This window comes from Thalassotalea agariperforans, assembly GCF_053470345.1.
Genome location: NZ_JBQMWH010000007.1, coordinates 57,672 through 173,014 on the forward strand (window position 1 = coordinate 57,672; position 115,343 = coordinate 173,014).

General features: G+C 37.5%; 81 protein-coding genes and 2 pseudogenes (1 of these 83 only partly in view). 28 read left to right on the plus strand and 55 right to left on the minus strand.

What is annotated here, in order from left to right:
* Positions 1–556: 556 nt before the first annotated feature.
* Positions 557–2,215: a hypothetical protein gene (locus tag ACSLUO_RS10900; RefSeq protein WP_448248560.1), complete on the minus strand. Its 1,659-nt coding sequence runs from the start codon at positions 2,213–2,215 to the stop codon at positions 557–559.
* Positions 2,216–2,438: 223 nt separating this feature from the next.
* On the minus strand, positions 2,439–2,579 hold the full coding sequence (locus ACSLUO_RS10905; protein ID WP_448248561.1) for a hypothetical protein: 141 nt from the start codon (positions 2,577–2,579) through the stop codon (positions 2,439–2,441).
* Between the two features lie 361 nt (positions 2,580–2,940).
* Here ACSLUO_RS10905 and ACSLUO_RS10910 point away from each other — a divergent pair, with 361 nt between their 5' ends.
* The 3 genes and pseudogenes from ACSLUO_RS10910 to ACSLUO_RS10920 all read left to right on the plus strand — a co-directional run bounded on the left by ACSLUO_RS10910 (position 2,941) and on the right by ACSLUO_RS10920 (position 5,547).
* On the plus strand, positions 2,941–3,756 hold the full coding sequence (locus ACSLUO_RS10910; protein ID WP_448248562.1) for a polysaccharide lyase: 816 nt from the start codon (positions 2,941–2,943) through the stop codon (positions 3,754–3,756).
* A gap of 294 nt (positions 3,757–4,050) precedes the next feature.
* Positions 4,051–5,028 (plus strand): annotated as a pseudogene (locus tag ACSLUO_RS10915) (aldo/keto reductase).
* A gap of 12 nt (positions 5,029–5,040) precedes the next feature.
* Positions 5,041–5,547, plus strand: a complete 507-nt coding sequence (locus ACSLUO_RS10920; protein ID WP_448248563.1) for a YgjV family protein — start codon at positions 5,041–5,043, stop codon at positions 5,545–5,547.
* A 131-nt stretch (positions 5,548–5,678) separates the two neighbouring features.
* Here the strand turns inward: ACSLUO_RS10920 and ACSLUO_RS10925 are convergent.
* Positions 5,679–6,310 (minus strand): annotated as a pseudogene (locus ACSLUO_RS10925) (NERD domain-containing protein); the annotation flags it as partial.
* 185 nt (positions 6,311–6,495) lie between these two features.
* On the opposite strand from ACSLUO_RS10925, the gene ACSLUO_RS10930 reads away from it, so the two are divergent.
* Positions 6,496–9,696 (plus strand): DUF3427 domain-containing protein, encoded by a 3,201-nt coding sequence (locus tag ACSLUO_RS10930; protein ID WP_448248564.1) that lies wholly within the window; start codon positions 6,496–6,498, stop codon positions 9,694–9,696.
* Between the two features lie 144 nt (positions 9,697–9,840).
* On the opposite strand, the gene ACSLUO_RS10935 is transcribed toward ACSLUO_RS10930, so the two are convergent.
* The gene (locus tag ACSLUO_RS10935) at positions 9,841–11,742 is read right to left on the minus strand and encodes a class I SAM-dependent methyltransferase (RefSeq protein WP_448248654.1); all 1,902 of its coding nucleotides are present in this window, start codon (positions 11,740–11,742) and stop codon (positions 9,841–9,843) included.
* 202 nt (positions 11,743–11,944) lie between these two features.
* Positions 11,945–12,256 (minus strand): Arm DNA-binding domain-containing protein, encoded by a 312-nt coding sequence (locus ACSLUO_RS10940; protein ID WP_448248565.1) that lies wholly within the window; start codon positions 12,254–12,256, stop codon positions 11,945–11,947.
* 152 nt (positions 12,257–12,408) lie between these two features.
* Here ACSLUO_RS10940 and sbcB point away from each other — a divergent pair, with 152 nt between their 5' ends.
* Together sbcB and ACSLUO_RS10950 are read left to right on the plus strand one after the other, a co-directional pair.
* Positions 12,409–13,890, plus strand: coding sequence for an exodeoxyribonuclease I (gene sbcB, locus ACSLUO_RS10945; RefSeq protein ID WP_448248566.1), 1,482 nt, complete (start codon positions 12,409–12,411; stop codon positions 13,888–13,890).
* 220 nt (positions 13,891–14,110) lie between these two features.
* On the plus strand, positions 14,111–15,643 hold the full coding sequence (locus tag ACSLUO_RS10950; RefSeq protein WP_448248567.1) for a M14 family zinc carboxypeptidase: 1,533 nt from the start codon (positions 14,111–14,113) through the stop codon (positions 15,641–15,643).
* Between the two features lie 98 nt (positions 15,644–15,741).
* Here ACSLUO_RS10950 and ACSLUO_RS10955 read toward each other — a convergent pair whose 3' ends face one another.
* Positions 15,742–16,602 carry an NAD(P)-dependent oxidoreductase gene (locus ACSLUO_RS10955; RefSeq protein ID WP_448248568.1) on the minus strand — a complete coding sequence of 287 codons (861 nt, stop codon included), beginning with the start codon at positions 16,600–16,602 and terminating at the stop codon, positions 15,742–15,744.
* Between the two features lie 91 nt (positions 16,603–16,693).
* On the opposite strand from ACSLUO_RS10955, the gene ACSLUO_RS10960 reads away from it, so the two are divergent.
* A complete protein-coding gene (locus ACSLUO_RS10960; RefSeq protein ID WP_448248655.1) occupies positions 16,694–17,185 on the plus strand; it encodes a glutathione peroxidase in 492 nt (163 codons plus the stop codon).
* A 138-nt stretch (positions 17,186–17,323) separates the two neighbouring features.
* Here ACSLUO_RS10960 and topA read toward each other — a convergent pair whose 3' ends face one another.
* From topA to fabB, 13 genes are all read right to left on the minus strand, one after another.
* The gene (topA, locus tag ACSLUO_RS10965; protein WP_448248569.1) at positions 17,324–20,014 is read right to left on the minus strand and encodes a type I DNA topoisomerase; all 2,691 of its coding nucleotides are present in this window, start codon (positions 20,012–20,014) and stop codon (positions 17,324–17,326) included.
* 385 nt (positions 20,015–20,399) lie between these two features.
* The gene (gene purF, locus ACSLUO_RS10970) at positions 20,400–21,911 is read right to left on the minus strand and encodes an amidophosphoribosyltransferase (protein ID WP_448248570.1); all 1,512 of its coding nucleotides are present in this window, start codon (positions 21,909–21,911) and stop codon (positions 20,400–20,402) included.
* Between the two features lie 24 nt (positions 21,912–21,935).
* Positions 21,936–22,418 carry a CvpA family protein gene (locus ACSLUO_RS10975; protein ID WP_448248571.1) on the minus strand — a complete coding sequence of 161 codons (483 nt, stop codon included), beginning with the start codon at positions 22,416–22,418 and terminating at the stop codon, positions 21,936–21,938.
* Between the two features lie 95 nt (positions 22,419–22,513).
* A complete protein-coding gene (locus ACSLUO_RS10980; RefSeq protein ID WP_448248572.1) occupies positions 22,514–23,176 on the minus strand; it encodes an SPOR domain-containing protein in 663 nt (220 codons plus the stop codon).
* 3 nt (positions 23,177–23,179) lie between these two features.
* Complete coding sequence (gene folC, locus ACSLUO_RS10985; RefSeq protein ID WP_448248573.1) at positions 23,180–24,481, minus strand: bifunctional tetrahydrofolate synthase/dihydrofolate synthase; 1,302 nt, start codon at positions 24,479–24,481, stop codon at positions 23,180–23,182.
* A 2-nt stretch (positions 24,482–24,483) separates the two neighbouring features.
* Positions 24,484–25,341, minus strand: a complete 858-nt coding sequence (accD, locus tag ACSLUO_RS10990) for an acetyl-CoA carboxylase, carboxyltransferase subunit beta (RefSeq protein WP_448248574.1) — start codon at positions 25,339–25,341, stop codon at positions 24,484–24,486.
* Between the two features lie 161 nt (positions 25,342–25,502).
* Positions 25,503–26,288: a tRNA pseudouridine(38-40) synthase TruA gene (gene truA / locus ACSLUO_RS10995; RefSeq protein WP_448248575.1), complete on the minus strand. Its 786-nt coding sequence runs from the start codon at positions 26,286–26,288 to the stop codon at positions 25,503–25,505.
* Positions 26,289–26,383: 95 nt separating this feature from the next.
* Positions 26,384–30,106, minus strand: coding sequence for a FimV/HubP family polar landmark protein (locus ACSLUO_RS11000; RefSeq protein WP_448248576.1), 3,723 nt, complete (start codon positions 30,104–30,106; stop codon positions 26,384–26,386).
* 224 nt (positions 30,107–30,330) lie between these two features.
* Complete coding sequence (locus ACSLUO_RS11005) at positions 30,331–31,350, minus strand: aspartate-semialdehyde dehydrogenase (protein WP_448248577.1); 1,020 nt, start codon at positions 31,348–31,350, stop codon at positions 30,331–30,333.
* Positions 31,351–31,357: 7 nt separating this feature from the next.
* Positions 31,358–32,536 (minus strand): 4-phosphoerythronate dehydrogenase, encoded by a 1,179-nt coding sequence (locus ACSLUO_RS11010; RefSeq protein ID WP_448248578.1) that lies wholly within the window; start codon positions 32,534–32,536, stop codon positions 31,358–31,360.
* Between the two features lie 201 nt (positions 32,537–32,737).
* Positions 32,738–35,152 (minus strand): beta-galactosidase, encoded by a 2,415-nt coding sequence (locus ACSLUO_RS11015; RefSeq protein WP_448248579.1) that lies wholly within the window; start codon positions 35,150–35,152, stop codon positions 32,738–32,740.
* Between the two features lie 159 nt (positions 35,153–35,311).
* The gene (locus ACSLUO_RS11020; protein WP_448248580.1) at positions 35,312–36,907 is read right to left on the minus strand and encodes a winged helix-turn-helix domain-containing protein; all 1,596 of its coding nucleotides are present in this window, start codon (positions 36,905–36,907) and stop codon (positions 35,312–35,314) included.
* 220 nt (positions 36,908–37,127) lie between these two features.
* On the minus strand, positions 37,128–38,339 hold the full coding sequence (gene fabB / locus ACSLUO_RS11025) for a beta-ketoacyl-ACP synthase I (protein WP_448248581.1): 1,212 nt from the start codon (positions 38,337–38,339) through the stop codon (positions 37,128–37,130).
* A gap of 176 nt (positions 38,340–38,515) precedes the next feature.
* Here fabB and mnmC point away from each other — a divergent pair, with 176 nt between their 5' ends.
* Complete coding sequence (mnmC, locus tag ACSLUO_RS11030; RefSeq protein ID WP_448248582.1) at positions 38,516–40,522, plus strand: bifunctional tRNA (5-methylaminomethyl-2-thiouridine)(34)-methyltransferase MnmC2/FAD-dependent 5-carboxymethylaminomethyl-2-thiouridine(34) oxidoreductase MnmC1; 2,007 nt, start codon at positions 38,516–38,518, stop codon at positions 40,520–40,522.
* A 17-nt stretch (positions 40,523–40,539) separates the two neighbouring features.
* On the opposite strand, the gene ACSLUO_RS11035 is transcribed toward mnmC, so the two are convergent.
* From ACSLUO_RS11035 to nhaA, 4 genes are all read right to left on the minus strand, one after another.
* Positions 40,540–40,812 carry a YfcL family protein gene (locus ACSLUO_RS11035; protein WP_448248583.1) on the minus strand — a complete coding sequence of 91 codons (273 nt, stop codon included), beginning with the start codon at positions 40,810–40,812 and terminating at the stop codon, positions 40,540–40,542.
* A 98-nt stretch (positions 40,813–40,910) separates the two neighbouring features.
* Positions 40,911–42,086, minus strand: coding sequence for an ATP-NAD kinase family protein (locus ACSLUO_RS11040; protein ID WP_448248584.1), 1,176 nt, complete (start codon positions 42,084–42,086; stop codon positions 40,911–40,913).
* A 63-nt stretch (positions 42,087–42,149) separates the two neighbouring features.
* A complete protein-coding gene (locus ACSLUO_RS11045) occupies positions 42,150–42,779 on the minus strand; it encodes an elongation factor P hydroxylase (protein WP_448248585.1) in 630 nt (209 codons plus the stop codon).
* 127 nt (positions 42,780–42,906) lie between these two features.
* Entirely contained in the window at positions 42,907–44,082 is a 1,176-nt protein-coding gene (nhaA, locus tag ACSLUO_RS11050; protein WP_448248586.1) for a Na+/H+ antiporter NhaA, read from the minus strand.
* Between the two features lie 245 nt (positions 44,083–44,327).
* Here nhaA and ACSLUO_RS11055 point away from each other — a divergent pair, with 245 nt between their 5' ends.
* Positions 44,328–44,798, plus strand: coding sequence for an Lrp/AsnC family transcriptional regulator (locus ACSLUO_RS11055; protein ID WP_448248587.1), 471 nt, complete (start codon positions 44,328–44,330; stop codon positions 44,796–44,798).
* 211 nt (positions 44,799–45,009) lie between these two features.
* Entirely contained in the window at positions 45,010–45,891 is an 882-nt protein-coding gene (locus tag ACSLUO_RS11060; protein WP_448248588.1) for a DMT family transporter, read from the plus strand.
* Positions 45,892–46,074: 183 nt separating this feature from the next.
* Here the strand turns inward: ACSLUO_RS11060 and ACSLUO_RS11065 are convergent, their stop codons facing one another.
* Positions 46,075–47,064 (minus strand): Fic family protein, encoded by a 990-nt coding sequence (locus ACSLUO_RS11065; protein WP_448248589.1) that lies wholly within the window; start codon positions 47,062–47,064, stop codon positions 46,075–46,077.
* 550 nt (positions 47,065–47,614) lie between these two features.
* Between ACSLUO_RS11065 and ACSLUO_RS11070 the strand changes: the two genes are divergently transcribed.
* On the plus strand, positions 47,615–48,520 hold the full coding sequence (locus ACSLUO_RS11070; protein WP_448248590.1) for an AbiJ-NTD4 domain-containing protein: 906 nt from the start codon (positions 47,615–47,617) through the stop codon (positions 48,518–48,520).
* 116 nt (positions 48,521–48,636) lie between these two features.
* Here ACSLUO_RS11070 and ACSLUO_RS11075 read toward each other — a convergent pair whose 3' ends face one another.
* Together ACSLUO_RS11075 and ACSLUO_RS11080 are read right to left on the minus strand one after the other, a co-directional pair.
* Positions 48,637–50,466, minus strand: a complete 1,830-nt coding sequence (locus tag ACSLUO_RS11075; RefSeq protein ID WP_448248591.1) for an ABC transporter ATP-binding protein — start codon at positions 50,464–50,466, stop codon at positions 48,637–48,639.
* A gap of 158 nt (positions 50,467–50,624) precedes the next feature.
* The gene (locus ACSLUO_RS11080) at positions 50,625–51,716 is read right to left on the minus strand and encodes an NlpB/DapX family lipoprotein (protein WP_448248592.1); all 1,092 of its coding nucleotides are present in this window, start codon (positions 51,714–51,716) and stop codon (positions 50,625–50,627) included.
* Positions 51,717–51,976: 260 nt separating this feature from the next.
* Between ACSLUO_RS11080 and ACSLUO_RS11085 the strand changes: the two genes are divergently transcribed.
* Complete coding sequence (locus ACSLUO_RS11085; RefSeq protein ID WP_448248593.1) at positions 51,977–52,498, plus strand: glycine cleavage system transcriptional repressor; 522 nt, start codon at positions 51,977–51,979, stop codon at positions 52,496–52,498.
* Between the two features lie 9 nt (positions 52,499–52,507).
* Positions 52,508–52,978, plus strand: coding sequence for a thioredoxin-dependent thiol peroxidase (gene bcp / locus ACSLUO_RS11090; protein ID WP_448248594.1), 471 nt, complete (start codon positions 52,508–52,510; stop codon positions 52,976–52,978).
* 149 nt (positions 52,979–53,127) lie between these two features.
* Here the strand turns inward: bcp and ACSLUO_RS11095 are convergent, their stop codons facing one another.
* Both ACSLUO_RS11095 and ACSLUO_RS11100 read right to left on the minus strand, forming a co-directional pair.
* Entirely contained in the window at positions 53,128–54,204 is a 1,077-nt protein-coding gene (locus tag ACSLUO_RS11095) for an AI-2E family transporter (RefSeq protein ID WP_448248595.1), read from the minus strand.
* A 3-nt stretch (positions 54,205–54,207) separates the two neighbouring features.
* Entirely contained in the window at positions 54,208–54,495 is a 288-nt protein-coding gene (locus ACSLUO_RS11100) for a sulfurtransferase TusA family protein (protein WP_448248596.1), read from the minus strand.
* Between the two features lie 130 nt (positions 54,496–54,625).
* Between ACSLUO_RS11100 and bepA the strand changes: the two genes are divergently transcribed.
* The 3 genes from bepA to ACSLUO_RS11115 are packed head-to-tail and all read left to right on the plus strand — an operon-like array spanning position 54,626 to position 56,865.
* Positions 54,626–56,080, plus strand: a complete 1,455-nt coding sequence (gene bepA, locus ACSLUO_RS11105; protein WP_448248597.1) for a beta-barrel assembly-enhancing protease — start codon at positions 54,626–54,628, stop codon at positions 56,078–56,080.
* A gap of 26 nt (positions 56,081–56,106) precedes the next feature.
* Positions 56,107–56,448: an arsenate reductase (glutaredoxin) gene (arsC, locus tag ACSLUO_RS11110; protein WP_448248598.1), complete on the plus strand. Its 342-nt coding sequence runs from the start codon at positions 56,107–56,109 to the stop codon at positions 56,446–56,448.
* Positions 56,449–56,865: a DUF2069 domain-containing protein gene (locus ACSLUO_RS11115; protein ID WP_448248599.1), complete on the plus strand. Its 417-nt coding sequence runs from the start codon at positions 56,449–56,451 to the stop codon at positions 56,863–56,865.
* A gap of 105 nt (positions 56,866–56,970) precedes the next feature.
* On the opposite strand, the gene hda is transcribed toward ACSLUO_RS11115, so the two are convergent.
* Complete coding sequence (hda, locus tag ACSLUO_RS11120; protein ID WP_448248600.1) at positions 56,971–57,687, minus strand: DnaA regulatory inactivator Hda; 717 nt, start codon at positions 57,685–57,687, stop codon at positions 56,971–56,973.
* On the minus strand, positions 57,687–58,778 hold the full coding sequence (locus tag ACSLUO_RS11125) for a DUF2066 domain-containing protein (protein WP_448248601.1): 1,092 nt from the start codon (positions 58,776–58,778) through the stop codon (positions 57,687–57,689). Before ACSLUO_RS11125 ends, hda begins: the two co-directional genes overlap by 1 nt.
* Positions 58,779–58,937: 159 nt before the next feature.
* Between ACSLUO_RS11125 and purM the strand changes: the two genes are divergently transcribed.
* From purM to ACSLUO_RS11140, 3 genes are read left to right on the plus strand one after another with little or no spacing between them, the layout of a single operon-like run.
* Complete coding sequence (purM, locus tag ACSLUO_RS11130) at positions 58,938–59,975, plus strand: phosphoribosylformylglycinamidine cyclo-ligase (protein ID WP_448248602.1); 1,038 nt, start codon at positions 58,938–58,940, stop codon at positions 59,973–59,975.
* A gap of 8 nt (positions 59,976–59,983) precedes the next feature.
* Entirely contained in the window at positions 59,984–60,625 is a 642-nt protein-coding gene (purN, locus tag ACSLUO_RS11135) for a phosphoribosylglycinamide formyltransferase (protein WP_448248603.1), read from the plus strand.
* 20 nt (positions 60,626–60,645) lie between these two features.
* Positions 60,646–61,419, plus strand: a complete 774-nt coding sequence (locus ACSLUO_RS11140; RefSeq protein WP_448248604.1) for a DUF3108 domain-containing protein — start codon at positions 60,646–60,648, stop codon at positions 61,417–61,419.
* Between the two features lie 24 nt (positions 61,420–61,443).
* On the opposite strand, the gene ACSLUO_RS11145 is transcribed toward ACSLUO_RS11140, so the two are convergent.
* Entirely contained in the window at positions 61,444–62,286 is an 843-nt protein-coding gene (locus ACSLUO_RS11145) for a class II glutamine amidotransferase (RefSeq protein WP_448248605.1), read from the minus strand.
* 293 nt (positions 62,287–62,579) lie between these two features.
* On the opposite strand from ACSLUO_RS11145, the gene fadE reads away from it, so the two are divergent.
* The 3 genes from fadE to ACSLUO_RS11160 all read left to right on the plus strand — a co-directional run bounded on the left by fadE (position 62,580) and on the right by ACSLUO_RS11160 (position 67,747).
* Positions 62,580–65,066 (plus strand): acyl-CoA dehydrogenase FadE, encoded by a 2,487-nt coding sequence (gene fadE / locus ACSLUO_RS11150; RefSeq protein WP_448248606.1) that lies wholly within the window; start codon positions 62,580–62,582, stop codon positions 65,064–65,066.
* 477 nt (positions 65,067–65,543) lie between these two features.
* Positions 65,544–66,245 carry a TetR/AcrR family transcriptional regulator gene (locus ACSLUO_RS11155; protein WP_448248607.1) on the plus strand — a complete coding sequence of 234 codons (702 nt, stop codon included), beginning with the start codon at positions 65,544–65,546 and terminating at the stop codon, positions 66,243–66,245.
* A 134-nt stretch (positions 66,246–66,379) separates the two neighbouring features.
* Positions 66,380–67,747, plus strand: a complete 1,368-nt coding sequence (locus ACSLUO_RS11160) for an aldehyde dehydrogenase family protein (RefSeq protein ID WP_448248608.1) — start codon at positions 66,380–66,382, stop codon at positions 67,745–67,747.
* Between the two features lie 277 nt (positions 67,748–68,024).
* Here ACSLUO_RS11160 and ACSLUO_RS11165 read toward each other — a convergent pair whose 3' ends face one another.
* From ACSLUO_RS11165 to ACSLUO_RS11200, 8 genes are all read right to left on the minus strand, one after another.
* Positions 68,025–68,282, minus strand: coding sequence for a DUF2999 family protein (locus ACSLUO_RS11165; RefSeq protein WP_448248609.1), 258 nt, complete (start codon positions 68,280–68,282; stop codon positions 68,025–68,027).
* Between the two features lie 132 nt (positions 68,283–68,414).
* Positions 68,415–68,711 (minus strand): hypothetical protein, encoded by a 297-nt coding sequence (locus tag ACSLUO_RS11170; protein WP_448248610.1) that lies wholly within the window; start codon positions 68,709–68,711, stop codon positions 68,415–68,417.
* A 213-nt stretch (positions 68,712–68,924) separates the two neighbouring features.
* Entirely contained in the window at positions 68,925–69,530 is a 606-nt protein-coding gene (gene recR / locus ACSLUO_RS11175; RefSeq protein WP_448248611.1) for a recombination mediator RecR, read from the minus strand.
* Positions 69,531–69,653: 123 nt separating this feature from the next.
* On the minus strand, positions 69,654–70,619 hold the full coding sequence (locus tag ACSLUO_RS11180) for a class 1 fructose-bisphosphatase (protein WP_448248612.1): 966 nt from the start codon (positions 70,617–70,619) through the stop codon (positions 69,654–69,656).
* Between the two features lie 13 nt (positions 70,620–70,632).
* Positions 70,633–71,712 carry a class II fructose-bisphosphate aldolase gene (fbaA, locus tag ACSLUO_RS11185; RefSeq protein ID WP_448248613.1) on the minus strand — a complete coding sequence of 360 codons (1,080 nt, stop codon included), beginning with the start codon at positions 71,710–71,712 and terminating at the stop codon, positions 70,633–70,635.
* Positions 71,713–72,652: 940 nt separating this feature from the next.
* Positions 72,653–73,954 (minus strand): MFS transporter, encoded by a 1,302-nt coding sequence (locus tag ACSLUO_RS11190; protein WP_448248614.1) that lies wholly within the window; start codon positions 73,952–73,954, stop codon positions 72,653–72,655.
* Positions 73,955–74,187: 233 nt separating this feature from the next.
* Entirely contained in the window at positions 74,188–76,470 is a 2,283-nt protein-coding gene (locus ACSLUO_RS11195; protein WP_448248615.1) for a polysaccharide lyase 6 family protein, read from the minus strand.
* Positions 76,471–76,569: 99 nt separating this feature from the next.
* Positions 76,570–79,608: a TonB-dependent receptor gene (locus tag ACSLUO_RS11200; protein WP_448248616.1), complete on the minus strand. Its 3,039-nt coding sequence runs from the start codon at positions 79,606–79,608 to the stop codon at positions 76,570–76,572.
* A gap of 284 nt (positions 79,609–79,892) precedes the next feature.
* On the opposite strand from ACSLUO_RS11200, the gene ACSLUO_RS11205 reads away from it, so the two are divergent.
* The gene (locus tag ACSLUO_RS11205) at positions 79,893–80,633 is read left to right on the plus strand and encodes a FadR/GntR family transcriptional regulator (RefSeq protein WP_448248617.1); all 741 of its coding nucleotides are present in this window, start codon (positions 79,893–79,895) and stop codon (positions 80,631–80,633) included.
* Between the two features lie 236 nt (positions 80,634–80,869).
* Here the strand turns inward: ACSLUO_RS11205 and ACSLUO_RS11210 are convergent, their stop codons facing one another.
* The 11 genes from ACSLUO_RS11210 to ACSLUO_RS11260 all read right to left on the minus strand — a co-directional run bounded on the left by ACSLUO_RS11210 (position 80,870) and on the right by ACSLUO_RS11260 (position 98,808).
* Positions 80,870–81,619: an SDR family NAD(P)-dependent oxidoreductase gene (locus ACSLUO_RS11210; protein ID WP_448248618.1), complete on the minus strand. Its 750-nt coding sequence runs from the start codon at positions 81,617–81,619 to the stop codon at positions 80,870–80,872.
* 559 nt (positions 81,620–82,178) lie between these two features.
* A complete protein-coding gene (locus ACSLUO_RS11215; protein WP_448248619.1) occupies positions 82,179–84,695 on the minus strand; it encodes a hypothetical protein in 2,517 nt (838 codons plus the stop codon).
* 295 nt (positions 84,696–84,990) lie between these two features.
* Positions 84,991–85,485: a hypothetical protein gene (locus ACSLUO_RS11220; protein WP_448248620.1), complete on the minus strand. Its 495-nt coding sequence runs from the start codon at positions 85,483–85,485 to the stop codon at positions 84,991–84,993.
* A gap of 23 nt (positions 85,486–85,508) precedes the next feature.
* Entirely contained in the window at positions 85,509–86,981 is a 1,473-nt protein-coding gene (locus tag ACSLUO_RS11225; RefSeq protein WP_448248621.1) for a polysaccharide lyase family 7 protein, read from the minus strand.
* Positions 86,982–87,377: 396 nt separating this feature from the next.
* A complete protein-coding gene (gene nagP, locus ACSLUO_RS11230) occupies positions 87,378–88,673 on the minus strand; it encodes an N-acetylglucosamine MFS transporter NagP (protein ID WP_448248622.1) in 1,296 nt (431 codons plus the stop codon).
* A gap of 29 nt (positions 88,674–88,702) precedes the next feature.
* Positions 88,703–89,851 carry an N-acetylglucosamine-6-phosphate deacetylase gene (gene nagA / locus ACSLUO_RS11235; protein ID WP_448248623.1) on the minus strand — a complete coding sequence of 383 codons (1,149 nt, stop codon included), beginning with the start codon at positions 89,849–89,851 and terminating at the stop codon, positions 88,703–88,705.
* Complete coding sequence (nagB-II, locus tag ACSLUO_RS11240; RefSeq protein ID WP_448248656.1) at positions 89,852–90,850, minus strand: glucosamine-6-phosphate deaminase NagB-II; 999 nt, start codon at positions 90,848–90,850, stop codon at positions 89,852–89,854. It abuts the gene before it with no gap.
* Positions 90,851–90,862: 12 nt separating this feature from the next.
* The gene (gene nagK, locus ACSLUO_RS11245; RefSeq protein ID WP_448248624.1) at positions 90,863–91,771 is read right to left on the minus strand and encodes an N-acetylglucosamine kinase; all 909 of its coding nucleotides are present in this window, start codon (positions 91,769–91,771) and stop codon (positions 90,863–90,865) included.
* Positions 91,772–92,013: 242 nt separating this feature from the next.
* On the minus strand, positions 92,014–94,719 hold the full coding sequence (locus ACSLUO_RS11250) for a beta-N-acetylhexosaminidase (protein WP_448248657.1): 2,706 nt from the start codon (positions 94,717–94,719) through the stop codon (positions 92,014–92,016).
* A gap of 140 nt (positions 94,720–94,859) precedes the next feature.
* Positions 94,860–95,903 (minus strand): cupin-like domain-containing protein, encoded by a 1,044-nt coding sequence (locus ACSLUO_RS11255; protein ID WP_448248625.1) that lies wholly within the window; start codon positions 95,901–95,903, stop codon positions 94,860–94,862.
* 238 nt (positions 95,904–96,141) lie between these two features.
* Positions 96,142–98,808, minus strand: coding sequence for a TonB-dependent receptor (locus tag ACSLUO_RS11260; RefSeq protein ID WP_448248626.1), 2,667 nt, complete (start codon positions 98,806–98,808; stop codon positions 96,142–96,144).
* A 443-nt stretch (positions 98,809–99,251) separates the two neighbouring features.
* Between ACSLUO_RS11260 and ACSLUO_RS11265 the strand changes: the two genes are divergently transcribed.
* On the plus strand, positions 99,252–100,274 hold the full coding sequence (locus ACSLUO_RS11265) for a LacI family DNA-binding transcriptional regulator (protein ID WP_448248627.1): 1,023 nt from the start codon (positions 99,252–99,254) through the stop codon (positions 100,272–100,274).
* Between the two features lie 208 nt (positions 100,275–100,482).
* On the opposite strand, the gene ACSLUO_RS11270 is transcribed toward ACSLUO_RS11265, so the two are convergent.
* On the minus strand, positions 100,483–101,052 hold the full coding sequence (locus ACSLUO_RS11270; RefSeq protein ID WP_448248628.1) for a PhnA domain-containing protein: 570 nt from the start codon (positions 101,050–101,052) through the stop codon (positions 100,483–100,485).
* Between the two features lie 309 nt (positions 101,053–101,361).
* Between ACSLUO_RS11270 and ACSLUO_RS11275 the strand changes: the two genes are divergently transcribed.
* The 4 genes from ACSLUO_RS11275 (at position 101,362) to ACSLUO_RS11290 (ending at position 108,110) form a co-directional block, all read left to right on the plus strand.
* On the plus strand, positions 101,362–103,377 hold the full coding sequence (locus tag ACSLUO_RS11275; protein WP_448248629.1) for a patatin-like phospholipase family protein: 2,016 nt from the start codon (positions 101,362–101,364) through the stop codon (positions 103,375–103,377).
* A gap of 40 nt (positions 103,378–103,417) precedes the next feature.
* Positions 103,418–104,467, plus strand: coding sequence for an SMP-30/gluconolactonase/LRE family protein (locus ACSLUO_RS11280; protein ID WP_448248630.1), 1,050 nt, complete (start codon positions 103,418–103,420; stop codon positions 104,465–104,467).
* Between the two features lie 223 nt (positions 104,468–104,690).
* Positions 104,691–106,901, plus strand: a complete 2,211-nt coding sequence (locus ACSLUO_RS11285; RefSeq protein ID WP_448248631.1) for a di-heme-cytochrome C peroxidase — start codon at positions 104,691–104,693, stop codon at positions 106,899–106,901.
* A 39-nt stretch (positions 106,902–106,940) separates the two neighbouring features.
* The gene (locus tag ACSLUO_RS11290) at positions 106,941–108,110 is read left to right on the plus strand and encodes a catalase family protein (RefSeq protein WP_448248632.1); all 1,170 of its coding nucleotides are present in this window, start codon (positions 106,941–106,943) and stop codon (positions 108,108–108,110) included.
* 222 nt (positions 108,111–108,332) lie between these two features.
* Here ACSLUO_RS11290 and ACSLUO_RS11295 read toward each other — a convergent pair whose 3' ends face one another.
* The 4 genes from ACSLUO_RS11295 to dnaE form a co-directional block, all read right to left on the minus strand.
* Positions 108,333–109,391, minus strand: a complete 1,059-nt coding sequence (locus tag ACSLUO_RS11295; protein ID WP_448248633.1) for a GGDEF domain-containing protein — start codon at positions 109,389–109,391, stop codon at positions 108,333–108,335.
* 127 nt (positions 109,392–109,518) lie between these two features.
* A complete protein-coding gene (tilS, locus tag ACSLUO_RS11300) occupies positions 109,519–110,928 on the minus strand; it encodes a tRNA lysidine(34) synthetase TilS (protein WP_448248634.1) in 1,410 nt (469 codons plus the stop codon).
* A 304-nt stretch (positions 110,929–111,232) separates the two neighbouring features.
* On the minus strand, positions 111,233–112,189 hold the full coding sequence (gene accA / locus ACSLUO_RS11305; protein WP_448248635.1) for an acetyl-CoA carboxylase carboxyl transferase subunit alpha: 957 nt from the start codon (positions 112,187–112,189) through the stop codon (positions 111,233–111,235).
* Positions 112,190–112,257: 68 nt separating this feature from the next.
* On the minus strand, positions 112,258–115,343 hold the 3' portion of the coding sequence (gene dnaE / locus ACSLUO_RS11310) for a DNA polymerase III subunit alpha (protein ID WP_448248636.1). Its footprint extends 457 nt past the window's final position; the window shows 3,086 of its 3,543 coding nt (coding positions 458–3,543); its start codon lies beyond the right edge, outside the window; the stop codon is at positions 112,258–112,260.

A 115,343-nucleotide genomic window follows, 5' to 3' on the forward strand; every position in this document is an offset into this window, starting at 1 on the left:
CTCCCATATTCCTATCTTCTATCTTCTATCTTCTAGCTTTTGGCTTTTGGCTTTTGGGCTAAACAAATCAGCTTTAATAGTCTTTTGTTAAAGCTTTTTAAATTTTTCTAAAAAACAGGCAAAAAAAAGGCATCCATAGGATGCCTGACAAAAATAAGAGTCTATAAGTATGAAGAAATCGGGGAGATTTCGAAAACCTGGTTAGAATACTTGCTCTAGCCGCTAATCACAAACGAGTAAAATTAATCTTTGATATTAGTTTTTCTAATCCGAAAGTATTTAATAGATTTTAATGAACAACAATAAGCTTACTAAACCGATGAGATTTTATATAGGTTTGGAGTGATACCATATTAAACAGAGTATTATATTTTTTTAAGTTTATTACTTTTGCTACGGCAGTTATTTAACTTGAGCTACTAAATTTAATCACTATATTTGTTGTGACTGACTGACTAGGGTAATAAAAAAGCTCTACTAACATAGTAGAGCTTTAGATGTGCTAGCAGCTAGCTTCTAGCAAAAGTAGAAAATTAACGCCTAATAACTGCCTGCGTTATTTTTTCTTCGCTAAGGCTAGTTTACGCATATTCGCTTCTAAAAAGTAAAAATCAGCATAAACAATTGACGTATTAATTTCACTCGCATTAGGTAAGTTACCTGTTGCTTCTGCTAAGACAAAACCTAATTGATAATCTTTTGCTTTATTTTTACTGGTTAAATAATTTTCAGTTAACTCAAGCATAATTTTATCTGCTAAGGTAACTGCTTTGTCACGTAACTGGCCAGCTTCTGTAAACTCTGCTAATCGATATAAGGCTGAGGCATATAAAGCGGCTGCTGAAGTATCACGAGGAATATGAGTAGCTTTGGTTTTATATGGCGCACTACCACAAGGGAATACGTAATCACCTTGTATAAAAGGTTCATTGTAAGCAGAGGTCATTGTGGCAAGTTCCGCTAAAGTTTCTTCTGCTAAAATATCTTTTGCTATTTTAATTGGTGCATAACCAACATAAGGTAATATTTGATCTGATATTTCAATATCACATAAATCTAAAATGCGTGAATAACGTACTGTAGCTGGGTCTTGATCAGCGGCAATTTCAGCGGCATTAGGTAAAGTGGCAAAATAATCCCAATAAGGTATGACTTCTCCATCTAATAATTTAACAATCGAGTTAATTGATTTATCAATATGTTGTTCAAAATCAGGTAAACTCATGTCAGAGCTATTCAACTTAAGCGCTTCAACAACGGTTACAAAACCATATAAAGACCAACCTTGACCACGAGCCCACGCTGAAATGTTACCAACACCTTGCCAGTTACCCGGTAGTTTAGTGTCGTAATCATATAAATGATAAGCTATCGGGAATTCTTTATTAACATCATCTGCTGTATAAAAGTAATGATTTAAATACGTTTGTTTCGCATGGCTAAGTGCTATCTCATGATGAGCTGGCTTTTGACTACTTAACATATATTCTAAGTTCATCATATTGTCGACGATCACTGGAAAAGTGAACGGCTCAGCTAATGCTTTTTCTTCTCGAATAACTTTACCATTTTCTAAATAATGTACCGGTAAGCTAGGCACCCAGTCCCAAGATTCGATTAAACCGTGATCGGTTGAAAATCGCGTAGCTAAAGTATCACGGCCTGTTGCTAAAGCTTGTTGATATAAGGCTCTATCGGAAGCAGATAAACCATCATAATTTAATGCTTCACCAAATGAATCATATAAAATAAAGCCTAAATCATGCGTAGAACCTCGCAATGTTTCAGGCATTAAGGCCATTTGGTAATGTTTAGCTTTATTAAAAATTTTTTCTTGCTCGGCAGGCGTAAAACCATCAATTTGTTGATTAGCGCTCAATAATTTCCACAACAAGCCAGGATAAAAACCGTTAGTCCACTTTTTCGCTTTTTCCATGAATATTTCACCGTGCTCTTCTGCACGAGGAAAACACACCATGTCACTTTCAGTACATCCATTAGCAAAGTGCAAATGCTCATTATTGTCGACATGATCAATCATTTTTAAATATTGATCTTTAATAAATACTAAATTTTGTTTCGCTGTCGCTTCATTAAATTGAGGTATTGAATTCGATACTTTCTTCGGTGCAGCTTGCACCTCGCTTACATCATTATTTTGTTGTTCACATCCTAACAAACCGATGCAAAGCAAAAGACCAACTGCTTTTTTCATGTTAACTGCCTCTAAATTGTATTTGTAACAAGATAAATTTTGGATGCTCTTATACACCCTATTCATTAATAATTATTATATTGGTTAATTGTTATTCAACAACACCAGACAAATATATAACAATAAAATAAAGTTAAATTTAGTTAGGGTCTGTTTATCTTTGTTTAATAATTCAGCTGAGAGATAAAATCGTTTTAATCAAGGCTGAAATTATGTCGTTTAGTCATCTAAACCAATAATTTTTAACGCCGAGTAAAGCGATTTTAGCCTCAGCCCACAGGGAAATGGCTATTTTTTGCGCTAGCTGCATTAGAATTTCACTCATTTGGAATTCACGCATTTGGAATAAGCAAACAACGTTCATTCTGCTTTGCTATCACTAAAAATAGCCTATTGCTGAAAATATAAACAAAGAGCAACAGACCCTAATAGTACTTCTATTTTAAAATAAACAACTTACAGCTTAACTTGGCTATTTATTTAGAAATATTAAACTCATTTTCTATTCGAAGAATCATTTAGCTTTACTTTATGCTGAGTCATATTACACTGTAACAATTGGTAATACCACCCTACCAAATATTATATTTAATAAAGTTAACGCTAAAGATAGCGTTCTGTCAAAGTAAAAAATAATGATGTTTAAACACTATTACTTTGACTTTCGAACCGAAAAGCTTAGCAACTAAGTTCAAATGAACTTTAAATAAGCATAAGGAAAAAACATGAAGTTCCTAAAATTAATACCTATATTTTTACTATTTATTTACGGTTGTAGTGCGAATATGGCCACTACTAAGCTAAATCAGCCTAAGCATACTTTGACTTCAATTTTAACAATAGACTTTGAGCAGTCACCGCTTGGCTTATATAGCAATCATAGTATCAAAAATGAATGGCCCCAAATTAACTGGGCTAATGTTTATCAACGAGCAGAAATTATAAAAGATGAAACACAAGGTAAAGTTATTCGAATGTTTTATCCTCAAGGTGGTTTAGGCCCAAGAGAAACGGGTGGTCAATTTGAAGTAAAACTTCCTGCTGCGACAGAATATACCCTGTCATATAAAATTAAATTTGAACATGGTTTTGATTTCGCTAAAGGCGGTAAATTACCTGGATTAACCAGCGGCGGAGCAAAATTTACTGGCGGTAACCACCCAAATAATGGTGAAGGTTGGAGTGCTCGCTTTATGTGGCGAGCGCAAGGTACAGCTGAACTTTACCTTTATTATGTTGATATGAAAACTAAATGGGGCGAACAACTCCCCCTTAATGGTGTTACTTTTAAAACAGGACAATGGTATGAAATAAAACAGCATATAAAATTGAATCAAAGCCATCAGAAAAATGCGAAGATAACAGCTTGGGTTGATGGCAATCTCGTCATGGAAAAAACAAATTTCAGATTACGCTTAGGTGAACAAGGACTAATTAATTGTTTTTACTTTTCAACCTTCTTTGGCGGTAATAGCCGTGATTGGGTTCCTAAACACGACTCTTTCATTCGGTTTGATGACTTTGTCATAAACACTCATTAACACTTAGCCGTTTACTCACCTACGAATTACGGTGTAGTATTACTCATTGTGGATATAGAGTTACTATGTTTGTACGTATCAATGCACAATATTTGTGTTTTCTTAGTCCAAGCCAAACTTGATTCAATAGCAAGTTTTGGCTTTGGTTCAAACGTCGCTCTATCTTCGTTATTCTTGAGTGCATTACAACCAAATGTAACTAAGTAATAAAGAAAACAACAGCTAGCAAGCAAGTTGTTATCCCAACTTCAAATTAATGAACACCCCCTAAAATCACTTATTGTAGGATCACCAATGAACAAAGATAAATATGCGTTAGAGCAGCATATCAAAAACAATAGTCCAATTGTTTTTGGCTGTATGGGGTTAGGTGGCACTTGGGATAATACTCCAATTAATACCAGTGATATATCACTTGCGCATAACGTAGTTGATGCCGCTCTCGATTGTGGTATTACACTTTTTGACCATGCTGACATCTATACAAAAGGCAAAGCCGAAAAAGTATTTGGTGAAGTATTAAAGCAACGTCCAACATTACGTGATCAAATTGCTATTCAATCAAAATGTTCAATTCGATTTGAAGATGAACTAGGGCCAAAGCGTTATGATTCATCCCCTAACTGGATTACCCATTCAGTTGAGAACTCCTTAAACCGTCTAAATATCGAACAGCTTGATATTTTAATGTTGCACCGCCCTGATCCTCTGATGGAACCAGAATTAATTGCACAAACTTTTGATAGTTTACAAACATCAGGGAAAGTAAAGCAGTTTGGTGTTTCCAACATGCAAGTTCATCAACTAACCTACTTACAAAAATACTTATCTCAACCATTAGTAGTCAACCAAGTTGAATTAAGTTTAAAACATCTAGCTTGGCTTGAAGAAGGCGTAACTTCTGGTAACTCAGGCGAAGCCGTTGTTAATTATGGCGCAGGAACAATTGAGTATTGCCGTGCAAATAATGTTCAGCTTCAATCTTGGTGAAGTTTATGCCAAGGCTTATTTACTGGTCGTGATATTAGCGCTGAAGCCGTTAATATTCAAAAAACTGCACAATTAGTTGCAACCTTGGCAGCTGAATATCAAACCTCAAAAGAAGCCATTATTTTAGCGTGGTTAATGCACCATCCAGCTAACATTCAGCCTATTATTGGCACAACTAACATAGAGCGTATTAAAGCTTGCGTACAAGCCCAAAAGGTTAGTTTAACTAATGGCCAGTGGTATCAGTTATGGGTGACAGCCCGTGGCCATGAATTACCATAAATAAGACTCACGATGGATTTTAATTTTGCTCAGTCATTAGGTTTACTCAGTTTTATATTGGGCACCTACACATTCTTGCAAAAAAATGACAAGCAACTCAAAGTAAGTATGCTTTGTTTATTTGCTTGTCAAACGGCACATTTTTTCTTATTAGGCTCACCTACAGCTGCAGCTGCTAATTTATTAAGCTTAATTCGCACTTTTATTTCAATTAAATTTAAAATGCCTTGGGTGGGAATAGTGTTTATCACGGCCAATATTGTTTGGGGCGGAATATTATTTGAAACCATGCTCAGTATCTTACCTATTTTAGGTGCTTGCTGCGGAACGTATGCGGTATTCTTTTTACACGGTATAAAAATGCGTTTAGCGTTTATTTTTGGCGCAGTTTGTTGGATAACCCATAATATTTTAGTTGGTTCTATTGGCGGGGTCTTACTTGAACTTATCGTGATTATTGCAAATGCCCTAACCATTGTAAGAATTTATTTATACAATAAACAGCATAATATTCAATAAACAATATCAATAAAACCAACACGTTCTAAATGATCCATATAGATTTTTACACCACCGAGAAATGGGTGTTATTAGGGTATCTTGAATTTTTTCTGCTGCGACAACCTATTTAACATTATTAACATTTGAAAATTCATTAAAAATGTGGTTATTGATGTTAACTCTTCATCACTAAAATCTGGCCTAGTATCAAAAGGGTTTAACTTAGTAACTACATTTTTTAGTTTCATCACTTTAAGTAATTTATCAGCCAAAAACTCAGTTTTTACTAATTGCTTTGAAACATTACTTGGCATTGAGTCACGCTCAATTATCGCGCTACTAGAAACCGCACAAATATTATCCCAACAACGCATACCGAAAGATTGCTGCCTAATACCCAATATTTTCCCTAAAATACTTTCCCTGTTTGCATGCAGCATTTCTCTTAATAATTTTTGTTGTAATTCAACTTGTTTGATCGGCGAAGGCATTCCAACCCAGTTTTTGCCAACAGTGCGCGACCATTCCCCTAAAGCATTAACATTTACCTCACTTTAATGCTTTTAGATTCAATTAATACAAACCCATAAGGATAAATAACTAGGTGATCAATTTGCGCAGTTTCACCATTAAAACTGAATTTATAATCATTAATAACAAAAACTTGAGGATGATCTTTAAAAGCACGTCGAAGAAAAAAGGCAACGTCTTGTTCCTGTTTATAGCCTGCTTTTGCAGTAACTGAAGTTAAATTTTGAGGTGTTTTATCTTTAAGGATCATACAACTATTCGTCCATGAGCGTTGAAACTAACTTAATACAAAATAAGCTAAACAGGTATTGGCATTCATGCCAATTTTTAAAAGTTAAATTTTCAACGTAAAAGAGAAAAATAATCCTTAAAAACATAAATTTATTGTATGTTTTAAGATATTCTAAGCCTCCATCACCTATAGAAGGATTTTTCATGAATCAAACCGGCATCTATGAACAGCTTATCACACAATTAGTGGAACAAAATTTAGATCGTGATTCATTTTATGTTGAAGAACGTTCATTAGAACCTGGTGAAGCGGCAACATGGTTATCAAGGTTTTTAACCCGCCTTATTGAAATAGCTATGGACTCAGTGCCAAGTGGCGACACTCGAATTCATGATCAAATTAACTTAGCCAACACTATCGTTAAATGGTTAAGCACCCACATTAAAGACGAAGAATTAATTAGTGAAAACTTGTTAGACAGCCAAGGAAAAATACTTACCGCGTTGTTTGATAAAGCTAACCCTATTTCGGCAGATTTACCCAAATACGTTGACGCGATTATGCCAATAACAGGACTCACGCAAAGTGAGTTATTTTGTGGCAGTAACGTAGGCATCTCATTAGAAACAGAAATTAAAAGAGAAATACAATCATCTGACAAAATCTATTGGCTAGTGTCATTTATTAAGTGGGCTGGTATTCGTATATTTAAAAAAGAGTTAGAGTCTTTTACTCGAAGTGGCAAAAAACTAAAGATAATAACCACCTCGTATATGGGCGCAACGGATGCCAAAGCAGTAGAGTTTTTAGCATCATTGCCTAATACCGAAGTAAAACTCAGTTACAACACTAATCGCGAACGCCTACACGCTAAATCTTATTTGTTTATGCGCAATACAGGCTTTCATACTGGCTACATTGGCTCATCTAACTTATCGCATTCGGCGTTAACCAGTGGTTTAGAGTGGAACTTGAAAATTACCTCCAAAGAAATTCCACACATCATTGAAAAATCGTTAAGTACCTTTGAAACCTATTGGGAGTCACCAGATTTTGAATATTTTGATGGTGAAATAGAAAGTCGAGAAAAGTTAACTAACGCGCTACAAGAAGCCAAAGGTAGTTTTAGTAATACATCAGCTAACTTCTACTTTGATATAAAACCACACTCGCACCAGCAAACTATATTAGAAAAGTTACAAGTTGAGCGTGAGCTACATAATCGTTACCGAAATCTAGTGGTTGCCGCAACAGGCACAGGTAAAACCATTATTTCAGCGTTTGATTTTGCTAATTTTTATCGTGATAACCCAGAAGCTAATTTTCTATTTATAGCGCACCGTGAAGAAATACTAAAACAAGCACAAGGGGCATACCGTGGCGTTTTAAAAAATAGTAGCTTTGGTGAATTATGGGTTGGGAATAATAAACCAAGTAAGTATCAGTACTTGTTTGCTTCTATTCAAAGCCTAAATTCAAAAATGAATAATCAATTAGATACGCTTAACTTGAGTGAAGATTATTTTGATTACATTGTGATTGATGAAGTACATCACGTTTCTGCCAGCAGTTATCGTGCAGTATTAAAGCATTTTACCCCTAAAATTTTACTAGGTTTAACGGCAACGCCAGAGCGTCATGACGGCACAGATATATTAAGTGATTTTTGCCATGTTATTGCCGCTGAAATTCGACTGCCAGAAGCAATTAACCAACGCCACCTTTCACCATTTCAATACTTTGCCATTGATGATGATACCGACTTAACCAAAATATCATGGGCTAGAGGTCGCTATGATGTTGCTGAGTTAACCAATTTATATACGCATAACGATCAACGTGTTTTACGTATTTTACAAAGCCTTGATGAAGTCGTAACCGACATAGCACAAATGCGCGCTTTGGCATTTTGTGTCAGTAAAGAACACGCCACATTTATGGCGAAAAAGTTCACGTTAAAAGGCATTGCTTGTGGCGTATTAACCAGTGACAACAGCCAAGATCGTGAGGTAATGCAGCAGGCGTTAAAATCGAAAGAAATTAACATTTTGTTTGTGGTTGATATCTTTAACGAAGGTGTTGATATTCCAGATCTAGATACTTTATTGTTTTTACGACCAACTGAAAGTTTAACCATATTTTTACAACAACTTGGGCGCGGTTTACGTTTAACCGACAATAAAGAATGTTGTACCATTTTAGATTTTGTTGGCAATTCGCGACCTGAATATGACTTTTCAAGTAAGTTCAGAGCACTAACAGGTAAAACCAACCAATCTATTGATAAAGAGATAAAGCAAGGTTTCCCACATTTACCTTTGGGTTGTCGTATTGAGTTGCAAGAAAAAACACAAGCGATGATCTTACAAAATATTAGCCGAGCGACATTAAATAGAAATCGATTAATTAGCTTAATTAACAACTTCCTACATATAACAACATTACCATTAACGCTAACCAACTTTTTACATATTTATGAACAGTACAAGCTTGAAGATATTTATAAAGTGAAGCTTGGGAAGTTTGGTGGTTGGTTCACATTACTCAATAAAGCTAAAGACAATGAAATTGTTGAACAAGAAAAAGATATTTACGCTGCTTACTATCGCGCTATTAATAATCGTTTATTAAGTTGCACGTCTATTTCATATTTGCGTTTTTTACAGCAATTAGTTCAAGCTGATTTTTCATTAAGTGCAGTAGAAAACGCCAATAAAGATGCAAAGTTACTTTCATTAATGTGCCATTACGACTTTTGGGATAATGCAGGTAATAAACTTGGTTTTGATAATATTGAACAGAGTTTAACTGCGCTAAAACATCCAGAATTACAAGCAGAGTTAGTAGAAGTTATTGCTTTATTAATTGATCGTTTAGACGTAAATGAATTTGCTATGCCGAAAGTGAATAATACGGTTATAGATAACACACCATTAAGCATGCACGTGCGTTATCCTAAAGAACATATTCTTGTAGCGTTTGGTGATACTACTTTTGGTAAAAAATCATCGAGTCGTGAAGGTGTGCTCAACGTAACCAATGCGAATACCGAATTGCTTTTTGTTACCCTTAATAAGTGTGAAAGTCAGTTCACAGCAACCACCATGTATCACGATTACGCAATAAGTCCGACTTTATTCCATTGGCAAACACAAAATAGTGCTAAACCAACATCAGGGCGTGGTTTAGGTTATATTGAGCAAAAGAAAAATAACAAAACCTTCATTTTATTTGTACGTGAACAAGCTAAAGATAAGAATGGTAGAACCATGGGATTTGTTAATTTTGGTCCAGTCGATTTTGTAAAATATGAAGGTAGCCAACCAATGAATATCACATGGAAATTAAAACATCCCATGCCAGCATATTTGTGGTATGAGACGGCTAAGTTGGCGGTGGGTTAAAATGAAATTGGCTTATATTTAAGATCTTCAATGAACTTTTTAATTTGGAGGTATACAAGCTCTTTAAACGCTATAAATTTAGATTTCCATTATATTTTTTCCTTACATATATTAACTAAAATTAACTTAGATAATTTTTATTACTCACCACTCTCTCAACTGCTGCATTTCTTTCAACCGCCCCCGCTGCATTACCAGTGCTTCAAACAAGTCATCTATTGATTCATTGTCTGACTTTAATCCCGGCAATGCGAGATTGGCTTCGGAAAAAAAGCGTTTTAACTGTATGTTTGCTGTTGTTTTCTTAACTTCGACAGGCGCTGTGAATAATTGTTTGCTGATGACATAACCCGCAGACATATCCTTAACTTCATTTTTATTAGTAACGATATTTTCGTTGTTTTCTTCTGCTGTAAGCCACGCTTCTTGCCACCAATGTTGAATGCGTTCTTTTGATTGCTTTAACTTGTACTCGCTTGGTAGGCGGTCGCTTTTCTGATTGTTTATAACGCTATCTGTTGGTAATAAATTCCATAGGTCGTTATTAGGCCAGCGAGCAAATGGCATGCTGTGGTCAATATCGTATTTGTCGTTTAATGATTTAGCCGACCAAACACATTGTGCTATTTCAGGTGACTTGTGCTTTACTTGCTCGAAACGTTTGCGTACTTCAGTAGTAGTGCGCACAGGCTCTAGCCAGTTTAAGGCTTGGTTCAGGTGATGGTGGTTTTCAGGTGATGCATATTGGCTATTACCTGAATAGCTAGCCATGGTTTTTACCCATTCGTTAACTAGCACAGGTTCAATCCAACAAGCGTAGCGATTAAATGTCAACCATGTTGATTCAGGTAGTGAAAACTCCCCCCATTGTTCAAGAGTTTGTAAGTCTAAAAATATGCTGTCTTTAGCTCTAACCGTATTGCTGGCTACTTCAAATACGGGTTGGCTGCTATTAGTTTCTTGATTAGGGTAAGTAATATATTTACACGGCATATTTTTAATATTGCTTACCGCTGCCGTGAGTGTTTTATAAAGTGCTTTGGCATCTTCGCCAACAAATAAGTTGCCAATACGATAGTCCGATGCGGTTCTATGGATTAATTTGTGCCAGCCGTCAGGTTTCATAAAGCCCATGTTTGGGTTTTTATTTGGTGTTTGAAAAAGCTTATGACTATCGATTAAATCTTTATATTGATGACACCAATATAAAGCCACTAAACCTGCAGGTAAAATAACTCGGTCACCAAAAGGTGATGGTTCTCGGCGTAACACAGCACCAGGGTGTCCGTCAGCTATGCGTAATAACACGCGTAATAATGCTAGCTTATGGGTTGCCGATTTTCCGTCATTTATGGCAACGTGACGAATAAAAGGAAAAGCACCTGTGCCATCATCAGGTAGTTGCAGTACAACGGTTTGCCAATGAATATGATTTCTACCTAGTTCATCGGTTTCTTTAGGGGTTTCTAATTTGGTAAATAAGCCAACCTCAGTAGCTAATTGCTTTAGTTCATCAGCGCACACATCAAACATTTTACGAGTTTGGTAATCGTCTGCGGTTTGTCCATGACGAAGTGATATAACCAGCTTGCCACCGGGTTTTAGTAAGTTAGCTAGTTTACGGATAGATCGGGCGCGTTCACTTGGCGGAATGTGCATCCAAACTGCACTTAATAGAATAAGATCAAAACTCACTTCTTGTTTGGTTACAGTATTTAATGCAGGTAATGAATCTTCAAGCCATGTGATTTTGACTTTTTGTGAGATATGTTTTGTTATTTGTTTGCCAATATTGGCGAGGTCGGTTGCGGGTTCAACGGCATAAATATGGGTGTTGTTAGCTTGTTCATGCTTTTCTTGGGCTTGTTCGGCAAGGAATTTTACGTCACGTCCGGCACCCGCGCCTAGATCAAGAATTCTAGCATCAGGATTATTGATAATGGCAGGTAAGAAATGCGCCCAGCTTTTATGCACCTGCTCAAATGTTTTTGAGAGGTATTGGTTAGCAAGTTCTGCTGCATTTTCATTATAAAACTGAGGTGCCAATTTCATCATCCTAAATGTACTTTTGTACACGAATAAGGCCATCCATGACAATGTATCCACATTGCCAAATTAAACGCTCCATGTCAAAACATAATATATAAACCTATTATACATCAGTAGGTTGATTGAGTTTTTATGCATTTTATCAACCATTCTTGTTAGTGATGATTGCTGATGTTTATAGCCATATGAAGTGGCATAGTTAATTTGGCCACCTACTTAGAGGTGTTATCATGCACCTCATTAAACGTTTAAGCTCAACTCCCGGATCTTTGCCTTCTTTAATTAGTTGACGCAATTGTGGAATTTTATCTCTTGCCTGTGCTAAAGTCAGATCTGGATAACGGCCTAAATATAAACGCTTTGCTTTTGCTTTGAATCTATAGCGATATTGAAAACTTAGCGCCCCTGTTTGACTAACTCTAACGCTTAATCCATCACGATCACTTAATTCAAACCTTTTTGGTTGTGGCTTGTTTAACAAAAACTTTAATTTAGAATGGCTTATCGTCATAATGTGTCCCATAAAAAACTCTCATATTGGGGACACACTAATTTAAGATTTGGGGACACACAAGGGTACACAAACAACATAAAACATTGGCTAATAATAAAGTTCATAAAAATACATTAGCTTACAATAAAACATTTAACATATTGTTTTACATGGACAAAATGAAACACAGTACTTCTAACCAAAACACCAAAATACAGTCTACAATCCTCTGGCACGACTATGAAACTTTTGGCATTTCGCCAAAGTTTGACAAGCCTTCTCAGTTTGCAGCTATCAGAACCGATCTTGATTTAAACATTATTGGTGAGCCTGAGGTATTTTATTGTCAGCCTCCTGCTGATTATCTGCCTCAACCTGAAGCGTGTTTAGTCACAGGCATAACGCCGCAAAAAGCTATGAACGAAGGGTTGCCTGAAGCTGAATTTGCCAAACGCATTCATGGTTTATTTTCCGTACCAAATACTTGTGTTGCAGGTTATAACAATATTCGTTTTGATGACGAAGTTACTCGGTACATGTTTTATCGAAACTTCTTTGACCCATATGCACGAGAATGGAAAAACGGCAATAGTCGTTGGGATATTATTGATATGGTGAGAGCTTGTTATGCTTTACGTCCTGACGGGATAAATTGGCCAACCATGGTGCGAGAAGATACTGGGCAAGAACAAGTAAGTTTTCGCTTAGAATTATTAACCGCCGCTAATGGTATTGCCCACGAAGCGGCGCATGATGCAATGAGTGATGTTTATGCCACTATCGCCATGGCAAAATTAATAAAAGAAAAACAACCAAAACTTTACGACTTTATTTTTAATTTACGTGATAAACGTAAAGTTGCTGACTTAATTGATGTGTATAACATGACCCCAATTGTTCATACTTCTAGCAAAGTTTCATCAGAGCATGGCTGCACCAGTTGGTTTGCCCCGATCAGTTATCACCCAATTAATAAAAATGCGGTTATCGCCATTGATTTAGCACGCGATCCAAGCCCATTATTTGAATTAACCAGCGAGCAAATTGCTGAGCGTTTATATACTCGCTACAGCGATTTAGCACCTGATGAATTGCCTATTCCTATTAAATTAATTCATTTGAATAAATGCCCAGTTGTTTCTCCGGCCAAAACCTTATTACCAGAAAATGCTCAGCGATTAAATATTCCAAGAACTTTGTGCTTAGAAAATTTAGCCAAAATTAAAGCGGATAACAGCTTACGAGAAAAATTAAGTGATGTGTTTGCTATTGAAGGCGAATTTGATGAAAATCCAGATCCTGAGCATGCATTATATGGCGGTAATTTTTTCAACGCCTCAGACAAAGCACAAATGGAAATTTTGCATCAGTTAACAGCTGAGCAATTGGCTAATCATGTTTTTGAATTTCAAGATCAGCGACTACCAACATTGTTATTTAGGTATAAAGCCCGAAACTATCCTTATACACTTTCAACCGAAGAACAAAATAAATGGCAAAGTTATTGCCAAAATAAATTGCAATATGGTGCTAAAGGTATTTTATCACTTGACGAGTTTATGATGAAAATTGAAAACCTTGCTCACGAACATGAGCAAGACAACGCTAAAATGTCGGTATTAAAAGCTTTATACCAATATATTCAAGGTTAAAGCTATTATAGAGCCTTGTTATTCCCTCTTATTACACAATCAACTTATTGTAAAAGCAGGATATTTTATCAATAAAAAATAAAATCTTGCTTTACAATCCTTGGCTCATAAACCACACTCAAGCAGCCAATATTTTTATAATTTATCATTTTTATTGGCTGAAACCACATTTGTCTAAGCAAAATGGCAAGTTAATGCATACTAATAATGGAATATGATCATGAAAATAAAAAAACTTTCCTTTTATACAAGCCCTTTTATTATTTTATTAGCCAGTTTAAGCTCGGCGGCCTTTGCAGGTGAAAACCACCCGCAAAAGTCGCTAGAAAAATCATTAAAAAGCTTGTCTTCATATAAAGAAATAAAATGGCATTTACGCCAAATTGAAAGATGGAGCCGAAAAGATATTCAAACCGGGCCATTAATTGTTAATGGTAATAACCATGGTTTAATTGATATTGATGCAACGATTAATCCATATCTACCGATCAACACAGGGGTTTGTGGTGAAGAAAATCTAACACCCACGATCAGAGAAGGTGTTATTTGTACGGTAAATGATACTTTAGGTGGTAATACTTTGCCCGAGCAAATCGGTTTTTCTACACAAGGTCGTGAATTATTAGCAGCCCGTTTAGGTAACCCAAACGGTACTCGAGTCATGATCATCACTCAGCAACATGGTAATGAGCCCGCAGCAACTGAAGCCGCAATGAATGTATTAAGATGGCTCAGTTTTTCTTATCGTAAATCTGCTAAAGAAATATTAAATAAGCTTGATATTCTCATGCTGATCAGAGCCAATCCTGATGGCGGTGAACCTAATGCCAGACATTGTGCGATAACTCCTGCAACTGGTGAAGTACTCAGTCAAGATTGTGCCATGATCAGACAAAATGTTAACCCGCATGCTGGAGGAGGTTTTGCCGCCAACTCAGAAGCTGGTTTTAGTGGTGTCGTCGGTTTTGGTTATGATTTAAATCGTTATCACTTTATTGATCTAGCCAGCCCTATTCGCCCTGTGGAAACCCAAGCTATGGTAGCAACAGCATTAGCTTTCCAACCTGAAATAGTACTTGATTTACATGGTGATCTACATAAAACCGATTGCGTGATTGATTACACTTCAATTAACCCCGGCCAAGTTCTAGGACAATTACCCACAGCAAACTGTCTGGAAAATGAGTCTAACCATGAGCAACGTTTGATCAGCCCATTTGCTGACGCCGTTTTTAGCCCAGAGAAAGAGTATTTAGCTCATTCGTTAGCCGTGAATGTCATGAATCAAATAGCAAGTCGCTTTAACGGGAGTGTTGGCCGATTTTCACAAATACAATTGGGTGATGACAATTTAAGTGACGGCGCTGCTTCAAACTACCAACTCATTGGTGCAATACATGCTGGTTGGGAAACCGCAAACTTTGATACCACCTTAAGAGCCGATGTCATTGCGGTTGAAAATTTTCAACCAGTGATTGGTGTTAATTCAGGTTTACCGGCACCTGAATTACTAAGAAAACAAATTCGAATTAACCAAGTTGCTTTGGTTGAAGCATTAACCTCTTTAGCCGAATTTAGTGATAATGCACCAACCGACTCAAACGGTTTTTGTGATTTTCCATTAACAACAGGATTAAAAGCTTCGTTATCGCCTTTGATGTGGGGACCTGCGGCAACTAATGGTGACGTTATTATTCCAATGTCACCTATGTTAGGAGTACCACAAATTATTAGCGGTAATTGCCCGAATTAGAGAGTAAAACTCATTTTTATGATATGAAAACACTAAAAAGTAAGCTCATTTGAGCTTACTTTTTAGTAATTTTACCTCTGGATAATACTTTGGTTATTTTAATTAAACCTTGTTAACAAACTAGAAGTATCCCAACGACCGCCACCTAAATCTTGTACCTCTTGATAAAAACCATCAACCATTTTTACCATCGGTAATTGGCTGCCATTTTTCTCTGCTTCAGCAAAAGCGATAGCTAAATCTTTGCGCATCCAATCAACGGCAAAGCCAAAGTCATATTCTCCTGCAAACATAGTACGGTAGCGATTATCCATTTGCCATGATCCCGCCGCCCCTTTTGATATCGCACTCACTAAAGCTTCAGGATCAAGCCCCGCTTTTTTAGCAAACTGAAAACCTTCCGCCAACCCTTGAACAACACCAGCTATGCAAATTTGATTGACCATTTTAGCAAGTTGACCACAACCAATCGGCCCCATATGTTGGCTAAATTTAGCATAAGCCGCTAGTACTGGAGCAACTTGCTTAAAAATATTACGTTCGCCGCCGCACATCACCGTCAAAACGCCATTTTCAGCTCCGGCTTGACCACCAGAAACCGGTGCATCAATAAAGTGGCATTGCTGCTGCAGACAACTTATCGATAATTGTTTCGCTAACTCGGCTGACGCGGTCGTGTGATCAACCAATATTGCCCCTGGCTTTAGCGTTGTTAGTATACCGTTATCACCATAAACAACCGATTGAACATCGTTATCGTTACCAACACAGGTAAATACTATCTCACAGTCTACTGCCGCTTCCGCGGGCGTTTCAGCAACATTACCAGCATAGGTTTCTTGCCAACAACGCGCTTTTTGAAATGTTCGATTATAAACCGTGACTTGATGACCAGCTTTTTGCAAATGCCCCGCCATGGGATAACCCATAACGCCTAAACCAATAAATGCTATTTTCATTCAACTATCCTTTTCAAATGATATCAGTCGCTATCATTTTGCCCATGTATGTTTATAATTAGCTCCTAGCTTATTACATAAAAGGCCATATATCATGAGTAATATTTATCAATTTTCAGCACTTGACTATAAACAACAAGAACAAGCGTTATCGTTATATCAAGGTAAAGTGCTATTAATTGTGAATACAGCAAGCGCTTGTGGTTTTACGCCTCAGTATCAAGGCTTACAAAGTTTATATGAAAAATATCAAGCACAAGGTTTTGAAGTACTCGCCTTTCCTTGCAATCAATTTAAAGCGCAAGAACCTGGCAGTAACGAAGAAATTAAACAATTTTGTGATTTAAATTTTAATATCAGCTTTCCCTTATTTAGTAAAATTGACGTTAACGGCCAAAATACTCACCCGCTTTATCAATATTTAAAACAAGAAGCCAAAGGCATATTTGGTAGTGAAAGTATTAAGTGGAATTTTACTAAGTTTTTGGTAGGTCGTGATGGTCAGGTATTAAAACGTTTTGCCACAATAACAAAACCGCAAGCGATAGAGCCTTTTATTATTAGTGCATTAAAGAGCGCTTAATAACAAAGCTCTCAATAACACCAATCCAAATAACAAAGCTCTCAATAGCCTGCCAGCGTAGCGATAAAAAAAAGTCCGTAGATTAAAACAATCTACGGACTTTTTTATTACTCAAGTTATTACTGAAGATAAAACAACTTAACTATTTTCAGTTGTTTTTTTCTTAGCCGGCGCTTTTTTAGCTGCTGGCTTTTTCTTTGCTGCCGCTTTTTTCTTCGGCTTAGGTATTTCTTCTACCCACTTATTGTCGATGTATTTTGCCGTCCAGCCTGTTGCTTTGCCTTCAACTTCAGTCATTACATACTGCTCTTTAGTCTTACGACTATAACGAACAATCGCTTCATTGCCTTTATTGTCGGTTTCAGGCGCATCAGCTAAATAATAAAACTTAGGAGAGATACGATCTCTAAAACGTTTTAATTCAGCCACTTTAGGGGCACGCGTTTCACGAGAACGTGGGAAAGTATTGGCTGCTAAGAAAATCCCCGCTGCACCATCGCGTAAAACAAAATGCGCATCTGATTTTTCACATGGCAATTCAGGTAATTGTACCGGATCTTCTTTTGGTGGAGCTGCTTCACCATTCGCTAATAACTTACGGGTATTTTTACACTCGCTATTGGTACAATCAAAATACTTACCAAAACGGCCTGATTTTAATTCCATTTCCGATTCACAACGATCACATTCTAAAATGGGGCCGTCGTAACCTTTAATTTTAAACGTACCTTTTTCAAGCTCAAAACCTTCACACTGTGGATTATTACCACAAACATGTAACTTACGATCTTCATCGATAAGATAACTGTCCATAGCAGTACCACATTTACCACAACGATGCATGGCACGAAGTGCTTCTGTTTCTTGATCTTCAGATAAAACACTAACCGCTTCTTCACCTGGGATCAAATTCAAGGTTTGTGTACAGCGCTCTTTAGGAGGTAGTGCATAACCCGAACATCCTAAGAATACCCCTGTTGAAGCAGTACGAATACCCATTTTGCGATTACAGGTTGGACAGTCGATATCTGTCATCACCATTTCGTTACTCGGCATCCCACCTTCTTCAGCTGGTGAATCGGCAATAGCTAACTTTTTACTAAAGTTATCATAAAACTTATCCAGTACTACTTTCCAATCGATTTTGCTTTCAGCAATATCATCTAATGAATTTTCCATGATCGTGGTGTAATCATAACTCATTAATTTAGGGAAACTGGTGGATAAACTATCGGTAACAATTTCACCCATTTTTTCTGCATAAAAGCGTTTTTTGTCTAAACGAACATAACCACGGTCTTGAATAGTTGAAATAATTGACGCATAAGTTGATGGGCGGCCAATAGAGCGCTTTTCTAACTCTTTTACTAGTGAGGCCTCACCATAACGAGCAACAGGCTTAGTGAAGTGCTGAGCTGGCTCTAATTCTTTAAGGGTTAAGGTTTCGCCAACACTTAAGTCAGGTAAGTGGGTATCGTCTTTTAATAATTGAGGATGAACACGGGTCCAACCATCAAATTTCATCACTCGACCTTTGGCTTTTAAATCAAAGTCTGCCGCAGTTACTGTTAACGTTGAAACATCGTAACGAGCAGCGGTCATTTGACAAGCCACAAATTGACGCCAAATAAGCTCGTACAATTTACGGGCATCAGCTTCCATATCGCCTAATAACGCGGCTTCTAGTTTCACATTTGACGGACGTATCGCCTCATGCGCCTCTTGAGCATTGCCTTTACTACCGTAAACTTTTGCTTTTTCAGGTAAGTAATTTTCACCAAAGGTATCGGCAATATATCCACGACACATTTCAACCGCATCTTTACTTAAGTTAGTTGAATCGGTACGCATATAAGTGATGTGACCCGCTTCATACAAGCGCTGTGCTAATCCCATAGTACGTTTAACACCAAAACCTAATTTAGTGCTAGCCGCTTGTTGTAACGTTGAAGTGATGAAAGGCGCAGACGGAGAACTTTTTGATGGTTTATCTTCACGTTTGCTAACCGTGTAGGTTGCCGCTTCCAATGTTTTAACCGCTTGCATCGCATCGGTTTCATTACTTGGTTTAAACGCTTTGCCACCTTGATGAGTAACGTCCAAGGTCAATGGTGTAGCATCGGCTGCTAAGGTATTGGCACTAATATCCCAATATTCTTCTGGCACAAAGGCTTTAATTTCACGTTCACGTTCAACCACTAATTTTACCGCAACCGACTGAACTCGGCCGGCTGATAAACCACGAGCCACTTTTTTCCAAAGTAACGGACTTACCATAAAACCAACAACGCGGTCTAAAAAGCGACGTGCTTGCTGAGCATTTACCCCAGGTATACTTAATTCACCTGGAGTGGCAAAAGCTTGCTGAATAGCATTTTGGGTAATTTCATTAAAAACAACCCGTTTGAATTTTTCGTCACCACCGCCAATAATTTCTTTTAAGTGCCAAGCTATCGCCTCTCCCTCTCTATCCAAATCGGTTGCGAGATAGATAGTGTCAGCATTTTCAGCGAGTTTTTTTAACTCAGCGACAACTTTTTCTTTGCCCGGCAGAATGTGATATTCCGCTTGCCAATTATTTTCGGGGTCTATACCCATACGATTAACAAGTGCTTGTTTATCACGTTTGGCTTTATATTTAGCTTTAGCTGCAGGTGTCATTTTGCGCACTTCCGCTGCCGGCTTACTAGCAACTTTTTTGCCTGTACTGCTAGTTGGCAAATCGCGAACATGGCCAACACTCGACTTAACAATAAAGTCTTTACCAAGATATTTATTAATCGTTTTCGCTTTTGCTGGAGACTCTACTATTACTAGAGATTTTGCCATAGGTATTCTAATTCCTGATGAAAATGGTCATTTACCATCGTTTTAATACCAAACCTAAATAGCGCCGTTTATATGCTACTGTGCATTACGGGAGGTAAAAAAACCTTAATGAACTCAATGTATTTATTAGATATATCTGTAATTTAACCACTAAACAAGTAATTATTTTAACAAATTTGTGAAAAAGTAATTATTTTAGACAGAATATGTCGAATTGCGCGACATCATAATCGACTTTATCAATAAAATTAATAGCAAAGACTTAATTTTTTACAAAGAAAAGATTAACTTTTGCCATATCGACTTAACTTAAGTGCAAATTTCAGATAAAAAAATACCGCTAACTCATTAATAAGAAAGCGGTATTTAAGATCAAATAAAAGAATTAACCTTCATTATGTAAATCGATAATTGAATCTGCATTTTTATCAGATAATTCTTTAGATTCATTATTTCGCTTCGCATCTAGCTTCTCTAAATAATCTTGATCAATATCATTTGTAATGTATTGACCGTTAAATACAGATGTTTCAAAACGAGTGACTTCTGGGTTGGCTTTACCAACCGCTTCAACTAAATCATCGATAGATTGATAAATTAATTTATCGGCACCGATCATTTCACAAATATCATCTAATTCGCGACCATGAGCAATTAATTCATTGGCACTTGGCATATCAATACCATATACGTTCGGGAAACGAATCTCTGGCGCTGCAGAAGCAAAATAAACTTTTTTAGCACCTGAGGCTCTAGCCATGTCAATAATCTGCTCTGAGGTAGTACCACGCACGATAGAGTCATCAACTAATAATACGTTTTTACCCTTAAACTCAGCACCTATAGCATTTAATTTACGGCGAACAGATTTTTTTCGTTGTTCTTGACCCGGCATAATAAAGGTACGGCCAATGTATCGGTTTTTAACAAAACCTTGGCGATAAGGAATATTCAAATGATTAGCAATTTGTAAAGCGATATCACACGAGGTTTCTGGAATTGGAATGATCACGTCAATATCTTCATCGGCCCATTCACGTGATATTTTTTCCGCTAATTTGTTACCCATTTCAACGCGTGAGGCATAAACCGACATTTTATCGATAGTTGAATCAGGACGTGCAAAATAAACAAATTCAAAAATACATGGGCTATACAAAGGATTTTCAGCACATTGCTGGCTGTGTAGTGAGCCATTTTCGCCAAAGAAAATAGCTTCACCTGGCGCAATATCACGAACAAATTCAAAATCACAAGCATCTAATGCTACTGATTCTGATGCCACCATATATTCAACACCTGTTGAGGTTTCACGCTTACCAAACACTAATGGACGAATGCCGTTTGGATCACGAAATGCCACCATGCCATGACCAATAATAATCGCAACCGTTGCATAACCACCACGACAGCGTTTATGAACATTGGTTACCGCATTAAAAATATCATTCGGTGTTAATTCAAGTGAATCAGCGTTTTGTAACTCATGTCCTAAAATATTCATTAATACTTCAGAATCTGATGTGGTATTCACATGACGACGAGCAGTTTTAAATAACCACTCTTGTAATTCTTCCGCATTGGTTAAATTACCATTATGCGCCAAAGCAATACCGTATGGTGAGCCCGTGTAAAACGGTTGAGCTTCAGATGAACTTGATGAACCAGCGGTTGGGTAACGAACATGACCAATACCAACATTACCTTGTAAACGTAACATATGGCGAGTATGGAAAACATCTTTCACTAAGCCATTATCTTTACGTAAACGGAAGGTATTATCGTGAATAGTCACAATACCAGCTGCATCTTGCCCACGGTGCTGAAGCACAGTTAATCCATCATAAAGTGACTGACCAACTGGCGTTTTACCGACTATACCAACAATACCACACATGTAACTCTCTCCGCCTACGCTAAGTTAGGATAAAAAACTTGATGATTGTTTGAGATACTCAAAAAACCATTCGATAACTAAAGTAAATTCTGGGATTAATAGTGATGCTTGCCACCATGCTGTTGAACTAGCCGGTGTAAAAGCATCCATAAAAAATAATAAGGCACTTGACACTAATACGCCTCTAAGTGCACCAAACACTAATCCGAGTACTCGATCTGTTCCGGTTAAACCAGTTTTGCTAACGAGCTGGCCAATCAAATAATTGATTAATGCACCAAGGATTAATGTTGTAATAAAGAGGATAGCAACCGCTGCCGCGTTGCGTAAAAATTGATCTGAGATATTCGTTAATAACGTTGCTAAGTTAGCATAAAAGGTACTGGCGACAAAAAACGCGCCGATCCAGATCACAAGCGATACCGCTTCTTTGACGAAACCTCTCACTAAGCTAATTAACGTTGATATGCCAATCACCGCTAAAATGGCATAATCGATCCAAACCATATGTAGAATATTCTCATTATTTAGAGGCGCGCATTCTAGCAGAAGCGGGTAATAATTGCCTACTTTTTTATTGTGTTTTTATCATTTTTTATCGCTTAATAACGAGCGACTTTACCATCAACTTTTGTCAACTCTTTGAGTTTAGGTAATTTTTTTTCTAAGACACTTTTTACTAATTCAGGGCCAACAAAGACTTTTGTTAAGCTACCATTTTTCGTTTTAATTGGCCGTGTAAATACGTTAAAACCATTATCAGTTAGTTTTTCCACTAACACTTTAACGTTTTTCTCATGGCGAAAACTGCCAAGCTGCACTACCCATTGGGTCTGCTCTGGCTGTTTAATAATCTCTGCAGGTTCAGTTTTATTCACCTCGGCAACTTGAGGCTCTGAGCCAGAAGCCGTGAAACCGTCCGATTTATCTAAAGTGTTAATTTTCACCTTACTGGTGGTAATTTGTTGTGAGCTGCCCAGCTCAGTAGCATTGTCTTCATCGGCAATTTGATTGTATTTTTGCTGCTCAAAAACATCTGCCAAGGCTTGTGCTTTATCTATTTTTTCTTTCGGTAACTGTGCAATTTTATCTTCTGGAAAAGCTTTATTTTCTGGAGCCGACTCAATACTCGGCGCTTGAGGAATATCGGTAAAATCAACTTGGTATTGTTGCTTTTTACCATCAAGAAAATCAGGAAGAAAGATAACCGCCGCCGCAGCAACCATCACAGTACCTACCAATCTATTTTGAAAGGGTGTCGACAAAACTTACTCCTTAACTAATAATCGTCTGATCTCTGAGACTGTGAAAAAAGAACCAAAAACTAACACTAAATCCGTTGCTTCTGCATTTTTAATGGCCATTTTATAGCCTTCAGTGACATTGTTAAAACAATTAACTTTCGCTTCAAGGTTTGGTATCGCATTAACAAGTTCGTCAACATTAGCCGCTCTTGGCACAGCCAGTGGCGCAAGATACCAATCATTTATTAAGCCATCAAAAGCTAACAAGCTATTTTTAATGTCTTTATCCGCTAGCATTGAGACAACTGCATGTACTTTACGATATTTGTTATCAGCTAAAGCCACACGTAATAAATCCGCTAAATAACGAGTCGCATGTGGATTATGGCCAACATCTAACATCACTTGGCAACCATCAACTAGTTGAAACACTTCTGTGCGGCCAGCTACTTTGGTTTGCGCGATGATTTTATTTACTTTTTCTGTGGTTAACCCCACCGACAAACTTTGTAAAACCATTAATGCCGTCGCCACATTATCAAGTGGAATGGCAGGCATATCAAGATTTGATAATTGAACTTGTTGGTAGTGCCATGACCATAGCTTTTTGAGTGTATCTACACTATTTGATGCCTCAACACTAAAATGCAAATCACGTGCTAATAAATTGGCTTGAATATTATTCGCATGGTCAATAACACTTTTGGGTGGCTGTGGGTCACCCACAATTGCTAATGTATCCGCGCGCATAATACCGGCTTTTTCAAAGCCAATTTTTTCTCGGGTATCACCTAAAAATGCCTGATGATCTAAGTCAACCGAAGTGATCACCGCAACGTCTGCATCAATTAAATTCGTTGCATCTAAACGACCACCTAAGCCAACTTCTAAAATAATAATATCCGGCTTGGTCGCCATCAAAACAATAAATGCCGCTAAAGTGGTATATTCATAATACGTTAAGGAAATATCTTCACGAATAGCTTCTATTTTACTGAAAGCCTCAATAAGTGGCTGATCCGTAATATCAACTTTATTCAGCCTTAACCGTTCATTGAATCGTTCAATGTGCGGCGATGAATAAACGGCAACGGATTTCCCTTCCAGTAAAAAAGCATTCTCTAAAAAAGCGCAGGTTGTACCTTTACCATTAGTACCGGCAACCGTGATCACTTTCGCAAAACTAAAATCAATTGCTAACCGCTGAGCTACTTTACCAATACGGGTTAAGCCTAAATCAATTTCAGTACTATGAATGTTTTCTAAATAAGAAAGCCATTCATCAAGCGTACGCTCAACTGAATGGCTTTGAGATGATATTGTCATACTTAAGCTGCGCTTAAAGGAAGTCCCATCAGTTTAGAAATATTACGCGCTAAAGTGTCACGCATATCACGACGATCAACAATTAAGTCAATTGCCCCTTTTTCTAATAAAAACTCACTGCGTTGGAAACCTTCAGGTAATTTTTCACGTACGGTTTGCTCAATAACACGAGGACCGGCAAAACCAATTAAGGCTTTTGGCTCAGCAACGTTTAAGTCACCTAACATTGCTAAACTAGCAGAAACACCACCCATTGTTGGATCAGTTAATACCGAAATATAAGGTAAACCTTTTTCGCTCATTTTCGCTAATGCTGCACTGGTTTTAGCCATTTGCATTAATGAAAATAAAGCTTCTTGCATACGAGCACCGCCACTTGCTGAAAAACAAACAAATGGTAAGTTATGCTTCAAACAATACTCAACGCCAGCAACAAAACGAGCACCAACCACAGATGCCATCGAACCACCTAAAAAGGCAAATTCAAAAGCTGCAACTACCACAGGCATACCTTTAAGTTCACCTTTCATTACCACTAAGGCGTCTTTTTCACCGGTATTTTTTTGGGCAGCCGCTATACGGTCTTTATAACGTTTTGAATCTTTAAACTTTAAGATATCTTGCGCTTCAAATTCAACACCTAGCTCTAGGCGTTCACCCTGATCAAGAAAGCCTTCAATGCGTTTACGCGCACTAATACGCATATGATGATCACATTTTGGACAAACCGACATTTGACGATCAACTTCAGCTTGGTATAACACCGCACTACACGAAGTACATTTAACCCAAACGCCTTCTGGGATATTACGTTTTTGAGTTGCTTTTGCTTTTGGGAGAATTTTTTCAATCCAGCTCATAGTATATTTTAGCCTGTAGCTTGTAAAAACACGTGATTCAAAATAGGAGAGGTACGCATTTTAGGTCAATTATGTAATGAAAACAAATATAACCGCGAATTTAACCATATTTTAGTTGATTGTGAATACTAAAAACTGGTCGGCTCTGTCGGTTTTTTCTATTAATCAGCCAGAAACAAAGGTCCCATGGCGTGTTTAGGTAATTCAAATATATCAGGGTAGTCAACAGCAACAAAATATAAACCACCTGCAGGTGCCGTCATACCAGCTAAGCAACGATTTTTAGCGGCAAGCACTTGTGCAATCCAATCAACGGTTTCTTGTGACTGCCCTACCCGCATTAAACTACCCGCAATATTTCTCACCATATGGTGCAAAAAAGCATTGCCTTTAACATCAATCACAATGTAATCACCATGACGAGTAACATTACAATGAGTGAGTGTTCGAACTGGCGAATGAGATTGACAATGGACGGTTCTAAATGAGGTAAAATCATGTTTACCTACTAAAGCTTGAGCTGCTTGGTGCATTAAATTTTCATCTAATGGATGCTGACAAAAGCTAACGCCGGAAGCCAAAATAGCCGGTCGTAAACGTGCATTATTGATAATATAACGATAACGACGAGCAGTGGCAGAAAAACGAGCATGGAATTCATCAGAAACCGGCTTAACCCAACGGATGGCAATATCTAGCGGTAAATTAGTATTAACCCCTAATGTCCAAGCAATGTCTTTTCTGACTTTATTGGTGTCAAAATGGATTATTTGATTGGTAGCATTAACACCAGTATCTGTTCTGCCGGCGCAAACAACTTCAATGGGTTCATCAGCAACTTTTGACAGTGCTTCTTCAATTCGTTGTTGAACACCGATAACGTTCTTTTGGCGTTGCCAGCCACAATAATTTTTACCGTCGTATTCAACGCCTAATGCATACCGCATAGCTACCTCTCAAAGTTGGAGGCGCATTATCTACAATTTTAACAAAAAAGCCAACGGACAAACGTTGGCTTTCAGTAATTTTTTGAGGAAAAACGCTATTTTAAATTATCTAATAGTTGTTGGGCTTCGTATTGCTGCTGTGCATCACCTTTTTCAACCACGTCCATTAAAATCACTTCCGCATTTTCAAGGTCGCCAATTTCAAGATAAACCTTAGCAAGATCCAGTTTAGCAGCAACCCCGTTTTCATCATCTTCATCAACATCAATGGGCTCACCATTATGACCAAATTCAGGGAAGTCTTCTAAACCCACGTCAATTTTCTTTTGATCATAAGGTTCATCAACCATATTGATATCTAAACTGTCTGATAATAATGAATCAACTGAAACAAAATCACTTTCTTGTTTGGCATCTTGCTGTTCAAGTAATTCGTTGATTTCATCTTCGTCGTCAATATCATCACCAATATCAAATTCATCGAGATCATCAGTAGTTGAACTGGCTGTTTCTTCTTCAATATTTGCTAATAACTCGTCAAAATCTAAATCGTCAAGCTCTTGAATATCATTCATTTCACTAGCTTCAACAACGTCTTCTTTTGCTTTTGTCTCGCCATCATTTAATAAATCAGCCAACACATTACTATCAGTAAAATCAGGTGATAATTCTATTGCCGGTTCATCATTATCTAATTCAACATCATCTTCGGTAAATTCTTCAGATAACAAACTATCGTCAATTTCATCAGATGCTGACGACGCTTGTTCAACCGACGTATCAAGCTCATCATCCGATAGCATATTTTCGATATCGTCTAGATCAATATCTGAAACTTCAAGTTCGCTAGCGTCATCATCAAGTTCAGAGTCATCCCCCATTTCAGCTAATAAGGCATCAATGTCTATATCGTCCGATTCCACTTCGTCAGTTTCAGCGATATCAATATCATCTTGCAATTCATTCGAAGAAGATATGTCACTAAAATCCATCGCTAAAAATGGCGTAATAAGTTCTTCAGATAAATTTTCAATTTGTTCAGCATTTTGACCTTGCTGAGGCGAAGAAGAATTATCGTCTGTGTTAACAGATTCTTCATTGTGTTTATCGGATGGAGAAACCTCTGTATCTATATTATCTGGGGTATCAAACCCCGCTAATAAAGCGTCAATGTCATCAGGATCAGTTAATTCTTTTTGACTATCGTCTTCAGCACTTTCTTCTTCAATGCTGTCATCTTCTGTCTCAGAACTTTCTTCAGCAGCGCTTTCCTGTTCAACACCCGCTAATAAAGCGTCAATGTCATCAGGATCGGTTAATTCTTTTTGGCTATCGTCTTCGGCACCTTCTTCTAAGGTGCTATCATCTTCTACCTCAGAACTTTCTTCAGCAGCGCTTTCCTGCTCAACACCCGCTAATAAAGCATCAATGTCGTCAGGGTCGGTTAATTCTTTTTGGCCATCTTCTTCGGTACTTTCTTCTTCGATGCCGTCATCTTCTATCTCAGAGCTTTCTTGCTCAACACCCGCTAATAAAGCATCAATGTCTTCAGGGTCGGTTAATTCTTTTTGATTATCGTCTTCGGCTGATTCTGATTCAGAGCTTTCCTCCGCAACGCTTTCTTGTTCAACACCTGCTAATAAAGCATCAATGTCATCAGGATCTGTTAATTCCTTTTGACTATCGTCTTCGGCTGATTCTGATTCAGAGCTTTCCTCCGCAACGCTTTCTTGCTCAACACCCGCTAATAAGACATCAATGTCATCAGGATCGGTTAATTCTTTTTGATTATCGTCTTCGGCACTTTCTTCTTCGATGCTATGGTCTGCTTCAGCTTCTTCCTCAGAATTTTCTTCAGCAGCGCTTTCCTGTTCAACACCCGCTAATAACGCGTCAATGTCATCAGGATCAGTTAATTCTTTTTGACTATCGTCTTCGGCACTTTCTTCTTCGATGCTGTCATCTTCTGTCTCAGAATTTTCTTCAGTAGCACTTTCTTGCTCAACACCCGCTAATAAGGCATCGATATCATCAGGGTCGGTTAACTCTTTTTGACTATCGTCTTCGGCACTTTCTGCTTCGATGCTGTCATCTTCTATCTCAGAATTTTCTTCAGTAGCACTTTCTTGCTCAACACCTGCTAATAAAGCATCGATATCATCAGGGTCTGTTAATTCTTTTTGGCTATCGTCGTCTTGAGTATTATCTTCTTCAACACCCGCTAATAAAGCATCAATATCATCAGGGTCTGTTAATTCTTTTTGGCTATCGTCGTCTTGAGTATTATCTTCTTCAACACCCGCTAATAAAGCATCAATGTCGTCAGGATCGGTTAACTCATCATTTTCATCAACTAAAGGATCTTCACCTGATAAAATCGCATCAATATCGTCTTGTGATGTATCTGACGTACTTTCAGGCTCTGCTGTCTCATCATCAGAAACTAAAAGTGCATCTAAAGCGTCTTGATCTAATTCACCACCTTCTAATATTTCGCTTTCATCAGTTTTTTTATCTGAATCAAAGCCTGATAATAAGGCATCTAAATCACTTTGATCTAGCTCTGTTGACCCTAACTCTTCGCTATCGTCATCATCTAAAGCAATTTCTTCAAGATCATCTAAACTATCATCATCTAATTCATCATCCAGTTGAATCACATCATCATCAAGTAATTCATCTAAACTACTTAAATCGTCATCAAGTTCATCACCTAGATCAATGGATAATTCATCATCCAAATTCAACTCATCATCAAGCGATAATTCATCATCTAAACTAAGCTCATCATCCAGTGATAATTCATCATCACTCTTTGCTTCATTACTTTCTAACGAGAGTTCATCAGCGCCACTTTCTTTTGGATCAGGAAATGCTAAATCTTCATCGGTAATATTTTCAGCTTCTGCTTGTTTCTTTTTATCATCCGGCTGCGATTTTTTTCTCATTAACAATAATGCAAAGATACCAATTAGTAATATCGCAGGTACGGTTGCCAAAATCCCTGTCATCCAAGGACTGTTGGCAAAGTTTTGCCGTTCCAGCTCAGCTTGTTGCTTAGCTAGTAATAATTCTTGCTCGCGTGCGTTAGCTTTTTCTAATAAGGCTTGTTGATTAGTTAACAAATTATCCATTTGTAACTTAATTTCTTCGCTTTTTGCCACTTCATTTTGCATAACATTCAATTGTTTATCAAAATTAGTTAAGCGATTTTTTAAGCCTTCATTTTCTTGCAATAAGGCTTGCAAACCATCAATAGAATCAGCTACATCATTTTGAATCGTCGATAAACGCTTCTCTTGTGTTTCGTCGATAGTTTTTAATTGCTCATTTATTTCTGATTTAGCCGCGTCTAAGTCTTTTTTCTTAACCGATATTTCTTCTGGTTTAATTTGTTCTTTTTTCGCAACAACAGCACTTTTAACTTTCTTTTCCCAAACCGTATCATCAACTTCTGACTTTTGTTTGGCACTAGTTGGGTTAATTGAGCGCATTTGCTCAATACTAGGTATTTTTAAATATTGGCCGTTAACTAGGTGATTTAAATTATTATCTTGAAAAGCTTGCGGGTTTTGTTGAAATAAAGCCGTCATCACTTGATACACGGTTAAGCGTGGATCTGGGCGTACTTTTAAAGCAATATTCCAAAGAGTATCTTTATTGGTTAGCGGGCCATACTGATCATAAGGAAAAGCATCGGAAGATTTTGGGCCACGTATACTGATACCGGCCTGTTCAGCAGCATAACTAGCAGGTATAAAAGTGACAATGCTTATTAAAATTACCCGTAAAATACACAGGCGTAACAATCGTTGCATTAAGGCTTCCCTAAGTTTTATCATTATTGTCAATAATTTGGCTTTTTGACTAGCAATTTTTTAAAGCAAAGTTTATTCCAACTCGGTAATAATACCAAGTTGATTGCAAGATAAAATTATTCATTCGCTAAAAATAAAAAATCAGAAACAAGCCGCCACTACTATGTCGACTCATTTCTGATCTACTTTAATTAAATTCTAACTTAATAAAAAGTTAAAATTTATTATGAAAGGTATTCTTTAATTAACAATTCACCGATTTGAACTGAGTTAGTTGCCGCGCCTTTACGAACGTTGTCAGCAACAATCCAAAGGTTAACCCCATTTTCATGGCTGATATCATCGCGAACACGACCAACATAAGTAGCGTCTTGACCACTTGCTTCACCAATTTGTGTTGGGAAATCAGCATCGTTTTCACATAAAATAACACCATCAGCTTCTTTTAATAACGCTTTAACTTCTTCCGCTGAAATTGGCGTTTTAGTTTCAATGTGTAAAGCTTCAGCATGACCAAAAAACACAGGTACACGTACCGCTGTTGGGTTAACTAAAATAGTGTCGTCACCAAAAATTTTCTTAGTTTCCCATACCATTTTCATTTCTTCTTTGGTGTAACCATTTTCTAAGAAGACATCAATTTGTGGGATCACGTTAAACGCGATTTGACGAGAAAAGTTCTTCGGCTCTGCTGGTTTGCCTTGTAATAAATCAGCTGTTTGTGTTGCTAATTCATCCATTGCTTCTTTACCGCCACCAGATACTGACTGATAAGTACATACGTTAATACGTGAAATACCAACAGCGTCTTGAATTGGTTTTAATGCCACTAACATTTGAATTGTTGAACAGTTAGGGTTAGCAATAATATTGCGGTTACGGTAATCAGCTAAAGCACCTGGGTTTACTTCTGGTACCACTAATGGAATATCGTCTTCGTAACGGAATTCAGAAGTGTTATCAATAACAATACAACCTGCTTCACCAGCAATTGGCGCAAATTTAGCTGAAGTAGCGCCACCAGCAGAAAAGAAACCAATTTGAGCTAAGCTAAAATCAAAGTTGTCTGCATCTAATACTTCAATGCTTTCACCATTAAATTCAATAAATTCGCCAGCTGAACGAGCACTTGCTAATGGATATAGTTTATTAATTGGAAAATCACGTTGCTCTAAGATTTCCATGATTGTTTTACCAACTAAACCTGTTGCGCCAAGTACGCAAACGTCAAATTTCTGTGCCATTTGAGCTTTATACCTCTTCTAATGGTGTTTGTTTAAAACCAAGTTCATACAAAGGCTGTAACTTAGTTTGATTAGTATTTATACTGTTTTCGATATTGCTTTCAATCTCTTCAATAATAGTCAAAGATGAAAACTCTCGGCGAACAGGATATGTTTTTCGAATATGGTCAAAACCGAAGTCTGATATTTGTTGACGAAAAATAGCGTCATCCCGTCGAACATCGTAAACCATTTTAACAGTCTGGTTTAATAAAATCTCGCTAAAATTGCTATTTATTTTAGTAACTGCAATATCAGGTTCAGGTAAAAAGTCTGTTAAGCTTTTTGTGATTGTTTTTTCGAACTTACGACACAAAGCTTGATATAACATTTCAGTGCCACGTGACTTACCTTCTAGGCTATAACCGGCAATATGAGCACTGGCTATTTCTGCATATTCAATAAGTGGCATTAAGATATTCGGTTCATTTTCCCAAACATCTAACACTAACTTAGTTTCATAACCATCTTGCTTTAACGCTAATAACGCTTGATTGTCGATCACTTCACCACGACAAGCATTAATCAATATTTGCTCTGGCTTTAATTGTTTTAACCTTTCTTCATTGAGTAAATGATAGGTTGGGTGCTCACCAGTACGGGTTAATGGCACATGTAAGGAAATAATGTCGCACGACAAGATCTCTTCAATGGTCACAAATTCTCTGCTGTCACCCTGTTCGGCTAAAAGGGGATCACAAATTTTATAATCAATACCTAGCGCTTTAAATTTTTCACTGGTACGTGTACCGGTATTACCGCCACCAATAATGCCAACGGTTTTGTCTTTTAATGAAAAGTTATATTTTTCCGATAAGATCACCAACGAACTTAACACATATTCAGCCACCGAAATGGCATTACAGCCTGGTGAAGCAGTAAAGGTAATGTCACGCGACGATAAGTAGCTTTGCTCAATATGATCAACACCTATTGTTGCCGTACCAACAAAGGCTAAGTTTTTATTTTGCGCTAGTAACGCTTGATTAACCTTAGTAACCGAACGTACTAATAAAACATCGGCACAAGCAACGTCATCTGCCGTTAAAGTTCGACCATTAAATGCCGTTAATTGCGTTTGCTCGCCAAAAAAGTCGCCAAAAAACTCTTTTGCAAATGGCATATTTTCATCATAAAAAATATTCATTAATTTTCACACTCAAAATAAAGTGCGACTATTGTAGCCAACCCAATAACGAAATACAGTATTCTCTTATACTAATTAGATGGAAGATAGTTGAAGAGGTAATTAGGGCAATACCAAGCAATATTTACCACCAAATGAAAGCGCCCAATTCAACTTAACTTGAATTGGGCGCTCAACCATAATGCTAAGATTAGTCTGCTATTATTTTTGGGTTAATTTCTTAGTTAAGTGACCATAACGACGTTGATATAGATTTTTATGGACATCTTTAGCGGCGTTAACCATATGCTCGTAAGGTACATCTGTCACCCTAACGATACCAGTATTGTAATTTTCACCATCATAGGCACGGCCTGAAATTGGGCCATCGGCATACTGAAACATATGAACACCAACAAAGTAAGGGTTGTCGATAACCGAGTTCATATAGTTTTTCATTTTTAAGCCCCGATCTTTTTGATCCGCGGCAATCACAATTCCTGGGTGAACATGGCCGGCATCATCAGAGCCAAAACTAAATTCACCAATTAAACTTGGCGCATCTACTTCAGCTAAAATTTCCCATTCACTAGCAACAAGGCCTTCTTTGTATAAGTTATAAGTAACAATATCATTGTGCTCGGCAGCAGCTCGCACAATTTCTTTTGGCATACCCCAAACAGGCATACGTGATCCTAAATATAAATGATTTGGCAATACTGACTTTAACGCTTTATTGACAGAACCAAAATACTGAACACCATATTGATACAATAAATCTGAATAATCTTGCTCTTGTGCTTTGGTATTAAAGCTCGGGTCAATTCCTTGATTGAACGCTTGCCATGACGTTATATTTTTATTCCAAGCTTTGTTTAAGGCTGCAATGGTTTGATATTTTTCCTGTAAAATTTTAGTAAATGCCGCTTTCGCGTGTACTGCATTGCCGTCACTTTTTAATGTGTTGAATACAATTCCGTAAGTTGACTCTAAGCTACCACCACGTCCGAAGCTTTGCTCATTGTCCATAAAAATACCCATACACCAAGGTGTTGCATTTATTTGCTTAGCAACATGCTCTGCTGCTGCAACAGCACGTTGATAAAACCTTGGATCATAAGCATCAGGAACGCCATGCCAAAAATCGAAACCACTACTTAAGGTACCAAATTCACCAATAATATCGGCAAATGCAACAAACGGAATTTTGTTATTGCCGTAATATGCCTCTTCAGACCAGTTTCCTAATGAGGTATAACCCCAGTCCAACATTCTCCGCACGGTAACTTCGCGCCAAGTATCAAGGTACGACTCTTTATAGGTTTCACCATACCGACGCTCTAAGTTAGCACTATAAAAACTAAATGTTTCACCATGTTTTAATGGCCCACTTTGGGTTTCGCGACGATAGCCAAAATGATTACCTAACGGAGCATCATAATCGGGTAGCCATTGAAAAACCTTACTACGGGTTTCATTTGCAACATATCGGCTTGGCAGAGCTTCTTTATTTACAGCATTTAAAGGCTGATCATCTTCTGCTATTGTCATATCCGCTGTACGTTTACTTATATACTTTTGATCAAAATCATAGCCGGTAATGGTCGATGAATTAGACAAACGAATAATATCAATACCGGTAGAAAAATATAAATAACCTTCAGGATCAATGATCGCCCATTGTCCCTCTATTTTTTGCGTACGGAAGAAACCTGTTGCTTCAAAACGCGGACCGTTTTTCCAACCATGAAATTTCGAGCGATCTGACATCACTTCCCCTTTCAGGGTGGCTAATTCTTCAGCAACAAGTTGTTTTAAATGTTCATCCGATTTTACTTTGCCAGGATAATCTACTTTGGCATTTTGACCATATTTATCAATCACACCAGTTAAGAAGTTTTTATCCATTTTGGGATTGGCACGTAAACGAATATTATCAATTGTAAACTGCCGATCAGATAATAATCCATTGGCAGAAAATGATATTTGGGTAATACCTGATAAATTTAAACGCTTTTTACCCCAAAAAGAATAGGCTTGTTTGTCATTTGACTGCCATGTTACGGGGTTTGAGCGAAAGCCTGAGCTAAAGTTAAATTCGGTTTTTGTTGCCCATTCTGGATCTTGTTGATCATGCCCATCCATTTTTGCATAGTGGGTTTGCACTTTACCAACGGGCACAACTAAACCACGTGTATAAAAGCCACCACTACTATCAGCCATAGTAAGATCAAGTTGCACAGACTCAGTGCCATGGTTAGTTAAATCAAAGGCTATATGAAAATCTTCATATTCACTCCAATCAAACGGTTGCTCAGGACGGATCATTAATACCGGATTGTTTTTTTGTTGAGCATGTAATTTAACTAACAATGAATGTTGGCCTGAAATCGCTTGTTCCTTACCAACAATTGATTGCACGCCGTTTGAAACAATAATTTCTTCCGCTTTTGTAGCCGTTTCAAAATCGTACAAGATAATATCTTGTGTTAAACGCTTATTAGCTGTCGCACTATTGATGTCTGCATTTGAACCACACGCCATTAATATTAATGCGCAAGAACTCACGGCAAACGAATTGAGCAAATAGCTTAATTTTTTATGCCCATTTACGGGGGTTAACCTTTTTGTTTTCATTACATACCTTCCATTTCAACAAGTGTTAATACTCTCTTTAGGCAAACTTGCATCGTTAATTATATTTCTCGGCAAGCGAACAACTTAGCTAAAGAAGCCAAGCTAAAATAGAGTAAAAAGGAAGTTAATGGTCTTAAAATTTTCTTAAAAAAACTATAATTACAAAATTAAATCAATTTTAAATTTAGTAATAAGATCTTGAATTTCATAATCTTTCACAACTTTTCTTGCGGCAGAAAGATGATATTGACGGGCTTGTTCATTACCTAGCCCCTGTTCAGCGTTGGCTAATAAACAATGTACCGATGTCATGCCAATTGAATAGGAAATACGTTCAAACTGATTTAGCGCTTGCTGTAATGACACTTTAGCCGCTTGATAATTTAATTGAGCAAGTTGTAACTCTCCGGCCAATTGGCGACTGAAACCATGATAAAAAGGATTAGTTTCAACCTGTAATTGCGCTTCCATTAATTCGGCATAATGCCAAGCAGAATTTAATTCTCCTAAGCGAAATAAATTATAAGCATGTCGATAATAAATACTGGCTTGATCAATGTTTTTTTTATGTCCACTTTCGGCATGTTTCAATGAATTATCTGAATTAAATTTCGCGATAAGATCTAGCGCCTTTTGACTTATTTCAACCGCTGATTGAAAGTCTTCTTGGTACTGGTACCAATCATTTAATACTTTATGCGCTTGAATGTTTTCCGGCTCAACACTGATCAATCCTTTCATCAGTTGTATTGCCGCAGCTAACTTACCTTGCTGAGCTAAGGTTAAAGCTTCAACAAAAAGTTCATGATTAAAATCACGGTAATCAACATTAACATCATCCAAAGTTGACTGAGATAAATCCGCAATTACTTTTCCTAAAGCAGTAATTAACTGTTCAATAGAGCTGCTAAAAATCACTTCTCGTTTAGTATTATTAACAAAATGTAATTTATAAATCAGCCGAAATTCATCTAATGTTCGTGAAATTTCAGTTTCTACAATAGTTGCAGCACCGGTAATTTTGAAGAGCCGTTTGATTTGTGCTTGATTATAATTTCTCTCCATTTGAGCATTGCGCATCGACAATAAAACATAATCAAGTGGCATAACTTGCGAATGATCTTTTGCTTGAGTAATTAACGTATCCATCACGCCAATAGCAACCCAATCATAATTACGATCAATAATTTGATTTTTTGTCGGTAAAATAAATATAGGATTATACGCTTCGCTTTGCTCCTCTGCTCTCATAGGCGAGTTATATGAACTAGCGAGAGCGTCATCTGTTGTATTATTTGGTAGCGTTAAACTAGCTTTATCATTAAACAAATAAATCAGTAAACTTAACACCAGCACACCAATTAAAGCATAAACAATGAATAAGCCATTTTTAGCTACTTTTAATTTAACCGGAACATCTTCAGATTGTTTACTATTGCTTGAATCAAGCAACTTTTGCTCAATAGTTGCCACCCAGCTATAGCCCTTTCTCGGATGAGTTTGAATGACTTTTTTATCTGCAAATATTTTACGAATTTCACCAATCGATTGGAATATAACCTGCTCATCAACTGCAACATCATCCCATACTTGCGCTAGCAAGGTTTGCTTATCAATAATTTGATTTTTATGCTCAATTAAAAGGCATAATAATTGAAAGGTTTTCGGGCGAACATCGTAGCGAATACCTTGGTTGATAATAGAATGTTCTTGGCAATCAATAATAAAATGTTCACCAATAAATTGAGCGTGCAAAAGAATATCCAATTAATTTGACAATAAAAGCGTATTTAACCACACAGACAACAAAAAATCCGTCTAATTTATAACAATTAATATTTAACAATAGTAATTAATAAAAAATTATTACGAATATTAAGAATGATGAGTATCAGTTGTAGGGAAGAATATATAGAAAGGAAAATCTTAAAAATATGCTAGCCACTGCAATTAACAATGGCTAGCATGTATAACGTTATTTGTACTTTTTAAGCAATAAGGTTGCGTTTGTACCACCAAAACCAAAACTGTTTGACATAGCTAAGTTAATTTCAGCGTCGCGAGTTTCAGTAACAATGTCTAAACCTTCGGCTTTTTCATCTAGCGTACTAATGTTAACAGACGGACAAATAAAGTTATTTTCCATCATTAACAAGGTATAAATCGCTTCATGAACACCAGCTGCACCTAAGGCATGGCCGGTCATTGCTTTAGTTGCAGAAATAGCCGGTGACTTTTCACCAAATACTTCTTGAATTGCACCTAATTCTTTAACATCACCAACCGGTGTTGATGTGCCGTGGGTATTTAAGTAATCAACATCACCTTCAACACCTTGCATAGCCATTTGCATACAACGAACAGCACCTTCACCTGATGGCGCTACCATATCGTAGCCATCTGATGTTGCACCGTAGCCAACAACTTCAGCATAGATATGCGCGCCACGAGCTAAAGCATGCTCTAATTCTTCAACAACAACCATACCGCCGCCGCCAGAGATAACAAAACCATCACGATCAGCATCATAAGTACGAGAAGCCGTTTCAGGGCTGTCATTGTATTTAGAAGATAAAGCACCCATGCCATCAAACATCATGGCTAATGACCAATGAACTTCTTCACCGCCACCAGCAAAAACAACATCTTGTTTGCCTAATTGAATTAATTCAGCGGCATTACCAATACAGTGAGCACTTGTAGCACACGCTGAACTGATCGAGTAGTTAACACCAAGAATTTTAAATGGTGTAGCTAAACAAGCAGATACTGTGCTCGACATTGTTTTTGGAACTGCATAAGGGCCAACGCGTTTTACGCCTTTTTCACGTAAAGTATCAGCTGATAAAACAATGTTTTCTGAAGATGCACCACCAGAGCCAGCAACAATACCCGTGCGGATATTTGACACTTGCTCAGGAGTTAATTTTGAATCTTCAATTGCTTGTTGCATAGCAATATAAGAATAAGCAGACGCTTCGCCCATAAAGCGTAACGCTTTACGGTCAATATGTTCTTTAACATCAATGTTTGGTTTACCCCAAACTTGACTACGTAAACCATACTCAGCAAAGCTCTCTGCGCGAGAAATACCAGAACGTCCAGTTTTTAATGATGCTAATACTTCATCAGCATCATTACCAATACTTGAGACAATTCCTAAACCAGTGATAACAACACGTTTCATTTTCAAACCATCGTAATTTTATAAAATCGAGCGTATGATAACGGCTTTTGCACCTCAAACTGGTCTATCCAGTGAACACTTGTACACTGAATAATGTTTCTGGCTAGCAGTTATCCCCATAAGTGCGTAACATAATACATGATAATTACTTAAGTTTAAATTTTGATGACATTCTCGTGAGCATAGAAAATAAAGTACTTTTCCAAAAAGATGGTAGTCCCTATTCCACCACATTTAATGATATTTATTTTGATACTGTTGATGGTTGTCGACAAAGTGTACAAGTGTTCATTAATAGTAACAATTTGCAACAACGATTACAGGCTGAACAAAAATCATTCACTATTGCTGAAACGGGCTTTGGTACCGGCTTAAACTTTTTATTAACTTTAGCGCTTTATCAGAATATTGCCGAAAAAAAAGCACTGGCCGCATCACCTTGTCAAATGACAAACTTGCATTTTATCAGTGTAGAAAAATTCCCCTTAACAAAAGCACAAATTAAACAATCATTAACCATTTGGCCCGAGCTAGCTAAACAGGTGTCGCTACTTTTAGAGCAATACCCTGAATCTCCTCAGCCGAATGAAACTATCAAACTAAATTTTTTAGCTGATAAAGTTAGCCTAACCTTAATTTTTTCAGATGCTACCCTTGGCCTTGCCACGGTAAAATCAAATAAACACGGGATAGTAGATGCTTGGTATCTTGATGGTTTTTCGCCAGCACAAAATCCTGATATGTGGACACCAGCGTTATTTCAAGAAATTGCCCGACTTTCAAAAGAACAAGCAAGTTTAGCCACCTTTACCATTGCCGGCAGTGTTCGCAGGCAACTAAAAGAGGTTGGTTTTAGGGTAAGTAAAAAAATAACCGACGGTAAAAAAAGAGAAACCTTAGTTGCTGTTTTCCAGCAAAGTGAAAAATTTGGTAAAGGCTATCAACTTCGCCCCAAAATAACTAAGCCGATGCACGCCGTCATTATTGGTGGTGGTATTGCTTCCGCTTGTGCCGCTTATGCTTTAACCAAACAAGGCATTAAAGTGGTGTTATATTGCCAAGACAATAAAGTCGCGCAAGGCGCTTCAAGTAATACCATTGGTGCTTTATTTCCGTTGTTACATCAGCAGCAAGACGATATCAGCTTATTTTATCAGCAGGCGTTTTGGCGCGCTAGGGAACTTTATGATGAGTTATTAGCCGACGGCTTTCATTTTGCTCATGACTGGTGTGGTTTATTAGAAATTTCTTACAAAGATGCATTAGTTAAACGCCAGCAACAATTTGAGCAATTAAACGCTTGGGATCAGCACCTGATCACCAGCATTGATGCACAGCAAGCATCTGCCATTGCCAAAATCCCACTAAAACACGGTGGCTTATTTATGCCAAATGCAGGATGGATATCACCGCCTGAATTAGTACAGGCATTACTAAAAGCTGCCAGTCACACCAATCGCTTAAAAATTGAAACCGGCGTAAAAGTTACTCAAATAGAGCAATTAGCTAACGAGCAATGGCAATTAACCACGTCACAAGGGCAAGTTACGGCAAGTACTTTAATTGTTTGTGGTGGCGCTGAAACCGCTAAATTAAATATTGTTAATCAACTGCCTTTTAGTGCAGTTCGTGGCCAAGTCAGTAATATGAAAGCAAATAACGCATTAGCAAACTTATCCACGGTTATTTGTCATAAAGGTTATTTAACACCTGCTCATAAAAGCGTGCAATGCATAGGTGCCACCTTCGAAAAAGATACCTTTGATATTTCAGTGAAAGCAGCTGAAGATGAATTTAACTTGAAGATGTTACAAACTTGCTTACCAGAACTGGCCACATGGCAAACTGAAGATATTCATACCAGCAAAGCTAGATTACGTTGTATGACACCAGATCACCTGCCAATGGTGGGCTTTATGCCAAAACTTAATGAACATAAAAGTGAATATGCCCATTTAAGTAAAGATAAAAATTGGCGATATAAAACCCCTGCGCCTCACTATAAAAATTTATACGTGTTATCTGGTTTAGGGGCACGAGGTTTGTGCTCTGCGCCATTATTAGCTGACATTTTGGCTGCCGATCTAACCGGCGCACCTTATCCTGTTGATAATAAAATGCTGTTTAATTTAGCGCCAAACCGGTTTGTTATTCGCGATTTGATCAAACGTAAAGTGAGTTGATTAGCTAGGCTGTAACTTTAAGCAGTAAACTTTTCGGCTAACGACTGCCAATATTGCTTAACTAAGTTGCGATCATCAGGTGATAACTCTGCTCGTGCTTGATGGACTTTATCACTAATATTGTCAGCTAACGCTTGGCTTAATGGTTGCGACTCATCGCCAAATTCACTGCCTGCTAAAGCAATAAAGCCACGTAAATAACTACTGGCAAATAAAATATCAGCGTCGGCATCTTGCGCAACTAATTCATCAAAATGCTGATATAAGTCGGTTAATGTTGTAAAAGTCATGTTTGTCCTAATAAGTTATGTTTGGTTATTAATGTGGTAACGCTAATAATGCTGCTAGCAATTGCTTAAAAATTTTTGTTATTTATCCTGAGTTCAGATTATTGAGGCGAAGCCACCGGATACAAGACTTGGTCGTGATAGCCAGTAGTGATCGGCATAAAACCTGATAACTCTTGATCAAGGGCTTCATCACCGCTATCAACAATTAATGGTTTTTCATTTAACGCCAATAATTTCGTTTTTGTCGCCACAATAATAATATTTTCTTTACCAATTAACCGTAAGATGCGCGGGCTTAATTGTTGATTACCACGGCCAATAATATGCCCTTGACCACCAATTAAGGTGATCACTAATTTAATTGCTTGTTGCGGATTTTTTTGTTGTTGCTCAGTTAAAAACTGCCATAACTTAGCTTCGGTAATATCATGAAACAACACGGCTTGATGCTGAATAATATCTACCCCTAACAAGGTATTGTCTAATGCTAGCTCGGTCATAATAAATTCAGTGGTTGAGCCCGAGCCTATAATAAATATTTCATCATCCATGTTATCAATAACATCAGCAGCAATATCTTGCAGTACTAATTCATCCGACTCTTTACCGCCTGATTTTACCGCTTGTATGTAACGTAACTCGCTCGGTATCGTCATTTCACCAAAGCGTTTCGCTTTAACAATGCCTTGTCGCACTAAGCTTTCATCAATATCCATGACATCAGCCGTCATTAACGACACCAGTTGATTACTCACCATTAATTCAATCACACGCCCTGCCGCTTTTGGTGTAACGGCATAAACCCCTGAATGAATTTTACAACCCGCTGGAATACCTAATACCGGTATTTGGCTTGATAAGTTACTAACTTGCTGACAAACATTGCGCGCGGTGCCATCCCCTCCAGCAAACAGAATAATATCAACATGCTCAGCCACTAAAGCTTGAACTGCTGCTTCGGTATCTTTTGGGGTTGTTGATGATGAATTTTTTTCTGAATCAGCTGCGGTGTCATAAACCACCTTGGTACTAAAACCAAGAGTGCTAGCACAATCAGCTCCCATTGCGCCATTAACGGTATAAACTTCGATATCTGCTTGGTATGGCAATAACACACTAAGCGCTAAAGCCGCCCGTTTATTCGCTTGTGGCTGCGCCCCTAATGCTAAAGCTTGTGACAAGGTATTTTCACCGTCACTACCTTTTAAAGCAACACTGCCACCAATACCGGCAATAGGATTAATAATTAATCCTAATTTAAATTTTTTACTCATTTTAAATACCACCACTCAGCTTTAAAAAACACAAACATCACCGTTCGCCATTGAAACAAACTCCTAGGCATACGCTGGTGGCTCCACTTGTGCAGCAAAATTAGCTTGTGACTTTATTTGTCCGCCATATTGAAATGAAGCTAACGTTAAGGGTAAAGGTACCTGATAATACTCAGCTAGTGCTTGTATTAGTTGCTGTGCTTGTGGCGGGAAACCTTGGCTTAAATAAACTTGCACTTGTTGCCATACTTTTGCTTTAAAGGCAAAACGATCCGGCTCGGCTTCACCATTTAAGTTATCAACCGACACATCAAACGCTTTACCACAAGCAACCGATAAAGCCCATTCAATGGCTTGCGGTTTAATTTCTGCTTGCTCAAATTTCGCTTGTTGCTCGGCATTTCTGCCATCAGGTAAATACCAATAACCAAAATCTTCTAATAATCTGCGCTTGGGTCCCGCTAAACACCAATGGGCAATTTCATGTAAGGCACTGGCATAAAAACCATGGGCAAAAATAATTTGATGATAAGGACATTGTTCATTTGCCGGTATATAAATAGGTTCATCATCGCCTTTTACTACTTTGGTATTAAAGTCGGCATAAAATGTTTGCTCAAACAATTTGATCAAGTCATCAACCTGATGAACTTTTGGCTGAGTTACATTATTTTCAAAAGATGATAATTGCATATACTGAGATTAAAAACCTGACAAACAAAAATAACGGGTTATGTAATATTGTCCGGCATTTTAAACAAAAACGACGATGGATGCATCGTCGTTATGGTTATATTAACTATTCGCTTGTTAAATAAGTTTATTTAGGCTGTTTATTAACACCATTTTTAATCAATAAGTATCCTAAAACACCTGAAATTAAAGAGCCAATAACAATGCCTAAACGATCTTGAAACACTAAATTTTCAGCCGTTTGTTCAAAAGCCAACGAGCCAATAAATAAACTCATGGTAAAACCAACCCCACATAATAAGGCGGCACCATACAACAACTGCCAATTAACCCGCTCAGGTAATTGCGCAAAACCTAGTTTAATGGCAATAAAACAAAAGCCAAAAACACCTAACTGTTTACCCACTATCAAGCCTAAAATTATTCCTAACGGTACAGGCGCTAACACTTGATCAAGGCCGACATTGGTAAAGTTAATTCCGGCATTGGCAAAGGCAAATATGGGTAACACAATAAATGCCACCATCGAATGTAAATTATGCTCTAACGATTTTAATGGTGAAGGCTCACCTGCTTTGCCTTTTATTGGAATAAATAACGCCAGCACCACACCCGCTAAGGTGGCATGTACGCCTGATTTTAAAACCGCAATCCATAAAACAACACCAAAGAAAATATAAGGTGAAGTGCTAGTAACATTAGCCCGATTTAAAATGGTTAACGTAACAAGTACAACCGCCGAAACCACCAATGAAGTTAACGATAATTGCTCTGTGTAGAATAATGCGATGATAATAATCGCACCTAAGTCATCAAAAATAGCTAATGAGGTTAAAAATACTTTTAATTGCAGCGGAACTTTTGAACCAATAATAGACAAAATACCTAAAGCAAAAGCAATATCGGTTGCCGTAGGAATTGCCCAACCACGGAGAGCTTCAGGATTATCATAATTTAAGGCGGCATAACACAAAGCAGGTACGATCATACCGCCAATAGCACCAACCGCTGGTAAGGTAATTTGCCCTGGTTGAGATAAATCACCTTCGATAAATTCACGCTTTAGCTCTAACCCTACTAAAAAGAAAAACAGCGCCATTAAGCCATCGTTAATCCATAACAACAATGGTTTGGCTATTTCAAAACTGCCAATCGATATTTGCACCGGTACATCTAAAAGCATGTCGTACCAAGGAGCAAACGTTGAATTAGCTAACACCATGGCAGCTACAGCCGCAAACATTAGAATAATACCGCTAGCGGCTTCCAATTTTAAAAAATCTTGTATTGCTTTTACTGGCATAAATCCTCGTTAAAATAATAAATAACTTTGGTTTTGTTAATATGATTGCGTAAATGATGGTGCGTTAATAATAAAAACAAAGCGTAGCAACATCCCAGACATAATATGTCAAAAATTCGTTTTTAAAAACCTTTTCCGTAAAAAAATTCAACGGTAAGTAAATAATTTTCTTATTGTTTACTGAGTGTAAAAAGGTAAAAATAGCTTTTCACGATTACAGATTAGTTTATCTCATAAGGTTTGCCATGAAAAAATTAGATGATGTCGATTTAAAACTACTGACGGTTTTATATAAAAATGCCGATATCACCAATAAAGATCTGGCCGCTGAAATTGGCATTGCGCCTTCTACCTGTTTAGAGCGGGTTAAACGTATGAAACAAAAAGGCGTGATCAAAAGTGCCTTTGTTGATATTAACTTTAAAAATATCGGCGGTAATATTGAAGCCATTGCCGCTATTCGCTTACAACCTTACTCAGAAGAAATTGTTAATCAGCTACGTGATGACTTATTAAAGCTACCTGAAATTATCAGCCTGTATCATATGGGTGGTAGTTATGATTATTTTATTCATATGTCGGTAAAAGACAGCGAACATTTACGCCAATTTGTTTTTGAAGCGATCACCTCTCGTGATGAAGTAACCACAGTTGAAACCTCATTAGTATTTGAACATAGCCGCAGTGGTGTGATGCCAAACTTTGTTGAAGAATAAACCGGAGCGTTTGTTTTTTTTGCGAAACGATCACATCAATTCCCTCCTGATTATTAATAACCGTGGCGAGAAAGCAAGTGTTATTCCCAACTCAAGTTAGCTATAATGGCCTTGTTTTTTCTAACAACAATTTAAGCACAAAATCTTAGTTAAATTTACCTGTGTTTAAACTTCAAACAGCTTCATTTTATTATTAAAGGCTCCTTTCATTATGTGGATAGTTTTTGCATTACTCGCTAGCTTATTTTTTGGCATCCGAGGAATAATGTATCAATGGACATCACAGGAAAAAATTAATCGTAACTTATTATTGTTTGGTGTTTTTTTTGTCGGCTTTATCATCAGCTTGTCAGGTATGATTATATTTGAACAGCAATGGTACGGCTGGCCAGATGTTGCGGTTGGTTTAGCATTAGGGGTTGGCTCTTTTGCCGGCAATGCTTTTTTACACAAAGGGTTTTCAGTTGGTAAAACCGCTATTATCAGTATTTTGTCAGGCTTAACTCCGCTATTTGTGCTGGTATTTGCATTTTTGTTATGGCAAGAAACCTTAACACCCCTACAGTTGTTCGGGTTTTGTATTATTTTTATTGGCTTGTATATTATTCGCTATTCCAATGATATTTCGATAAACAATTTACAAGGCGCACAATGGGGCTTACTTGCCGCCCTTTTCTTTTCATTTAATGATTTATTAAGTAAACAATCCACTCGCCTTGAAGCTGATACCTTTGCAACCTTAACAGCTATGTTTAGTTTTGGTAGTTTGTTATTTGCCATAAGCTGGTTAACAAGCCGTAAGCAGGAACTTCCTGTGAGCAGTAAAAATAACGATCTTCAACCCCATTGGTCTGGCATAAAAACCTTTTCTGCTGGCTTATTTATTGGCTTAACCAATGTCGCGGGAATGTTTTCCCTCATATCCGCTTTTGCTACTGGCACCACCGGCTTAGTTTCGGCAATTTCTGGCATGAATATTTTAATTATTCTGTTGTACTCACGTATGGTTTTAAAAGACTCATTTACCCGCCAAGAGCTTGTTGGCTTAACCACCGCTTTTATCGGTGTTATTGTCTTGAGATTAAGTTATTAACAATTTTTATTATCTATTTAACCTGAACTCGGTTTAATGGGGTTTGTAATAGTCTGATTTATAATAAATAATTTAAAAATTCACGTACTTATTTTGTTGCACCTAGTTTATCTTAGATTCAATGATGAAATTTAAGTGGATATCAAGGCGTTATTGAGCAAAATGGCTTAAACCAAATTCAGGTTATTTAATGCTGTTGATAATATTTATTGTCTCTTGGTAGCATTCTTTACAAAAACAAATGAAAGCTTCAAGTTCGTCCCCCGCGTGGTAAAGCGGCTCACCAATACTAGGAGCTTTATGTTTAGCGCTATATTTAGAAAGAATAGCTATGTAATCCAGCCTACGTGTAGCAGGTATAACAAGAGGGGCGTAACCTGCTCTTAGTAAAATAAGGTTAGCTATTAAGCGAGCAATACGTCCATTTCCGTCCCAGAATGGGTGTATCTGTCCAAAGATCAAATGCGCTTTTGCATACATAGTGATCGCTTCATCAATACTATCAGGCTTACACGACTCAATATATTCTACTAAGCCAAATACAAGTTTTGGTACATCAAATGGTCGAGAGTACGCATGGTATACACTTGAGTTATCACTAAGCAATAAGTAAGTTCCATTAGGAACTACCTTGAAATCACCATAAGGTTTATCTATATCGAAAGTAACGTCAGTTTGAACAACTTTATGTAACAGTTTGATTTTGCTTACAGTGAGTTCACTACTAATCATACCGTAAAGCAAGTCGATAGCTGAAGCGTGCCCCATTACTTCTTTATGATCTTTTAAAGGCTTACCTGATACAGTTAAGCCTTCACTTAATATAAACTGCGTTTCACCTAAGTTTAGCGTATTACCCTCAAGCGCTGTCGAGTTGTGCGTCCACAAAGTACGCAACATATTTAACAGTTCTTGTTGTTTTGAGCTTGGTAAACCTTCTAAGAATTTGAAGGTAGGTTTACTTTTTTCGGGTACGCTTACATATTTACGAGCCTTTCGCTCGCCCGTTATTAAAATTAGCCCCTGTTTAGCTGCGCTATTTAACCACCGCTGTACTGTACGGTTGTCAACTTGGAAATCTGTAGCAGTTTTTATTTCACTTATGGTTATAGGTTTATTGGCAGAACTTACGAAATTTAGGACTAGCTCTTTTTCAGTATGATTTTGTCGCATAAGATGCTTTATCAGACAATTAGTGATTTATGCGGCATTGTCGCATAACCCACTTTATCGGACAATATTTTATTTATACGACACATGCATTACACCTGTTATGGATATGCCGGAGCATCAATCATTAACGAAAAATTATAAAGTGAGCACTTTAATGGCTGAGTTACCAACTCTACCAATAAAAAATAGATAAGATATGCCTGTGTCTTCAGCAAGCCCAAAGCCGACGTTTATTTTGAAATTATTAACGCTCTCATTGTGCATTAAGCTGTCATTGAAACTGATACAAAAATAGCTAGAGTCTAGGTTTATAGCAATAGTAATGTAGTTGAAATAAAAGTTTTTAAAAAAATTAATACACATTAAACAGAGAAAGCGTGTATTTAATCATTTATTCAAAATCATATTTTTATTATAATAATTAATCACTTGATATTATTGTATTTTATCAGTAAATTTTAGCCTACGAATATTAATAATATTAGGATGATAGCTTATTTAAAAAAAGCTTGTTCACGACTAATAAGATGTTAGGCCACCATGAGGGTATATGGAATATTATAGTGATCAAATTAATGGTGCTCAGCCTAGAGATGTTGAAATAATTCCTCCTAATGTTTGGGGAGGGGTTGTCTCCATAGTAAATGGATTGATAGCATCAGGGGCTTTTGGAAAATATTTTCCAGAAGAGTGTCCAGATGGCCAGGGCGTTTATGCTACAAATGAAGAAGCTTTTAAATTATCGCTATGTTCTGAAGTTCCTGATATTGAGTATCCTTTTGTTACTGAAGAAACGATTGATGAGGGTTATTTTTCTAAGAAAAAACCATACTCACCTAATTACCTTTCAGTTTTAGATCTTATTCAATTTTGTCATGAGCATGTAGCAAAGCCTATACATGGATCTCACCATAGTTTTTTCAATCATTACCATTTGAGTTTTGATTGCGACGAAGGCAAAGAAGAATTTAGAAATAGAGTTAATCGTATATTTTCACGGAATCGCATTTCTTATGAGTTAAAGGACACTGGTAATATTATTAGGTTAGCTCCTGAAGTCTTATCTGATGCTTTATATACCGCTCGATTTACAACTCCTGATTCTACTTTAAATCGAATGCTCGAAGAATCACGCGATAAATTTCTTAGTCCTGATGAAATTATTCGTCGTGAGAGTTTGGAACGGTTGTGGGATGCATGGGAACGAATAAAAACAGTGTTAAAACCTGAAAGTAAGAAAGTTTCCGCAACGCTTCTTTTGGACAAATGTGCATCTGAAGAAAACTTCAGAGAATTATTGAATGAAGAGGCGAAGAAACTAACCACAATAGGTAATCAATTCCATATTCGACACAGTGAAGTTGGGCAAGTAGAAATACAAACAAGTGGGCAAGTTGACTATATATTTCATAGGCTATTTAGCTTTATTTTATTAGTATCGAAAGGGTTGGACTAACAACACGCCCTGAGGTGAAAAGAATCAAGGTGGCAGATAACTTGATTTTACAGGTTATCTAAGGCTATTAACTTCTAAAACGCAGTTCCACTTTAAGCGACAAAATCTAATCAAAGTTAATCCACCCCTAAAAAACCACCAGTTTGGTGTTGCCATAATTGAGCATAAATACCACCAGAGGCAATAAGTTCTTGGTGAGTGCCCTGCTCAACAATTTTACCTTCGTCTAACACAATCAGTCTGTCCATTGCGGCAATGGTCGATAAACGGTGAGCAATGGCGATAACGGTTTTTCCTTCCATTAATTTATAAAGGCTGGTTTGAATGGCGGCTTCTACTTCGGAATCAAGCGCTGAGGTGGCTTCATCTAATAATAAAATAGGGGCATTTTTTAATAACACTCGGGCAATAGCAATACGTTGGCGTTGCCCTCCCGATAATTTAACACCACGCTCGCCTACTTGTGCATCTAAGCCTTTATTGCCATCAGGGTCGGTTAAGTCATCAATAAAGCGCCCCGCTTCTGATTGGTCAATAGCGGTTGCTAATTCTGCATCGGTGGCATCAGGTTTGCCGTATAAAATATTTTCTTTAACCGAGCGATGTAACAATGAGGTATCTTGTGTCACCATGCCAATATATTCACGTAACGAGTCTTGTTTTACTTGGCTGATATCTTGGCCGTCAATAATAATAGTGCCTTTTTCAACATCATAAAAGCGCATTAATAAATTCACTAAGGTTGATTTACCCGCACCAGAGCGCCCTACTAAACCCACTTTTTCTCCGGCTTTTATGTGTAAGTTTAAGTTATCAATAACTGCCGCTTTTTCACCGTAATTAAAAGTTACGTCATTAAAATTAATTTCACCGTTTGATACGGTTAAGTCGTTGGCGTTTTTAATATCTTCTATTTCAGTATCAACCGACAAGGTATTAATACCGTCAGCCACGGTACCTATATTTTCTGATAACGAGCTAATTTCCCACATGATCCATTGTGATAAACCATTTAACCTAAGTGCTAAACTCATGGCGATGGCAATTGCCCCTATGGTGATCGCATTCGCTTGCCATAGCCAAATAGCTAACGCTGCAACACTAAAAAACAGCAAATAATTAATAAATTGCACGCTAAAGTTAATTAAGGTAACTAAACGCATTTGGCGATAAACCGAGCTTAAAAACCCTGTCATGCTTTGTTTAGCGTATTCCGCTTCTTTATCGGTATGGGCAAATAACTTAACGGTTGAAATATTGGTATAACTATCAACAATTCTACCTGTCATTAATGAACGGGCATCAGCCTGCTCGGTAGAGACTTTTTTCAAACGTGGTAATAACAACGTTTGTATCACCATATATAGCACTAACCACACTAACATTGGGATCATCAAACGCATATCGGCACTGCCCATGGTCACTACCATAGCGGTAAAATAAACCAAAATATAAACGATCACATCAAGTAATTTAGTTACCGTTTCACGTACGGCTAAGGCGGTTTGCATCACTTTATTGGCAATACGGCCAGCAAAGTCGTTTTGATAAAAAGACACACTTTGTTTTAATAAATAACGATGCGCTAACCAACGAATAGACATGGGGTAATTACCCAGTAACGATTGGTAAATGATCAACCCGTGTAACAATACAATTAACGGCATCGCCACCAATACTAAAGCTGACATGATCAGCAGTGTTAGCCCTTCTTCTTGGAATAAGCTTTCTGGCGTGTGCTGTGTTAATAAATCAACTAACTCACCCATAAAACTGAATAACGACACTTCTAAAATAGCCAGAGTTGCCGTTAATAAAGACATAAGTATTAATGGAAATTCAAAACCTTTAGTGTAATGGCGACAAAAAGCATAAAGCCCTTTAGGTGGTTTTATTGGGGCCTGATCAGGTAATGGGTTTAACCAAGATTCGAATTTTTTAAACATGAAATAACTCACCAGTTAAGTTTATAACTTAACGATACCATAGGGATAAATTGAGATAAAAACGGCGGTAAGGTTAAACTAACCTTACCGCCGTTTTAATTGTACTACATTGCACAAGAACTAAGTGGTTGAATAACTCAGTTAATGGGCATTAATTGTTAATATACATTTCTAAATGATAAACCAGGTTCAATTACTGGAAAAATTAACTCTAAGGTTGCTGCTGGCAATGGCTGACCGTCGGCGTCATAAATTGTCACTTCGGTTTGCTCGCCATCGTCACCACGTTCTTTTAATTTAACTTGGTAAGCAGCATCTTCTAATTCAAGCACTGGTACTTCATCACCCCATAACGATGCCCAAATAGAGTTACTAGGCTGAACAAAGTCAACATAATAGATTTTTTTCGGTTCATTTAAATCAGTAACTTTAAAACCATAATTATCGAAAAAGTTAGGCATGTTAGCCCATAGTGGATCTAATTCCATTTCAACAATATAACTTGGCTCTGATTTACTGTTTTCGCCTATTGTGACTAATTTTTGATTAGCACGCATTAAACGGTTTTCGTGTTGATAAATACGATATTTGTAATCAACTTGCGCAATAATATTATTGAGCATATTCATTTCAGCGCGTTGTTTATCAATAGCACCAATTTTATCTGTGCTGCCTTGTTCATCTGTTTTCATAAAACCGGCAACTTCAACTTTTACGCTAACGCTACGGCCATGCGGTTTAACTTCAAAGGTGTAATTGAATTTTACGCTTTCAACTTCTGATACTTCTGAGAAATACCAAAAGCCATCTTCAGTTTCTTTGTGAAACCAAGTTGACTGAAACTTCTTTGCTTGCTCGTCAAGGGTAATTAACTCAACATCATCAACCAATAGTTGCTCTTTTAACGCCTCAAGAATAAAAGCATATAGCTCTTTATCATCTAATACCTGATCAAACCAAATGATCGCATCTGAGGCACTAGGCTCTAATCGAGAAGAAGCAGCAATTGGCAATACCAAAGATGGCGAACGCACATCCATTTTTTTACCAACTGGACCATCAGTGTCAACAGGGGCAATTTGAAATTTAGTGCCTTGTTTTGGTTTAGCTAAATGACTTGGTATAACTAGGGCTTTACCTTCTTCCACTTCGGTGTAGTCAAAACTTCCCAAAGCACCATTTGTCGGGCTAACTGAACAACCAGTAATAGCTGTACTTAATAAAGACAAATACAAAAAACGACGACTCATTCCAACTCCTGCAGAAAACTTCATCTGCTTATGACCGATCTTTTATCATTGAGTTCAAGTTTGATTCGAGTCAATGCGATCAGGCGTTATCTAATAATTTAATTGCGCCTCATGGTACTTTGCTGTTTTTACAAAGACAAGCGATGCAAGCAATAAAATATCGTTTGATGACAGATAATTGAAAAAACCCGCTTTAATAGTTAGATTTCGATTAAATTTCGGTTACAATGCGCGTAATTTTTCACCTCAAAAGTAATTCAATGTCGCAATATTTAATTATAAACGCTATGGGTGCCGATAGAACGGGTAGTGTTAGTGAATTAATCAAACTAGCCACTAAATGTGGTTGTCATATCAGAGATAGTCGAATGGCTATTTTTGGCCAAGAGTTTACCTTGATCATGTTATTAGATGGTGAGCCAAGAGCTATCAGTTTGGTAGAGCAACGCCTACCAGCCATTGCTCATCAATTAGAATTAATTACCATGATGAAAAGGACCTCAAATTACCAACCGTTACCTTGTTCTAAATATTACCAAGCAGAATATGCCGGTGTAGTGCAAGCAGGTATTTTGAAGTCAGTAACGGCATTTTTTGCCGCGAGAAAAATTGATTTATCTTCGTTAAAGTCTCATATCGACCCTGAAACCAACATGGTACAGGCGACAATCGATTTTTCTATTAACGAAAAAGACGATATTAATGAAATTGAAAATGACTTTTTACAGCTGTGTCAGCAAATAGACATTCAAGGTTGTATTAAAGAAGCATCAAATAATTAAAGGATCAGTATGAATACATTAACGGTTGGCGATAACGCCCCTTTATTTACTTTATTAGATCAAAATTCAGCGTCAGTCTCGTTAAGCGATTATATTGGTAAACAACAAGTGCTGGTTTATTTTTACCCAAAAGCGATGACTCCAGGTTGTACTGTACAAGCGCAAAACTTGCGTGATAGCAAAGACGATTTAGCAAAATTAAATACGGTTGTTTTTGGCATTAGCCCTGACGAGCCAAAACGCTTAGCTAAGTTTTGTGAACGAGACCAATTAAATTTTACATTATTATCAGATGTTGATCATAAAGTAGCGGAAGATTTTGGTGTATGGGGTTTGAAGAAGTTTATGGGCCGTGAATATGATGGCATTCATCGTTTAAGCTTTTTAATTGGTTTAGATGGTAAAATTACTCACGTATTTAACAAGTTCAAAACCAAAGACCATCACCAAGTGGTACTTGATATGTTAAACAGTTTATAAAGCTGAACGCCTCAAAACAGAAATAGCGGCAATGATTGGTCGCTATTTCTGTTTCTCGTAATACTTGTACTTCTAATTACTTCTACTTACTTCTTAATAGTCAAGCTCACCTTTAATATAAGCCATTCAAACGCCGAAAATTCACAGCTTTAAGCTTCTGCCGTTTCGGTTTCGTCAAGCTTAGCACTTGACCATGCAGTAACAATTGCTTTGACTAACGATGCTAATGGTATAGCAAAAAATACCCCCCAAAAGCCCCATAAGCCACCAAAAAACAATACGGCAATAATAATAAATACGGGGTGTAAGCTTACCGCTTCTGAAAATAATAACGGCACCAGTAAATTACCATCAAGCGCTTGAATAATACCGTACGCTAACATGACATAACCAAATTCAGGGCTAGTGCCAAATTGAAACAACGCCACTAAAACCACCGGAAAAGTCACTATGGTGGCGCCAACGTATGGGATCAATACTGATAAGCCCACTAATACCCCTAACAACACCGAATACCGTAAATCGAGAGCAACAAAAGCAATTGTTGAGGCTGTACCCACAATTAATATTTCAATCACTTTGCCACGAATATAATTCATGATTTGCTGATTCATTTCGTCACTGACTTGATCCGCTAAGCGGCGCTCTTTCGGTAATAGTTTGACAAAACTGGTTAATAGGAGTTTTTTATCTTTAAGAAAAAAGAAAACCATGAGCGGAACTAAAATCAAATAAATTAATAACGCCACCATGTCAGAAATAGAATTGAGTGACGCTGAAATAACTAACTCGCCCCACTCCAACACTTTTTCATTCACTATTGCCATGATTGCTTCTAAATGCGCGGCATCAATCAATTCAGGGTATTTATCAGGCAAGGTTAATAAGTACGCTTGTGCTTGTGAAAACATATTCGGCGCTTCTTTAACCAAGTTTGTACCTTGCTGCCAAATAACCGGCATTAAGCCTAAAATAGCAACTAGTGATAAACCAATAAATATTGAAACGACAATCGAAACACTGGCGGTACGACTTATTCCTAAATAAGATAACTTGGTGGCTGGCCAATCAAGTAAAAAAGCAATAGAAATTGCCACAAACACTGGCATTAAAATATTACTAAAAAAGTAAATAAACAAAAAAGAACAGATGATAATGGCTAATAGCGCAACCGTATCAGGATTCGATAAATGACGCTTGTACCAATTATTTATCATGTTAACCATAAATTACTTACCTGCCTTGATATAAAGTTCAACAACATCATCATTGATTTGTTTTGTGGTAAAAGTATAACCTTGTTTAATAAGTAGCTTGGGAATATCTTGTTTTGAACCTTTGTCACGTATTTGTATCAAACAGCTATCACTGTTTGACATTTTTTTTAATATTACACGTAATTTAACTAATGGTAGTGGGCACGATTCAGCACAAGCATCATATTCGTAAAGCATATAAATTTTATTAAACAAACCTTTTGTTTGATTATCTAATTTGCGACAATCGATTACAATCATCTACGAAAAATAGTTATAAATAAAACCACTTTCATAAGTTAAGTTTTATATGATGAAAATAATGGTGAATTAACACACTCCAAAATTACGCGATTTAAAACAAGTTTTTTGTAATAAACGGATAAGTATTTTGATAAAAATAAAGCCTTTAGTAATTACCAGCGCATTAATTTTTGCACTTTCATCGATCAATATTTCCGCGCGACAAAACGATAAAAATAAATTACCTGAAATTGGCGCTGCCGGTACCAGTGTATTATCAATAGAAAAAGAACGTATTATTGGTGACGCTATGATGCGTCAACTTCGTGGCCAGCAAGCGGTAATGAATGACCCAATATTAAATGAATATATTAATACGCTGGGCAACGACATGGTTAAAAATGCCCGTGATGTTAATTACAGCTTTGAGTTCTTTTTAGTTAACAACAAAGAAATTAACGCTTTTGCTTTTTTTGGTGGCCACATTGGTGTGCACAGCGCTTTAATTACCACCGCTGATAACGAAAGTGAATTGGCTTCAGTATTGGCTCATGAAATTTCACACGTTACCCAACGCCACCTTGCAAGAAAAATAGAGGCACAACAGCGTACTCAACCATTAAGTACAGCAGGCTTGATCTCTGGTATTTTAATTGCGTTAGTTAACCCTACCGTTGGTATGGCTGCGCTTTCAACCAGTATGGCAGCCAGCCAACAAGCAAGTATTAATTATACCCGAGGCAATGAGCAAGAAGCGGATCGGGTTGGTATCGAGCTGTTAGCCAACAGTGGTTATGATCCTTATGGCGCGCCGAACTTTTTTAGTAAGTTAGCTGAAAAATATCGCTATACTACCAAGCCGCCAGCTATGTTATTAACCCATCCACTGCCTGATTCACGGATCAGTGATGCTAGAATTCGTGCCCAAAAATACCCCGTTAGGCCACTAGCCCCTAGTTTAAATTTTGAATTAGCAAAAGCGAGAATTTTAAGTCGTTATCACAATACGCCTGAACAAAGCATTAGTTACTATCAAGGTTTATTAGACAAAAAACGCTATATCATCAAAGAAGCGGCAGAATATGGTCTCGCTATCGCTTATTTTGAAGACAAACAATATACCAAATCATTTGATATTTTAGCCAAGCTATTTAGCAAAGATAGAAAGAACTTATTCTATTTAGATGTTTTATCTGACTTGGGCATTGCCATGAAGCAGTTTGATTCAACCTTAGAGATGTTAGATAAGTTGCACGCTATTATGCCTAATAATCAAGTAGTCACTTTAAATTATGCCAATGTGTTATATGAAGCGGGTAAATATGAGCAAGCAGGTAGCCTATTACGTGACTTTTTATTAGTAAAACCCGAGCATTTTATTGCTTATGACATTTTAACCAACGTTTATGAAAAATTAAACGATACGGCCATGAAGCACGCGACTAAAGCTGAGGTTTATGCCTTAATTGGTGCTTATCCACGTGCCGTCGATGAATTACAAACCGCCTATAAACACGCCACTAAAACACCGTTAACTCAAAAACGTTTTAAAGCGCGGATATTACAATTTCAAGAGCAACAAGATAAACTTAAACGTTTATAAATTTCCATTCGTTATAAGAGAACATTATGTTAAAAATTTACCACAACCCCCGTTGTTCCAAAAGCAGACAAACATTACAGCTAATAGAAGAAGCTGGTCAGTCGGTTGAAATCGTTGAATATTTAAAAAACCCTTTGTCTGAAAGTGACATCAAACAATTATTAACATTACTCGCGATAAAACCCATTGAGATGATGCGCACCAAAGAAGCTGAATTTAAAGAGCAAAACTTAAAAACAGCAGACGATGACACCTTAATTCAAGCCATGGTTAACACACCCAAATTAATTGAGCGTCCAATTGTGACTTCAGAAAATAAAGCAGTGATCGGCCGACCTCCTGAAAACGTGTTAAGTTTGTGGCAATAAATGGCGGCTTCAGATAAAAAAACTAAACCACAAAAGTTTAGTACCAATACGTATAAAAAATTAGCATTAACTGGCTATTTTTCGTTATTGGTGTTTATGCCGTTATGGTTATTGGTATTAAACCCATCGCAAGGACTAAGCCCTTGGTTAAGTACCTTTATGTTTATTCTGCCATTGTTATTGCCGTTAAAAGGCATTTTAGCGGGTAATCCTTATACCTTTGCTTGGGCAAACTTTGTATTAATGTTGTATTTTTTACACAGTTTAACCACGTTATGGGTAAGTGCTGACGACAGAATATGGGCAGGATTAGAATTATTATTTGCCTGTATGATGTTTTATGGTGGCACTTTTTACGCTAAATATCGTGGCCAAGAGTTAGGTTTAAGTATTAGAAAACCTAAAACAGAAGAATAAAAAACAGAAACTATTAGCTGGATGAACTATTAGCTGGATGCGAAAGGCTAGATGCAGTTTAGCCCTCTCACTTGCAACTTCTGGCTTCTGGCTTCTGGCTTCTGGCTAATCAAGATTAAACAAAACTTCCTTGATAAAGGGAATGGTAATTTTTCGCTGTTCTCTTATCGAGGCTTTATCAAGTTTATCTAAACTACTAATTAAACTGGCCATGTCACGCGCTTGGCGATTAATTAAAAATTTTGCCACTTCAACAGACAACTGCATACCACGCTGATTCGCCCTAAATTGCAGCGCTAGTACTTTATCACTATCAGATAATTGTTTAATTGATTGAGTTTCACCCCAAGCTAAACGAGAGACCAGATCAGGTAAGGTAATAGCAAGTTCTTTAACACTATCATTACCGGTAATAATAATTTTATTGCCTTGTTCAATCACTCGATTAAACAGATCAAACACCGCTTGTTGCCAAACTTTATTGCCAGCAATCAATTGAATATCATCTAAACACACCAGATCAAAGTGCTCTAAACCTTCTAACACTTCAATCGATAATTCCCTCAGCTGTGAAAATGACATACAAAAATTAGTTTGATTCATCGAGTCGGCATAACTACAAGCCGCATGTAATAAGTGTGATTTACCAACCCCATGATTACCAAAAAGATAAAAACTTAAGGGTTCTTCTACACCGGCTACTTTTTCAATAAAGTTTTTTAATTGTAAAACACAAGCTTGATTGTCTCCGAGCTGAAAACTGGTGAAGGTTTCATCATCAGGTAACTGAACCGCTAGGGTTAATTGTGAAGTTGGGGTCATTATTCTTGCCAATGAAAAATAGGAATATCATCAACATGATTAGCCGCAAGCGGATCTATTTGCTGAGTTAATTGCGCGCTTAACTTAAATGAAGCTAATAAAGATTCTTTCGAGCCTAATACCACCAGTTTAAAGCGGCGATGCTGGCCTTTCACTTGTGTTAGCATCACCTCTTGAATTGACGATAAACTTTCTAAAAATTCATATAATTTCACATCTTGGGACAAGCTATTAATATTATTTACATCAATATAAAGTTCATTGTTGGTAGAAGTAGCTGAGGCATATTGCTGATAAATATGTTCGGTTATATCATCAACCACTAGCCCTAATAGCTCGTTTATATCGTTACCTTTATAAGGTTGGCTAAACAATTGTTGTTCTTCAATGATGCTCCAATCAACCACTACCTGTTGTTGACAAACTAAACAATCACTAGCCGCATCAATACTATCAACCAAACTATGATCAGAAATACGGATGATCACTATTTTTTCAGGTTGGTATCGACTTGAGCTTTCCATAACGGGTTCAGCAAAACGTCCCCACACTTCTGAGGTAGAAATATTAGTCGCTTCTTCTAAGTCCATTAACGGTAAAATTACCGGCAACCCCCGCTGTTTAGCTAATTGTTTAATACGTTGCGAAAATGGCGATTCACTGGAACTTGCGATAATGTTCCGCGATAATTTTTCTTCATTGATCAGCCAAATTAAAACTTGCGGCCGTAAACTGCCCCATAGTGGCTGTTGTGCTTGCTTAAATAGCTGATTAATTTTGTCTTGATCAAAATCAACCACTAAATTAAGCCCCTGCTGGTTATTTTCATAACGGTATTGAAGAAAATAATTATCGGGCTGATTCATTGCTTGTTGCAAAATGGTGTTGTTTTTAATCGTTTTTTGCCCACTAACTTTGATCAAAATATCCGTCATCGCTTGTTTGATACCGCGCCGACGATCTTGGCTCGATTGACTGGGTACTTCAACACTCGCTTGGTAAAGATCGGTTACTTCAACAGCTAAGGTCGAGAAACTCACCATTAAAGTAAAAAATAAGGTGATTATATACAGAGGAAAAAATCTAATCATTTCAAACAGGCTATCAACATTCGTAGCTAAATCTTAACATAATATTTTGTTATTTTACTCATATAATAAATTAATTGCGTTTAAAGATTTTAACCTTGCGCTTGCGCTGGTAGAATACCCGCCAATTATCTTAATTGGTTTAATGAATAGAGGTTTCTTGTGAGTGATAAACAGTCGCTAAGCTATAAAGACGCTGGTGTAGACATTGATGCTGGTAATGCACTAGTTGAAAATATTAAAGGTGCAGTTAAACGCACTACTCGTCCTGAAGTGATGGGTGGTTTAGGTGGCTTTGGCTCTGTATGTCAACTTCCTACTAATTATAAAGAGCCGGTACTTGTTGCTGGTACTGACGGTGTTGGTACTAAACTTCGTTTAGCAATTGATTTAGAAAAACACGACACAGTTGGTATCGACTTAGTGGCTATGTGTGTTAACGATTTGATCGTACAAGGCGCTGAACCTTTATTCTTTTTAGATTATTACGCAACCGCTAAGCTTGATGTTAAAGTTGCTTCTGACGTGGTATCAGGTATTGCTGACGGTTGTGTACTTGCTGGCTGTGCTTTAGTTGGTGGTGAAACCGCTGAAATGCCAGGTATGTATCACAAAGGTGATTATGACATCGCAGGTTTCTGTGTTGGTGTTGCTGAAAAGTCTCGTTTATTAGACGGCTCGAAAGTGCAAGCGGGTGATCAGTTAATTGCCTTAGCTTCTTCAGGCCCACATTCAAACGGTTATTCATTAATTCGTAAAGTATTAGAAGTTAATAACACGGATACTAATGAATTACTTGATGGCAAATCGCTAGCTGAGCATTTATTAGCGCCAACCAATATCTATGTAAAATCAGTATTAGCTTTATTAAGTGAAGTTGACGTACATGCGTTATCTCACATTACCGGTGGTGGCTTCTGGGAAAATATTCCACGCGTATTACCTGAGTCAGCTCAAGCAGTAATTGATGATTCAAGCTGGCAATGGCCTGAAATTTTCAACTGGTTACAAGAAAAAGGCAATATAACTACACATGAAATGTACCGTACCTTTAACTGTGGTGTTGGTATGATCATTGTTGTTCCTGCCGACAGCGTTGAAAAAAGCTTAGATATTTTAGCGGAGTTTGGTGAAAATGCTTGGCATATTGGTGCGATTGCTGATTTACCTGCTGATGCTGAACAAGTTGTTATTGCTTAAGGCTTGATATGACCAACCGAATTGTAGTTTTAATTTCGGGTAGTGGCAGTAATTTACAGGCATTAATTGATGCCTGTAAACAAAGTGATTATCCCGGTGAAATTGTTGGCGTTATTTCGAATAAAGCCGACGCCTATGGATTAGAACGCGCCAAACAAGCAAATATTGCCCAGCAAGCACTTGAGCATAAAAATTTCGAATCACGTGAACTTTATGACCAAGCACTAGTCAAAGCTATTGATGTGTATCAACCTGATGTTGTTGTATTAGCAGGTTTTATGCGTATTTTAACCGCCGAATTTGTTCAGCATTATCAAGGGCGATTAATTAATATTCACCCTTCCTTGCTGCCTAAATATCAAGGGTTACATACACATCAACGTGCACTTGATGCCGGTGATGAAGAACATGGTGTTAGTGTTCATTTTGTTACCGAAGAACTTGATGGCGGCCCAGTGATATTACAGGCAAAAATACCAATTTTTCCTGGTGATAACGCTGACGACCTTGCCAGCCGAGTTCATGAGCAAGAACACCGCATTTATCCTTTAGTGGTAAAGTGGTTTTGTCAAAAACGGTTATCAATGCAAGATGGTTTTGCGATATTAGATGGTTGCCAATTACCAACATCAGGGTACGCAAACGACTAGAATTATTTGAGGTTTTATTGATGTTCAAATTAGCCAAGTGTTGTATGTTATCAGTTTTAGCACTGTCTTTCTCAAACCAAGCAGCTGATGTTGCCACTACTGATTTAAAACCTCAAAAATTTCCTATAGCGCCATTCACGGCCGAATATAATATCATTCATAAAGGCAGCCCCGTTGGTACTGCTGTTCGCGAATTAAGTTATTTAGCCGATGGTAAAATTCACTATAGCTATAATACTGAAATTGAATGGTTAATATTTTCAGATAACCGCAAAGAATCTTCCGTTTTAAGCTTTAACAACAACCATGTGATCCCAAATCATTATCTGTTTGAAAGAAGTGGTACTGGCAAAGACAAACGCAGTGAATGGAAATTTATTCCAGAAAAAAATCAAGCCTTTATCATGGAAGAAGATGAAGATGATCATCAAATTGAACTCGATTTCTCTACTCAAATACAAGATAAATTAAGTTACCATTTACAGCAACGCTTAGACTTAATTGAAAACCCGAAGCAAAAACATTTTGTATTTGAGGTTATTCAAAGTTCAGGTAGAACAAAAAATTATGTCTACGAATTTGATGCTGAAGAAGAACTAATGTTGCCTTATGGCAGTATTAAAACTATTCGTTTAAAACGTGAAGTTGTTGAAAAACAAAGAATAACCTATGCATGGTTTGCGCCTGAACTAAATTATTTATTAGTGCGTTTAAATCAAATAAAAGGTGATGTTAATCAATTTGAAGCGCAGTTAGATAAATATTCATTGTCGCCTATCACCGCCAAAAAGTAATGCCTGCACCTAAAGAAGCAAAAGCTAAATTTGCTTCTTTAACCCGCTTTTAGGGCTATTTAAATTTTCGTTAACTTCAGCCTTGTGCTCATTTTCACCTGAAAGTATGCCTTTACCTAAATAAAATAGCTGCCATTGACTTGGTTGCATTTTATGCCAGTTTTCATTATCAGTTAGTGGTTGCGTCGCAATAATTGTCACCACATCGCTAGCCGAGGTTTCTTGGTGAAAATCAACCGTCAGCTCAGCATCAATTAGTTTTGCTTCACCAAACGGAGCTCGTCGTGTCAGCCAATGTAAGTTATTTGAACAATAAGCAAATAAATAATCGCCATTGGTTAAAATCACATTAAAAACACCACGTTTATTGATCTCATGGCACTGTGCTGCAATAAACTCAAACAAGGTCTTAACATCGGGCTCTTGCGCACCAAATTGATAATGCAACTTATCAAGAATATAACAAAAAGCATGTTCGCTATCGGTTGCCCCCACCGGAATATGAGCTTGTATTGCCAGTTCTTTAAAATTACTCAGTTGGCCATTATGTGCATACGTCCAATTACGGCCCCACATATTACGAGTAAATGGATGAGTATTTTCCAAACAGACACCACCAGAATTAGCTTGCCTAATATGGCAAATTACAGATTCACTTTTGATCGGATATTCTGTTACTAACTGAGCAATTTTCGATTCTGCGCTCGGCAAAGGATCTTTAAAGCTTCGGCAGCCTTTGCCCTCATAAAAAGTAATGCCCCAGCCATCTTTATGTGGCCCAGTATTACCACCTCTTTGCATTAAACCACTAAAACTAAAGCAAATATCGGTAGGCACATTGGCACTCATGGCTAATAATTCACACATTTATCTATTCTCACAACTCGTTATAAATACATCATAACTCAAATTACACACTATAATTAAGCTGAATTCGATTTAAGTTATTTATCAATAATACCATTTAAGCATTAAATATAACGTAAGCAATTTAAACAAAATTAACGTGCCAATATTTTAATTATTTATTTTAAATCAAAGAATTATAAATCCCATTAAACCGAGTTCAAGATAATTAATAAAAACTGTTTGATGTTTTATCAATTAAGGGATAATCTAAAAACAAGTGGTACGACCTCTTATGGGTTTACGGAGATGTTATGGAATTTTCAATTTGGATACTTAGCGTAATGATATTGAGTGGCTATATGGCTTACACTCGCGCTTCATTAGCAACTTATACTTCGCTATTAACCTTGTTAATGGTATTAGGCAGTATTTATCAAATCATTTTTTGGCCAACTTGGCTAATTTTTGCCGTGTTCGCCTTACCGTTAAATATTAAAAGCATTCGTCAAAAATATTTAACTAAGCCATTATTAAAAGCTTACCAACAAATCATGCCGGAAATGTCGCAAACCGAAAAAGAAGCCATTGATGCCGGCACAACTTGGTTTGAATCTGATTTATTTCGCGGTGCCCCCGATTGGAAAAAACTTCATGATTATCCTGTACCAACACTTTCTAAAGAAGAACAAGACTTTTTAGACGGGCCGGTTGAGGAAGTTTGTCGTTTATTTGATGATTGGGATACCACTCATGAGCGTGCTGATATGTCGCCTGAGGTATGGCAGTACCTTAAAGACAATAAGTTTTTTGCCATGATCATTAAAAAACAATATGGCGGCTTAGAATTCTCAGCTTATGCTCAGTCACGTGTTTTACAAAAATTAACCGGCGTTAGCACTGTATTAGCTAGTACTGTTGGTGTGCCAAACTCTTTAGGGCCTGGCGAGTTATTACAACACTATGGTACAAAAGAGCAGCAAGATTATTACTTACCTCGATTAGTAAAAGGTGATGAAATTCCTTGTTTTGCATTAACTAGCCCTGAAGCTGGCTCTGACGCTGGTTCAATTCCTGATTTTGGTATTGTTTGTCGTGATACTTTTAACGGCGAAGAAGTTTTAGGAATGCGTTTAACTTGGGATAAGCGTTATATTACCTTAGCCCCTGTTGCGACCGTACTTGGTTTAGCATTTAAGCTACAAGATCCTGACCATTTACTTGGAGATACCGAAGATTTAGGTATTACTTGTGCCCTGATCCCAACAGACTTACCTGGGGTGATCACTGGCCGTCGTCATTTTCCTTTAAATGTGCCATTTCAAAATGGTCCAACTCAAGGTAAAGATATTTTTGTACCGCTTGATTTTATTATTGGTGGTCCAGAAATGGCCGGACAAGGCTGGCGTATGTTGGTTGAATGTTTATCGGTTGGCCGTGCCATAACCTTACCTTCAAACAGTACCGGAGGCATCAAAACAGCAGCAATAGCAACGGGTGCTTATAGCCGTATTCGTCGCCAATTCAAATTACCAATAGGTAAAATGGAGGGGGTTGAAGAAGCACTAGCAAGATTAGGTGGTAACGCCTATTTAATGGATGCCGTAACTACCATGTCAACCGGTGCCATTGATCTTGGTGAAAAACCATCGGTTATTTCTGCAATTTCTAAATATCATTTAACCGAAAAAATGCGTTCCTCGGTGATTGATGCCATGGATATACATGGCGGCAAAGGCATTTGTATGGGGCCAAACAATTACCTTGCACGTGGTTACCAAGGTGCCCCTGTAGCAATCACCGTAGAAGGTGCCAATATACTAACCCGCAGTATGATCATCTACGGCCAAGGTGCAATTCGTTGTCATCCTTATGTGTTAGCTGAATTAGAGTCAGCCCGTAACCCGAATGAACAACAAGCGTTAAATGACTTTGATCATGCCCTGTTTGGCCATATTGGTTTTTCAATTAGTAATATTTGCCGAAGTGTTTGGTTTTCTTTTACTGGTAGCCGTTTATTGTCAACTCCTTTTGCCGATGAAAGTAAACGTTATTATCAATTAATGACTCGTTTTAGTGCTAACTTAGCTATGTTATCTGATATTGCTATGTTATCCCTAGGAGGAGAATTAAAACGAAAAGAGCGTATTTCAGCGCGTTTAGGTGACATTTTAAGTTATTTATATTTAGCTTCAGCCACCCTAAAACGTTTTAATGATGAAGGCCGCCAACAAGAAGATTTACCATTAATGCAATGGGCGGTGGAAGATTGTTTATTCAAAGCGCAACAAGCAATGGATGAACTAATTAATAATTTTCCAAATAAACTGGTTGCTTGTACATTAAGAGCCATTATCTTCCCACTAGGCTGTCATTTAAAACGTCCAAGTGATTTAACAGATCACAAGGTTGCACGAATATTACAAACACCAAGTGCGACTCGTAACCGTTTAGGTGAAGGTCAATATTTAACCCGAGAACCTGGCAATGCTGTTGGTATGATGGAACAAACCCTTGATGATATTTTGGCTTGCGAGCCTATTTATCAAAAAGTTTGTCAAGCAACCGGCCAAAAATTGCCCTTTTTCTATCTAGATAAAGTTGCGCAACAAGGGCTAGAGCTAAACGCTATAACCCAAGCAGAAGCTGATTTATTGATCAAAGCAGAAAAAGGCAGAAAAGCGGTTATTGATGTTGACGATTTCGCACCCGATGCTTTAGCTGCAGACAAATCACTATTAAGCAAAAAGCCAAAAGTGAATGAAAAAAACAAAGCAACAGATCAAAATACGGCAGCATGATCGCTAAAAACGATAGTTAGTTTAACAAATAATTTACTAACGATGGAATTTAAGGCCTTAGCTTATAATGAGCTAAGGCCTTTTATTTAGGGTTTATTTATCTTTGTTTAATAATCTTTGTTTAATAATTCAGCTGAGAGATACAATCGTTTTAATCAAGGCTGAAATTATCTCGTTTAGTCACCCAAACCAATACTTTTTAACACCCAGTAAAGCGATTTTAGCCTCAGCCCACAAGGTAATGACTATTTGTGCGCTAGTTGCATTAGAATTTCACTCATTTGAAATAACCAAACAACCTTCATTCTGCTTTGCTATCACTTAAAATATAATTAATGTTAATAGAAGCAAGCACATAGCAATTAAAATAGACGTTAAATAACAGGTTGATAACATTATTATTATTTAACAAAGCATTGATTAAATGTTAATAAATTGTTAATTTACATGTAAACGTAAAATAATAATTCTTATAAAATGATCGCAGATAAAGCAAATAGCAGTATAAAACGTCGCTCTAAAGGTGAAAGAACAAGACTTCATATTCTTGAGTCAGCGATCCAAGTTATCGCCAGTCATGGCATAAAAGGCACCACTCACCGAGCAATTGCAAAAGCAGCCAATATTCAATTATCACTAACCACCTATTATTTTAAAGATATAGAAGAGCTTATTTATCAAGCTATTGTATTAAATACTGAAAAACTATTACCTTGTCATGATGAAATGTGGTTAAGCATATTTAAGTTAATTGAAAGCCATCCACCATCAGAGCTGAAAAAATTAGCGGTTAAAAAAACATTAGCAGAAGATATTAGTGCCGTGTTTGTTGAGCAAATTATTAATAACCTAATGCTAACCCCGCATGTTTTAGCCGTCGAACAAGTATTGTTTACCCAAACTCACATTAGTCATGATTTATTTGAGCTTGCCGAACAACATCAACAAATATTATTAGCCCCCTACATTAAGTTCTGCCAATATTTCAATCGTACTTCGGCAGAATTAGATGCAGAAATTTTATTCAATCTACACAAGCAACAAGAGTATCAGGCGTTAGCACTGGTCATTAATAACCCTTTTGAGCAAACAATTAATAAACAAGCGATTGCTGACTATCAGCAAAAATTGCAAGCGATCATCTATCGTACATTAGGATTATTATTAACTAAAAAGTAGCCTAAGCACTCTGTGCATTCGCTACTTAGCCTTGGCTTACTTAGTCTTAGGTTAGATAGTAAATCTTAACAACTTAATTTAACTCACTAATAATGATAAGCTAGCTGGTATGACTTCTTTATTCTATTTAGCGTATGCCTTTTACTCAGCTTATTAATGATCAGAAAGAATATTTTAATAGCCAAATAACCAAAGATATTAACTGGCGTACAACACAACTTCACAAGATCAAACGTTTAGTCATTGAAAATGAGCAAGCTTTACTAAAGGCACTAGCTGATGATTTAGCTAAACCCTATCAAGAAAGCTGGATGACTGAGCTAAGTTATATTACCAGCGAAGTTGACCATACCTTAAAGCATTTAAAAAAATGGGCGGCTCTTAGACGAGTTAACTCGCCGCTCGTGACTTGGCCAGCACGTTCTTTTATTCAACCTGAGCCCTTAGGTACGGTACTAATCATTGGTGCATGGAATTACCCTTTACAATTAATCTTATCCCCTTTAGTTGCCGTTATCGCCGCAGGTAACTGTGCTATTTTAAAACCGTCTGAATTAGCACCAGCAACCGCTCAACTGCTTGAAACATTATTACCACAATACGTAGACCCTAAAGCAGTTAGTCTTGTTCAAGGAGGTGTTGAGCAAACAACCGAATTATTAAACGCTAAATTTGACCATATTATGTATACCGGCAATGGCCAAGTCGCTAAAATAATTATGGCGGCCGCAGCTAAGCATTTAACACCGATGACCTTAGAACTTGGCGGTAAAAGCCCTGTATTTATTGATGATTCTGCAGATATAGCAATAGCCGCACAACGATTAGCTTGGGGTAAATGGCTTAATGCAGGGCAAACCTGCATCGCTCCCGATCATGTCATGGTGACAAAATCACTACTAGCGCCTTTATTAACTGCACTAAAAACTGAAATTGTTGCCATGTTTGGCGAAGAGCCAAAACGCAGTGATAGTTATGGCCGGATCATTAATCAGCGCCACGCTAAACGATTGGCTAATTATCTCACCATGGCTAATATCGCTTTTGGTGGTGATGTGGATATTCAAAATTGCTATATTTCGCCAACCATAGTGGTTAATCCCGAGACAAACTCAGCTTTAATGCAAGAAGAAATTTTTGGTCCCATTTTACCCATCATTGTCGTTGATGATTTTCAGCATGCCATTAATTTAATTGTTGAAAATGATAAACCTCTCGCCGCCTATTTATTTACCCGTAATAAAAAACAAGAACAACAATGGCTCACAGAAATTAGCGCAGGTAGTATCGCTATTAATGATGTCATGATGTTTAGTGCGGTTGCCGACTTACCCTTTGGTGGAGTTGGTGCAAGTGGTTTTGGGCAATATAGCGGTAAAGTAGGGTTTGATAATTTTAGTCATTTAAAAGCGGTGATTAAACGCCCTTTCTTAAAAGACTTAGCTTTGCGGTTTGCACCGTTTACCGCGAAAAAATGGCGTCAGCTCAAATGGTTTAGATAAAAACATTAACTCAATGACACTAACATATCTGGCATATCTGGCATATCTGACATATTAAAATTCATCAAAGCCTAATACCAATTTCATTAAATTATTGCCCACTTGTGCGGGTTAAAATATTCCATCGCTGCGTTGCTTTCAATCCCAATAGCCCGCTATTGCTCAATCAAGCGCCTTGCCATGATTTATTTTTCCTACGCACAACAAGAACACAAACTTAATGCAATTGGTATAAGACCCAAAATAAGCCTTAGGCATAATCAATGAATTAACAAAGTTAAACGTCTTGCTTAAATTGTTCTTTTGCTTTTTCTACTGCTGAAAAGTCTAAACCTAGCTCTTCAACTGCTTCTTTAATTAAATTAGGTTGAGTCATTACCTGCATCATCACGGCCTGTAATTTGGCAGGTTCAATACCTAGCTGACTGATCGTAGTCATCGCCATTAAAGGGTTTTCAGTTAATGCTTGAAAAATTTCTTTGGTTTTTTCATCACTAATATTGGCGTCTTTTAATAATTGCAGTATTGGGTTCATTGTTGTACTTCAAATTTTGTTAAAAATAATAGCCCTATTATAAAGCCTTTAACCCGTTAACAAAGTTTTTTAGAGAAATAAAAAACCACAAAAGACTATTTTGTGGTTTTATTAAAATGATGTAGTGATATATTAATTAGCAGCTAATAAAACTTTGCTGCGTTCTTCTAACGATTTAACAACAATTAAATTTTGCTTTGGATAATGGCTAACGGTAGCAAACGCTGCTTTTTCATTCACCACTTTTTTAAGTGCTAACTCTTGAAAGAAATGGTTCTTCTGAGTTTCTTTCTCAATGGTTTTTACCATGCAGCTTTCATTAGCTGACATTGTCGACTTTTCAAGACAATTAAAAATTTCAGCTCGCTCAGCTAAAGCAACTTGACTAAAAGTTAAAGCGCTAATGGCTACAATAATTGATTTTTTCATATTTGATCCCCCTAACAACGACCCATTCATACTAACAAAACCTAACCAAATTCACCTAGCATATTTTTATGACAAGTTTATTACGCCGGTAATCTTTTTTAATTTATTTTAATTTGTTTAAACGATACCAGCATAAAGCTATATCAGAATCATAAAACAGAAGCATAAAAAAACCGGCTGAAACCGGTTTTTTATTAATCTTTATATCGCGGCTTAAATTTGATAACTTTTTCTGCCTGATAAAGCGTGAGATAAGGTATTACCATCAACAAACTCTAATTCCCCCCCCATAGGAACACCATGTGCAATACGTGAGATTTCCACTTGGTATTTATCGGTTAACTCAGCAATAAAGTGTGCCGTTGCTTCCCCTTCAACCGTTGGGTTAGTCGCTAAAATCACTTCCGTAATTTCACCTTTTTTTAACTGTTTTTCTAAAACGTCTAAACCTAAGTCATCAGGGCCAATACCATCAATTGGTGATAAGTGCCCCATTAAAACAAAATAACGACCGGTAAACTCCCCTGTTTGCTCTATAGCTAAAACATCGGCAGGAGTTTCTACCACACATAATTGTCCAGCCATTTGTCTTTTAGCACTTAAACAAATTTCACAACGCTCTTGCTCGGTAAAGTTTCGGCAATCTTGGCAATGACCAACTTCCGCCATGGCTTTGGCTAAACTAGCAGATAACTTATCACCACCATGACGATTTCGTTCTAATAAATGAAACGCCATACGCTGGGCAGATTTGGCACCAACACCCGGTAAACAACGAAAAGACTCAATGAGTTCTTGAACTAATGGACTAAATTTCATGAAAACAACAGTAGATAAATAACAAAGAAAATAATCTATGAAGATTACCATAGATAGACAGAGATAAAAAAAGGTTTAACCTAAGTTAAACCTTTAATAAAAAGTAATAATTCAGAGAAGTATTTATAAATAGCTTAAATAAGTATCTACTTCTTTTGCTGAGCCTAAAGCAACCGGCACACGTTGGTGTAGGCTTGATGGCTCAATATCTAAAATACGCGTTTTATCAGCATAAGCCTTACCGCCCGCTTTTTCCGTTAGCATCGCCATTGGGTTGGCTTCATATAGTAAACGTAATTTACCATTTTTTGTGCTTTCTCGTGAGTCGCTCGGATATAAGAAAATACCACCACGCGACAAAATACGATGAACATCACCAACCATAGCAGCATTCCAGCGCATGTTATATTGTTTGGCCATTGGACCATTAGGCCCTAAAATCAAATCATCAATATACTGTTTACTTTCTTGATACCAAAACGGCTGATTAGACATATTAATCGCAAATTCGGCACATTCAGGTACAACGTTTAATTCTGGATGCGTTAATAAAAAGCCACCATGAGTTAAATCTAAGGTATAGCCTCGTGTTGGGCCGCCTGTTGTCATCACTAACAAAGTAGAAGGACCATATAATACATAACCCGCACATACTTGGTTTTTACCCGGCTGTGCAAACTGTCGTTCGTCATTAGCTGGTATATCATCAAGACCACGATAAACGGTAAAAATAGTGCCTATTTGACCATTGATATCAACATTTGATGAACCGTCTAGCGGGTCAAAAGCAACAATGTATTGTCCTTGCTCATTGCCTGCAACAATATAGTCTTCTTCTTCCGACGCAATCGCTTTAACTGACTCATCTTCTAATAAAATATCTTTTAATAATTGATTAGAAATAATATCGAGTTTTTTCTGAGTTTCACCTTGAATATTTTCATCTAAGGTTGAGCCTAATACGCCCGCTAATTCACCTTGACTGACACGAAATGAAATTTCTTTACAGCCTGCTAAAATAGTACGAATTAACATAATTAATTCGATTGGAGTATTGTCATTTTTAAGGACTGGTATTAATCGTTGCATGCGGTTTCCTTGATCAACTATAACGGTTGATACAATTAAGATCTAAAAAGGTAGTTTCTAAACGTCGAGTCATTGATTTTTCGCCTTCACGTAACCAAACACGCGGATCATAATATTTTTTGTTCGGAACATCATAACCTTCAGGGTTACCAATTTGATTAGCTAAATATGAGCTTTTGCTAAGATGATAATCTCTAACACCCTGCCAAGTCGCCCATTGGGTATCAGTGTCTATATTCATTTTAATAGCACCGTAACTAATCGCTTCTTTAATATCGTTCACGTCAGAGCCTGAGCCGCCATGAAAAACGAAGTTTAATGGCTGAGCTGGTAAATTAAATTTCTCTGAAACATAGGCTTGAGATTTTTTCAAAATCAATGGTGTTAATTCAACGTTACCGGGTTTGTATACGCCATGAACATTACCAAACGAAGCTGCGATTGTAAATTTATCACTAATTTTAATTAACTGCTCATAAGCATAAGCAACATCTTCAGGCTGAGTATAAAGCGATGAGTTATCAAGGTGGGTATTATCAACACCGTCTTCTTCACCACCAGTACAACCTAATTCAATTTCAAGGGTCATGCCCATTTTGCTCATTCTTTTGAGGTATTCACCACATATTTCAATGTTTTCTTCTAGTGACTCTTCAGAAAGATCAATCATATGAGAGCTAAATAAAGGCTTACCTGTTGCAGCGAAAAACTTTTCACCCGCCGCTAACATGCCATCAATCCAAGGTAATAACTTTTTAGCGGCGTGATCAGTATTAATGATCACCGGAACACCATAAAACTCAGCAACATTATGTAAATAATGTGCTGCAGCTACAGCACCATGAATTGAAGCATCAATACCGTCTAAGTTAACACCTTTACCAAGAAAGAATGCGGCTCCGCCATTTGAAACTTGTATAATAACTGGAGAATTTACTTTAGCTGCCGCTTCCAATGTTGCGTTTGCTGAAGAAGTACCAATAATATTAACCGCAGGATAAGCAAAGTTATTTTTACGCGCATAACTAAATAAAGTTTGCACATCATCGCCTGTTACAATACCTGGCTTAATAGATTTTATTGATTCTGTCATTTATAACTCCCAAACAATAAATTTTTTAAATTAATTAGTTAACCAGCAAACATCTTCAATTGATTGCCTAGTCAATATAGCTCCAACTTAGAACAGCGTTATTAAACACGTTAGATACAACAAGAATATGACAACTAGGTTAATTAACCTTATTCGCTTTCTTATTCTTATGATCTAGTGTTGTAATCACTATCATCAGCTTAACTAGTTGATTTTAATGCTTTATGTGATTTATCAATGCAGAGGGGTTTTATTATATTGCGGTAGTAAAACAATATCATGTAACTCATACTGACCAACTTTCATAAAAAAATGTTATTTCGACAATTTTTTTTAGCATCTTAACGAACTGATACCTATCTTATTTCATTTGATAGTAATAGTAATTATTTTTTTAATAACATTTAAATATATATAAATGTTTTTTGAATAGATGATTTTTTACACCTACCTGTAAAAAAATAGGCATAAAACGTTTATTTATAAAGAATAAATAGTAAAAAAACAAAAATAAAGATGAAAAAATAAACAATATGAAAATTTAATAGGCAAATTTAAAGGAAATGATTTTATATGAATTGATATTAAAATTTATGAAAACCTACATGAAAGCAACCAATATAACTTTCAAAAATATATAAATATATTTTCACTTAATTTTTCACTTAATAACATAACTAAAATAGTATTTAGCTTAATGCTATTTAAATAGAGGCGGGGTAAGATAAAAATTAAGGTGAGTTCAATGAAGAACTCACCTATAGCGTAAACTAAATTATACCAATTCCATTAAGTTTGTGATCCTGTTGTGCGTAGGAAAAATAAATCATGGCAAGGCGCTTGATTGAGCAATAGCGGGCTATTGGGATTGAAAGCAACGCAGCCATGGAATATTTTAACCCGCACAAGTGAGCAATAATTTAATGAAATTGGTACTAGTTTACTTTTCGCTTTTTAATGGCTCAATTTTAGGAATTAATATCCAAACCGATAACATCGCAATAACCGCTAAAGAAGCACCAATAACAAAGGCTGGTGTATAGTTACCATCCGCTGTCAGCATAGGTACTAACGCAGTTAAACCTAATGCCCCTAGTTTTGCCGCCATTCCAGAAAAGCCAGACAGTGTTCCTACCGCTTTTTTGCCGTACAGATCACTTGGTAACGTTTGAACATTACCAATTGCCGTTTGGAAACCAAACAGAATAATCGCCATAATAATTACCGCTGTTGTTGGGCCACCAGGATTAGCCATAGCAAGTAAAGCAGGTAACATGATCATACAACCTAAGGTAATGGTTAACTTACGTGTTTTATCGGTATTCCAGCCTGCATGGATTCGATTCTGTGCAAGTAAACCACCAAACCATGCACCTAACATAGCACCAACATAAGGAACCCAACCATAGATACCAATAGACTTAACATCCATTGCATACACTTCATTAAGGTAGATAGGGATCCAAAATACGAATAACCACCAAATTGGGTCAATTGCCGCTGAAGCAATAATAACACCCCAGCTTTGTTTACGAGAAAGTAACTCACCTGTTGAAGGGTTATACTCATCTTCTTCAGCTTTCTCTTCGGTAACGTCACTGCTTCTTTGACCAGTTAAAATGTATTCACGTTCTTCTTCTGTGATCCATGGGTGCTTTTTAGGTGGCGCTTTCACTAGAATAATCCAAGGGATCAACCATAATAAACCAACTAAACCAATCACAATAAATACCATTTGCCAGCTAAAAAACACGGTTAAATAAGCGATTAAAGGAATTGCAACAATACCACCGATAGCTGCACCCGAATTAAAGATACCTTGCGCTAAAGCACGTTCTTTTGTTGGGAACCAATCAGCATTACTTTTCGCCGCACCTGGCCAGTTACCAGCCTCGGCCACACCTAAAATGGCACGGAAAATACTGAAACTTAATACACCTTGTGCAAAGGCATGTGCCGCTGTTGCAAGCGACCAAACACCAATTGATAGTACAAAGCCTAAACGTGTACCTACCCAGTCAAAAATTTTGCCAAATATCGCTTGACCAAACGCATAAGATAATATGAAAACAATGGAGATATTTGCATATATTTGTTTACGTTCTAACGCTGTTTCATCAGGAAACAGTTCTTCAACAATATCGGGCCAAAGTACGCTAAGCGCCGAACGATCAATATAATTTATAACGGTAGCTAAAGCGATTAAAGCAATCACCCACCAACGTAAGCCTTTAACTTTCATAATATTTACTCTTTTTATTACGTGTGAATCATGCGAATACTTTATTGTTATAATATTTTTGCTAATAAAATATTCATTCTTATACTAAAAACTTAGCGCAACATAGTATTAAGGTAGTGATCTATTTAACAATGTCATTACCTTAACAACTATATATAACATTATGTTTCAATTAACTATTTTACAACCTTTACTTTAATAAAAGGCTAAAAAACAAACGTTTTAGGACGTTTTTATTTGGTTGTCACTTTAAAAGTATTATTTTTTACTTCTGCGGTATGTGGCCCAGGAAAATTTAATTCTTCAATCTTAAATTCTTTTGTATCAATAAATTGGTTATCAACCACTTTAGTGATTGGCTCACCAACCGTATGATTAATTAATAAAGGTGCGGTATTTTTGAAAGTATTACCCATCACGGTTGTTACTTGCACACCATGAATATAAGCCACAGCTTGTTCTTTATTTCGGCGACCTAGTCCTACGTTATTAAGCTGATTGTTAGCTAATAATAAATGCGGGCCGAAAGTGCTTTCATCAGTACCACCACGGTATAATTTGATTAACGCACCTTCAATATTATTAAACTCAGAATTAACAATAGTAACGTACTCTGCGTTGTATATACCTAAATCGTCGGTTTCTTTGTTTAAACGTAAAACGTCTCCGGTCATATTTTTAAAGCTGCTGTTTTTTAATAAAATTTCAAACGCTAAGCTACGAGATCCGGCATCAAAGAAATGAAAAGAATGGTTAATATTAAAGTTACTGATCTGGCTATTTAACAACTCTAAACGAAAAGTTGTTAACATAGGTAAGCGCGACGTACGTACAAAAACATTACCGGCAGAGTCAGCCGCTTTACTGGCATCAATATTTAAGCCATCAAGCTGTAAACTACCGTTATCTAAAATTTCAAAAGTGGTTGAACGCGTCACATTTAAGGTTACTTTTGCTTGTTTAGCCGCTTTAACCGTGATCACTTTGTTAACTTTAATAATTTTATTTAACGTATATTCACCTTCGGTAAGCTCAATCACATCGCCATTTTCAGCTAAAGCAATAGCTTCAAAAATAGCCCCTTCAGCTGGCGATACAGAGATTATTTTACCTGAAGCAAAAGCAATACTCGGCTCTGCTTTGGCGTACCAGCTAACACCAACATCAGCTTTTTGAGTAACAACAAGATCCTTGCTCACCCCTTTATTTTGTAACTTTTTATCTACCGGGTATAACAAGCCATTGCTGTGACGTTTCATAGTAACAGTTAAGCTTTCAAACCCTTTATTTAATTGAGCATTAGCAATGTTATTGTAAATATTTCCCTTGAACTTAATACCGCTAATATCATCAAAAACAGTGAAAGGGTCACGACCTTTTTCATGGCTTACCAAGTTATTATAAAAACGGCTATCAATTGGCGTAGCAGAGCGTTCAGTATCACTACCTGCTGCTAATTGAATATTATCGACATTAACTAAAGTATTGTTTTCAATTAACGCATTTTTAACTTGGTGGTAACGGTTAATACTTGAATTAGGCACCCCATTCATAACAGTAAAACCACTGCCAAAACGATAACCAGTTAAACCTTCCATATAATTGTTACGAATGACTTGATCAGCATTAATGACTCGAATACCACCGGTATGATCAACACCATTACCAAAAAACACGTTATTCTCGACAACATTACCATTGCCATGTCGTAACGTTAAAGTACCTCTTGATTCAAAAAAGGTATTATTTCGAATGGCATTACTTCCTGATTTATTTGAAATGATCTCTACTTCACCGTTACAACGGTCAAAATAATTATTTTCAATAATAGTAAAAGAGTCATTTAAAGAATGGTGACTAGTACCAATACGTAAAGTTTCACCACCATTTGAGCCTAACACTGGACGCGGGCCAAAATAGTTATGATCAATGCGATGATGGTTTTCAATGCTCTCTTTTGAGTTTAAGCGAACAGCCATAGTAACACCGGCATTACTTTTACCCACTAAATGACTGTGATCAAAACGGTTATGTTTACCATACATCACAACCCATTTATCTTGTTCAAATTTATTAGGATTATTAAAGTGGTCAATTACCACCTCAGTGACTCTTGAATGATAAGCAAAATTACTTGAATTTTGGCGAAATGAAATCACCTCACCGCGCGGCGAATAGCCGTCTTTAAAAACTAAGCCCGAGACAATTAAATGCTCTCCAGCTAAACGTAAATCTGATTGACCTGAAATAATAACCTTACCTTTTGTTTCTGCAGTAAGTGTTATTGGTTGCTCTGCTGTACCTTGAGCGGTAAATAAAATTTCAAAATCTTGCCAAACCCCATTAGCTAAAACGATAGTATCGCCAGCAACAACAGATTGTTCAGCTTTTTTAAATTCTTTCTGTGTAGACACCTGCCATGTTTTAGCAGTAGTAGAAATGCTTAAAAAGCTAGCTGTAAAAATAACAAAACATGAAAAAACAGCGGATTTTTTTACACAATTTAACATAAACATTCGCTCGACTTTTGATAGAAAAAAATAAATGGAGCTCAATAAGACAAGAGTTTATTGAGCTCCATGCTTTTCTTATAAATTTAAAACCTTAACAATTAATTAAAATTTATGTTTTAAACTTAAAAAGTACTTAGGACCTGTGCTTGAAATAAGCGTAGGTGTTTTATCGATAGAACGCGTCATATATTGCGCTTCATCCAATACGTTTAACGCTTTAAATGAAATCGATGTATTTTTGCTAAATTTATATTTAGCATTAAAATCTAAATACTCAAACGGTTCAACATAGCGGTTGGCTGCTGCACCTGAGTTAGGTTGATAGTACTTAGAACGTGTTTTATATAAAACACGGAATGATACGTCATCACCTTCCCAGTAGATTGAGCCTGAAAATACATTTTTAGAAAAACCGAATAAGTTAGCTGCAGCAACATTTTCAAATGCCGGTATTTCTAAGTCGCCATTTGCATCGTACATATTACCAAATCGACCATCTTCATTTTTAAATGAAGAATTTGCATAGTTATATGAAGCTTTCATACCTAAACCGTCAAACGGTGCCGGTAAATCGGTAAAGTGATGCTGAGCGGCTAATTCAAAGCCACGTAAATAAGCCGGGTCATCAGTATAAGTGTTTGTCACCAAATCAACTGAGATTGATTGACCATCAATCACTAAGTCTTCTTGCTCAACAATACTTTTGAAATTAGCTTCAAATTGCTTACCATAAAACGCTAAAGAAACCGCTGTATCAAGTGATGGGTACCATTCAAATGAAACATCGAAGTTATTTGACATCAATGGTTCTAAATATGGGTTACCGCCACTCACTTCAGAAATCAGCTCATTTGGATCCGTAATTTCTTCACTGGTATCGCTTTGTTTAATAACTCGACCAGCGCTCATATCCAATAATTGTGGACGTGACATCGCACGATAAGCCGCTGTTCTAATTAAAAACTCTTCACTGTAATGGAAGGTAATGTTAGCACTTGGTAAAACAGTAGTAACATCATGCTTTTGGATATTAGTTGTTAAAACATTATTACCTTCGGCGTCTTGAACGATATCTAATTCATAAGTAATCAGATCAGAATCCGTAGGATCAACTGTAGAGTTAATCTTATACTCATTTAAATAACCTAATGACTCAACATCAGTACGTATGATACGGACACCAAAGTTACCCGACACCGGTAAACCAAAAAGTTGACTTTCAAAGTTAGCCATACCATAAATTGCTAAGGTATCTTCTTCTACGTTGACATCACCAGTAGAGCGACGATCTTTTCTTGGCCCTAAATCGACGAAGCTTCGGTCTTCATTAGCTTGTGAAAGTGAACCATAACCACATTTAGCGTCAAATTGGGCAAATTGACCGCCTTGTAAACCAGCGCCACTTTCGCTTGATAACCATTCAGGGTTGTTCCACTCAACAAAGCAGTTTTCAATTAATAAACCAACTTCGGTTGCATCTTTAGTCTTATATTCAGGTAATTCTTCACCTGTTGCTGGGTCAATACCAACATCATCATCTAAATCTGACCACAGTGAGGCTTCAGAATAACGAACACCTGCTTTTAAGCTAGTGAAAAAGTCACCATCTACAGCATATTCAATATCAACTTTTGCTGCATTTACTCGGTTAATACGTTCTTCTACTTCACGTTCGTATTTACCTTCACCACCTACCCAAGATTCAGGATTAGTCGGTTCGAATGCAGTTGTCGCGTCATAACCGGCATCACCAACTGCATTAAAATCCGCATCTAAGAATTTTAATTCCGCTAAACGGTGTTCACGGGTATCTAAACTGTAGTTACCGTATACGCCACTGTTAATACGTGATTTAAAACTTGTGCGGTCACGGTGCGATTTTGAGTATGATAAGTCACCAGTGATCACTAAATCATCAGTAATATAATGCTTAACTTCTAAACCAAAACCGTTGTAGCTTTCATCTTCTGTTCGGTAATAACCTTGAGTTTCGAACTTCGCAATACCTTCACGGTAAAGTAAGTTCATATTCTCGTCTATTACATGATTTTGTAAGTTACGACGAGCAGAGGTAACAATAAAATCATGACGATTTTCAGAATAATGATTATCAGAATATTCAACATCTAAATTGATATCCCACTCATCATTTGGTTGCCATTGCAAGGTAGTTACAACCGCTTCACGGAAATCTTCTTCTTCCATGTTGCGGTAAGTCCAGCTAGAAGGCGTTAAAAATACTTTACCCTCTTGGTAATCACCAAGATTATCGCCTGTAATTCCTAAGTTTGTACCAGGATAATTATCTTCACAATCATCGACGTCATTTACTGGTGTACCATCGGCTAAATGAGTAGCACAAGCATACATAGTTGAACTGGTTAACATACTCTCTTCAGGGTTAGCCGAATCAGTACGCTGATAACCGAAAGTAAAGCCAATATCGCCTAAATTCTCGGTTTCAAATTGTCTAACAAGAGAAGCAGTAACTTTATTACCTAATCCATTGTTATCATCAAGATGTGCTGAATGAGAGTTATAAATCGCACCTAACTCAATTGAAGTTACTTCTTCACCATAATCTAAAGCTCTTAATGAATCGATGTTAATAGTACCGGCAACACCACCTTCTGTGATATCAGCTTGTTGTGACTTATAAACAAGTACATCATTAACTAATTCTGATGGGAATTTTTTAAAGTTAACGGCACGAGAGTAACCCGCACTGGTTACGGTACGACCATTAAATGTAGCATAACCAAGAAATGGTCCCATACCACGAATAGACGTTTCAGAACTACTACCTTTACCGCGGTGACCAGATACTGAAGTAATATTTTCAATAACATCAGAAACAGACAAACCAGGTAATTCACCAAAATCGGCTGCTGAAATACCATCGGTGATCGCGGCAGTATTTTTCTTGATATTAAGTGAACGCGACATAGTGCCTCGCATTCCTTTTACTTCAATAACTTCAACTTCTTCCGCTGCATTATTGTTATTCTCTTCTGCTGCAAATGCAGGTGAACCTAATAATGATAATAATGCAGTTGCTGCAAGTGCACTTTTACCAATAGCATTCTTATTTCGAAGAGCAGTACTTATTTTGTTAAGCTTTGCTTGATTTAACATGGTCATAATCTCTCTTGTCGTTATATGTTTTTAGTACAGACAATTAAATGTACTACCGCCATACCATACTGTCAAGACAATCATTACCAATGACAACAAAAAAGTATTACCAATTGGTTTACTTAATTGTTTTTTATTGGTAACTTAAATTTACCAGTTTGACAATTTGAAGCCCTCTACTATAGAATGCTTACAAAAATGGCGTATAAAGAAACTTATATAATAAGTTTTAGACCATTATTATAAGAATTCAAGCTATTGGACTTACCAATACGATTAGGAATACAGTTATGAAAAGCCGTCGTTTATTTTGGCACATAGTGGAAAAAATAGAATTATCTATTGATTCAGGCACTTATCCTCCTGGCAGCCGCTTACCAGCGGAGCGTGTTTTAGCTGAAACATTTGAAGTAAGCAGACCAACTATTCGTGAAGCAATAATTGCTTTGGAAGTTAGAGGACGAGTTGAAGTAAAAACTAGCTCTGGTGTTTATGTATTAGAGCATAAAAATTCAAACGATGACCTTTCTAACATTAGTGCTTTTGAATTAACACAAGCTCGCGCTTTAATTGAAGGTGAGGCAGCGGCTTTAGCTGCGTCAGCAATTACAACAGAAGAACTATCAGCCTTAGATGATACTTTAATTGCCATGGAAAATGGTATTAATGCTGATGAAGCGGACAAAACCTTTCATATTATCATTGCCCAAGCTACCCGCAACAAAGCTGTACAAGCAGCCATTCATCGCCTCTGGGAATTAAGACAAACAGACAGTGGTATTAAAGAAGCTTACCAAGGGGTTTGTTGTCAAAGTGACAGTGATCGTTGTAAAGAACATAGAGATATTTACAATGCCCTTAAAAATCGCGATTCGGTCGCAGCTAGAGGCGCAATGCATTACCACTTTAATCGCTTAATTAATGCTTTATTTGATGCCAGCGAAGCCAAAGCATTAGAAGAGATAAAACGTAAAACCAGTGAAACTCGCGATTTATACTCGCTCAATCATATTGTTAAATCAGCGCACTAATTTAGGCTGTAAATAACAATTGTGAAAAGCTACCTTAGGTAGCTTTTTTTATGCGGTAAATTTATGATAAGGCAACAGCCAAGATATAAATTTTTCGTTTGCTGACCAACACCTGCTCATCTTACTGCAGTAATTCCATTTCAGTTATTGTCCTTTCCATCTTGGAAAATTCATCAAATAGCAGGTAACAAAAAGCCGTATTAAAACGGCTTTATAGTTTGAACCTTAGTTTCTATTTATGAAAAAACTAAACCGGCATTAATATCAACGTTTGTACCTGTCATGTAAGAGGCATCATCACTTGCTAAAAAGCCAACTAACTTTGCAACCTCTTGAGCAGTACCTTCCCGTTTAAGTGCTGTCATACCGGCTACTGCGCTGCGTACGGCATCTTTAGTAAAGGTGTCGTGGAAACCGGTGCTGATCATCCCTGGACACAAGGCATTAACTCGAATACCTTTAGGTCCTAATTCTTTAGCTAAACCACGGGTGAAACTGGTAACCGCCCCCTTAGATGCCGCATAAGCAACAGAGCCAGGGCCACCACCGTCACGTGCAGCTTGTGATGAAAAAGTAACAATAGCGCTACCTTCAGACAAATGAGGGATAACAGCGTTGCACATCATGAATAAGGATTTAAGATTAACGTCCATCACGTTATCCCAATGTTCTACTGACATTTCATCAATAGTTACCCGTGCTAATAAGCCACCAGACACATGTACCAAAATATCAACTTTACCAAAGGCTTCAAGTGTCGAATCTAGGGTTTTTTTAACATCAGCCGCTGACGTTAAATCAGCTTGAATAGCAATCGCTTTAGCACCTAATGCTTCTATTTCTTTAACAGCACTTTGTGCCGTTTCTGCACTCGAATGGTAGGTCAATACAACATTCACGCCTTTACTTGCTAATTCAATCGCACACGCTCTACCGATATCTCTACCGCCACCAGCAACGATTGCAACCTTGCCTTTCATTGTCATAGAATTCTCCAAAAAATAAATACAATATGTTAACTAATACAAGTTAAGGTTAAATCTTTTCCACAACTCAATTTTTCGCAATTAATGCTGGAACACTAAGTTAGTTTCATTTATAAAAATAGCTAAGCCCTTACAGTATGTCAACCAATAAACACCTACAATGTAATACCAATAACCTTAAATAAAATAGCCAGTTCCGTTGTGTATTTTTTATTTACCAATTATTTTTCAACTCTTGGCATAATCAGTGATTTTTACGAGTTTTTACTATTTAACGTTTTTATACACAATCTAAAAAACGAACAATATAAAAAACATCTTTACCAATAAACATAAAAAATGGTCTGATTTATCCAGTATGGCTAACCATTTTAAAATTAATTAAAATTCATACAATTTAAAATTATTTTCTAACAAGCCAATAAGTTTCCTTATCAACAATAGCATTACTAAGTAAAGTTACGATAAATTCCCATTAAAAAAGCCAGTTAGAAAATCTAACTGGCTTGTATACATACTACTTTTAGGCTTTAAACCCGCGGCTTTATTACCGCATTACTTAGAATAAAGTTGAATCTAAATTATCAAAGTAACTATAAGTACCAGTAGAACTGTTATCGCCAACATAAAGTGCTACTAATGTTGGTGCACCTGTATCATTTTCAGCGACTAATGGCACGGCTGTACCACCATCGTCATACGTTGTGTAATCAGTACCATCAATATTCACAGTGATCGCATGACTAGCATCCCAAGACACAGTTACATCAACCCAAGTATCTTTATCGTAAGAAACAAGAGTTTTTTGGCTACCATTTTCATCTCGAAATTTAATAGTTGAACCAAAAACCACTTCAGTATAACGAGCACTTGATGAACCACCTTCTGATGTACCTAAGAAGAAGTAGGTTGATTTAACATAGCCTGATGTTGGAATAAACACTGAGAATGAAACTGAGCCGCTATCAGCAGCACCTGCAGTAAACTCACGGCTTACTACTGGCTTAGTTGCATCACTATTATCTTCTAAATACAGAGAAAAACTATCGATAGCTTCAGCATTGCTGATTTCTGCAATTGTGCCAGTACCGTCTACATTCGTTGCTGTATAAGCAGTATTCGCCGTATCAACTTGTACACCATCAGCATAACCTTCAAAGTCATCGGTCATCGTTGGTGCTGCTGCAACATCGAATAAATCAGAATCTAAATTATCAAAGTAGCTATAAGTACCAGTAGAGCTGTTATCACCAACATAAAGTGCAGCTAAGGTTGGCGCACCAGTATCATTTTCAGCGACTAATGGCACGGCTGTACCGCCATCGTCATAAGTTGTGTAATCAGTACCATCAATATTCACAGTGATCGCATGACTAGCATCCCAAGAAACCGTTACATCAATCCAAGTATCTTTAGCGTAATCAGCAAGATCTTTTTGACTGCCATTTTCATCTCTGAATTTAACTTTAGAGCCAAAAACCACTTCAGTATAACGAGCACTTGATGAACCACCTTCAGAACTACCTAAGAAGAAGTAAGTTGATTTAACATAACCAGAAGTTGGAATAAACACTGAGAAAGAAACTGAACCGCTAGCTGCAGCGCCATCAGTAAATGCACGGCTTACTACTGGTTTAGTTGAATCACTGTTATCTTCTAAATATAGTGAAAAACTGTCTTTAGCTTCAGCATTGCTGATTTTTGCAATAGTACTAGTACCATCAACATTGGTTGCTGTATACGCAGTATTCGCCGCATCAACTTGTACACCATCAGCATAACCTTCAAAATCATCGGTAATGGTTTCAGGTAATGGCACATCAAACAAATCTGAGTCTAAATCATCAAAGTAGCTATAAGTACCGGTAGAACTGTTATCACCAACATAAAGCGCAGCTAACGTTGGTGCGCCAGTATCATTTTCAGCGATTAATGGAACCGCTGTACCACCATCGTCATAAGTTGTGTAATCGGTACCATCAATATTCACCGTAATAGCATTAGACGCATCCCAAGAAACAATAACATCTACCCAAGTATCTTTATCATATGAAACAAGATCCTTTTGGCTACCACTTTCGTTTCTAAATTTAACTTTAGAGCCAAAAACAATCTCAGTATAACGAGAACTTGAAGAACCACCTTCTGATGTACCTAAGTAGAAGTAAGTTGATTTTACATAACCCGCAGACGGAATAAAAACAGAGAAAGAAACTGAACCGCTAGCCGCAGCACCATCAGTAAATGCACGACTTACTACCGGTTTAGTTGAATCACTATTATCTTCTAAATACAATGAATAGGTATCTTTCGCTTCATCATCACTGATAACAGCAATAGTACTAGTACCATCAACATTCGTTGCTGTATAAAGCGCATTAGCTGCATCAATTTGCACGCCATCAGCATAGCCTTCAAAATCATCAGTTATCGCATTCGGGTCAACATAACCACCTGAACTAACAACATCAGAATCACCTGTGATGGTAGCGGAAAAACCACGGTCATCCGTGTATGTAATTGATACTGACACTGTATTACCAATGTCGCCAGCACCAACAACGTATTTATTATCAGTTGCAGTACCTGTACCTGACCAACTATAAACAGGTGAAGAAGTAAGGTAGCCGTCACTATCAGAAATAAAAGCCGACAGTGTTTCACCTACGGTAGCAGTACCAGCGACAGTAACTTCACCTAGTGTATCCATATCGCTTAAAACAGGACCTGTTGCTTCTGATCTAACATGTGAAAAATAGCCATCATCATCTGTATAGGCAGCTCTCACTGTAATATCTGAACCAAGTTCATTGGCTGTTAGTGTATAGCTAGAACCAGTAGCACCTGGAATATCAACATTATCAGACACCCAATAGTAAACGATGGTAGAACCCGTAAGACCATTTGCATCAGATACTGAAGCAGATAATGTGGCACCAATTTCTAACTCTGCGCCTGGCTCACCACTAATTGTCACTAGCCCTGCGGAATCGCCGGTAGCACCTTTATACTCGTGATCATCACAAGCACTTATGGCAAGTACTAGTGCTGAAATAGCTAATAGTTTATTACTCATATCTCACGTTTCCCTTATATTTTTTATAATGTCATCAATAAAAACTGCTATATAACTAAAATAAAATATAAAACAGCATCAATTGGTCAATACATTTAACTATAAATCAAAATAAAAACTTTGCATTTAACGCTAAACCATATAACAACAATATGATAAATAGAGCACCAAATGTCAAGCCAAAGTTAAACCAAAAACGCAACTTTGTTATTACCAAATAAATTACCACAACGAAATCAACAAATTGAGGACATAAAAAAAGCGACATAAAGTCGCTTGTTTTATTAAGTAAATATTAGTTTAACTCGAGCGTATCAAACGCTTCTCGAGCAATTGTTCGCCACTTGTTTTTTGCTTTTCTTTCTAATGAGTTATATGAAGCAAACAATAACTTACCATTCAAAGGGATACCGTAAATTATATTATAATCATTTGATCTTACTGATTTATTTTCAAACTCAAGGATAAAAACCTTAGTTTCAAATTTGTTGATAACTTTATCTTTAGACCAATTAGCATCTGGATAGCCCTTGTGGTATTTGGCTGAGATAGCTTTATGTATTTGTTTAATTGTTTTGACATCAGCTGCAATATTGGTCTGGTGAAAAGTGAATTTAGCTAAACCAGACTTATTATCCAATACCACTTTATCTGCTGATTCTTCTTTAATTTTAACGCTCGTTGGAAAATCGATAAAAACCGTACTATTAAGTAATTCTCTCGTTTCCCAGTCAGCGCTATAAGCAGATGTGGTTAAACTTAGTAATAGGGTTAAAATTATAGCTCTCATGTTTAATTCCTTATTTTTGCAGACTAATAGTTATAGCCGGTATGTGAATTGTCGATTTGATAAAAGGTCGCTTGCACATAATCATCAGCATTACCTGTATTATTTTGATTATAGACGCCAGCTTTAAAATACATATATTGACCACCACTATGATAATTACTCGCTGTCATATCGTAAGAAGCGGTAACATCGGGTTTACCAGTTCGAGTAATAGTGACATTTAACATATTGCCGATGACTTCGATTTGGTAACTAAAGCGTTCATTTAAGGCAATACCATCCGTTGGATTACTGGCACTTTGGGATCTTGTACCTATCATCTCAACATACTTATCATCACCACCTAGTACTTCATGGGCAAAATAAATAGAACCTTTGTCATTATTAGGTAGCTTACGATAATAAAGGCGAATGGGTTCATCATCATTGGCATGAATTTGCCCAATGATCACACGCCCTACTTGGCTGGTAGAGCCTGTGGTAGTAACATAATTAACCGCTAATGTTGCGTTTAATACACCATCTACACCACCAGCAGCATCTTGCTCGGCTTGTGATGCTGATGAAAATACCCAGTTATTTTTATTGATACCTTGGGTTTTATGACTTGAATTACCACGACGTAACATTTCTCTTAGTTCAGTACGAGTATAGCTGGTATTTGTTGATGTTTTATAACCTGCAACAGGTACCTTAAAGACTAAACCACCATCACTAGATGGATAAAAGTAATGACTGTTTTGATAGCCGGCAACTAATTCATTTTCACTAATACTGTCAGACCTACCATTGCCATCATCGTCAGTTGGAATACTTAAATACCAATCGTTCAGCTCAATCGTATGAGTACTTTCAATTGGCTGTTCTGGCGTATTATCTACTGGTGGTTCAGGTATATTGTCTTCAGGTTCTTCGATGATTTCAGGTAATAGATCACCAAGTTCGCCACAGTGATTAACCACTATTTCAATAATGCTATTCCACTGATTAACAGAATTTCCTTGGCCAATCACTTTAACGTAACGCCCAGTTGAAGGAAGTAATTCATACTGTTCAAATGCTTTACTGGTCACTGTGGATTGACCTGAAACCAGCACTGGTTGCCAACTACTTTGATCCAGTGATGTTTCTACTTCGAAATAAGAGGTTCGTACATCAGCTTGATACCACAAAATAGCTAGATTGCTTAATGCGATGCTCTGACCTAAGTCAATAATAAGTTCTTGGGCTGCGCCTTCACTTGACCAACGAGAATCATTGTCTGTGTTACCATCGATCACGTTTTCGGGTAAATGACCATCATTTAAACCTTGGTCACTCGCCATTAGGGTTAATGTTGATGTACTAACACAGATTTCGTTCTCAACGGGGGTTTCAATTATCGGGCTTTGCTCATTATCAGATTGATCTGAGTTGTTAGGCTGTGAGCCACTCGAACCACCGCCACATCCGGTTAAAACTAACATTAACACTGGAAGAATATTAACTGCTTTCATAACATCCACTTAACTGTTGACTAAATTCAAATACAGCGTACTGACATACGTCTTGATGACAATACGCTGTATTACATTTTGTTTATTTAACTATGGTTTAATTTTCTGGAAAAACAACACAGACCAAAACAACCATTCATAGTTGACAAAACATCGATAACAACTAATTAAACCAGAAATACAGTGTAATACCAATAATTATTACCAAAAACTTACCGAGATTTACAAACTATAATATTGGTCAACCACAAATATGGTTGATATATATTCAAGTAGAAGATTGAAAATATTGATAAAAAATCAAGAAACGGTGGATAAAAAAACCTCGAACAAAAGTTCGAGGTTGATCAAAATGATCTATTTACGCTCTTAGAATTTCAAAAGAAGTAAAGCAGGTTACGCCTTTTTCATTTTATGGCCTTTAACGGCATAAAACAGAATAAATAAATAACAAGGTAACATAACTGAGTAACCCATTTGTAATGAACTGACGCCACTTAATAAGCCCCAAAACATAGGACCAAACGCACCACCAGCTATCCCCATAACTAATAGGGCTGAGCCTGTACTGGTTAATTTACCCATACCTGACAACGCTAAAGGAAATACCGCCGGCCATACAATCGCATTAGCTAAACCTAAAAAAGCAATGAATAACAAAACATCGGGTAAATGCGCGCCGCCAAATGGCACTAATAACGCATCAGCAATAATAAATGAGTTTGGATCGCCAAATAATATGCCGAATGTAAAAGCCAAACCTAAAACGGCCGATACCATCAAAGCTTTTGCTTGGCTAATAAAACGCGGTATTAAAGCAATACCTAAGATATAACCAAGCACCATACAAATCATGGTATACGACGTCATAATACTGTAGCTTTCAACACCTAACGATAAAGCAAAGGTACCAATGGTATCGCCAGCAATCACTTCAACCGCCACATAAACAAAAATAGCAATAACACCAAAAGCTAAATTAGGGTGAGATAAGGCTTCTTTAATTTCTGCTGTTGAACTGCTAGCCGACTCATCTTCATTACTCAATTCAGGTAATGGCGACTTTTTAACAGCAAAAGCTAAAATACCAATGAATAACGCCATGCCAAGATAAGGAAAAATTAAGCTGTTTGCCATCTCATCAATTTGACCTTGGCTTAGTTCTGTTCCTACCGTATCCGTAAAGTTACTTAAAATAAGTGCGGTAAACACCATAGGGGCAATAACACCGGCACCTTTATTTAAAATTCCCATAATACTAATACGAGCAGCGGCTGATTCTTCAGGCCCCAAACGTACAACATAAGGGTTAACCGCAGTTTGTAACAAGGTTTGCCCTGCTCCCATCACCAATTGTGCTAATAAAAACAAAGGGAAAAACTGTGATTTGGCGGCAGGTATAAATAACAAGCCAGCGACCATCATTACCGCCATGCCTAAAGCCATACCATTTTTATAGCCAACTTTTTTAATAACCGTTGCCGAGGGTAAAGCGGTAAAGGTCACCGCAATATAAAATGAAAAGAGAATTAACGAACCTTGAAACGGGGTTAATTTTAGTATTTGACTTAAATACGGCATCAATGAACCATTAAGCCAAGTAGCAAAACCTAGTATGAAAAAGAGCATGGCAACTATGGCCATTGGCACCACGCTGCTTTTTGTTGATGTATCAATTACCTGTGTTGTCATAGCTACTTCCTCACTCTTATCTTATTAGGTTAAATATTATTGTTATTAATCGGGTAAACTTGTTTGCCATTTATCCAAGTACTTAATACCTGTTGTTGTTCATCAAGTTCAACAAAGTCTGCTTGGCTATTAACCATAAGCATGCCCCGTAAATGGCTTTGTTTAATATAGTCAGCCGGATTTTTAGCTGCCATATTAAGGGCTTGTGCTAACGGTAAGTTAACATGATTAACGGTATTACGAACCGCTGTCGCCATATCAAGTACCGAGCCGGCAAGCTCGCCCGTAGTTGACGTTAACTTGCCATCAGCTAACTGTACCGTTCGATCAAAAAAAGCAAATTCAGTATCCTTAGTGCCTACTGGCGGCATGGCATCCGTCACTAAAAAAACCTTAGCTTGAGGTTTGGTTTTTATCGCTAATTGACAGCTGACATAATCAACATGATGACCATCAACAATTAAACCACAACTAGTTTGATCGTTTAACAATGCCGCGCCAACCACACCGGGTTCACGACCTTGTAAAGGTGACATGGCATTAAATAAATGGGTAAAACCGCTAGCGCCAATATCAATCGCTTTTTGAGTTGTCGTATAATCAGCATCGGTATGCCCTAAACAAACGTGAATACCTAAGCCAACCATTTTTTCAATATCGCTAGGTAACACATTTTCAGGTGCCAGTGTCACAATAACGGCACCTAAATCTTGGCGTGATAATACCTGCCATTCTTGTTCTGATATCGGACGAATATATTCTTCGCTGTGCGCACCTTTTTTAGCCACCGATAAATGTGGCCCCTCAAAGTGCACCCCGATAATGCCAGGTACTTTTTCTTTGATTGCATCGGCGATACTATCCGCCGCTTGTTGCATCACCTCAACCGTATCAGTGATCAAGGTTGGTAACATCGCCGTTGTACCAAATTGAGCATGAGCTTGCATTATCGACTTAATGCTGGCAACCGTAGGAGTACTATTAAATAATACGCCACCGCCGCCATTAACTTGTAGGTCAATAAATCCGGGTACAACTAAGCCTTGCAAACTTTCATCAACGTTTGTGATGTCATCATCTATTGCAATAATTTTTCCTTGTTCAATGGTTAATACCTGATCAAGTAGAAAATCTTCACCGTTAAATAATTTTTTTGCATGAATTCGTTGTACTGACATTTATAAAGTCCTTGTTACTTTTTTAAGCCCTTTTGGCTCATCAGGGTTAAAACCACGACTAACCGCAACTTTTGCCACATCTAAATAAAAGCGTTGTAAAACAACAAGTGGCGCTAAACGAGGATGAACAATAACATCATTTTGACGTAAATGAACAAGATCTGCGCCACGGTCAATTACTTCATCAATTTGCTCTTGATGAGAGGTAGCACTTTCATCATTCACGGCACAGTTTAAAATTGCTAATCCTTGTTCAACTAAGGTTACCGGCCCATGTAAAAATTCTGCACTACTAAACGCTTCGGCATGAATACTAGACACTTCTTTCAGTTTTAACGCCATTTCTTTTGCAATTGCAAAACCTAAACCACGACCTAATACCACCATATTTTTAACGTTCGCTATCGACGCTGGCGTTAATTGCGCTGGTGATGCAATCATTTCTTCCATCGCGGCAGGTAACTCAGCCAAGGCATTAATAAGTTCTTGATTTTCTGTCCAGTTAGCAACTAAATGTGCTAACGCAGATAAAGTTGCTAAATAACTTTTTGTTGCCGCTACTGAAATTTCAGCGCCGGCTTTTAATGGTAGTACTTCATCAACAATATCACCTAAAGGAGATGTTTCATCATTCACTAAAGCGACACAATAAGCACCAGCATCTTTTGCCATTTGAGCTTGGGCAATAATGTCTGGACTACGACCCGATTGTGAAATAACAATCACTAAACTGTCTTGTAATTTTAATTTTTTACCATAAACACTCGCCACTGATGGCGCTGCAGAACTGACCGGTACACCCGCTTCAATTTCAATTAAGTATTTACCAAAAACACCAGCATGATCAGATGAACCACGACCAATAATCATCACTGACTTAGGCGCTATTTCACGTAATTTAGCACCGATTTTAGCAGCTATTGACTGATTTTCTATGATCTGATTTTTAATAACACTTGGCGCTTGCGCTGCCTCTTTTTCCATGATTGTTAACATGATAAACCTTAACTCTTATGAGATTTTGCAATATTTAGCTTGTTGCTGTCTGGCGTAAATAACCGAACCTATTTCAGGTGGCGATAAAGGAGCGGATAGCTTCCCTTGCACATCAGCATCTAACCAAGGGGTAATGACTGGGGTTAAACCGCCAATCAACGAAATTCTAGGTGGATTTTTTGTTAATAATTTTCTTGCGACATTGCTGATATAACCAGCACCTTCTTGCACTATGGCACGAGCGATATCGTCACCGGCACAAGCTTCAATAAAGACATCGCGAGCAAATTCGGCAAAGAATGCGGCCGGTTTACCTGCGATCACTTCCACCATTTCCACGGCATCATTAACTTGTAAATGTTTTAATAACTTAGGCGTTAAGGATGTATCTGGAATTAATTTATCTAACGATAACAGTACTTGTTTAGCTGCTTGAAAGCCTGTCCATGCGCCACTGCCTTTATCACCGTGAGGAAAACCATGACCACCGATCATAAACACTTCATCATCAACATGTGAAAAACCGCAAGAACCCGTGCCCGTGATCATTACAGCGCCATATTCACCTTGATGCGCACCTAAACAGGCAATAAGTAAATCAGTCGCTAAATGCATTTGTTTAAAAGGATGTTGCCAGTCACTCATTTGTTTGTATAACACAGGTAAATTAACCCCTGCTAAACCAACACCAGCAACTAAATCGTTTAATGATAAATGGCCAAGGCCTGCATCAATTAATGCCAATTTTGCTGATTGTTCAATAGAATGTGTTGCTTGTTCAAAACCGTGTAACGGATTACCAGGACCAGAAACTCCTGTCCCTAAAACCTCATTTTCACTGTTAACAATAATGGCTTTACACTTAGTACCGCCACCATCAATCCCCAAGAACAGTTCGTTTTTATTGTTAACACTTGTTAGCATTTTGACCTCGTGTCAGGCTGACTCTTTTACGTGAAAAACATTCCGCTTTAGCTTGCATGTTTTCCCGTGGTTCTAATTTTAATGTAATCATATTACCATAAATGACAGCGTTGTCATTTGTTTTTTACATTATTCGCTATTTTTTTGTTTTTATCACTTAATGCCGATAAAAAATAAAGATTAAGCTACTGATTTTTATCGACATTAAACTATTATATTATTTTGATTATTTGCTTTTTATTTTAATAAACTTGTAATTTTCGACCAAAACGCTGGCCATTATGTGTTTTTGTTCGTACCCAAACCTCGCCCGATACCTTAACTGGCGCATGGTATGTTGACCACTGACCACCATTTACTTGATATTCAATGGTTAATCCCGGATAAGCAACATTAGCAAATAAATGTCCTTCAATAATTTTGGCTCCTACCGTTGGTAAACGATAATGAACTCCTGCTTGCTCTAATTTAGCAAACTCTTTCAAACCTAAAGTAGCAGCGAACAACTGCCATTGGCTATCGCGCTGAGTTTGTAAATCAGCGCTAAATCGGTTGCTATTTTGGCTATAGACAAAACCATCATAATCATAAGGAACTGCCCATTCGGCTTGATGCCAAGCGCGTTCAGCCAATGATAATAATCGAGGAAATAATTTATATTCAGCGGTATTATCCGTGCGCGTATTTTCACTCCATAACTGACCTTGAATACCAGCAAACACTCTACCCTGCTCTAATGGCTGAGATAAAATTTTACCGCTTTCATCAACTTTTAACGTGTCGTTAGCAATATAAGGTTGTTCTTCACGATCAAGCCAAAATTCAGCATGAATAGGTAAATTATCAGGCATAAATTGGAAGATTTTTTCGCTGTTAATATGGCGTGATGCCCAGTAATAACCATGCTCTTTAGGATCGGCTTCATAAGGAAAATCAAAATATAAAACATCCGGCGTTGAAACCACCACATGCCAATTGCGATTAGCAAGCTCATGCGCAGCATTATGGCCGTCCCACATCAACAGGCTCCACGCGTTTGCTTGTACCACGGCAGGCATTTTATCGCGACGAGTATGTGACAACCCATCACTCCATGCTGCCGTTTCAATATCCATTGAAGCTAATAAATTAGCAACCCGTTCTACAAAGTAGCCACCTAATTGACCAACATCTGTGATCCCATGATCATTTTTATTTAAAAATTTGTGACAAGCCGGTGACGATACCCAAGCCCCTGCGGTTTCATCAGCGCCAATATGATAACGAGTCAGCGGTTGCCCTGCTTGTTGGTGAATAGATTTAACTTGTTGCATAACTTCAGCAACAAAAGCATATGACGACTCTAAACACACGTTAATGGTATTGTCGTTATAATATTGCACCGATGAATATACGGTTGTGTCTTGTGGATCATGCAGTAAGAATTGCTCGGCTTTATCTTTTTCTTCTTTAAGCATGTATTTATTATATCTCGCCGTCATTGCTTTCACTGCCGCACGTGAATGACCAGGCATATCTAACGACGGGATAACTTGAATATGGCGAGCACTGGCTGCTTGTAAAATCTCTTGGTAATCAGCTACCGAATAATAACCATTGACAGCACTGGTTGGATCAAGCCCTGCACCTAGCTGAGGCATTAAACAATGTTGCTCGGTTACATCAAAACAACGCTTACTACTTATTTCAGTTAATTCAGGTAATGACGGAATTTCTAAACGCCAGCCTTCATCATCACCTAAATGCAAATGCAGTTTGTTTAATTTATAAGCCGACATTTGCTCTAATAATTTTAAAATAAATGCCTTATCACGAAAGTTTCGCGCAACATCAACTAACAAACCCCGAAACTCGTAATGAGGTTGATCAGTGATCTCAACAACAGGTAAACGCTGGCTACCTAATTGATACAAACTGGCAATACTTTGTAAGCCATAAAAAGCACCAGAGGCATCATTTGCTATAATGTAAATTTGTTGGGGTTGGATACTTAATTGATAAGACCCTAAGGCTTTAGTGCTTGTGCTGGCTTGTTCATCAACCTGAATAGTTAATGATAATTTGCTCTCACTATTTTGCTTGATGCCCAATTCTGCAAGTCTTGTTAATGCAGCGCCAACGGCAACGGGTTCAACGCCTTGATAAGTCACCTTCAAACCATTGGAAATATCAAGTGTCGCACCTGTTTTGCTAAACTCAGCGCTAGTTGGGGTCGGTATTATTTGTTGTGAAACTTTATTGAAACCTGCGTCTTGCTCAAACATACTAAAATCATGAGCTTGGTTACGCTCATACAAACGCTCTGCTGTTAACCACTCGGTTTTATCATTTGCCGTACGTTTAAACTGTTTTTCTTCGTCTATATAGGTAACAACATACGGTAAAATTTCTAAGCCCGTTTCTGGATCTATTACAACCTTGGTACTTTCTATTACTCGTGCTTCAATCGCTGTATCAATAACCGCCTTATCTTGCTTACCGGTGATAATATAATTAGGTAAAGCATCCGTTTCTGATAATGACCAAAAGTTAGCATAAAAAGTAATAACTTTAGTTTCGCCAGCGTTAAAGCCGGAAAATTTATCGGTTAAATTAATTTGATGTAAATCACCGTTTAAATGGGTAATAGTAAATTCATCGCTAATTGATTTTTGAATGGGGGTAATTTGGCTAAAATAAATCTGCCAATCATTCGCTTTTATCGCTTTATTAGCGGTTAATACTAAATCCACTCGAAAACAGTTACCATTTTCAATATTCGGATCACATTCAGCTGATGGACGATTATCTATTTGTTGATATTTAACCTGTAAACTCTGTGCGATGTTATCAATATCTTGTTGCTTAGCCGCGGTTAAAACTTGTTGTTCACTCAATGTTTCAGCTTGATTGTATACGGTTTCATTTTCTGGGCTGCATGCACTGACCAAGCTCATTGATGTTAACATAACCGTGCCAACCATAGCTTTACGCATCAAAGCGCTGAATGATAATACTTTAATGGGAATTTGATCGGATATTTGCCCGATAGAATTGCGCATATTTAACGACGATAATTTTACTGACATAATAAATCTCATAAATAAAGTTAACTTAACTGGCTATTTAGCCACTTTTTAATATTGATAATGTGCTCTGGTGATAACGGCGCTAAAATGCCTTTTATCTGCTTAGGAATATGTTGTTGGCTTTGCTCACTATGGTCAAAAACATAATGATTAAAAAAGGCCTGCCATGCTTTTTTTTGTGGTGTAGGTAAATCTCGAATAGTTAATATGGCTAATAACATAGCATCCATGGGCACAGGTTTATTGCTGGTAGCAATAGAGCCACCCGCCCAATAATTTATGAGCATGTTAATGTCACTTAACGCTTGCACATGATGCCACCATAAACGTGGAATATATAAAGCATCGCCTGGTTCAAGCTCAGCAACAAGCGCATAGTTTAATGCTTGTTTAAAGCGTGGGAACTTATCGAAATCAGGCGCAGATAAATCCACCATACTCACTGGTGCCCCTGCAGGAGTAAACTGTAATGGCCCAACATATAAGTTAGCAATTTGCTCTGGCGGAAATAAGGTCACACGCCGACGACCTGCGACAACACAAGCAATATTGTCGGCGTCATCATAATGCGCAACCACGGTTGATTTATTACCTAACCAAAAACGTGGTTCAGTTGTTTCTTTGCCAAATAACGCCATGTCATGCTGGCTATGTAATGTTGGAAAATAATCTTTTAAGGGCGCGCTTTGAATAGCCACTGCGCCTTGAGTTAAGCTATCAGGGGCTTGATTAATCGCTTGAGCATAATTATTTAAACAGTTAATAAATGTTTGATAGCTCGTTACCTTGCGTTCAAAATTAAAACCGTTAAATGCTTGGTTATAAAAAAACTGTGTTTTTTCTCCGGCCTTAATTTCAGCTAAACGAACATCACCACCAACATAATGCTCAGTTAAAAAATCCAGCAGTGTCGAATGAGTTGACGTATTTTGTTTGCTTGGCTCACTCTTTTGCTCTTGCTCTGGCCTACTTTTTTCAACTAACGGCCAGTGTTTTACTAAACCTTTTAAAAGTGCAGGCTCAGCTAAAGATGCGATTTCTTGTTGAAAAAGTTCGGTGGTCACATTATGCCAAGTGGCAACTTGCTTTAATGCTCTGATAAATCACCTCCGAAAATATTTGTCATTCTTTGTTATCGATTAAAGAACAAATGATGACACTAAAATAATGATTAAAAATACTTATCAATATTGCGATTAACTTAGCAAAAAATACCTTTAATCATTATCTCTAAGTTCAATATAGTCACTGAAAATAGAGATAAAAAAGCCGAGCAAAGCTCGGCTTCAAAATACGCGTTAATTAGAAGTTAACACGAACACCAGCAACAAATCGGCGACCATTTTGGTAAATAGACATAATGCGTTCTTTGTTAGTGTTGTATTCAACAATTTCTTCATCAGCAAGGTTTACAGCTTCTAACGTAAATGTAACATTTTCATTTAAGTTATAAGAAGCACTAGCATCCCATTGACCAAACTCATCATTAAATAACTCATCACCATTAAAGTGTAATCCTTTGTACCATTCACTACGGTAGTTATACATTACACGCGCTTGGAAATCGTCATTTTCATAATAAGCGGTTAAGTTCAGCATATCTTGCGAAGTACCTTCTACTAAACCTGTACCTGGCATACTTATATCACGCGCTTCTTTAGCACTTGAATCCGTATAAGTATAGTTAGCTGAGAAACCGTAACCACCTAGATCATGTTGGATACCAATTTCGATACCATCAATAGTACCACCTAAGCCATTACCTGGTTGAGCAAAGTTAACAGGTACCCAAATTTCATTATCTTCATCATAGCGATCTTCAGTAACCGTTGTTGTTGTTCTTAATGAATCAAGTTCTTTGGTAAAGTAGGCAACCGATAACATAGAGGCATCGTCGTAATACCATTCCCATGAAATATCAAACTGATTAGCAATAGTAGGTGCTAAGTTTGGATTTCCTCGAGTACCAGAGCCTTGACCACCGGTTAATGAACCAAATGTTTCAGATGAAGAAATATCTGCCCAGTTTTGACGCGCCATAACTCTTGCAGCACCAACCCGTAAAACTTGGTCACTAGCTAAATCAAAGGCAATGTTAAAGCTTGGTAAAAATTCTGAATAATCATTATCTTGGCTTACCCAGTTCAAAGTTTCTGGTGTTAACCAGTCACCATTAATGGTATTTAAACCCCAAGTTTCGCCTGAATATTCATAACCAAATGAAGTTTGATCTGTAGAAACATAACGTAAACCTAAGTTACCTCTATAACCATCACCTTCAAAGTCACCTTGGACATATAAGGCTAAAATATCTTCTTCCACTGCCCAAATTTCAGGTAAATTGTCGTGAATAGCATAACCGGCATTGACACCATTTAATGAACCAAAGGCAATTTCTTCCATTAATGGGCGATTGTGCGATACTTGGTCAGTAATATTGCCTGTTGCTGCTACATCAACATTTGCATCACCTAAAGCATCTAAACCACAATCAGCTAAGGTTGGACAGGTATCAAAAATATGATCTAAATAATTATCTGAATTTGCGCCACCATCTGCAAACGGTGCGTGCCAACTATATGCATGACGACCTTGTGTACGCTCTGCTTGACGATATTTAAAACCGGTTTTAAGCGCAGTAAACGGGCCAAAATCTAAAGCAATATTTAAATCCGTTTGTACAAAGGTTTCTTCATCTGTAGTTGGTTTAGCTCCACCCCAAATCCAACCTGCAGCAAAGTTGCTACCATCAGATGGATCAACACCTAAGTTTACATCTGGTGTACCGGTTAGGTCATAATCATAACCTGCACCAACAGCAACATATTCCCATGAAGTTTCACGATAAGTACCACCACTTGCTTCAGTCGTACCTATTTCGAAGTTAAGGTCGTAATCATCGCCTTCATAATCTACATCTAAATGAATTTGCTCAGTTTTTGTACTTGAAACACGGTTAATATAATTATAAGCAAAGTTACCACCGGCACTCGATGCTAAGACAGCGCCGTTAACAACCTTAGTCGCGTTAGCAATCACTTCATCACGATCTGATACGCCAGCAAAATTAATTAAGTTAGCATTTTGGTTATCTACGTCCATTTCAGAGCTTAAAACATTCAACGTCATTAATAAGCTATCAGTTGGTGCATATTGCATTGTCGCAAACAAGGTTTGACGCTCACGGCTTTGAATAAATTTCGGTACACCTATATTACGAGGAACACTATACTCATCATCGTCACTTTCGATCCAACCTAATACTTCAAAACCTTGGCGCTCTACATTACGCTCTTGATCAACCGCTGAGACCATGATACCAAAGGTTTCATCTTCATTTTTCCAAGAGTACATGCCAGCTAATTGAGGATCTGTTTCACCAGAAGTTTCAGAATATTGACCTTCTAATGAAAGGCTGACGGTATTGGTATCCATATCTAGTGGACGACGAGTACGTAGTACGACACTACCACCGATTGAACCTTCATCACTGCTTGCCATTGGTGATTTATTCACTTCTAAACCTTTAACAATAACTGACGGCAACATGGTGTAGTTAAAACTACGGTTTGCTTCATCAAGAATAAACCAGTCAGCTGTACCCACTGATTGACCATTTAATAAGGTACGGTTGTATTTAGGACCTGCGCCACGAATACTGATTTTTTCACCTTCACCAAATTCACGACTAACTGCAACACCGGTGATACGAGATAAAGTTTCAGCAACGTTTTTATCTGGGAATTTACCGATATCTTCAGAGGTAATAACGTCTGATACATTAGCTGCAAAACGTTTTGCATTAATGTTCTCTCTTAATGAGCCACGCAAACCTTTTACTTCAATGATTTCAACTTGCTCAGTTGCACCACTCGTTTCTTCAGCCATAGCGATAGCCGAAGAACCACCTGATAAGATAACTGCAATTGAACTTGCGAGTATGCCTTTTTTAAATAGTGTAGATGACATTGCTTTTTCCCTTATACCGTTTTTATAAATATGATTTAAAAGTTGAACCAGTTATGACAACGCTGTCTTTTCTTTATGACAACGCTGTCAAAACACTAAGTAAACCTTACTACTAAATTATTACTGTGGCTAGAACTAATTACTGTTTTTTTCATAAATTATAGACAAGTGAATGTTTTTATTAAAAATTTAGTTGGTAATATTTTTTAACTGTAGACGGTTTTCTAACAATTTCCGAATAAATAACCAACATTTTTTACTTAAATTTTGAACTTTTTCACGATAAAAAAAGGGTGTTTAACAACTTAAAATGGCAAAAATAATGGTTAACAAAACAATCGTTGTTGTATTATCCGCAGATAACTATTGCTGTCAGTTGATTAAAGCAATAACCTATACTGATATTTTTTTTATTTAGCATTAAAAACAGGTAGTTTGATTTAATGAAAGCGACAATCAATGACGTTGCAAAACATGCTGGCGTTTCAATAAAAACCGTTTCGCGGGTAATGAATAACGAAAGTGCTGTGCGCCAAAATACCCGAGAAAAAGTAATGGCTTCAGTTGCAGAGTTAAATTATCGCCCTAATTTAGCCGCTAGAAATTTAGCCGGTACTAAATCTTACAGTATTGCTTATGTCTACGATAACCCGAATGCTTATTATGTGATTGATATGCAAAATGGCATTTTAAATGCCTGTAAAAAACAAGGTTTTGAGCTATTAATTCATCCTTGTAATGCTAAAGAAAGTAGCACCATTGAAGAAATCACTAACATGGTAAAACATTCACGTATTGCTGGCTTAGTATTAACACCTCCATTTTCTGAAATGCCTGAATTTGTTGCACAATTAACCGCTTTAGAAGTTAAAGTTGTTCGTATTATGTCGGGTGATAAAGCACCGGATCAATTAACCCCCTGTATCATGATCAATGATAATGCAGCGTCAAAAGTTATTACCCAACATTTAATCGATAATGGCCATCAGCGTATAGGTTTTATTGCCGGTGGTGCTGAGCATAACTCAACCGTAGAACGTTTAGAGGGCTATAAACAAGCATTAAGTGATAATAACATCAGCCTAGATGATGACATTATTATCCATGCTGAATACTCGTTTGAGTCAGGCGTGGAAGGGGCAAAAGCCTTGATGGCTAAAAAAAACAAACCAACCGCGATATTTTCTTGTAACGATGAAATTGCCGCCGGAGCTTTATTTGCAGCTCGATTAATGAATATTGAAATTCCACAACAATTATCGATATCTGGTTTCGAAAACAGCCCATTCTCAAGACAAACATGGCCAAAGTTAACTACGGCTAACCAACCCAATATGAAAATAGCAGAAGAAGCGGCAAACTTATTAATTGCTCAGATCAGAAATAATGATGATAGAGAAATTTGTAAGCAATATACGCCTGAATTAGTGGTTCGAGATTCAACCAATACGTTAGCGGTAGGATAAGCTTAAGCGAGTAATACCAATTTCATTAAGTTATTGCCCACTTGTGCGGGTTGAAATATTCCATGGCTGCGTTGCTTTCAATCCCAATAGCCGGCTATTGCTCAATCAAGCGCCTTGCCATGATTTATTTTTCCTACGCACAACAAGATCAGAAACTTAATGGAACTGATATAATACTTTTTTTTTAATCTAGCTTTATCTAAAACTATTACGCTTTTTTCAAATACCCCGCCACTAAGACGATACGCGTACCATTAACTTTACCCTCAATATGCTCAGGATTATCCGTTAAGGTAATACCTCTTACTATAGTGCCTTGCTTGGCAATAAAGTTAGCGCCTTTTACTTTTAAATCTTTGATCAAAGTAACATTATCGCCATTTTGTAACTCAGCGCCATTGCTGTCACGGGTTGGTCCATTGCTTTGCTCTGCGGCAATCCCCTGCTCAGCCCAAGTTTTAACGTCATCTTCTAAATAGATCATATCAAGCGCATCTTGCGCCCAAGTTTCGGTAGATAACTTATGTAATAAACGATAAGACATCACTTGCACAGCCGGTTCTTGACTCCACATGCTGTCATTTAAACAGCGCCAATGATTTACCTCTAAAGGTGTTTCACCATTAATTTGGCTTAAACAATGACCACAAAGGTAAATACTTTGTTGTGCACTTAAATCACTGCTCGGCGGTACCGGATAAACGGCAAGTTCGGTTGTTGAGGCGCATAATTCGCAGCTACTATTACTACGTTGTTTTAAAGCTTGTTCGACAGGCATAAATTAAAGTTCCTGAAATATTTTGCCGCTATTATGCCTGTAATTAATGATGATAAAAAGTCACATAATTAAATCCTCGAAACACTGTTTTAGTGGTTGAATTACTTTCATTGTTCAAAAGCTTCCCTAGCATCTTGTGGGTTAACTTAGCAAAATGAAAATATTGTTTATAAAAAGTCACTTGAAGATAATTAAACACCTGTACAAACAAGGTGTTAGCTTCAAAAATTAAATAATTAAAACCATGGTAAAAACATTTTTAATAGTGTTATTCTATTAAGATAATAATAAAAACAATTAGAGAAGATAATGACTTATCATCACAATAATTATGATGAGGCAATGCAGCAAGCTGAGTTAACCTGGCTTAAAAATAGACGAGAGCAAGCGCTTTTACCCAAGATTAACAAAGATAATATTAATGGCTTAGCACTTTCTGGCGGTGGTATTCGCTCTGCGGTATTTAATCTAGGGGTCTTACAAGCCTTAGAAAATCATCAGAAACTTAAACAAGTCGATGTGCTATCATCCGTTTCAGGCGGTGGTTACATTGCAAGTGCGCTGACTTGGTTTAGCGCAAAAATTCCACAGCAATTCCCTTTTGGCAGCCGGCGTGAAGACCATGATAAACTTGGCGGTTCGGTGATCAATTGGCTACGTGCTCACAGTAGTTTTTTAACTCCTGGCAATGGCATTAACAAAATGTCGTTATTTACCGCGATATTTACTGGCAGTTTAATTAACTTACTTATTCTATTACCAATTTCTATTTTAATTATTTATTTCGCCAATTTACCTATTCCCGCGTTAAGTCAGCTAATGAATACTGACAAAGTCGTTAGGTTTTTTGATGTTTTACGGGTTAGTTCATCGGCATTAATGCTCATGAGTATCGCCTTTATTTTATTAACCGCGTTAAGTACCGGTGTTAATGGTTTAAAGAATAAAAGTACTGAAAATTGCCGGCGTTGTGTTACCCACCTTTTTTCTTGGGGCATATTGTTGTTTATGCTCTCACTCATTCCTATTATTCATCGTTATTTCGAACAATTAACCGAATGGGTGGTGCATGCCAGCTTTAGTGTTTCATTATTTGGTATCTTGTTAACTTGGTTATCAAGCTCACAAATTACCAGTAAAAAAAATTCACTACTAAAAAGTTTGATCATCAATTTAGGTTTGTTATTAGCTTGTCTCGGTTTTTTCATTATGACTTTTCATTATGCAAATCAGTGGCAACATAGCCATGGCGAAAATTTCACCTATGTTTTTATTGGCTTGATCAGCCTTTCATTTATCTTGGCGCTCACCTGTAATATTAACTTAATTTCAATGCACGGCTATTATCGTAATCGCTTACGTGATGCTTTTATGCCTTACCAAGTACCTAACACACACGATTGTAGTCAATATAAAATCGCCACTTGGCAAGATTCACAAGCCTGTTATTTAACAAGCTTACCCAACAACCAAGCACCATTACATATTATCAATTGCAATGTTGAATTAACCGGCTCAAAGCAGCCTAAATACCGTAATCGCGCCGGTGATTGTTTTAGTTTTACACCGCTCTTTACCGGCTCTAACGCAACCGGTTATATTGCCACTAAAAATTATCAAAATGGCGAGATGGACTTAGCCACCGCTTGTGCTATTTCCGGTGCTGCCGTTGCTACTAATACCTCACAAACACGTTCAAAAACATTAAACTTTCTCTTAGGATTATTAAATTTACGCTTAGGTTGTTGGTTACCAAATCCTGACAAAATACAAACGTCAAAATGGCACTTAAAACCATTGTGGTATCTTTACATGTTCCGCGATATGTTTGGTGCAGGGCTAAATGAAAAACAAAAGTATATCCACCTTTCTGATGGTGGCCACTTTGAAAACTTAGCTGTTTACGAATTAGTAAGACGCCGTTGTGCTACCATTATTGCCTCAGATGCCGGTGCCGATCCTTTATTTCAGTTTAAAGACTTAGCTAAATTAACCGAAATGATCCGCGTTGATTTTGGCGCTAAATTAACCATAGACTCCAGTCCATTACTGCCCAATGAACAAGGCATATCAGCTGCCGCTTATGTCATCGGTGACATCACCTATCACTGTGGCAAAAAAGCACAATTTATCTATATCAAAGCAACTTTACAAAGTGAATTAAGTGCTGATGTTTTAGGTTATAAAAACCAAAATCCGACATTCCCAGATCAGAGCACAATAGATCAATTTTTTGATGAATTGCAATTTGAAGCTTATCGCGAATTAGGCTTTCAAATCACCCATCGATTATTAAAACAACAACCGCAGCTTTTAGCGCAATAACATATTCAATAAACAATAACAAAAAGACAAGGAAGAAAAAATGACCAGTTTTTTATGTTCAGAATTTGAAATGGTTTCAGATCAACTCTCTTACCCTGAAGGTCCCGTTTATCTGGCTGATGGTAGTATATTATTAGTTGATATTAAAGAAGAAACCTTAACTAAAATTTCAGCCAGTGGTAAAAAATCTATCATTGCCAACATTCCAGGTGGGCCTAATGGATTAGCGATTGGCCCTGATGGTAATGCCTATATTTGTAATTGTGGTGGTTTTCAATGGCTGCCCGTTCCCATAGCCAGTACCAAACAAACCTTGTTTATTGGGGGGGATGAACCCGCTAATTATCAAGGCGGCTCAATTGTCAAAGTCAACTTAACAACGCAGAGTGTTGAAACTTTATACACTCAAGCAGAGCTTGGCCGCCATTTAAATTTTGAGACCTTTCAATGGCAAACATCAACATTACCAGCGCCAGCCAAATTAAAAGGACCTGACGATTTGGTATTTGATGAAACTGGCGGATTATGGTTTACCGATTGGGGCAAAAGCAAAGGTGATAAACGTGACATTACCGGAATTTATTATGCTAAAGCCGATGGTAGTGAAATTACTCAAATGGTTTACCCACTTAACGCCCCTAATGGTATTGCACTTTCCCCTAAAGGAGACCGTTTATATACGGTAGAAACATATACCGGCAATATTTTATATTGGCAGTTGTCAGCACCCGGCGTGATTGAAGTTAATCCAAAAACACTTGATGGTACTTATTGTTTACATGGTTTTGCCGGCCAAGCCATTTATGATTCTATGGCGGTTGATGTTGAAGGCAATTTATATATTGCCACTATGTTGCCTGAAGGTAACAACCCAATGAGTAACGGTGGTATTAGTGTCGTTTCGCCAAGCGGTGAATTGTTAGAATACATTGAAATAAAACGTCCTGATGGCAAGTTCGCGCCACTTCCTTCGAATATTTGTTTTGGTGGTAAAGATAATAAAACCGCTTTTATCACCTTAGGTGCTAGTGGTGCCTTAGTAAAAGCACAAATGAAAGTTGCCGGTTTACCGCTGGCCTTTAATGCTTAAGCCAAACCATAACGTTAAAAATAATAATTTATGCCTTTGATTCAAACCTTAGATGATACCTTGGATTCGTCCATGAATTCATCATGTTGAGAAAAGGCATAAAAACAACTGAGCTTACCAATGGATCATAATAATGATTAGCTTTTTCAAAAAAATAATAACAAAACTACAACAACTTTTTCGCTTAAAAACATATACAAAAATTCTATGTAACGTTTATCAAATGCTGAAAAACTTAACTTTAGTCAAATTTCTTAAAGTCGTTTTATTCACTTTAATTGGCGGCTTTACTTTATTAAGTTTAATGCTGTTTTTAATTATTCATTACCCTGATACACAAATTCCCGAATATGAAAAAATTGACCAAACGATGTATTTAGACCAAGGCTGGGGGCTTTCGGCAAAAGCAAAACAACGCCAACTGTATTATTACACCCCTCAAGGTACAAATTTAAAAGGTTTAGAATATGAATGGTTTGTCAATTTAGAGCGTGCTTGGGGACAAGAAAAATTTGCTGATCATGATCATATGCAAGCTTATGGTTTTATTGTTGACGACCAGCCTAGCCCCCATAATCCTGATCGCCTGCCCGTTGGTTTTACCCAACATTTTGATCCCGCTCAAAACGTTAATTATTTAGATATTACCTGTGCCGCTTGTCATAACGGACAATTAAATATCACCAAAAACGGCAAACGCTATGGCGTTCGTATTGATGGCGGCCAAGCCATGCATGCTTTTACTACCATGAAAGTTGGGCACTTTGTCCCTAGTATGTTAGCCGCTATGGCCAGTACTTATATAAATCCGTTTAAATTTCATCGTTTTGCTGAAAATGTCTTAGGACAAAACCCGAGTAAAAAAGCAAAGTCAGCGTTAAAACGGCGTTTTGGTAAAGTCTTATGGAATTTTGTTAAACAAGGTTATAACGACACCAGTAAACACTTATACCCAGTAGAAGAAGGTTTTGGCCGTACTGACGCTCTTGCTCGTATTGGTAATACCGTATTTGGCGACAATTTAAGTGATGAAAACTATCACCTTGCCACAGGGCCGGTAAGTTACCCACCAGTGTGGAATATTTGGAAGTTTGATTGGGTACAATATGGTGCTTCCGTTAAACAGCCAATGGCTCGTAATATGGGGGAAGCTTTAGGGGTTGGCGCACATATTAACTTTATGGATCCCTATGGCGCGCCATTAAAACCAGAGCAACGTTTTAGCAGCGGTGTCTTGGTTAATAATATTCATGATATTGAAAACACCTTACAAACCTTAACACCACCACCATGGCCTGAAGAGTTATTTGGTAAAATCGACCATGAAAAAGCGAAAAAAGGTGAAGTATTATTTAAACAACATTGCCAAGGCTGCCATGGCCCATTTCCTGCCAATGACGCAATTAAAGCCATTGATATGCCACTTAAAACCGATGAGCAACCGGTTTGGGTAGTAAAAACCTTACCGATTGAAGAAATAGGCACCGACCCTAACACCGCTTATAACTTTGTTAATAACCGTTTTAATCTTGAAAAAACCGGTTTAACTGATCAAGACATTATCAATACCGTACGCCCTATTCATGTTAAACAATTAAAACGTGTGGTTGAGGTAAGTTTGGCGGCACCTGAATTAGTTGAATTTTTATCTCAAGCACAGCCTAATGCCGCTGACTTAAACTTTAACACTGATTGGGTAATTAAAAATTCTGCGATCATGGCTGAACTAAATCAACAATTTAGTGCATGGCAATATAGTTATAACAACATTAGCTACTTAGCCGAAAAAATTACTCAATTAGGTGATGAAGCTATTCAAACGGATATTAAAACAGCGATCATTAAAACCCAACTTGAACGCTTAGATAGTGTTTTAGAAAGCTTAGAAGTTACCAATTTAACAGTTGGCGAGGCACTTAATTTGGTCGGAATTATCATTCGTGAAAAATACTACCAAGCGCAAAATTACAGCCAAGCACAACGTGATTGCTTTGATGGTTTTGCCGCCCTAGATTTACCACAACAACCACTCGCATATAAAGCTAGGCCTTTAGCCGGAATGTGGGCAACACCACCATTTTTACATAACGGCTCAGTACCCAATATTTATCAATTGTTATCACCGGTAAGTGAGCGTGATAGCAAATTTTTTGTTGGCCGCCGCGAATTTGACCCAACAGTATTGGGCTATAGCACAACCCCAATGTCTAAAGCAGGATTCTGGTTTGACACCTCTATTTCAGGCAATACCAATGTTGGGCATGAGTTTAGAGCCGGTTACGTGAAATACAAACCGGGTAATCCACCACAATACGGCGTTATTGGTCCGGAGTTAACACCCGAGCAAAGATGGCAATTAATTGAGTATTTAAAAATACATCAAGACAATCCACCAAGTTCGCCAACCGCACAGCCTAGTTGTCAAAGCTTGTAACCTTAACGAATAACAAGAAATAAATTTTAAGAGAAACTCATGCAAAAAAAATTAATCGCCTTATCCATCACAGCCGTTATTGCCGCAGGCTTAACTTACGCATTTAGCGATAGCTCAAATGGCAAATTAAATAACGGTATTTACGAGCCACCGGAAGAAAAAACCTATATCGCCAATATCATTTCATCAGCGGTCGACATGGTTAACAACGCCCATAAGGATGCTAAACAAAGTGCCACCGGCAAAACGCCATATCACCGAGATGTACATGCCAAAGCTCACGGCTGTTTAAAAGCTACCTTTAGTGTACCTGAGCTTGAGCAAGCTAATTTACGTTATGGTATTTTTAAACAAGCGGGTGATTATCAAGCTTGGATACGTTATTCAAGTGGTGATACCCGACCACAAGCCGACTCCGTAAAAGATGCACGCGGTATGGCAATTAAGGTTATGGGTGCGCCAGGTAAAAAATTATTAAAAGACCAAGAAGACGCTGGCACGCAAGATTTTGTTATGATCAATAACGATGTCTTTTTTATTCCAACCGTTAAAGAATATATGGAATTTATGCAATACCAAGCACAAGGTAGCAAGTTTGGTTATTTTTTTAATAACTTTAACTGGAATATATTTACTTGGCACTTCCGTCAGCTATATCTTGGCGCTTCAACATTAAAAAATCCGCCAAATAGTTTACTTCAAGAGCAATACCACAGTTTATCTGCTTACCGATTGGGGCCAAACCAATTTATGAAATACAGTGCTAAAGCTTGTGACAGTAATAAAGCAATGCCTGTAGACGAAGATAAGCCAAATTTTTTACGCACCGAGTTAATTGATAATTTAAAAACCAACAGTGCTTGTTTTGATTTTATGGTGCAACTGCAAAATCCGATGAAAAACATGCCTGTGGAAGACACCACCATAAAATGGTCTGAAGATGACTCTCCTTTTATTACCGTTGCAAGAATCAATATAGAGCCACAAGCTTTTAGTAGCCCAGAGCAAAATGCCTTTTGTGAAAATTTATCATTTACGCCATGGCATGCGACTAAAGATATAGAACCCGTGGGTGGTATTAACCGTTTAAGAAAAGCTGTTTACGACGGCATTTCCCGCTATCGTCACGGTAAAAATGGTATTAAAAAAGAGGAACCACAAGGTTGGTGTTTACAATTAAATGGCGAGGCTTGTCCTGATAACATTTAGCGGTAAGCGGTAAGCTTTAAGCGAGAAGCAGGAAGCGGGAAGCGGTAAGCGGTAAGCAGTAAGCGGTAAGCGAGAAGCGGTAAGCGAGAAGCGAGAAGCGAGAAGCGAGAAGCGAGAAGCGGTAAGCGATAAGCCGTAAGCGATAAGCCGTAAGCTTTAAGCGAGAAGCGAGAAGCAAAATGGGCTCAGTTTTTATCTATCTTTGTATCAATAAATTGATAACTATAACTCGATACGATTACGACCATTTTGCTTAGCGCGATATAACGCTTGATCAGCACAATTTACTAATTCAGTTAACGAACTAAAGCCATGCTCATTATCTGCAATACCAAGACTAATCGTACAATTAATAGTTTGTAGCGTATTAACTTCTATTGATAATAATTCAACAGCATTACGTAAACTTTCCGCTAATTCTTTCGCTGAATTTTTATCGGTATCGGGTAATAAAATAACAAATTCCTCACCACCATAACGCGCAAGAACATCACTGCTTCTTAACTGCATTTTTAATAAATTAGCGACTTGTTTTAAGGTGTTGTCACCGACTAAATGGCCGTATTGGTCATTAATTTTTTTAAAAAAATCAATATCTAATAAAATAACGCTAAAGTCTTTTTGATAGCGCTTAGCATAAGCAAACATTTCATCGCCTACGGTCATAAAGGTTCGACGATTATTAATACCCGTTAATGGGTCTATCGTTGCCATTTCACGTAAGTCTTGCTCATGGCGTGACATCGCTTTGCTAAAAATTGACATCACAAAATAAATTTCACTCATGATGATGATAATGGTGGAAGCAAAAATCAATTTTTCAGCTTGTTCAGAAAGTACGACTAATGGCTGGGGTGGATAATTATGACAAATAAAAAATAAAGCTAAGCCCAAGACCATAATCAAGGCTTTAGCAAAGGTTTCATCTTCATCAAGTAATAAAAAAACGCCACTAGGTAACAATAAATAATAAAAATGAAAACCACTATTAGCGGTAAAAATTTGCGTAGTTAATATAAACACATGCAACATTAAAATAGAAAAAAACCACAGCTTAGCAATTCGATAATAGTGGTATTTAGATAATAAAATACCTGCGCCGTAAGCAGCAACAAAGGTTAAGTTAATTGCTGCAATAAAAGGCTCGGATAAATTGAGCCAAAAATATAAGGTATAAAACAGCGCAACCGCGCAGGTAAAATAACTGACAACATTAGTTAGGTTAATTTTTGACACTTGCTGCGAATTAGCTAAATTAGCTCGTTGCATAATAGATTCCATAACAATATTCTTCTTATTATAAGTAACATATTCCGTATATAGCCTTGCCAATATTAACAGGTCAACCAGCGTTAAGCTATGATGCTAAAGCAATTCCATATTTATTGCACAATTAAGCGCACAGGTATCATTTAACTAAATCAATAATATAAAACTTTTTTGACACCTTCATAAAATTATCTTGCTGAAAAGGCTGACAAATAAACTGCCCCGCCACGCCAACCAATAACGAATTTTGCATAAGAAAAAGCTGCCGTTTACGTAACCAAGGTGCAATATTAAGCTCTTGTAATACTTTTTTTAATGATCTGCTTTTATCACGAAAATCCGGTAAGCATTTGGGGTTATCATGACTAAAAGTTAAAGTTAGCGGTAAGTTTTCATCTAAAAATAGATATTGTTGCATTGACTTTACAAGAGTTGAATTAGCCAAGGCTGAACTAACGGGAGTGGCATTAATCATCTCGCCTTTTGTGATGCTAAATTCACCAAGCTGATCCGGTAATGAAATGGAAATTGTTTTACCCTCAGAAAGCTCATTTAAATCAACAGTACGTTGCCACTGACTTAAATCGCTATATTCTGGTGTAATATATAAAGAATCTTGATATCGCCTTAACCAATAGTTACCGATTTTTATTGCCGGCGTTTTATCACAAGCTGCTTTTAATTGCTGCGCTAGCTCGACAAGCTGTTGACGACTAGGCATTAAACCGTGATTTTGTTTTAAAAAGTAACGAATGAGTAAATTAAATCGAGCCGGTGAAAGTGTTAATAATGCACTGACCGAGAGGCTATTATCACTATTACAGCACTGTTGATAATCCTGCTCGGTAACTTCTAAGATCAAGTTTTCAGCATCACGGCAATGTTCAGCACTGCGGGCAATGGTTTGTTTGATCGCCGGCCAGCGCTCAGTTAATAACGGCAGAATGTCATTACGTAAAAAGTTACGATCAAAGCGATTATCGTGATTTGACTCGTCTTCGATCCAAGTTAATTGGTGAGCATCAGCATATGCTTCAATCGTTTGACGGGGAATAGCTAATAAAGGCCGTACCAGTTGTCGCTGATAAAAAGCTTGCTGCCCCTTCATCGCTGCTAAGCCCGTTAAACCTGAACCTCGCTTTAGCGCTAATAAAAAAGTTTCAGCTTGATCATCGTTATGATGGCCGGTTGCGATAACATCATTAACCTCAGTCATCTCAACCAAGGCTTGATAACGAGCATCTCGTGCTAAGGCTTCGAGGCTCTCACCACTATCCTGCATTAATTGCACTTTTTTGCTAAGGAAGCCGCTTTGATAATGCTGACTTTGTTGCTCTGCAAATGCTAGCCAGCGATCAGCATTGTCACTTAAGCCGTGGTGAATATGACAAACCATGAGGGGATTGGTTAATTTACCTTGAGTGAGCAACTGAGCAGCTGCATGTAACAGTACTTGCGAATCAACACCACCACTATACGCTAAATAAATAGGCTTATTAGGAAACTGGCTGAAACAGTCAAAAATATGTTGCTCAATCATCGACATCATCTAAAAATTAAACCTATCAATCGCTAAAAAAATAACTGATACCAACGCCATTAAGTTTGTAAGCTTGTTGTGCGTAGGAAAAATAAATCATAGCAAGGCGCTTGATTGAGCAATAGCTGGCTATTGGGATTGTAAGCAACACAGCCATGGAATATTTTAACCCGCACAAGAGGGCAATAATTTAATGAAATTGGTATCACTATAAATGAATAGTTAAAATAACCTGTTATAACAAAAACAGCCAGCATAATGCTGGCTGTTTAAAATTTTTTACAACTTTATATGGTGTTGTATCGTGCTGAAATTAACAGTAACCAAACGACATTAATTTTTCATATCGTTTTTCAATTAATGTTTCAGCATCAAAAGCGGCAAGCTCGTTCAAATCTTTTTTCACTGCTTGCTTTAAAAAAGCCGCCATTTGATCAATATCACGATGTGCGCCACCTAATGGCTCTTCAACAATCGAGTCAATTAAACCTAATTCTTTAATACGGGTTGCTGTGATCCCCATGGCTTCTGCAGCCGTTGACGCTTTTTCTGCCGTTTTCCATAAGATTGATGCACAACCTTCTGGCGAAATTACCGAATAAGTAGAATATTGCAACATGTTAACACGATCACCAACACCAATTGCTAAGGCGCCACCAGAACCACCTTCACCAATTACGGTACAAACGATTGGAACCGTTAAACGCGCCATTACTTTCAAGTTAGTAGCAATTGCTTCACTTTGACCGCGCTCTTCAGCACCAATACCAGGGTAAGCACCCGGAGTGTCAATAAAGGTAACAATTGGCATATTAAATCGCTGCGCCATTTCCATTAAGCGTAAAGCTTTACGATAACCTTCAGGACGTGGCATACCAAAATTACGTTTAACTTTTTCGGTGGTTGTACGGCCTTTTTGCTGGCCAATCACCATCACAGTTTGTCCGTCTAAACGAGCAGTACCACCAATAATGGCTTTGTCATCGGCATAAGCACGATCACCAGCATATTCATCAAAATCTTCAAACACACGCTCAATATAATCTAAGGTATAAGGGCGTTGTGGATGACGAGCAACACGTGCTGTTTGCCATGGGTCTAAATTGGCAAAGATTTTTTTTGTTTGCTCTTTATTTTTTTCACGTAATTGTGAAATTTGATCTTCAAGATCAAGATCTAATTCTTGACCATTATTAACAATTTGAAGTTCTTCTATCTTGGCTTCAAGCTCAGCAATTGGCTGCTCGAAGTCTAAAAAATTTAATGACATATGTATAAAACCTAATGTAATTTCTGGCGCTATTATACACGTAAAAACGTGCAGGATAATAGCCGCAACTATTTAAATTGTAGAGTTAATTTATCTTCACCCAACAACATATTTAATTCGTGTAATAATTTATCATCTGGCGATACTCGCCATTGTACCCCTAACTCTAATAAAGCTTGTGCTTCTTCTCGCTGGTAATTAATGCGAACAGGACAGGTACCGTCTTTATATTGGGACAAAATCTGGTCAAATTTAGCTAAAAATTTGTCATCCACTTGGCTCTGCGTTATTGATAAATCTAACGATTCAACAAAATGTTCCCGCGCTTGCGCTATGGTCATAATATCTCTGCCAGACATTGTAAGGCCACCAGAGTAATCATCAAAGCTGACCTGTCCGGTACAGACTAAAATAGCGTCTTTTTCGATAATGTCTTCAAATTTTTCATAATCAGCAGGAAATAAGCGCACATCAATACGGGCACTTTTATCATCTAGCGTCACCAATGCCCAGCGCTGGCCCCGTTTATTTACCAAAACACGGACGGCAATAACCAAGCCAACGGCTGTTGCCGGTTTTTCTTTACTTGTTGGCTGCATCGCTACTAACCGACCAGAAGCATAGCGTTTAATTTCACTTAAATAACGATTGATCGGATGCCCAGTTAAATATAAACCTAAGGTTTCCCGTTCACCTTCAAGCCATTCAGGTTCCGGCCAAGGTGGCACTACTTTAAAGGCTTGGCGGGTATCTTCTGGTTCTTCATTAATTAACCCAAATAAATCGTGTTGTCCTAAGGCTTCGGCTTTAGCATGTTGATCGGCTGCGCGCATGGCATCAGACAAGGTTTCTTGTAAAGCAGCACGATGAGGTTTGCCATCGCTTAATTTAGGCCCTAACGCATCCATAGCGCCAGCTTTAATTAACCGCTCTAAAACACGGCGATTAATCTTCTTTAAATCAATACGGGCACAAAAATCAAATAAATCGGCAAATTCACCGCCCGCTTGCCGCGCTGCGATAATGGCTTCAATTGGGCCTTCACCAACCCCTTTAACCGCCCCTATACCATAAACAATTTGATTATCGTCGTTGACGGTAAATTTATAAGAGCCCGCGTTAACATCCGGCGGTAATAAAGTAATGCCCATGTTTTTACATTCATCAACTAGGGTCACTATTTTATCGGTATTATCCATATCCGCAGACATTACCGCGGCCATAAAAGGCGCTGGATAATGCGCTTTCATCCACAAGGTTTGATAAGAAACTAACGCATAAGCGGCCGAGTGGGATTTGTTAAAACCATAACCGGCAAACTTTTCTACCAAATCGAATATTTTCATGGCAAGTTCGCCATCAACACCACGATTTATCGCACCCTGTTCAAAACCGGCTCGCTGCTTTGCCATTTCTTCTGGTTTTTTCTTACCCATGGCACGGCGAAGCATGTCAGCACCACCAAGCGTATAGCCTGCAAGTACTTGGGCTATTTGCATAACCTGCTCTTGATAAAGAATAATACCGTAGGTTGGCTCAAGAATTGGTTTTAAATCTTCATGCTGCCAAGTTGAATCAGGGTATGATACTTCTTCACGGCCATGTTTTCGCTCAATGAAGTTATCCACCATGCCCGATTGCAAAGGTCCTGGCCTAAATAAAGCCACCAATGCGATAATATCTTCAAAGCAATCGGGTTTTAGCTTTTCAATCAGCGCTTTCATACCGCTGGATTCAAGTTGGAAAACCGCAGTAGTTTGCGCCGCTAATAACACTTTAAATGACTTGGGATCATCAAGTGGAATGCGCGCGATATTGATCGGCTCTTTGCCTTGTTTTAATAACTTTTCATCGGCTATTTCAATAGCCCACTGCAAAATAGTTAAAGTACGTAATCCTAAGAAATCGAACTTAACTAAACCGGCATCTTCAACATCGTTTTTATCAAATTGGGTAACTGGGTTTTTACCTTCATCATCACAATATAGGGGTGCAAAATCTGTGATGGTTGTAGGTGATATAACAACACCACCAGCATGTTTACCCGCATTACGCGTTGTGCCTTCAAGAATGCGGCACATGTCGATTAAATCTTTAACATCACTGTCTTGAGCATACGCTTCAGGTAAACGAGGTTCTTCTTCAAAAGCTTTAGCTAAGGTCATACCCGGATCACCCGGTATTAACTTAGAAATACGATCGACAAAACCATAAGGGTGACCAAGTACCCTGCCAACATCACGAATTACCGCTTTTGCTGCCATGGTACCAAAGGTAATAATTTGTGAAACGGCATCTCGACCATAAAGCTCCGCCACATGATCAATTACTTCATCACGTCGATCCATACAGAAATCGATATCAAAATCTGGCATTGACACCCGTTCAGGGTTTAAGAATCGTTCGAAAAGCAAATCGAATTCAAGTGGGTCAAGATCAGTAATTTTTTGTGCATAAGCCACTAATGACCCCGCCCCCGAACCACGCCCAGGACCAACCGGAATATTGTTATCTTTACTCCACTGAATAAACTCCATTACGATCAAGAAATAACCGGGAAAGCCCATGTTATTAATTACTTTAAGTTCAATATCTAAGCGTTCATCGTAAGGTTTACGTTTTTCAGCAAAATCAGGCGAGTTTTTATCAAAAAGAAAATCTAAGCGCTCTTCTAACCCTTCTTTTGATACTTTAATAAAGTATTCTTCGATGGGCATACCTTCGGTTGGAAAGTCGGGTAAAAAGTATTCCCCTAACCGAACGGTAACATTACAACGTTTAGCTATTTCCACCGAGTTTTGTAATGCTTCAGGAATATCAGCAAATAATTCGCACATTTCAGCTTCTGAACGTAAATATTGCTCAGGGCTATAACGTTTTGGTCGGCGTTTATCGTCTAAAGTGTAACCGTCATGTATGGCGACACGTATTTCATGGGCATCAAAATCTTCCGGTGCTAAAAACACCACTTCATTGGTCGCAACCACAGGAATGTTATGAAGCGTCGCTAATTCTACTGCTTGATGAAGGTAAGTTTCTTCATCTTCTCGTCCGGTACGTAGCAATTCAAGATAATAACAATTGGGAAAATACTGCTGATAAAAATCAACCATAGTATCAACTAAGGCTTGATTGCCTTTAATTAATACTTTGC

Excerpts from the sequence above, each read along its gene's own strand:
- folC (WP_448248573.1), bottom strand. The coding sequence starts at position 24,481 with ATGACAATATCATCTCAAAGCCATTCAGTTGAGCGTACGCTTGATGAA.
- fabB (WP_448248581.1), bottom strand. The coding sequence starts at position 38,339 with ATGAAACGTGTTGTTATCACTGGTTTAGGAATTGTCTCAAGTATTGGT.
- ACSLUO_RS10910 (WP_448248562.1), top strand. The coding sequence starts at position 2,941 with ATGAAGTTCCTAAAATTAATACCTATATTTTTACTATTTATTTACGGT.
- ACSLUO_RS11085 (WP_448248593.1), top strand. The coding sequence starts at position 51,977 with ATGTCGCAATATTTAATTATAAACGCTATGGGTGCCGATAGAACGGGT.
- ACSLUO_RS11265 (WP_448248627.1), top strand. The coding sequence starts at position 99,252 with ATGAAAGCGACAATCAATGACGTTGCAAAACATGCTGGCGTTTCAATA.
- ACSLUO_RS11155 (WP_448248607.1), top strand. The coding sequence starts at position 65,544 with ATGATCGCAGATAAAGCAAATAGCAGTATAAAACGTCGCTCTAAAGGT.
- ACSLUO_RS10975 (WP_448248571.1), bottom strand. The coding sequence starts at position 22,418 with ATGGTTTGGATCGATTATGCCATTTTAGCGGTGATTGGCATATCAACG.
- ACSLUO_RS11205 (WP_448248617.1), top strand. The coding sequence starts at position 79,893 with ATGAAAAGCCGTCGTTTATTTTGGCACATAGTGGAAAAAATAGAATTA.
- ACSLUO_RS11035 (WP_448248583.1), bottom strand. The coding sequence starts at position 40,812 with ATGACTTTTACAACATTAACCGACTTATATCAGCATTTTGATGAATTA.
- ACSLUO_RS11165 (WP_448248609.1), bottom strand. The coding sequence starts at position 68,282 with ATGAACCCAATACTGCAATTATTAAAAGACGCCAATATTAGTGATGAA.
- ACSLUO_RS11065 (WP_448248589.1), bottom strand. The coding sequence starts at position 47,064 with ATGCGACAAAATCATACTGAAAAAGAGCTAGTCCTAAATTTCGTAAGT.
- ACSLUO_RS10905 (WP_448248561.1), bottom strand. The coding sequence starts at position 2,579 with ATGAACGTTGTTTGCTTATTCCAAATGCGTGAATTCCAAATGAGTGAA.
- ACSLUO_RS11220 (WP_448248620.1), bottom strand. The coding sequence starts at position 85,485 with ATGAGAGCTATAATTTTAACCCTATTACTAAGTTTAACCACATCTGCT.
- ACSLUO_RS11075 (WP_448248591.1), bottom strand. The coding sequence starts at position 50,466 with ATGTTTAAAAAATTCGAATCTTGGTTAAACCCATTACCTGATCAGGCC.
- ACSLUO_RS11200 (WP_448248616.1), bottom strand. The coding sequence starts at position 79,608 with ATGACCATGTTAAATCAAGCAAAGCTTAACAAAATAAGTACTGCTCTT.
- ACSLUO_RS10900 (WP_448248560.1), bottom strand. The coding sequence starts at position 2,215 with ATGAAAAAAGCAGTTGGTCTTTTGCTTTGCATCGGTTTGTTAGGATGT.
- nagA (WP_448248623.1), bottom strand. The coding sequence starts at position 89,851 with ATGTCAGTACAACGAATTCATGCAAAAAAATTATTTAACGGTGAAGAT.
- hda (WP_448248600.1), bottom strand. The coding sequence starts at position 57,687 with ATGACCCCAACTTCACAATTAACCCTAGCGGTTCAGTTACCTGATGAT.
- recR (WP_448248611.1), bottom strand. The coding sequence starts at position 69,530 with ATGAAATTTAGTCCATTAGTTCAAGAACTCATTGAGTCTTTTCGTTGT.
- ACSLUO_RS11000 (WP_448248576.1), bottom strand. The coding sequence starts at position 30,106 with ATGCAACGATTGTTACGCCTGTGTATTTTACGGGTAATTTTAATAAGC.
- ACSLUO_RS10955 (WP_448248568.1), bottom strand. The coding sequence starts at position 16,602 with ATGAAAATAGCATTTATTGGTTTAGGCGTTATGGGTTATCCCATGGCG.
- ACSLUO_RS11055 (WP_448248587.1), top strand. The coding sequence starts at position 44,328 with ATGAAAAAATTAGATGATGTCGATTTAAAACTACTGACGGTTTTATAT.
- topA (WP_448248569.1), bottom strand. The coding sequence starts at position 20,014 with ATGGCAAAATCTCTAGTAATAGTAGAGTCTCCAGCAAAAGCGAAAACG.
- ACSLUO_RS10940 (WP_448248565.1), bottom strand. The coding sequence starts at position 12,256 with ATGACGATAAGCCATTCTAAATTAAAGTTTTTGTTAAACAAGCCACAA.
- ACSLUO_RS11125 (WP_448248601.1), bottom strand. The coding sequence starts at position 58,778 with ATGATTAGATTTTTTCCTCTGTATATAATCACCTTATTTTTTACTTTA.
- accD (WP_448248574.1), bottom strand. The coding sequence starts at position 25,341 with ATGAGCTGGATTGAAAAAATTCTCCCAAAAGCAAAAGCAACTCAAAAA.
- ACSLUO_RS11005 (WP_448248577.1), bottom strand. The coding sequence starts at position 31,350 with ATGGCACAGAAATTTGACGTTTGCGTACTTGGCGCAACAGGTTTAGTT.
- ACSLUO_RS11015 (WP_448248579.1), bottom strand. The coding sequence starts at position 35,152 with ATGAAAACAAAAAGGTTAACCCCCGTAAATGGGCATAAAAAATTAAGC.
- ACSLUO_RS11190 (WP_448248614.1), bottom strand. The coding sequence starts at position 73,954 with ATGAAAGTTAAAGGCTTACGTTGGTGGGTGATTGCTTTAATCGCTTTA.
- fbaA (WP_448248613.1), bottom strand. The coding sequence starts at position 71,712 with ATGACAGAATCAATAAAATCTATTAAGCCAGGTATTGTAACAGGCGAT.
- purN (WP_448248603.1), top strand. The coding sequence starts at position 59,984 with ATGACCAACCGAATTGTAGTTTTAATTTCGGGTAGTGGCAGTAATTTA.
- ACSLUO_RS11145 (WP_448248605.1), bottom strand. The coding sequence starts at position 62,286 with ATGTGTGAATTATTAGCCATGAGTGCCAATGTGCCTACCGATATTTGC.
- ACSLUO_RS11115 (WP_448248599.1), top strand. The coding sequence starts at position 56,449 with ATGGCGGCTTCAGATAAAAAAACTAAACCACAAAAGTTTAGTACCAAT.
- ACSLUO_RS11140 (WP_448248604.1), top strand. The coding sequence starts at position 60,646 with ATGTTCAAATTAGCCAAGTGTTGTATGTTATCAGTTTTAGCACTGTCT.
- ACSLUO_RS11180 (WP_448248612.1), bottom strand. The coding sequence starts at position 70,619 with ATGCAACGATTAATACCAGTCCTTAAAAATGACAATACTCCAATCGAA.
- ACSLUO_RS11260 (WP_448248626.1), bottom strand. The coding sequence starts at position 98,808 with ATGTCATCTACACTATTTAAAAAAGGCATACTCGCAAGTTCAATTGCA.
- purF (WP_448248570.1), bottom strand. The coding sequence starts at position 21,911 with ATGTGTGGTATTGTTGGTATAGTCGGTAAAACGCCAGTTGGTCAGTCA.
- bcp (WP_448248594.1), top strand. The coding sequence starts at position 52,508 with ATGAATACATTAACGGTTGGCGATAACGCCCCTTTATTTACTTTATTA.
- ACSLUO_RS11250 (WP_448248657.1), bottom strand. The coding sequence starts at position 94,719 with ATGTTAACATCAATGAGCTTGGTCAGTGCATGCAGCCCAGAAAATGAA.
- ACSLUO_RS11045 (WP_448248585.1), bottom strand. The coding sequence starts at position 42,779 with ATGCAATTATCATCTTTTGAAAATAATGTAACTCAGCCAAAAGTTCAT.
- ACSLUO_RS11295 (WP_448248633.1), bottom strand. The coding sequence starts at position 109,391 with ATGGAATCTATTATGCAACGAGCTAATTTAGCTAATTCGCAGCAAGTG.
- ACSLUO_RS11285 (WP_448248631.1), top strand. The coding sequence starts at position 104,691 with ATGCTGAAAAACTTAACTTTAGTCAAATTTCTTAAAGTCGTTTTATTC.
- ACSLUO_RS11170 (WP_448248610.1), bottom strand. The coding sequence starts at position 68,711 with ATGAAAAAATCAATTATTGTAGCCATTAGCGCTTTAACTTTTAGTCAA.
- ACSLUO_RS10920 (WP_448248563.1), top strand. The coding sequence starts at position 5,041 with ATGGATTTTAATTTTGCTCAGTCATTAGGTTTACTCAGTTTTATATTG.
- ACSLUO_RS11210 (WP_448248618.1), bottom strand. The coding sequence starts at position 81,619 with ATGACAATGAAAGGCAAGGTTGCAATCGTTGCTGGTGGCGGTAGAGAT.
- ACSLUO_RS10930 (WP_448248564.1), top strand. The coding sequence starts at position 6,496 with ATGAATCAAACCGGCATCTATGAACAGCTTATCACACAATTAGTGGAA.
- nhaA (WP_448248586.1), bottom strand. The coding sequence starts at position 44,082 with ATGCCAGTAAAAGCAATACAAGATTTTTTAAAATTGGAAGCCGCTAGC.
- accA (WP_448248635.1), bottom strand. The coding sequence starts at position 112,189 with ATGTCATTAAATTTTTTAGACTTCGAGCAGCCAATTGCTGAGCTTGAA.
- ACSLUO_RS11100 (WP_448248596.1), bottom strand. The coding sequence starts at position 54,495 with ATGATTGTAATCGATTGTCGCAAATTAGATAATCAAACAAAAGGTTTG.
- nagP (WP_448248622.1), bottom strand. The coding sequence starts at position 88,673 with ATGACAACACAGGTAATTGATACATCAACAAAAAGCAGCGTGGTGCCA.
- ACSLUO_RS11275 (WP_448248629.1), top strand. The coding sequence starts at position 101,362 with ATGACTTATCATCACAATAATTATGATGAGGCAATGCAGCAAGCTGAG.
- ACSLUO_RS11160 (WP_448248608.1), top strand. The coding sequence starts at position 66,380 with ATGCCTTTTACTCAGCTTATTAATGATCAGAAAGAATATTTTAATAGC.
- ACSLUO_RS11225 (WP_448248621.1), bottom strand. The coding sequence starts at position 86,981 with ATGAAAGCAGTTAATATTCTTCCAGTGTTAATGTTAGTTTTAACCGGA.
- ACSLUO_RS11215 (WP_448248619.1), bottom strand. The coding sequence starts at position 84,695 with ATGAGTAATAAACTATTAGCTATTTCAGCACTAGTACTTGCCATAAGT.
- ACSLUO_RS10950 (WP_448248567.1), top strand. The coding sequence starts at position 14,111 with ATGAAAATAAAAAAACTTTCCTTTTATACAAGCCCTTTTATTATTTTA.
- truA (WP_448248575.1), bottom strand. The coding sequence starts at position 26,288 with ATGCGGTATGCATTAGGCGTTGAATACGACGGTAAAAATTATTGTGGC.
- ACSLUO_RS11080 (WP_448248592.1), bottom strand. The coding sequence starts at position 51,716 with ATGAGTCGTCGTTTTTTGTATTTGTCTTTATTAAGTACAGCTATTACT.
- ACSLUO_RS11290 (WP_448248632.1), top strand. The coding sequence starts at position 106,941 with ATGCAAAAAAAATTAATCGCCTTATCCATCACAGCCGTTATTGCCGCA.
- ACSLUO_RS11070 (WP_448248590.1), top strand. The coding sequence starts at position 47,615 with ATGGAATATTATAGTGATCAAATTAATGGTGCTCAGCCTAGAGATGTT.
- ACSLUO_RS11095 (WP_448248595.1), bottom strand. The coding sequence starts at position 54,204 with ATGGTTAACATGATAAATAATTGGTACAAGCGTCATTTATCGAATCCT.
- ACSLUO_RS11195 (WP_448248615.1), bottom strand. The coding sequence starts at position 76,470 with ATGTTTATGTTAAATTGTGTAAAAAAATCCGCTGTTTTTTCATGTTTT.
- nagK (WP_448248624.1), bottom strand. The coding sequence starts at position 91,771 with ATGCTAACAAGTGTTAACAATAAAAACGAACTGTTCTTGGGGATTGAT.
- fadE (WP_448248606.1), top strand. The coding sequence starts at position 62,580 with ATGGAATTTTCAATTTGGATACTTAGCGTAATGATATTGAGTGGCTAT.
- ACSLUO_RS11040 (WP_448248584.1), bottom strand. The coding sequence starts at position 42,086 with ATGAGTAAAAAATTTAAATTAGGATTAATTATTAATCCTATTGCCGGT.
- arsC (WP_448248598.1), top strand. The coding sequence starts at position 56,107 with ATGTTAAAAATTTACCACAACCCCCGTTGTTCCAAAAGCAGACAAACA.
- sbcB (WP_448248566.1), top strand. The coding sequence starts at position 12,409 with ATGGACAAAATGAAACACAGTACTTCTAACCAAAACACCAAAATACAG.
- ACSLUO_RS11060 (WP_448248588.1), top strand. The coding sequence starts at position 45,010 with ATGTGGATAGTTTTTGCATTACTCGCTAGCTTATTTTTTGGCATCCGA.
- tilS (WP_448248634.1), bottom strand. The coding sequence starts at position 110,928 with ATGATGTCGATGATTGAGCAACATATTTTTGACTGTTTCAGCCAGTTT.
- ACSLUO_RS11010 (WP_448248578.1), bottom strand. The coding sequence starts at position 32,536 with ATGAATATTTTTTATGATGAAAATATGCCATTTGCAAAAGAGTTTTTT.
- ACSLUO_RS11270 (WP_448248628.1), bottom strand. The coding sequence starts at position 101,052 with ATGCCTGTCGAACAAGCTTTAAAACAACGTAGTAATAGTAGCTGCGAA.
- ACSLUO_RS11280 (WP_448248630.1), top strand. The coding sequence starts at position 103,418 with ATGACCAGTTTTTTATGTTCAGAATTTGAAATGGTTTCAGATCAACTC.